Below are 113197 nucleotides of genomic sequence, written 5' to 3'. Positions count from 1 at the left end.
GACGCGGCCCGGGCCGGTTTTCGCCCACCGTATTTATGGGCTTGGCGCGCGTCCGGCAAGCAATTGCTGCACAACATGAATTGATCGGCTGGAGAACGCATGCTCGGTTTCGGAACTCTCACCAAGAAGGTGTTTGGCACACCCAATGATCGCAAGGTCAAGGGCGCGCGTCCGCTGGTCGAAAAGATCAATGCGCTTGAGCCGGAATTCGAAGCGCTGAGTGATGAAGGGCTGAAGGACAAGACCGAAGCCCTGGCCAAACGCGCGATGGATGGCGAGAACCTGGATGACCTCCTGCCTGAGGCATTTGCCAATTGTCGCGAAGCTGCCAAGCGCACGCTTGGTCTGCGCGCCTACGACACCCAGCTTCTAGGTGCCATTTTTTTGCATCAGGGCAACATCGCCGAGCAAAAGACCGGTGAAGGCAAAACCCTGACCGCAACCTTCGCCACCTATCTGAATGCGCTGACTGGTAAGGGCGTTCACGTTGTGACCGTGAATGACTACCTCGTCCAGCGCGATGCGGAATGGATGGGCAAAGTGTTCGGTGCCTTGGGCCTGACCACCGGCGTCGCAATTGCAGGCATGGACGAAGACGCCAAGCGCGCGGCCTATGCCTGTGACGTGACCTATGCGACCAACAACGAGCTTGGGTTCGACTATCTGCGCGACAACATGAAGCCCACAATCGAGGATATGGTCCAGCGCGGCCACAACTACGCCATTGTGGACGAGGTCGACAGTATCCTGATCGACGAGGCGCGGACGCCTTTGATCATTTCCGGCCCCTTGGCCGACCGGTCCGAGATGTACGTGACTATCGACGGTATCATTCCGCTGATCGAGGAAGATCACTTTACTCTCGATGAGAAGCAGAAGAACGTCACCTTCACCGATGAAGGTAACGAATTTCTGGAAGAACAGTTGCGCGTGCGTGGTCTGATCGAGCCCGAGGCGTCGCTCTATGACCCTGAAAGCACGTCCATCGTGCACCACGTCAATCAGGGTTTGCGCGCCCACAAGCTGTTTCAGAAAGACAAGGACTATATCGTTCGCAATGGCGATGTTGTTCTGATTGATGAATTTACCGGGCGTATGATGGCTGGTCGCCGTCTGTCCGACGGTTTGCACCAAGCCATCGAAGCCAAGGAAGGCGTGCAGAATTCAGCCCGAGAACCAGACATTGGCATCGGTGACGTTCCAGAACTATTTCCGCCTCTACAACAAACTGGCGGGCATGACTGGTACGGCTGCGACCGAGGCCGAGGAATTTGCCACGATTTATGGTCTTGGTGTGGTCGAGGTCCCAACCCACAAGCCAATTGCGCGCTTGGATGAAGACGACAAGGTCTTCCGCACGGGGCAGGAAAAATACAAAGCCATGATCGACGAAATCAAGGCAGCCCATGAAAAGGGGCAGCCGGTTCTGGTCGGCACCACTTCCATCGACAAATCCGAGATGTTCTCGGAAGCGCTCAAGGCGGAGGGCATTGCGCACAATGTTCTGAACGCGCGCCAGCACGAGCAAGAAGCACAGATCATCGCGGACGCCGGTAAATTTGGCGCTGTGACCATCGCCACGAACATGGCGGGCCGCGGCACCGACATTCAGCTCGGCGGCAATGTCGAGATGAAGGTACTGGAGGCCATCACAGCTGATCCCGAGGCCGACCCCGAAGAAGTGCGCAAGCGCATCGAGGCCGAGCATGAAGATGAAAAACAGAAGGTGCTTGCCGCCGGTGGCCTTTTTGTCCTGGCTTCCGAGCGCCATGAAAGCCGCCGCATCGACAACCAGTTGCGCGGGCGTTCAGGTCGTCAAGGTGACCCGGGCCGCACGTCATTCTACCTGAGCCTTGAAGATGACCTGATGCGGATCTTCGGCTCTGACCGTTTGGACAAGGTCCTCAAGACCCTCGGTATGGAAGAGGGCGAGGCGATTGTGCACCCGTGGGTGAACAAGTCGCTCGAGCGCGCGCAGGCCAAGGTCGAAGGCCGCAACTTTGACATCCGCAAGCAGCTGCTCAAGTTCGACGACGTTATGAATGATCAACGCCGGGTGATCTTTTCTCAGCGCCGGGAAATCATGGAAGCCGAGGATCTGTCGGAAATCACATCGGATATGCGCGACGAGGTCATTGATGACCTGATTGATCAGTACATGCCCGCGAAAAGTTATGCTGATCAATGGGACACAGAGGGCCTTTATGCCGCTGTGATCGAAAACCTCAGCATCGACGTGCCAGTTATGGCTTGGTGCGAGGAAGAGGGTGTAGATGACGAGCAGATCCGCGAGCGGCTGATCGAAGCCAGCGACAAGTTGATGGCTGACAAGGCAGAAGCGTTCGGCGAAGAGAGCATGCGCAGCATCGAAAAGCAGCTCATTCTGCAAGCCATCGATGGAAAATGGCGGGAGCATCTTCTGACGCTTGAACATTTGCGGTCGGTTGTCGGATTCCGCGGCTATGCGCAACGTGACCCGCTGAATGAGTACAAGAACGAGTCGTTTCAACTGTTCGAAACGATGCTTGAGAGCTTGCGCACCGAGGTGACAAACAAGCTGTCCCGTATTCGACCGCTGACAGATGAAGAACGCGAGCAGATGCTGACCCAGATGGCGGAGCAACAACAGCAGGTGCAAGATGTGGCAGAGAACAATGCGCCGCCTGCACCGACCGCCGAAGCGATCGAAAACGGCTTTGATGAAAACGATCGAAATACATGGGGAAATCCGGGTCGCAACGAACCCTGCCCATGCGGTTCCGGCAAAAAGTTCAAGCATTGCCACGGCGCGCTGGTCTGACCCCGCCGCCGCATTCCTGCCTCAAAGAGTCCTAAGGTCGGTCACAACCAGGCCGTGTTGCTGTGCGAATCCCTTTCTTAACCAATCCGTGGGAAGGGAATGGGACGATGGGACGTACGAAAGAAATCGCGACCGGAGTCGCGACACTGGCAATCGCAGTCGGTATCGGTTTTGTCATGCAAAGCGGCGAGACCGCGCGCGAACGATATGGTACAGTTGCCCGACCGATAGCCCAGTCTTCAATCATTCCGACCGGCAAACAGCTGAGTAGCACCGCCAGTGCGGACATTCTTCTTGAGGTTCAAGAAATCGAGCTAACGTCTGCCAGTGATGCCGCTGCAACGCCAGTACCACGCGTGGACAGTCTCGTGCATCGTGTTTCGGCCCCTGCTACAGCAGAGTTGCTGGAAGGCGCTGATATCCTCCCTCAGGCTGAAGAGTGCAAAGTCATCGCAAATGCAGAGGTTGTGTCCGCTGCCATGGTCACCCTGAAACTGGACGCGCCATGTGCTGTCAATGAACGGCTGACGGTGCACCACAACGGCATGATGTTCAATGAAACAACCGATTCTGCCGGCAGACTGACTGTTACCGTCCCGGCATTGATCGAGCAGGCGGTTTTTATCCTCGCTTTGACCAACGGGGATGGTGCCGTCGCTCAAGCAACAGTGCCAGAGCTTGGACAGTACGAGCGCACGACCTTGCAATGGCGGGGGCGCGCTGGTTTTGAACTGCACGCACGCGAATTCGGTGCCGACTATGGGCAGGATGGCCATGTTTGGTCAGGTGTTGTTCAGAACACTGATGGCATGACTGACGGCAAGAACGGATACATCGTTCGCCTTGGCGACAGCCAGTCTGTGGAGCCGTTGATGGCCGAGGTTTATACCTTTCCGTCGGGAATGTCGGCACGGTCTGGAACGATTGACCTGACTGTTGAGGCCGAAGTGACCGCAGCGAACTGTGGACTAGAGGTTGAGGCGCAATCGCTGGAAATGATGACCGGCGGCAAGATGAAAACCCAGGATTTGACCCTGGCCGTACCCGGTTGTGACGCAGTTGGCAGTTTTCTGGTGTTGAACAATTTGGTTTCAGACATGAAAGTCGCCAGCAACTGACCGCAGCGACAAGGGCTTATCATGGCTTCGATACGTGCGGCGATTTTCGCCGCACTTTCTTTTGTGGAACCGTGCTTTTTGCACAGGACGTCACGCTCACGTCGCCCGATGGGCAAGTTGAACTCAGCGGGACGCTTCTGGGATTTGATGGCGAGTTCTACCGTATTGAAACTGTCTACGGCGAACTGACCGTCGATGGCTCCGGTGTGCTGTGCGATGGGCCCGCCTGCCCAAATCTGCAGGACTTTGTGGCCGAGATCAGCTTATCCGGTTCTTCCACCATGGGCGCTGTTCTGATGCCTGCCTTGATCGAAGGGTTCGCGCTGCGCAACAATTACGAGGCGGAGCGGGAAGAGATCGACGCGCGCAACTTTGTCTACGAGTTGGCAGATACAGAAACCGGTAAACCCGTTGCACGTTTCTTTTTCCACGTGTCCACCACGGACGAGGGTTTCGCAGACCTATTGGCCAACGATGCGGACATTGTCATGGCTTTGCGTGAAATTCGGCCTGACGAGCGCCAGCTTGCCCGGGATGCCGGGATGGGTGACATGACGCAGGCCAACCGCAGCCGCGTCCTGGCGCTGGATGCCATGGTGCCAATCGTTGCACCATCAAACCCTGTTGATCGTATCTCTCCCCAGGATCTGGCCGCTGTCTTTGCCGGGACGATCACGAACTGGGCGGACCTCGGTGGGGCAAACGCCCCCATATCATTGCACTTGCCGGGCGCTCGGACGGGGCTTGGCCAATCTGTCGAAGATGACGTTATGGGCCCCGCACGCTTCACCTTTGCCGAAGTGATCACGCGTCATGACCGTGGCTTGGATGTTTTGAGTGCTGTTCTGGCTGACCCATTTGCCATCGGCATCGCCAGCTATGCCGACACTGGTAACGCACGCGCACTTACGTTGACGGGCTCGTGCGGGTTTTCCCTGTCGGCGGGTCGGGAGACCATCAAGACAGAAGATTATCCGCTTACGGCACCAATGTTTCTGTATTTGCCTGCGAGGCGTTTGCCCAAGATTGGGCGGGAGTTTCTGGCTTTTACGCGCGGTCCATCCGCGCAAGTGGTCATTCGCCGCGTCGGGTTCGTCGATCAGGCACCAGAAGAGGTGTCGATCAACGATCAGGGCTATCGCTTTGCCAACGCTGTAACGTCCGCTGGCCCGGAGATATCGCTTGAGGAGCTACAGCGCATGGCGCGTACGTTCTATGGCATGTCACGCCTGACGACTTCTTTCCGGTTCGAGGCGGGGTCGGTGCGTTTGGACGCGCAGTCACGGTCAAATGTTCAACAACTGGCGCGGGCGATGGAGCAGGGCAAGTACGACGCGCGGCAGGTTTTGTTGGTTGGGTTCAGCGATGGAGACGGTCCCGCAACCGCAAATCGGGACATTGCCCTACGCCGCGCTGATGCGGTGCGCCGCGCTGTTATTGCGGCCGCTGAGACGGCAAATTTTGAGCGTATCCAATTGGGTGTTGATGCATTCGGAGAGGCGCTTCCGATGGCGTGCGACGACAGCGCATGGGGCCGAAAAGCCAACCGCCGGGTCGAGGTTTGGGTGCGCTAGAGGTACCCTTCCGACTTGAAGCTTAACTCGCGGCTTTTGCCGACAATCAGATGATCGTGCAGGGTGATGCCAAGGGCGGAACAGGCCATTTCTATCTTTGCTGTCATATCGATGTCTGATTGGCTGGGGGTGGGATCACCCGATGGGTGATTATGAACCAGGATCAGTGCGGATGCGTTCAGCTCCAGCGCCCGTTTGGCCACTTCGCGCGGATAGACGGGCACATGATCGACTGTGCCCTTGGCTTGCTCTTCATCGGCAATCAGTACGTTCTTGCGATCAAGGTAGAGGACGCGAAATTGTTCGGTCTCGCGGTGTGCCATGGTGGTGTGGCAGTAGTCGAGCAGGGCGTCCCAACTGGTGATTACCTGTCTGTTCAATACCTTGGAACGTGCCATCCTTTGTGCGGCTGCCTCGACAATCTTCAGCTCGCAGATCACCGCGTCACCTATGCCTTTGAAGCCGCGTAGCCGTTCAATAGGTGCCGTGACCACGCGATTGAAATCACCAAACTCTGCCATCAGGGCATGGGCGAGCGGTTTCACATCCTGCCGTGGGATGGCGCGGAACAGAACCAATTCAAGCATCTCGTAATCGGGTAGGGCGCCAGCGCCCCCATCCATGAACCTGGCGCGCAGACGCTTACGGTGGTCCGCCATATAGGATGGTGTACGGCCTTTGGTCAGTGGGACGGCTACGGCCTCGTCCAGATCGAAAGGTAGCGGCTGTTCAGCGAAATGCGACATATGTGCAGAATACCGCAAGTTAGGTTAGCGAGGGATTAACCAAGGCTCAGAAGTTGATGAGGAATCGCTAGTGGCGGATTGAAATCCGCCTTACACTTGCTCCCGTAACGCGGATCTTGATCCGCTATACAGGTTTATCTTCAATGCGCTGGAGAATAGGTTTTGTAAGGCGGAGTTAACTCCGCCTTACGTGAGGTGTTAGCCCTTCATCGAGATCCCAAAAGGATTTAACGGACGAAAAGAAACTGGACGACTCTGGGTTGTTCTCTTCCGAGAGTTCTTCGAATTCGCGCAGCAGCTCTTTTTGCCGGGCCGTCAGGTTGACCGGGGTTTCCACGGCCAGTTCGATGAACATGTCACCTGCACCGCCACCCCGCAGGGCAGGCATACCTTTGCTGCGCAGGCGCATCTGGCGACCCGATTGAGATCCAGATGGGATCTGTACTCGGCCACGGCCGCCATCGATGGTCGGAACCTCGATTGATCCACCCAGTGCGGCTGTACCCATGCTGACCGGCACGCGGCAGAACAGGTTGATGCCATCGCGCTCGAACAGCTTGTGATCGGCAACATCGATAAAGATGTAGAGATCGCCAGACGGACCGCCGCGCATCCCGGCTTCGCCTTCACCAGCCAATCGGATACGGGTGCCGGTTTCGACGCCTGCTGGGATGTTCACAGACAGGGACCGGTCCTTTTCGACCCGGCCCGCGCCCGAACAGACTTTGCAGGGATCCTTGATGATCTGGCCGAGGCCAGAGCATGTGGGGCAGGTGCGTTCGACGGTGAAGAACCCCTGTTGCGCGCGCACTTTGCCCATGCCGGAACATGTGGGACATGTCGTGGGTTCGGAACCCCCTTCGGCGCCGGTGCCCGAACAATTGTCGCATTGCACGGATGTGGGCACGTTGATGGTCTTCTGCATACCCGCAAATGCGTCTTCTAGCGACACACGCAGGTTATAGCGCAGGTCAGAGCCGCGGGCGGCACGCTGCCGTCCACCGCCTCCGCCACCGCGCTGGCCCCCATGAAGTCGCCGAACAGGTCGTCGAAAACATCGGAGAAAGCAGACCCGAAGTCGCCTTGCCCGCCGCCAAAACCACCGCCTGGCCGTCCGCCACCGCCGCCCATGCCACCCTCGAACGCGGCGTGGCCAAAGCGGTCATAGGCCGCTTTCTTGTCGGCGTCTTTCAGGACTTCATAGGCTTCGTTGGCTTCCTTGAACTGCGCTTCCGCGTTTGGGTTGTCCGCATTGCGGTCGGGATGCAATTCCTTGGCTTTCTTGCGATAGCCCTTTTTGATCTCGTCAGCGCTTGAGCCTTTGGAGACGCCAAGCACATCGTAATAGTCACGTTTTGCCATGGATTATGTCCTTTGCTGGAACGTCTGAGGCCGGCCTGTTGTGGCCGGCCTCGTGATTGGTTCCTCTGAGGCCCAAAATCAGGCGCGTTTGTTATCGTCGTCGAGGTCTTCGAATTCGGCGTCAACGATGTCGTCCTCGTCACCGCGCGGTTCGTCTGCCGCTTGCGGTTCGTCGTCGCCATCGTCCTGCGCCGCTTTGTAGATCGCTTCGCCCAGTTTCATGGCCGATTCGGTCACGTTCTGGATGCCCGATTTGATCTTGTCGGCATTTTCGGTTTCGAGCTCGTCCTTGAGCGCGGCAATGGCCAGTTCGATCGCTTCGACCGTGGTCGGGTCGACCTTGTCCGCATGCTCTTCCAGCGACTTTTCGGTCGAGTGGATGAGGCTTTCGGCCTGGTTCTTCGCCTCGATCAGTTCGCGACGTTCCTTGTCCGCCTCGGCATTGTCCTCGGCGTCCTTGACCATCTGTTCGATGTCCTCGTCGGACAAACCGCCGGAGGCTTGGATCGTGATCTGCTGCTCCTTGCCGGTGCCCTTGTCCTTGGCGCCCACTGACACGATGCCGTTGGCGTCGATGTCAAAGGTCACTTCGATCTGCGGCATGCCGCGCGGTGCAGGCGGGATGTTTTCCAGGTTGAAGTTGCCCAGGATCTTGTTGTCCGACGCCATTTCGCGTTCACCTTGGAAAACCCGAATGGTGACAGCGTTCTGGTTGTCTTCTGCCGTTGAGAAGATTTGCGATTTCTTCGTTGGGATCGTGGTGTTGCGATCGATCAGGCGCGTGAACACGCCACCCAATGTTTCGATCCCCATCGACAACGGGGTCACGTCGAGAAGTACGACATCTTTGACGTCGCCTTGCAGAACACCGGCCTGAATGGCAGCGCCCATGGCAACCACTTCGTCAGGGTTCACACCCTTGTGGGGTTCCTTGCCAAAGAACTTGGTCACTTCTTCGATCACTTTGGGCATGCGGGTCATACCGCCAACCAGAACAACCTCGTCAATGTCGGAAGCCGAGAGGCCTGCGTCTTTCAACGCTGCGGCACAGGGCTTCATCGACGCCTTGATAAGGTCACCCACCAGGCTTTCCAGCTTGGCGCGCGTCAGCTTCATTACCATGTGCAGCGGCTGACCGTTCGATCCCATCGAGATGAAGGGCTGGTTGATTTCGGTTTGGCTGGAGGAGGACAGTTCAATCTTGGCCTTCTCTGCCGCTTCCTTCAGGCGTTGCAGCGCCATCTTGTCAGCGGTCAGGTCGACCGAGTGCTCTTTTTTGAACTCGCCCGCCAGGTAGTTGACGATCCGCATGTCAAAGTCTTCACCACCAAGGAACGTGTCACCGTTGGTGGATTTAACCTCGAACAGTCCTTCGTCGATCTCGAGGATGGTTACGTCAAACGTACCACCACCAAGGTCATAGACCGCAATGGTTTGGCTGTCTTCTTTGTCGAGGCCATAGGCCAGCGCGGCCGCTGTTGGTTCGTTGATGATCCGCAGCACTTCGAGGCCGGCAATCTTGCCGGCGTCCTTCGTCGCCTGGCGCTGAGCGTCGTTGAAGTAGGCGGGAACGGTGATGACCGCTTGGGTCACGTCTTCGCCAAGGTAGCTCTCGGCTGTCTCTTTCATCTTGCCCAGGATGAAGGCAGAGATCTGGCTCGGCGAGTATTTTTCGCCGCGTGCTTCGACCCATGCGTCGCCATTGCCGCCGTCAATCACGGCGAAGGGCAGGTTTTTCTTGTCCTTGGCCAGATCCGCATCGTCATTGCGGCGGCCAATCAGGCGTTTGACGCCAAAGATAGTGTTGTCCGGGTTGGTGACGGCCTGACGCTTGGCTGGTTGGCCCACGAGCCGTTCGTTTTCCGTAAAGGCAACGATGGACGGGGTTGTCCGTGCGCCTTCTGCATTTTCAATCACCCGGGGCTGGCTGCCATCCATGATGGCGATGCAGCTGTTTGTTGTCCCAAGGTCAATACCGATGACTTTAGCCATGTTTTCGATCCCTCATATCAGTTCAAGGCGATGACACGAGGCGACGACCCGTTTTGGCATCGACGCCCCGCATAGGTTTGCGCACGATTTCGTGCGCGCTGCGGCGTATATAAGGAGGGTGAATAGACGCTGCAACCGTTCTAACGGGCCTCAAAACGGCAAAATTGCACATAACTGAAGGGGGCTGGGCCATGCACGTCATCGTGCGGGGATTTGATATTCACAAGGCGTATCTGGATCCGACTCAGCAAGTAGGCCTGGTTGACGATATTCGGCGTGTTGCCGAGGCGGCGCCGATGTTCTCGCCCGAGACCCCGTACGGCAAGCCGATGTCGGTGCGCATGACCTCTGCCGGGGCAGTCGGGTGGTATGCGGATCATTCCGGTTATCGCTATGCCCCCAAGCACCCAAATGGTGTGGATTGGCCGCCGATCCCAGATGCCGTTCTGGAATTGTGGCATGACATGACCGGATTGGAACGCGCGCCTGATTGTTGCCTGATCAACTACTACGGAGAAGGCGCGCGCATGGGGATGCATCAGGACAAGGACGAGGCAAATTTCAAGTGGCCGGTTTTGTCCGTATCCTTGGGAGATGCCGGGCTGTTCCGAATCGGAAACACGACGCGCGGCGGAAAGACCGAGTCGCTTTGGCTTGAAAGCGGAGATGTCGTGCTGATGGGTGATGAAGCGCGACTGACCTATCACGGTGTGGACCGGATCAGGTTTGGGTCCTCATCATTGCTGCCCAAGGGTGGGCGTATCAACCTGACATGCCGTGTCGTGTTTTGACGGCTGTGGCCACCAGCGTGGTGGTCAGCGCCGCGCGTTCCAACTGATCGATGCATGGCGGCGGGTATAGAACTCGCCCATAAGACCAATCATGATCAGGACAACACCCACCCACCATGCGTATTCCCAACTGGAATAGCGCGGGTTGTAGTTGATGAATGTGTAGCCGCGCGACTGATCAATCACGTGAAAAAGTGGGTTCCAGTCAAACATCGCAAGCATGAACCCAGGCAATGTGTTGGCGACAAACATCTTACCCGACGCGATCATGTTTGCCCGCTGATAAACCTGGGTGAAAATGGACACGAAGGTTGGAAACCATGGCTTGATGGCCAAAAGCACCAGTCCCAATGCGCAACCGGTGAACCACGCCAGCAGCAGCATCCCAAACGCCTGGAAAGGCTGGTCGATTTCGACAGGTGTGAAAGCCACATGGTAGACGAACAAGATCATAAACAGCGACAGAACCTGTACATACAGCGCGCCCAGTGCGGCCGAACAGATGGACACGATGGTGTTCATCGGCGCGTGTTGCATCATGGGGCTGGCGGGTCCTTCGGCACCGGTGACCGCGCCCAATGATTTTACATGTGTCATGTACAGGAAGATTCCCGTCATGATGTAGAGCAGGAAGTCGCCTCGGATTGCTGCGCCCCGCAGGCCCAAAACCGAGAACATGACATAGAACGCCATCACGAAAATCACCGCCTGCAGCATGTTCATTGCAATGGCTAGAAAGGCGTTGTTGTGGGTCTTGCGCACATTGCGCACGATCGAGTGATAGATCACCTCGAACATCGCCAAGGCACTTCCCATCCCTGACTGCGGTTTGCGCGTTGATTGAAACATGAGCGGTTTTTGCCTCGTATGCCGCGATGGTCGCAGGGAATTCTTGCCGTTCCGTTATCGCCGCATCATAAGGGCCGCGCAGGCAGTTTTCAACAAATGCCCAGCCAAGGAGGCTATTTGATGACGTACGAAGAATTGCTCCCCGTGATCCGCAAGCTCGCCTTGGAAGCGGGCGACAAGATCATGGAGATTTATGGCGCCGACGACTTCGATGTGAAAGTCAAATCAGATGACAGCCCAGTGACCGAAGCGGATGAAGCTGCGGATGCACTGATTTCGGCTGGCCTCCGCGCCGCGTTTCCTGACGTCATGCTGGTGACCGAAGAACAGTCGGCCACCCATGACACGACTGGAAAGACTTTCCTGATTGTTGACCCGCTCGACGGGACCAAGGAATTTGTGCACCGCCGTGGAGACTTCACGGTGAACATCGCCCTTGTCGAAGATGGCGTGCCAACCCGCGGCGTTGTCTACGCTCCGGCCAAGGGTCGCATGTTCTATACTCAAGCAGATGGGAAAACGGTGGAAGAAACCGGCGCACTCGATAAAGACACAGTCGGCGCGGTTACCCCGTTATCTGTTGCCAACAGTGACAACAGCGCCTTGATGGTGGTTGCATCGAAGTCACACCGCGATCAGGCGACAGACGACTACATCAACAAATACGCGGTCAAAGACATGAAAAGCGCGGGGTCGTCTCTGAAATTCTGCCTTGTGGCGACCGGGGAAGCCGACATCTACCCCCGCGTCGGTCGCACGATGGAATGGGACACTGCGGCTGGCCACGCTGTGCTGGCCGGTGCCGGTGGCAAGGTTGTCCGTTTCGACGATCACAGCCCGCTGGTCTACGGCAAGGAAGGCTATGCCAATCCGTTCTTTATCGCCTATGCGCCCGCTGTTGATCTAAAGTCGGCCTAATGTCTGTCCTGATCGTTATCCCGGCGCGCTATGCGTCGTCCCGTTATCCGGGCAAGCCGCTGGTGCCGTTGACCGGCGCAACCGGTCAGTCGCAAACGCTGATTGAACGCAGCTGGCGCGCGGCTTTGGCTGTGGATGGCGTCGACCGTGTTGTCGTCGCGACGGATGACGATCGGATAAAAGAGGCGTCAGAGGCTTTTGGAGCCGAGGTCGTGATGACCTCGGACACCTGTGGCAACGGCACCGAGCGCTGTGCCGAAGCGCACCAGGCGCTGGGCGCTGGGTACGAGATTGTGGTCAACTTGCAAGGGGACGCGCCCCTGACCCCGGCCTGGTTCATCGAGGGGTTGGTGGCTGGACTGCGCGCAGCGCCTGATGCCGAGATTGCCACACCGGTGCTGCGTTGCGACGGAGCGACCTTGCGCGGTTTTCTCGAAGATCGAAGGGCCGGCCGTGTTGGCGGCACGACCGCGGTTTTTGGCGTGGCTGGTCAGGCGATGTATTTCTCCAAAGAGGTGATCCCTTACACGAATGACACCTATGCGGATGATGCGGATACGCCCGTGTTCCATCACGTTGGCGTTTACGCCTACCGACCCGATGCCTTGGCTGCCTATCCGACGTGGCCCGTGGGCCCATTGGAGACACTGGAAGGGCTGGAACAGCTGCGCTTTCTTGAAAACGGACGTCAGGTTCTGTGTGTCGAAGTTGAGGCGCGAGGCCGTCAGTTCTGGGAGTTGAACAACCCCGCCGATGTTCCCCGGATCGAAGCAATGATGGCAGAAATGGGAGTGGTATGACGCAACCGGCGGTCAGTGTTGTGGTGGTAAGCCGCGACCGGCCGACCGCGCTGACATGGTGCCTGACCGGGTTGTCTCAACTTCAGTATCCGGCATTCGAGGTCGTGGTTGTTGCGGACCCAGCCGGTTGTAGTGCGGTGCGGGCGGGACCATTTGCCGATCAAGTCAAGCTGGTGGAATTTGACCGGCCAAACATTTCCGAAGCGCGTAACCTTGGTATCAGCCATGCGGCAGGCGACATCGTGGCGTTCATCGATGACGATGCCGTGCCTGAGCCAAGCTGGCTTCACCAGCTCGTTGCACCAGCAGACCGACAGCACGTTGCGGCAGTTGGAGGCTTTGTTCGGGGGCGGAATGGTATCTCTTGGCAATGGCAGGCGCGTACCGTGGACACGATGGGTGCCGCACAGCCGTTGGACGTCAGCCCGAACCGGGCGACCCTTTTGACACCCAAGGGACGGCGCGCAACCAAGACCGAAGGCACGAACATGGCCGTGCGCCGTGACGTGTTAGTGACGCTGGAGGGGTTCGATCCCGGTTTTGCATTCTATCTTGATGAAACCGATCTGAACTTGCGTTTGGCTCGTGGCGGGTATGCAACGGCCATCGTGCCGATGGCAGAAGTGCATCATGGGTTCGCGGCAAGCCCGCGCAGGCGTCAGGATCGTGTTCCACGCGACCTTTTTGATATCGGGTCAAGTTGGGCGGTTTTTCAGCGCAAATACCTCTCTGAACACCAGCGCCGAGACCATTGGCGTGCCATCCGAAGCAGCGAGCGCAGGCGGGTGTTGACCCATATGGTTGCCGGGCGGCTGTTGCCTCGCGATGTGCGCCATCTGCTTTCGCGTCTGGACAAGGGCTATAGTCAGGGGTTGATGCGTCAGCGCGGCGGCGCGCAAGTCTCACGCAGTCCGATCTCTGCGTTCAAGCCCTTTCCGTGGCAACGACGAACATCCGTCGTGCTGGCCGGGCGGAGCTGGCAGCGCGAACGTCTTCGCACCGAGGCAGCAAGGCGCGTAGAGCAGGGCGAAATTGTATCGCTTTTTTTGTTCTCACCGACTACGCTACGGCATCGCGTGCGCTTTGATCCTGCTGGATTCTGGGAACAAAGTGGTGGCCTGTTCGGCAAATCAAACCGCAACGCGCCGGTGTTTCGAATGTTCAGTTTTGGCGAACGTGTCGCAGCAGAAACAAGTCGCATCGGCAAACAGCGGCTGATTGATTAGCGAATTTTGGCGCGTCTGGGCAACACTTAGCCTGTGCTGACCGGGATTAGGGAATTGGACATTCGTTTGACGCAGTTTAGTAGTAATCACATTAATAATTCGTGTTTTGTAAGCAGAGGGTGACTATGCGCAAAAAGGTGACCAAGGCGATCTTTCCGGTTGCGGGTTTGGGAACGCGATTCCTGCCAGCAACAAAATCGGTGCCAAAGGAAATCATGACACTCGTTGACCGCCCGTTGATCCAGTACGCGATTGATGAAGCGCGTGCCGCCGGGATCAAGGAGTTCATTTTTGTCACCTCGCGCGGCAAAGGGGCGCTCGAAGACTACTTTGACCACGCGCCTACACTCGAACAGGAGCTGCGCAAAAAGGGCAAAGACCAGCTTCTTGAGACCCTCAAGGACACCAATATGGAAAGCGGGGCAATTGCCTATATCCGCCAGCACAAGGCGCTTGGCCTTGGGCACGCCGTATGGTGCGCACGCCGCTTGATCGCGAACGAACCCTTTGCTGTGATCCTGCCGGATGACGTGATTGCTGCGGACACGCCTTGTCTGCAACAGATGGTGGAAGCTTACAACGAAACCGGCGGCAACATCGTGGCCGCCATGGAAGTTCCGCCTGAGCGTGCGTCCTCTTACGGTGTGCTCGACATCAAGAACGATATGGGCCATCTGGTCGAAGCCAAAGGTATGGTCGAAAAACCCCCGGCAGGCGAAGCACCCTCGAACCTGGCCGTGATCGGACGCTACATCCTGACCACCAAGGTTCTTCGATCGCTCAACCAGATGAAGTCGGGCGCGGGCGGGGAAATCCAGCTGACGGATGCAATTGCCAGTGAAATTGGCGGTGAGGATGGCGTGTACGGCTTCCGTTTCCGCGGTCAGCGCTTCGATTGTGGATCCAAATCCGGTTTCCTGCAGGCGACCGTTGCCTTTGGTCTGGCGCGGGATGAATTGCGGGATGACCTACTTGGCTATATTCGTGATGTTGTCCAAATGGACAAAGCTGCCGAGTAACTCAGGACTTTGACGTGAAACATGTTCTTGTGACGGGGGGCGCGGGATACATCGGTTCCCACGCCTGCAAAGCGTTACGCGCTGCTGGATACGTACCCGTCACTTTTGACAATCTGGAAACGGGCTGGCGTGACGCCGTCAAGTTTGGCCCGTTTGTTCAGGGCGACCTGTTGGATCGCGCCGCGCTTGATGCGGCTTTTGCAAAATACGAACCAGTTGCGGTCATGCATTTTGCAGCCCTCAGTCAAGTCGGCGAAAGCATGCAAAATCCGGGCCGATATTGGCGCAACAATGTCTTGGGATCCCTGACGTTGATTGAGGCGGCAGTGGCTGCCGGATGCCTTGATTTTGTGTTCTCTTCCACATGCGCCACCTATGGCGATCAAGACAACGTTGTCCTTGATGAAGACAGCGCACAACATCCCATCAACGCCTACGGCGCATCCAAGCGCGCGATCGAAGATATCCTGCGCGACTTCGAGGCTGCCCATGGCCTGCGGCACGTAATATTCCGCTATTTCAACGTGGCGGGTGCTGATCCAGAGGCCGAGGTGGGTGAATTTCATCAGCCCGAAACGCATCTTGTTCCTTTGATGCTGGATGCCATCGCTGGAAAACGTGATGCGCTGACGGTGCATGGCACCGACTATGACACACCTGACGGCACCTGCATCCGCGATTATGTCCATGTCTGCGATCTGGTGGATGCCCATGTGTTGGGCCTGAACTGGTTGGAAAATGGCAAAGATAGCCGCGTGTTCAACCTTGGAACGGGAAGCGGGTTTTCCGTTCGGGAGGTGATTGACCATTCCCGGGCCGTAACAAATCAGGCAGTACCCTATGTGGACGGAGAACGCCGTCCGGGTGACTGTACCAAGCTGGTATCAGGCTCTACACGAGCGGAAGCCGAACTGGGGTGGACCCCAACCCGGTCTACGCTGGAAACGATGATCACCGATGCCTGGAGATGGCACCAAACTGGCCACTACGACACATAACAGGCCAAACGCGCGCCTTCTGGACCTGACCCGCCTGATGCGTCGGGCGGGACGTGTGCTGACCGGGGTAGATCGCGTCGAACTGGCCTATCTGCGCGCACTGCAAGATGCACCCGAACCCCTGTATGGTCTGATCAGATCAAGGCTGGGTTACATCCTGCTTGATCCGAACGGCATTGCGTCCGTCACACACATTTTATCTGGTCCCGATGGCACGCCACCTGATCAGCAGAACAAGGTTGCATGGAGGTTGGCTCGCCGTAACGCAATCGGGCGCGTACCGCCGTTCGGTCTACCGAGGATGCTGAGAAGACACCTACCTGTCGGCACATCGTATCTGAATACCGGGCATTCCAACCTGACCGAACGGGTTTTGCGCACTCTGAAAGCTGCCGGTATTCCCATCGCGATTTTTGTACATGACGTCATTCCGATTGAGTTTCCACAATATCAGCGCGAAGGGACCGTCGGGCCTTTTACCGCAATGATCGCCCGGGTCGGAACATACGCGGATACAGTGATCTACAATTCCGCGGACACTAAACGGCGAACTGAAGCGTTGTTTCCAGGTCGTGTTCCGGCCCCAATTGTTGCTCATCTCGGGACGGATTTTGTGGCCGCTCGGTTCGACGAGTTGCCGGATGGTCTGCCTCCAGCCCCGCCATATTTTGTAGTCATCGGAACAATCGAGCCACGCAAAAATCACGCGTTTCTGCTGGATCTGTGGGATGCAATGGGTGCTGACGCTCCGACACTCGTGATTGCCGGCAGTCGCGGCTGGAAGAATGATGACGTGTTTGCGCGGCTTGGCGCGTTGCCTCCAGATGGAAGCATACGGGAGGCGAGTAGCCTAAGTGACGGTGCCCTTGCTGCTCTAGTGGATGGGTCGGCGGGTGTTCTGCTGCCGACCCATGCCGAAGGGTTTGGCATGCCAGCGGTTGAAGCGGCTTTGCGCGGTGTCCCCGTTGTTGTGAACACACTTGAAGTCTTTGGGGAACTGCTGGGTGACATTCCCATTTACGCAAGCGTTTCAGATCGTTATCTGTGGATCAGTACAATCAATACTCTGGCCGACGCTGGGCCGCGCACGCCAAAACACCCGCAGTTTGAACCACCCAGTTGGGATGTGCATTTCAAGACTGTGTTAAGGTTGACCTGATAGGCGCGAGTGAGACCGAAACGTCGGCTGGCAAAGGACGGGGCAATTTGGGCGCTTGGCAGTCATATCGGCTGAGACTTCAGCGTAAACGATGGCGCATCCGGGCATTCCGGAAGCGTCGGGAGTTGTCTCGCGTTGCCAACCGTACCGCACAGATTCGTCCGACCGATCTGCTGTGTTTTTCGACCCTTAGAAACGAAGCGGTCCGCCTCCCGTATTTTCTGGACTACTACCGCGAGATGGGGATCAACCATTTCCTGATCGTGGACAATGACAGCACGGACGGGTCTCTGGACTATCTTGTTCAGCAACCGGACGTATCGGTCTGGTCAACAAACGCAAGCTACAAGCGATCGCGCTTTGGCGTTGATTGGTTGAACTGGCTGCAGATGAAATACGGTCACGACCATTGGACATTGGTGGTCGATCCGGACGAATTCCTGGTCTATCCGTTCTGCGATACGCGGCCCTTGCGTGCTTTGACGGATTGGCTTGATGCCTCGTCGATCAAATCATTTTCAGCCATGTTGTTGGACATGTACCCCAAGGGGCGGCTGGATGAACAACCCTACACGGCCGGTCAGAACCCGATGGATATCGCCAGTTGGTTCGACAGCGGAAACTACATGATCACCAAAAACAAGAAGCTTGGGAATCTGTGGATACAGGGTGGACCTCGCGCGCGCGTCTTTTTTCCGGAAGAACCAGAACGCGCACCGGCGCTGAACAAGATACCCTTGGTGAAATGGGATCGGCGCTATGCTTATGCCAGCTCAACCCACATGCTTTTGCCGCGTGGTCTGAACCAGGTTTATGATGAATGGGGCGGTGAAAAGGCCTCGGGCGTTTTGTTGCATGCCAAGTTTCTTGATACGTTCACGGCCAAAGCATCAGAAGAGCTTGACCGGAAGCAGCACTACGCGGCGTCGGTCGAGTACAAGGCCTATGCCGCCACGCTGCGCGACGATCCGGACCTCTGGTGCAAATGGTCTGAGAAGTACATCAACTGGCGTCAGCTAGAGATTCTGGGGCTAATGTCCAAGGGGAACTGGGCGTGACCGTCGGTATCGTCATGCTCGTGCACACTGCACTTGATCGCGCGGAACAGGCGGCGCGCTTCTGGGCGATGGGTGGATGTCCGGTTGTGATCCATGTCGATGTGAATGTGCCGAAAAAAATATGTCGCATTTGCCAAGGCCCTGTCCGACGTTCCGACCATCAAATTCTCAAAGCGCTTCCGATGTGAATGGGGCACATGGAGCATTGTCGCTGCCAGTCAGGCAGCGTCTGAGCTCATGTTGAATGAATTTGCGGATGTGCGGCATGTCTACCTCGCTTCGGGTTCATGCTTGCCTCTGCGCCCGGTTGAGGAATTGGTGGACTACCTCGCCGCTCGTCCGCGCACGGACTTTATTGAAAGTGCGACGACCGCGGATGTACCTTGGACCGTCGGCGGCCTTGATCATGAGAGGTTTACGTTGCGCTTCCCGTTCTCCTGGAAACGTCAGCGGATTCTGTTCGACAAATACGTTGAGCTTCAGCGCAGGCTTGGACTGAAGCGCAAGATACCGGCTGGCCTGGTTCCGCACATGGGCAGCCAATGGTGGTGCCTGACACGGCAAACGCTGTCAGCGATCCTTCAAGGTCCGGATCGCAAGGAATATGACGCCTACTTCAAGCAGGTGTGGATACCTGACGAAAGCTACTATCAAACGCTTGCCCGTCAGTACGCCATTGAAATTGAGAGCAGGTCACTGACGCTGTCAAAGTTCGACTTTCAGGGCAAGCCCCACATCTTTTATGACGATCATCTGCAACTCCTGCGGCGGTCTGATTGTTTTGTCGCCCGCAAGATCTGGCCCCATGCCAACCGACTGTACGACGCATTCCTGACGGACCCTGCCGGTGCGATGAAGCGCACGGAACCCAACCCCGGCAAAATCGACCGCATCTTTGCCAAAGCGGTCGAGCGAAGAACGCGCGGGCGGCCCGGTTTGTATATGCAAAGCCGGTTCCCGAACGAAGATTGGGAAAACGGTGTGACCGCTGCTCCGTACTCGGTTTTCCAAGGCTTTACCGAGATATTCGAGAATTTCGAACCTTGGCTGGCCAAAGCAACGGGCGCGCGCGTCCACGGGCATCTCTTTCACCCTGACCGGGCCGAATTTGCAGAAGGTCAGGCCACACTGAACGGTGCGCTTAACAACAGTGCGAAAACACGTGATTACAATCCGAACTCGTTTCTGGCGAACCTGATATGGAACACGCGGGGCGAGCGGCAATGCTTCCAGTTTGGCCCCGGTGACAACCAAGATATCAATTGGCGTGTGGCCAAAGACCCGAACGCCCAGATCTCTGTCATCTCGGGTGCATGGTCTGTACCCCTGTTCCGCTCGAACATGAACTTCATGGACATTCGAAAGGAAGCAGCACGCCTGCAAAAGATCGAAAGTGATCACCTGAACGTGCTGCGATCACCATACGCCAAGGCGCGTATTCGCGTGTGGACAATGGCGGAATTCGTTGAGGCGCCGATGGAACCACTTCAGGGCATTCTGGATGAAATTGGTTTGACCCATACCCGCCGCCTGTCCGAAGTGCCGAAGCTTGCAAATCTCACGGGCTTTGGTCAATTCTTGCAAAATCTCAAAAACCAAGGGATGCACCCGTACCTGATGGGCGATTTTCCTGTTGCGCTGGGCCCAAAGCCTGCCCCGGACCCAGCGCGCAAACCCTACTTGGTGCGCTGATCTGATATGGCCAAATTCGACTACTTTGTCGTGTTCGCGGAGATGCGCACAGGTTCGAACTTTTTGGAAACCAATCTGAATGCTTTCGACGGGTTGTCGTGTCATGGTGAGGCGTTCAATCCGTTCTTCATTGGGTATCCGAACACCGACAAGGTTCTCGGTGTCACTCAGGAAATGCGGGACGCAGACCCTAAAATACTGCTGCGCGAGATTAAGAAAACAGCAGACCTGAGTGGCTTTCGGTATTTCCACGATCATGATCCCCGCATCTTTGACAAGGTCGTAGATGATCCTAAATGCGCCAAGATCGTGCTGACCCGGAATCCTGTCGACAGCTATGTGTCATGGAAGATTGCACAAGCAACGGGTCAGTGGAAGCTGACCGACGTGAAGGCGCGCAAGGATGGAAAGGCAACCTTTGTTGCCGATGAATTTGCCTCACATCTCAGCGCTTTGCAGGACTTCCAGGTGACGTTGCTGAATCGGTTGCAGTCTTCTGGGCAAACCGCATTTTATTTGGCTTACGAGGATCTACAGAGCCTTTCGGTCATGAACGGCCTGGCAAAATGGCTTGGTGTCGACGGCCAGCTGGACTCATTGGACAAAAGCCTGAAGGTGCAAAATCCCAGCGCCCTGTCAGACAAGGTAAGCAATTTCGGTCAAATGGCCGAGGCCTTATCGGGTGTGGACCAGTTCAATCTAACCCGAACACCCAACTTCGAACCGCGGCGCGGGGCAGCCGTGCCGACCTACTTTGCCAGTCAATCGCAACCGCTTCTGTATGTGCCAATCCGGGGTTGGCCGAATGACCCAGCGCTACGTTGGCTGCAGGCGCTCGACAAGGCCAAGGGGGTCAAACCGGAATCGAAGCTGTCCCAGAACGGTTTGCGCGACTGGATGCGGGCCAATCCCGGACACCGCAGCTTCTCAGTACTGCGCCACCCCCTTGACCGCGCACATGCCGTGTTCTGCCATCGTATTTTGAACACAGGCCAAGGCGGATATGGCGGCATTCGCACCACTTTGGGCAAGCGGTACAAACTGACGTTGCCCGAGGATCCTGCGGATCCGTCCTACGACAAGGCGGCCCACCGGGATGCCTTTGCGGCTTTCCTTCGGTTTCTCAAGTCGAACTTGAACGGTCAAACTGCTGTACGTGTAGATCCGGATTGGGCCAGCCAATCGAAGACGATCGAAGGGTTCGCAGAGTTTGCGTTGCCGCATCGTCTGATGCGGGCTGAAACACTGGCACATGAACTGGCGGAACTTGGCGCTTCCGTCGGACTGGCAGAAGCTCCTGCACTCAATGGCCACATCAACGATATGCCTCACACGCTGACTGATATCTATGATACGGAAATCGAGGATTTGGCGCGTGCAGCTTACACGCGCGACTACCTGATGTTCGGTTTCAAGGATTGGGTGCCGGTTTAAGCGGCTTGCGCGGGTTTCGCTTCGTTCAGAATTGCAAACAGTGTGCTCGCGTCTGGGTTGGCGCGCAATTTGTTGCAGATTGCGGCGTCGCGAAGGGTTCGCGACACCAGGGCCAATGCCTTGAGGTGTTCCACACCGGCCTCTTCAGGCGCAAACAGGGCAAAGGCAATGTCGACCGGCTGGCGGTCGACCGCGTCGAAATCTATGGGTTTGTCGAGCAGAACAAAGGCACCCATCACGTCCGAAATGCCATCCAGACGTGCGTGTGGCAGTGCGACACCATGGCCCACGCCGGTTGGCCCCAGCGCTTCACGCGCAATAAGAGACTCAACAACGAGCGCTGCATTCAGGTCATAGGCTGACTGCACAAGATCACCGATCTCGTGAAAAAGCCGTTTCTTGGACGAGGCGGAGGTAACAACCTTGACCGCCTCGGGTTTCAGAAGAGTCCCAAAGTTCATTCTGCTCTCTCGTCGGTGCGCCGAAGCACCGATCCCTTACGGGTCGATCCAACCTATGTTCCCGTCTTCGCGACGGTAGACCACGTTCAGCCCGTCTTTTCCTTCGTTTCGGAACACCAACACTGGGGCGCCCGCCAATTCCATTTGCATGACCGCTTCACCAACCGACAGCGATGGAATCTTGGTTTCCATCTCGGCCACGATCATGGGTTGCAGCGTCTCGGGTTCCGAGTCGCCCGCTCCTTCGTCAGACGCGAGGATATAAGAGGCCGCGCCAGAGAGTTCAACAGGCTGCGCGCGTTCCTTGTGATGGTCCTTGAGACGGCGTTTGTACCGCCTCAATTGCTTCTCCATTTTTTCGGAACATCCGTCAAAAGCTGCATATATTTCAGTGGCATGGGCCTTAGCCTGAGCGGTCAGACCGGTGGACAGGTGTACCGTCGCTTCACATACGAATTCATGTGCAGACTTGGAAAACACCACTTGGGCATTTGTCGGGCGTTCGGCATATTTCTGTACAACCGCGCCCAAATCGTCCCGCACATGGGTTTGCAGCGCTTCGCCGATATCGATCTGTTTGCCACTGATTTGATACTGCATTCTTGCTCCTTCTGATGTGTCCGCAATGCATGTTCCGTGCCGCCAAGATGCTGGCGGCGTTATGTTTTTAGAATTGCAGAAAAGGCACGTCGTGACCGTGATCTATGTCAAAACCCTTAGGCGGGGTGACAGTGTTGCAGATCTTGGTCAGCGTAAAAGCCATACTGTCATTGCACGCCAAAAGTGCACTCGGAGTCAATGAAAAGCGGACATGGCAAGCGCGCCGTTGCTCAGCCGATACGGAAGTTTTCGCCAAGATAGACACGGCGCACATTTTCATTCTGCACCACGTCTTGCGGTGTACCTGACATGAGCACCTGCCCGTCATGCAGGATATAGGCACGGTCCACGATTTCGAGGGTTTCACGCACATTGTGATCCGTAATCAGGACGCCAATGCCCCGCTTCTTCAAATCCGCAACAAGATGCCGGATATCTCCGACAGAGATCGGATCGACCCCGGCAAATGGTTCGTCGAGCAGCAGATATTTCGGATTTGCAGCCAGCGACCGCGCAATCTCGACCCGACGCCGTTCCCCACCTGACAGGGCCAACGCGGGGGCACGGCGCATGTGTTCAATGGAAAATTCGCTCAACAACTCTTCGAGCCGCTCACGCCGCTTGTGTCGATCGGGCTCAACGATATCGAGGATGGCAAGGATATTGTCCTGCACGCTCAGCCCCCGGAAGATGCTCATCTCTTGCGGCAGGTATCCAATACCCATTTGCGCGCGGCGATACATCGGCAAGCTGGTTACGTCCGTTCCATCCAGCGTGACGGTGCCGCCTTCCGGCGTCACCAACCCAGCCACGGCATAGAAGGTTGTTGTCTTGCCAGAGCCATTGGGCCCCAGTAACGCAACAACCTCACCCCGATTCAACTCCATCGAAAAATCGCGAATGACCAGTTTCTTGCGATACGACTTGCGCAGGTGCGATATGCGCAGACCGGACGACCCGCCCGCCACTTTCAGATTGGGTCTGGCCATCAGTTGTTGCCAGTCTGCAGAATTGTTTTCACACTGCCTTGCATCCGTGCGGTGCCGTCATCCAGGTTCACAGTCATGCGATCGGATGAGATGGCGCTTTGCCCCTGGGCCAGCAAGACGTCGCCGGTCATGACGATCAATCCCGTATCGATACTGTAGTCGGCGCGCTGCGACTCGGCTGCGTCTGGGCCGGATACCAAGGTTACGCCGCCCGTCGCCTCCATCCGTTCGATACCCGCCTGATCCTCGCGATAGATCACCAGCACGCGGGGGGCCGACAGCCGCATCTCACCCTGACCGATCACCACATTGCCGGTAAAGATGGCGGCGCCGGTGGCCTGATCCACATTCAACTCGTCTGCACTTACCTCTACCGGGGCTGACGTATCCTGCCTTATGGCGCCGAATGCGACCTGCGTTCCCTGGGCGTAGAGCGGTGTAATCAGGCCGATCGTGATCAGGCAGGCTATAACACGCAAAATAGTCACGGATTTATCACTCTTCCAATTCTTCAGGGCGGTATACCAACTTTACGCCCTTTGTGAAAATCAAATGGGCGTTTTCGCCATCGTCCGTTTTTTCGAGCGTCATTTGGCCCGCTTCAAGGGTCCCCGACAGGCCAGTGCCAGCGACTGGGCCAGGTGACCTAACTGTCATATTCTCGAAATCGGTTAAAAGTTCGTCTGAATTCAGTTTGTAACCGGTCGATGTTGTGATCACGACGTTCCCCGCCAGCGACGATGCGCCATAGGCAAGGTCAAACTCGCCCGTGTCGGAAAACAGGACAACACGCGTTCCCGAAGACAGGTCGATATGCGCCGCCAGGTCGGTTGCCGCGTTGTTCTGGTCGTTGGCAGTCGCCATTGTACCAGCCGATACAGATATGCGGTCACCGCTCGAAGATGTGCCGGAATAGAACGGAGCAGTCACTTGCTGCCCGCGCAAACGCTCTTGGATTTCGGTGTCCGCGAAGGGGACAGAGGCAACAGGGTCAATGTTCCGCGACAGTAGGAACAGCGTGGACAGCAACCCAAGCGCTGTCAGGGGCAACAACACCTTGAGCCAAGCGACGAGTTTTGAATAGCCGTCCATGCCATGTCCCTTAACCCAATCCCACGCGCAAACAGTCGTGGATATGCAGAATCCCCTGCGGCTTGCCTGGGGTCTTCGCGTCCTCGGCAAACACGCATGTGATCTTGCGCGCATTCATCACTGCCACCGCCTCTTCAGCGAGTGCGGCAACGTCAATCGTTGTGGGGGAGGTGGTCATCACATCGGCTGCTGTCAAGGACAACAGCCCGTCCATGTGCCGCCGCAGGTCACCGTCAGTGATGATACCCGCTAGTGTTCCGTCATTTGCGGTTACGCCCACGACCCCGAGGCTTTTCTTGCTGATTTCAATCAGAGCATCTGCCATCGGAGTGTCTTTGCCGACCAATGGCATCGCGGCACCAGTATGCATTAGGTCGCTCACGCGGCTCAGCTTGGCCCCAAGCTTGCCGCCTGGGTGGAACTCGCGGAAATGCTCTTCCGTAAACTCCCGATGCTCCATCAATGCCACGGCAAGGGCATCACCCATTGCAAGGGTCAACGTGGTCGAGGTTGTTGGAACCACACCGGTGCCGCAGGCTTCGCCGAGATCGGGTAATTGCAGGACCGCGTCGCAGGCGCGACCCAAAGCGCTCTTGGGCGCTTTGGTAATTCCGATCAGCGGGATTTCGAAGCGGCGTGAAAAGGCGATCATGTTCGCCAGTTCCGGCGCTTCGCCCGAATTGGAAATGGCAAGCACCACGTCTGATCGCGTGACCATGCCAAGATCGCCATGGCTTGCTTCAGCCGGGTGCACGAATTGCGCTGGCGTGCCCGTGCTGGCAAGCGTCGCCGCAATTTTGCGCGCGATATGGCCAGATTTGCCGATCCCCGTGACAATGACTCGACCATTGGCATTCAAGAGCAGGTCAATCGCCGCGCGAAAGCTGCCATCGAGCCGGTCCGCCATGATGGTCAGTGCCTCGGCTTCGGTGCGGATGACGCGCTTGGCCGTGTCGATGAAGGGGGTCTTGCTGGTCATGAGTGCGCAAAAATGTCCGTGTCAGGCCAGCCCGCCAGATCCAGGCGTGCTCGCATAGGCAGGAAGTCGAAGCAGGCTTGCGCCATCTCCATCCGCCCTTCACGCACCAGCCGTTCATTCAGAACGTCGCGCAGCTTGTGTAGGTACAAAACATCAGATGCGGCGTATTCCAGTTGCGCATCGGTCAGCGTGTTTGCGCCCCAGTCACTGGACTGCTGCTGTTTCGATATGTCGATACCCAACATTTCCTGCAAAAGGTTCTTCAACCCATGCCGGTCCGTGTAAGTGCGGATCAGGCGGCTTGCGATCTTGGTGCAATAAACAGGGGCCGTGACAGCGCCAAAGGCATTGAGCATGGCGGCAATATCGAAGCGGCCAAAATGGAACAGTTTCAGCACCTTTGGGTCTTCCAATAGGCGGCACAGGTTTGGTGCCTCGGTCTGGCCCAGCTTGATCTGCACGATATGCGCGTTGCCATCACCGCCCGACAATTGCACGACGCACAGCCGGTCGCGGTGCGGGTTCAAGCCCATGGTTTCACAGTCGATGGCGACAACCGGCCCAAGATCCAGATCGTCAGGCAGGTCGGAAATATGCAGGTGGTTTGTCATGTGCCCGCTATAACGCGCGTTATCCCGATGGGGAAGCGTGGTTTAGGCGGCTTTGATTGCATCCAGGTCGGGCCTTGGGAAACGCATAAGCAGGTGTGATACCAGTGCGCGGCAGTCATGCCCACGCCAGTCCGATGAATGCGCCGCGCGTGGCAGGTCGGGATGCTTCAATGTCAGTCGCCGCCACGCATGTACGATCAAAACCCTGAGGACCGCCGTTTGCAAAGCGCTCAACTCGTCTTCAAGCTCTTCCTTGATGTCGGTTAGTACGGCGTGAAGCGATTTGTACGCATCGCGCATCGCTTCAGTCTCGATTTGCGCACCCAACCATGTCGGCAAGGATTGCGGCGCCAGTTGCATGGCATCTGCGGGAATTGCGGCTGACGGTCCGCAAAGAAACACGCGCGGTGCGACTTGCGCGAATTGGGTCGGGTCAAGCTCGACCGGAGCACCGGTCAGGATCAAGACAGCCTCGGCGTCCTGCGGTTGACCATAGATGCGCCCCCGGGCGGCATCACTGTCACTCTGCCCCTTCGGCGTCAGGCTGTGCAGGCTGGTCCGGCCCAGCTTCTCTGACCCGACCCACCCATCGCTTCGTAGTCTATGCAAGGCAACACGGGAGGCTTCCGGCTTGATCCCGATTTCGGCCATGATGGCCGACAAAGTGGGGCCTTCAAGCGGTCGATCCGGTGCCAGATCACCAAAAACGGTCACTAACAAGGACCAAACGCGCATGGGCCCCAGATCACTCAGGCTGCTTATGGCTTGGGAATAGGTGTCAGTAGGCATTCATCGTCAACAGTTCGTATTCGGCAACCGCCTCGTCATCTTGGTTGGTGAGGGTCACGTGCCAGCGCACCTCTCCATATTCGTCGTTGCGCGGTGTCTTGGCCTTGACCGTCAGTCGCACCTTGATGCTGTCGCCCGCTTCGACCGGTTTCATGAAGCGTAAGCTATCAAGCCCGGTATTGGCCAGGACCGGTCCCGGATCAGGCTGCACAAACAACCCGGCAGCAAAGCTGAGCAGCAGATAACCATGCGCCACCCGACCGGGGAAGAATGGATTCGCCTTGGCCGCGTCGTCGTCCATATGGGCATAGAACGTGTCGCCGGTGAAATGGGCGAAGGTCTCGATATCATCCAGCGTCACCTCGCGCGACAGGCTGTTGAAGGTGTCACCGAGTGCGAGTTCGCCAAAGGGCCGCGTGAAGGGATGTGGTTTGTCAGAGGTTTCGATTGCACCCGGCACCCAGCGCTGCCCGATTGCCGTCAGGATGTCAGGGCTGCCTTGGACCGCCGTCCGCTGCATGTAGTGTTTGACGGCGCGGATACCGCCCAGTTCTTCGCCGCCGCCAGCCCGTCCTGGACCGCCATGCACCATGTGCGGCAGCGGCGCGCCGTGTCCCGTTGCCTCTGACATGCTGTCACGGTTGTTGAAATAGAGCCGCCCGTGGAACGCAGCCGAGGCCATCGTGATCTCGCGCGCAACATCTCTGTCGTGAGTGATGACGGACGCCACCAGCGATCCCTTGCCTCGGTTCAACAACTCGGCTGCATGGGCAACATCTCGATACGGCATGACGGTCGACACGGGGCCAAAGGCTTCCACATCATGCACGGCCTGTGCCGCGTCGGGGTGTGCGCAGTGAAACAGCATGGGCGGCAGGAATGCGCCGCGACTGTCTGCCATTGCGAAGGCCTCGGGATCGCCGAACACATGTTCGGCCTCCGCCCCGATCTCGATCGCCTTCTCCAGCACGTCGATCTTCTGCGCGCTTGAGACAAGCGCACCCATCTTCGTGGCCTTATCCCGGGGGTCGCCGATGGTAACCTTGCCCAGCCGTTCAGCAATCGCGTCGATCACTGCCTGCACTTGCGCGCCCGGCACCATGATCCGGCGAATAGCGGTGCATTTCTGCCCCGCCTTCGCCGTCATCTCGCGCTGCACTTCCTTTATGAACAGATCGAATTCAGGCGTCCCCGGACCCGCATCCGGGCCAAGGATCGACGCATTCAAACTGTCCTGTTCAGCCGTGAACCGGACCGCGTTGCTCAAAAGGTTGGCGTTACTGCGTAGTACGCGCGCCGTATCGGCGGACCCGGTAAATGTCACCACATCCTGACAATCCAGATGATCCAGGAGACCGCCAATGCCGCCCGAAACCAGCTGCAATGCACCCTCGGGCAGCAGGCCACTGTCCATCATCAAACGCACACACGCCTCGGTCACATAGGACGTTGCCGTAGCGGGCTTCACAATGGCGGGCACACCCGCCAACAGAGTCGGCGCGACCTTTTCAAGCATCCCCCAAACGGGGAAGTTGAACGCATTGATGTGCAGCGCAACGCCCTGCAACGGAGTGCAGATATGCTGCCCATGAAACTGGCCCGACCGTCCCAACTGCTCTGGCGTGCCATCCAGATACACTTGCGTATCCGGCATCTCGCGCCGCCCCTTAGAAGCAAAGACCAGCATCGTGCCAATGCCACCATCCACGTCGATCAGGTGATCGGCCTGCGTGGCACCCGTGTCAAAGCTCAGATCATACAGCACCTGACGATGTTCGCGCAGATGCAGGGCCAGTGCCTTGAGTATCCGTGCACGGTCATGAAAGGTCATCGCGCGCAGCGCCGGGCCGCCTATGTCTCGCGCATAGGCGCGCATGCCCTGCACGTCCAAACCGTCGTTCCCGGCCTCGGCAATCACGTCCCCCGTGATGGCGCTGGCAATTGACCGGGCGCCGGACCCGGGCGGCACCCATGCACCGGCGGCGAAAGAATGAACCTGGCGCATGATGCCCCCCTAGTGTTGATCGTAGTCGATGCTCAGCGTGTCGCTGATGGGATAGCACTGGCAGGTCAGGACAAAACCTGCCTCGACCTCGTAATCCTCAAGCGCGTGATTGGTCAGCATCTCGTATTCGCCCTCGGTCACCTTGGCCTTGCAGGTCGAACAGACGCCTGCCCTACAGGCGAACGGCGCGTCCAGTGAATTTGCCAAAACAGTCTCTAACACGGACGAATCCTTGGGCATTTCCATGTGATAGGAGGTTCCGTCCAGCGTGATCTTCAAGTGGGTGTCAGCCGCACCCTCTGCCCGTGCGCTCAACGCTTGTTTTGCCAAGCGCCCCTGCTGCCCGGCGCCAAACAATTCAAACTTGATCTGGTCCTTGGACAACCCGTGCGCCTCAAGCGCCTCGGAAATCGCCAACATCATCGGTTCGGGCCCGCAGATGAACGCGGTATCGACGCCATCCACATTGATCCAGGATTTGAACAGTGCTGCGCATTTCTCCTGATCCACACGGCCGGAAAACAGATCGATGTCCTGCCCGGTTTCCAGCACATGAATCAGGGTGAAGCGACCCATGTAGCGGTTCTTGAGGTCCTCCAGCTGTTCGCGGAACATGATCGTGTGTACGGCCCGGTTGGCATAGATCAGGGTGAAGGTGCTGTCAGGTTCGCGGGCAAGTACGGTTTTCAGGATCGACAGAACGGGTGTAATTCCAGATCCACCGGCAAAGCCAAGATAAGATTTGCCTCTGTTAGGCTCTATTTCTGTGTGAAAGTTGCCCATGGGCGACATTGCATGCAGCGTATCGCCGACCTGCAGTTCCGTGTTGGCGTAGGTGGAAAAAGCGCCACCATCCACGCGCTTGACACCCACCTGCAGATGGCCCTCGTCCAGCCCTGCACAGATCGAATAATTGCGGCGCAGCTCGGTCCCGTCAAAGTCGTGTTTGAAGGTCAGGTACTGACCCGGAATGAACCGGAAAACCTCCGGGTCCTTTGGTTCGAGTGTCAACACCACCGCATCGCGGATCGTGTGGTGAATATCGGTCACGGTCAGGGGGTGAAACTGGTTCATATGCATTTGAAGTAGTCAAAGGGTTCCAGGCAGTCCGTGCAGCGCCATTGCGCTTTGCAAGGGGTCGACCCGAACTGGCTGATCTTTTCCACATGTGTGGATTGGCAGTGCGGGCATCTTTCGGGCCCACCTGCCGGTTGCGGCGGTGCAATACCATAGTTCTCCAGCTTGGCCTTGCCCGCATCGCTCATCCAGTCGGTGGTCCAAGGCGGTGCAATCTGCCTTTTTAGAGACAGTTTTTCGATCCCGTTGGCGCGCAGTGCAGCCTCAATCTCGATATTGATGATGCTGGTCGCTGGACAACCGGAATAGGTCGGCGTCACGGTCACTTCCAGCGTATCACCCTGCCATTGCACAACGCGTATGATCCCCAAATCGACAAGGGAGATGACAGGGATTTCCGGGTCCGGCACGTCGGCCAGCCATGTCCAGACATCCTGTACCGAGGGGCGGGTCGTTACCATGTCGCATCCGGGTAACTGCGGGGCAGCACTTGCATGGTGGCCAGCATATGCCCCAGATGTTCGGTATGTCGCGCGCCCGTTTTGCCACCGAGATGGGCGAAGTCGCTTTCGGGTCTGGTCAACGTCGCCTCGGCGAGCATATCCCCCACATACGCATCAAAGGCAGAGCGTAGCGCCGCCATATCGATCAGGTCGTCATCATCGGTGGTGAACATTTCGCCCACGTAAGGCCAAAGCCGATCAAGGGCCGATTGCATCCGCGCATGGCTTTCTTCGGTTCCGTCACCCAGAGCGATGATCATGTCGCCGGACCTTTCGCGATGGTATGTGACCTCTTTCACCGACTTCTGCGCAATCGCGCTGATCTCGGCATCTTCATGTTCTGCCAGCACGGTCAGCGCTTCCAAATGCCAGCTATCAAATAGAAATTGCCGCATCATCGTCACGCCGAAATCCCGGTTTGGCTGTTCGACCAACAGCAGGTTGCGGAAGTCCCATGCGTCGCGGTGATAAGCGAGCGTGTCGGCGGTGCGCCCCTGACCCTCACGCTCGGCGGCCAGGCCGAGCCAAAGTTGCGTCTGTCCGATCAGGTCCAATGCCGTGTTGGCCAGTGCAATGTCTTCTTCAAGCGCGGGGGCATGACCACACCATTCCGACACCCGCTGTCCCAGAACCAACGTGTTGTCGCCCATGCGGATCAGGCCGGGAACGCTCACATCGCCCCCACATCGTCTGGAATGTCAAAGAAGGTCGGGTGGCGATACACCTTGTCATCCGCCGGGTCGTAGAGCGAGCCCTTGTCGTCCGGGGACGAGGCGGTGATATCCACCGCGGGCACAACCCAAATACTCACGCCTTCCTTGCGGCGGGTATAGACGTCGCGCGCATTCTGGATCGCGTGTTCGGCATCAGTGGCATGAAGTGAGCCGACATGGCGGTGTGACAGCCCATGCTGCCCGCGGATAAAGACTTCCCAAAGGGGCCATTCCTGTTTCATCGCGTCACCCCGCTGCCATGGCACACCGGCGCCATGCTGATGAATCAACCGCATCCCAGCCAAAGGCTTGTTCGGTCGAGCCGTGTACGACCAGGTGACGCAGCTGTTCCATCGCTTCGGTCAGCGTTGGGATGTCCCCATCGGGCACGTGCCACATCACGAAATGCGGTGTTTTCATCGGCACAAACCAGTTCGTGCCCTTTTCATAGAAACGCGCGTGCAGCGTGTTGAACACATAGTGCCCAAGGCTGGGCACATCGTCCCAGACGGACAGATTGGCAATCATCTCGGGATCACCCGGTACTGAGATGTCGGTGGCGTTACCGCTGCCTGACTGCATCCGCCAGACAAAGCCGGGGCTGCGTTCCGCCATCGCGTTCATGCGGTCCAGATTGTCCATGAACTCCGCCATGCGCGGATCTTCTGTTGGATAGCGAGCATACCCCACATTGAGTTGAGCCAGTTTCATTCCGCCGCCACCTTCGCTGCCTGCTTCTTGGCCGCATGTGCCAACCGCGCCTCGCGCACCCAAGCGCCGTCATCCCACGCCTTCTGGCGCGCTTCGATCCGTTCGACCGAACAGGGGCCGTTGCCCTTCAGCACGTCAAAGAACTCGGACCAATCCGGTTCGGCAAAATCATAGCCGCCCTTCTCTTCGTTCCAGGCCAGCGTCTCATCCGGGACCGTCAGCCCCAGATACTCTGCCTGCGGCACCGTCTGATCCACAAATTTCTGACGCAGTTCGTCGTTGGAATTCATCTTGATCTTCCACGCCATCGACTGCTCGGAATGCACGGATTCCTTATCCGATGGCCCAAACATCATCAGCGACGGGTACCAGAACCGGTTCAATGCATCCTGCGCCATGCGCTTCTGCGCATCGGTCCCGTTCGCCATCTTCATCATGATGTCAAAGCCTTGGCGCTGATGGAACGATTCCTCCTTGCAGATACGCACCATCGACCGGGCGTAAGGGCCGTAGGATGTCCGCTGCAGTGGCACCTGATTCATGATCGCAGCACCATCAACCAGCCAGCCCACAGCCCCCATATCCGCCCATGTCAGGGTCGGGTACGAGAAGATGGAGGAGTACTTCATCCGCCCATCCAACAGCATTTCGGTCAACTCATCGCGGCTCACACCCAGCGTCTCGGCCGCGCAGTACAGGTACAGGCCGTGCCCCGCCTCATCCTGCACCTTGGCCAGCAAGATCGCCTTGCGCTCCAGCGTGGGTGCGCGGGTGATCCAGTTGCCCTCGGGCAGCTGACCAACAATCTCGGAATGCGCGTGCTGCCCGATCTGACGGATCAGCGTCTTACGATAACCCGCAGGCATCCAGTCCTTTGGCTCGATCTTATCGCCCGCATCTATGCGCGCCTGAAAGGTGGTCAGCTTTTCGGGATCGTCCTGCGTCGCTTCGGATTTGATCATCTGTGCATACATCGTCTCAAGCCCTTTCGAGTATCATGGCAACGCCCTGCCCCACGCCCACACACATCGTGCACAGCGCATAGCGGCCACCGGTCCGTTTCAGTTGATAGGCGGCGGTCATCACCAACCGTGCACCCGACATCCCCAAAGGATGCCCAATCGCAATGGCACCCCCCTGCGCGTTCACCCGAGGATCATCATCCGCCACACCAAGGCTGCGCAGCGTCGCCAAGCCCTGCGAGGCAAATGCCTCATTCAATTCAATCACATCCATCTGATCGACGGTCAGTCCTGCGCGCTTCAGCACTTTCTCGGACGCCGGCACCGGCCCAATGCCCATCACGCGCGGTTCAACTCCGGCAGCACACATCCCGACAATACGCGCCATGGGCGTCAGTCCCTGCGCCTCAGCAGCCTCGGTCGAGGCGATCAGCATCGCCGCCGCACCGTCATTTACGCCCGACGCATTGCCTGCTGTCACAGTCATCTCTGGACCATTGATGCCACGCAACCCCGCCAGCTTCTCGACAGACGTGCCGGGACGCGGGTGCTCATCCGTATCGACAACAAGCGGGTCGCCTTTGCGCTGCGGGATGGTCACCGGCGCAATCTCGTCCGCAAAGGCTCCCGTTTGATGCGCGGCTGCCCACCGCGTCTGCGACCGCGCGGCAAAGGCATCCTGCGCCTCACGCTCGACCTGCCAATCGGCAGCTACGTTGTCGGCAGTCTGCGGCATGGAATCGATTCCATACTCTGCCTTCATCTTCGGGTTCACGAACCGCCACCCGATGGTCGTGTCATAAACCTGATTGGCGCGCGAAAAGGCCGCTTCGGCCTTAGGCATCACAAAGGGCGCACGGCTCATGCTCTCGAGCCCGCCAGCGATAACCACATCCATGTCGCCCGCCTTGATCCCACGCGCCGCAATCCCTACCGCATCCATGCCCGAGGCACACAAACGGTTCACCGTGATGCCCGGCACATCCACAGGCAAACCCGCCAATAATGCGGCCATCCGGGCCACGTTGCGATTATCCTCACCCGCCTGATTGGCACAGCCCATGATCACATCATCGATACTGGCCCAGTCGAAATCTGGATTGCGCGCCATCAGCGCCGCGATAGGAGCCGCGGCCAAATCATCGGCGCGAACGCCGGACAAAGCACCGCCGTACCGCCCAATGGGCGTGCGCTGCGCATCACAAATCCATGCGTCCATGAAACTCCTCCTGTTCTGAAAATAGAGCGTGCGGCGATTCCGATCAATGATAAATGTTACACTTGTATGTGTAGTGACCGAAATTTCGTAACGCTTTCTCGCGGCCACTGGACCATTCCGCATGTGCGCTGTTCTATGCGGGCATCGACCTCAACCACATCGGATCACCCTATGGATCGCGCTGCCATCGTTCACGACAACTTCCACCGGCGGCTCAAAGCCAACGACCTGCCAAGCGGCAGCGGTGCGGGCGACATGGGTGCCGAAACGCTTCTGACCCTCTACCGCGCGCAATGCATGTCCCGCCAACTCGACCGCACCAGCCGTGCGATGCAAAAGGCAGGGCAGGGGTACTACACCATTGGCTCAAGCGGGCACGAAGGAATGGCGGGCGTTGCGCATGCGTTGCGTCCCACCGACATGGCGTTCCTGCACTACCGCGATGCCGCGTTCCAGATCGCGCGCGCCGGTCAGGTGCCTGACCAGGATCCCGCATGGGACATCTTACTCAGCTTTGCGGCCTCTGCCGAGGATCCGATGTCCGGTGGCCGCCACAAGGTGCTTGGGTCCAGAGCGTTGAATATCCCACCGCAGACCTCGACTATTGCCAGCCACTTGCCCAAGGCGGTTGGGGCTGCCTACTCCATCGGCCTTGCCAAACGGCAGCGTCCTGAACATGCACACCTACCCGACGACAGCCTTGTCATGTGTTCTTTTGGTGATGCCTCAGCCAACCATTCCACGGCGCAGGGGGCGATCAACACGGCGTGCTGGACCAGTTTTCAGAACGCGCCTCTGCCCCTGCTGTTCGTGTGCGAGGACAATGGCATCGGCATCTCGACCTCAACACCATCCGGTTGGATTGCTGCCAATTTCTCGGCCAAGCCGGGTCTCAAGTACTTCTCTTGCGATGGCTTGAACGTGGCTGAAACCACACGAATTGCGGCCGAGGCCGCCGCCTACGTTCGACACCAAAAACGACCCGCGTTCCTGCATATGCGCACCGTCCGACTGTATGGCCACGCCGGTTCCGACGTCGAAGCCACGTATCGTGCCAAGGCCGACATCGAAGCTGACGAGGGCAACGACCCGCTCCTCCACTCCGCGCGCCTGCTCCGCGACAGTGGTGCCGCCGCGCCACAGGAGGCACTCGCGCTTTACGAACAGATCGGGGCCGAGTGCGACAACCTCGCCGCAAAGGCCACCAAACAGTCTCGCTTGCAAACCGCCGCAGATGTCAGCGCCAGCCTGATCCCCCCAGCGCGCACATGCGCGACCACAAACGGACCCTCTCTCGAACAACGCGCTCAGGTCTTCGGCACCGATCTGCGCAGCAGCGAAGACCCACAGGTGATGAGCAAACTCATCTCTTGGGCGCTCACCGACATGATGCTCGAACATCCGGAAGTCGTCATGGCGGGTGAGGACATAGGTAAAAAGGGCGGCGTCTATGGTGCTACGCAAAAGCTGCAAGCCCGCTTCGGCCCGCACCGCGTCATCGACACCCTGCTTGACGAACAATCCATCCTCGGCCTCGCCATCGGCATGGCCCACAATGGCTTTGTCCCGATCCCCGAAATTCAGTTCCTCGCCTACCTCCACAACGCCGAGGATCAGCTACGAGGCGAAGCCGCCACGCTCCCCTTCTTTTCGAACGGCCAATACACCAATCCCATGGTCCTGCGCATCGCGGGCCTTGGCTACCAACGCGGGTTCGGCGGGCATTTCCACAACGACAATTCCTTGGCGGTTCTGCGTGACATCCCCGGCCTCATCATCGCCTGTCCGTCGCGCGGCGATGACGCTGCCAAGATGCTGCGCGAAGCAGTCCGCCTTGCGCGCGAGGAACAGCGCGTCGTGGTTTTTGTCGAACCCATCGCCCTGTACCCTATGCGCGACCTGCACGCCGAGGGCGACAAGGGCTGGATGTCGACCTATCCGGCCCCCGGCGATCGGATCGCGCTGGGCGAAGTTGGGGTTAGCGGCGACGGCGCCGATCTTGCCATCGTGACCTATGGCAATGGGCGCTACCTGTCTGAACAAGCGGCTGAACGATTGCGCTCAAGCGGCATAAACACCCGTGTCATCGACATGCGCTGGCTCGCGCCCCTTCCAGAAGCGGCGCTGATCGAACAGGCCAAGATGTGTGGCGCGACCCTGATCGTTGATGAATGCCGTCGCACGGGCAGCCAATCCGAAGCACTCATGGCGCTCTTTTCCGAGGCTGGCATCACCAATTTCGCCCGCGTCACGGCCGAAGATTGCTTTATCGCCACCGGCCCTGCCTACGCCGCGACGCTGCCTTCCGCCGACGGGATTGTGGACGCCGCCAAGGCCCTGTTCTCCAAGTCCTGAGATTCCGGTTTCACGAAATTCGTCCGTGCCCTTGATCGCGTGTTTCAATCCGGTCCAAAGTCGCGCGAACAGGGAGAGAGGACACCAAACATGACGCATCAGGCGGCCTTTTACCGTGGCGACAAACGCTTTTCTGTTGAGGCGGTGGAGACACCTGCACCCGGCCCGGGCCGGGTACAGATCGACGTCGCATATTGCGGAATCTGCGGCACCGACCTTCATATCTACCTCGGCCATATGGATGCACGCGTTGGCTTTGAGCGGACCATCGGGCACGAGATGTCCGGCGTTGTCTCTGCTGTCGGGGAAGGCGCCGACGGGTTCGAACCCGGCCAGCCTATCGTCGTTCGCCCGCTTGATCATTGCGGCGACTGCCCGGCCTGTAACGCAGGTCACCAGCACATCTGCCACAACCTCAAATTCATCGGCATCGACAGCGATGGGGCCTTCCAGCAGAAATGGAACGTCCCGGCGCACACGGTCCACGTTCTGCCAGACGATCTGAACCTCGCCCACGCCGCCCTGATCGAACCGCTTGCCGTCGCTGTCCACGACGTGAACCGCGGCAAGGTCCAACCGGGCGAAGACGTGCTGGTCATCGGCGGCGGTCCCATCGGCATGCTGGTCGCCATGGCCGCGCGCGATGCGGGTGCCAATGTCACAGTGGCCGAAATCAACGATAACCGCCTCGCCTTCGCGCAAAAGATCGGGTTCACAACGATGGACCCTAAAACCACCGATGTTGCCAAGGCCATGCACGAGGCGACGGGTGGCAAAGGGGCTGACGTGGTGTTCGAAGTGTCCGGCAGCCAACCCGGAGTCGATCTGATGACCGCGGCCGCCGCTACACGGGGGCGTATCGTCATGGTCGCAATCCACGCCACCAAACCGCAGATCGACATGTTCCAGTTCTTCTGGCGCGAGCTCGACCTGATCGGCGCCCGCGTCTACCGACCCGAGGATTACGACCAGGCCATGGACCTACTCGCCAAAGGCGTCGTCGACTGCGACGCCTTCATCACCGACATCCAGGGGCTGGACGACATCGAAGGCGCGTTCAAAACGCTCACCGAAAACCCCAATGCCATGAAATCCATGATCCGGGTCACGGAGGGGCTGCAATGAACGTTCGCAACTCCTTCGACCTGACCGGCAAAACCGCCCTCGTAACAGGCGCAAAACGCGGCATCGGGCGCGGCATGGCCGAGGCACTGGCTGAAGCCGGGGCCGACATCATCGGTGTCAGTGCGACACTTGCCCCCGGCTCGGACGTGCAGAAATCCGTCGAAGCGATGGGGCGCAAGTTCACACCATACGCCTGCGATTTCTCGGACCGCTCGGCGGTCAAATCTTTCGCCGCCCAAGTGCTGCAGGACCACCCCCAGATCGATATCCTGATCAACAACGCCGGCACCATTCTGCGCACCCCTGCCGCTGACCATCCCGACGACATGTGGGACAAAGTGATTGAGGTGAACCTGAACGCTCAATTCATCCTCACACGCGAGGTGGGCAAGAAAATGGTCGAACGGGGCTCAGGCAAGGTCATCTTCACCGCCTCTCTGCTCACCTTCCAGGGCGGGATCACGGTGCCTGGCTATGCGGCCTCCAAGGGCGGAATCGGGCAGCTGACCATGGCCTTCGCCAATGAATGGGCGGGCAAGGGCGTGAACGTGAACGCCATTGCGCCGGGCTACATCGACACCGACAACACCGAAGCGCTGCGCAATGACCCGGTACGCTCCAAATCCATACTTGAGCGTATCCCGGCAGGTCGCTGGGGCAAGCCCGAAGACTTCAAAGGCCCTGCCGTCTTCCTCGCCTCTGATGCGTCGGCCTATATGCACGGCCACGTCATGCTGGTCGATGGCGGCTGGATGGGTCGTTAATCTTCGATGGGATTGGGGCCGGTATAGGTCCAGCGGTAACCCGGCGGGGTTGGTCCCTTGTTGCGGCCGCCCTGTTGATGCTGCTCCCACGCATGGGACAAAATACCAACACTCCGGGACAAGCAAAACAGCCCGCGCGCAAGCGGCGCAGGAAAGCCCAATTCGGCAAAGATTACCGCCGTTGCCCCGTCAATATTCATCGGGACAGGCTTGCCCTTTTCCGCGGCAAGGGCTGCTTCGATGCTGCGTGCCACCGCAGCAACTTTTCCAGATACGGTACCGTGTGTTCTGGCCTCATCAACCAGTGCTAAAAGCCTTGGTGCGCGGGGATCGACCGGCTTGTGAAACCGATGCCCAAAACCGGGAATAAAGCGACCATGCTCTGCACGCCAAGCATCCAGAACCGTGCCCATCTCGGCACTACTGGCTTCAATCCGATGGTACAGGTCTACCGCTTGCTCGCCCGCCCCGCCATGCACGTCGTCCAGCATGTTTATGGCAGAGGCCATCGCCCCGTTCAGGCTCAAACCGCATGTCACCGCCATCCGCGCGGCAGCAATCGATGGTGCTTGCGGCCCATGATCGACGGCGGCGACCAGAGCCGCTTCGAACAGTTTCGCCTCAGGCTCGGACGGCATGTCACCGCGGGTCATCAGCCAAATCATTTGCGGAAAGCTCACCGCGCCAATCAGGTCCTCAATCGGATGTCCGCGCAGCCGGATCTGACCGGGTGCCATGTCGATGATGTCGGTGGACCACCAATCCGAAATGTCACTCATATCGCCCCCTTGTCAGTCAGGTCTGCAACTTCATGGTCGCTCAGACCCAGCGCGCGCCAAATCTCGTGCGCATGTTCCCCAAGCTGTGGCGGCGGCGTAGGTACCGTCAATGGCGCGCCGTCCAGCTTGACCCCTGTATTCACCACCTCGATATCGCGCCCAACACCGGGCACGTTCGGATATCGCGACATCAACCCACGGTCCGCGATTTGGGGATGGGCCAGCACTTCAGGCACCGACATCACCGCGCCGGCCGGAACACCGATTGCGTTTAACGCTTGGGCAAGGTCAGCTGCGGTCCACTCCATCAGCGCCGCCTCAATCTCTGTGCGCAGCGCCATACGGTTCCGTTTTCGATCTTCTCGTGTGTTGTATTCGGCCCGGTCGCGCAGGTCATACAAACCAAGGAAATCTGTCAGCAACACCCACTGCTCATCCTTGTTGGCCGCGATGTTGATCAATCCGTTGCCAGTCTGAAAGGCCCCTGACGGAGCAGAGGTCGGGTTCTCGTTCCCGTTCGCGCTCGGCTCTACCCCAGCAATCATATGGTTGGACACCACCCATCCCATGGTCGCCAAAACACTCTCCAACATTGAACAGTCGATGAACGCCCCGCGGGGACGGGCATTGAGCGCAGATGCAACGGCAAAGGCCGCCGTCATACCGCCCACCGTATCCGCCACCGGATAGCCCACGCGCAGGGGTGCGCTGTCGTGATCGCCGGTGATTGACATGACGCCGGATACACCCTGCACGATCTGGTCATAGGCGGGGCGATCTACCCAAGGGCCGTCCTGACCAAACCCGGATATGGCACAGTAAATCAGGTCCGGCTTGTGCTCCTTCAGCGCCTCATACCCAAGCCCCAGACGGTCCATTACACCGGGGCGAAAGTTCTCGACCAAGGCATCCGCTGTCTCGACCAACCGCAAGAACAGAGCCTTCCCATCGGGATGCTTGAAGTTCACTGTAACCGACTTTTTCCCGGCGTTCTGGGCCAGGAAAGACACGCCCATGCCCCTGGCATTCAGCTCGGTATCAGCACCCAGCTGCCGGGCGAGGTCCCCACGTCCGGGGGCCTCGACCTTGATCACTTCAGCGCCCATGTGGGCCAGTTGGTGGCAACAGAACGGTCCCGCCAGAACGTTGGTCAGGTCAAGGACCCGGATCCCGGACAAAGGCGTAGGGTGGGCAATCTGCCCACCACCTTCGGACTCAGTCCCCATCAGCGATCCCGGACGCCCGCAGACGGGCACGCCGGGCGCGGTAGCTGGGAAGGATCACCAGAAGCGCTGCAATGACCAGCAGGCCCAGCGTCATGGGTCGTTCCCAGACAAAGCTGACGCCATCATACAACTGCATCGAGCGAGAGAAGTTGTCCTCAAGCATTCCGCCGAGGATGAAACCGATCAGCAGCGGGGCCAGGGGGTAGTCGGCGAACCGCAGGATGGTTGCGCAGATGCCAAAGCCAACAAGCAACAGAAGTTCGGTCGCGTTGTTCTGCCCGATATACGCCCCCATCAGCGTGAAGAAGAGGATGAAGGGGATCAGGAAGTTGCGCGGCACTGCGAGGATTTTTGCAATGTAGGGGATCAGCGGCAGGTTCAGGATCAGCAGGACGAGGTTGCCGATATACATCGAGATGATGACAGCCCAGAAAATCTGCGGATCGTCCACCATCAGGCGTGGGCCGGGTGTGACGTTCAGCGCGATCAATGCACCTAGCAAGATGGCGGTGGTGCCGGAACCGGGGATGCCGAGCGTCAGGAGCGGCACGAACGACCCAGTGCACGCGGCATTGTTCGCCGTCTCGGGGGCGGCGAGGCCCTTGATGGATCCTTTGCCGAATTCCTGTTTTTCCTTCTCGGGTGCGATGTTGCGTTCGACCGCGTAGCCCAGGAAGGACGCGATGGTCGCCCCGGCCCCCGGCAGCACGCCGATGAAGAAGCCCTGCAGGGACTGACGACCGATGACTGGGGCGATCGACCTGGCTTCGTCCCGTGTGATTCGAAGATCCTTGATGTCGCCGGACTGACCGCCTTTGGAACGAGCGGGGTCCATGACCAGGTAAAGCGCCTCGGGCAAGGCGAACATCGCCATGGCAAGGGTGATGAAGGCAAAGCCGGATTGCAGGTCCATCAGCCCCATGGTGAAGCGTGGCATGTTGAACAGCGCGCCTTCACCCACGGTTGCCATGATAAGACCCAGCAGGGTCATCATGATCGCTTTGGCGACCTGACCCGTACCCGCGAAGGCGGCGATGGCCGACAGGCCGACGACCATCAACGCGAAGTATTCGGCGGAGTGGAACAGGAGCGCGACCGACGACAGCATCGGTGCAAAGATCATCAGCAGGATCGCCCCGATTGAGCCGCCGCAGAAGGATGCGATGGCGGCGATGGTCAGTGCCTTGCCCGCCTTGCCGTCGCGGGCCATTGGGTAGCCATCGAAGCTGGTTGCGACGGTGCCTGCAACCCCCGGCGCGTTGAGCAGGATGGAGGACGTCGAGCCGCCGAAAATGGCGCCGTAGTAGACACCCGCCAGCAGGATAAGCGCGGCCGACGGATCGCCCAAAGAGATGGCGACCGGGATCATGATGGCGATGATCGACATCGGGCCAAGGCCCGGGAGCATGCCGATGAACGTGCCGATCAGGCAGCCGCCGATGACCATCAGCAGGTTCTGGATGGAGAAGGCCGTTTGCAGGCCGATCAGGATACCTTCGAGCATGATCTTAGATCCCCATGAATGCGGGTAGGGGGCGCAGGAAGATGCCAAGCACCACCTGCACCAGATACCAGACGATGCCGGTGGCAAGGCCCGCGGTCACGATCATCGCGATCCAGCGACGTTCGCCAAGAATGACGGAACCCAGAACAAGAAAGCCGACGGTTGCGATGATGAACCCGGCGGGCCGGAGCAGCAGGGCATAGGCGACCATGAGACCGAGGAGCAGACCGGCCTGGCCGAGTTTGAATTCCTTGAGCTGGCGATAGACAATGACGGACGGGTTTTCCTCGCGCGGTTTGTCGCCTTTTTCCAAGCCCAGCACGATGATCAGCCCGACGAGTATACCCAAGATCGAGAGCACCTTGGGGAAGGTTGAGGGCCAGATGGGATTGCGCTGCATGAAGGGGGCAAGGCTGCCGTCCATCGTGAACCACGCTGCGTAGCCGTAAGCGGCGAAAATGCCCAAAAGGATCAGTCCGATCCAGCGATCCAGTGCCATGATATCCCCCCGATTGATCTGTCCCCGCGGGGACAACTCTGATTTCATTGAAGAAAAGGGTTAATTTTACTTAATTTTAACGGTTTAGCCACCGCAAAGGGCAGGTGCGGAGCGTGTTCGCTCCGCACCAAAGTCGCTTCAGATCAGAGGAAGCCGAGCTTCTTCATCAGATCACCGATGACCTGTTCCTGATCTTCGAGGAACGCTTTGAACTCGTCCCCGTTGTTGTGAATGTTGACCCAGCCGTTGCGCGCGCGCACGGTTTCCCATTCGGGGGTGTCATACATCTTGGTCAGTGCGTCCTGGTACATCGCCACCTTGTCTTCGGGCAGGCCGGGGGCACCGAAGAACCCACGCCAGTTCACGAACTCGGTGTCGATCCCTTGTTCCTTCATGGTCATGGCATCCGGGGCCGCGTCCACACGCTCGGGTGCTGTCACGCCGATGATTTTGACCTCACCCGCGTTGGCCAGATCAACCGCTTCGGAGAAGCCGGTGGAGAGCGCCGCGATTTCGCCCGACAGCAGCGCCGCCATGGCTTTGCCACCCGCATCGTAGGGGATGTACTTCACGCCCAGCGCATCCTTGCCCGCGGCTTCCATCACCATGGCTGCAACCAGGTGGTCCATGCCGCCGGGAACCGAGCCACCGCCGATGGCCGTGCTGTTCGGATCTGCGTCATAGGCTGCCAGCAATTCTTCCATCGAATTGATGGGGCTGTCTTTGCCCACGACCATCGCAGCGTAGTCACCAATGGTGCCTGCAACGAGCGTCAGGTCACGGAAGTTGTGCGGGAACACGCCCGTCAGCGAGCGGATCACGATAGGGGTCGAGTTGACCATCAGCGTGCCGTGGTTGCTTTCCGCGTTTTCGATCAGGTAACCGATGGCTTTGCCGCCGCCGCCGCCCGACATGTTTTCAAAGGATGCGGTGCCCACAAGGCCTGCGCCGGTCAGCGCCTCGCCTGTGCCGCGGGCAGTGCCGTCCCAACCACCACCGGCGCCGCCGGGGATCAGGAAGTGGATGCTGTCAACGACCTGGTGGCCGTCTGCAATTGCTGCGCCGCCCAGGCCAAATGCCATAGCTGCGCCAAGCAGGGCCCTGCGGCCCATCTGGAACGTTTTCATGATGTCCTCCCATTTGACTTCACGCGTTTTCACGCGAATGCTGCCCTGAAAACATGCGAACCTGACATAAACCTGTCATGGCGGCGCAGTTCTGGGCGGATTGGATGAAATACCTGCTGATTGAGGACAATGCAGAACTGGCGGGTGCACTTTGTACCCGGATGCGCCTGGATGGTCACGTGATTGACCATGCAGGGACATTGTCCGAGGGATCAGACTTTTTGCGTGTCGGAGAGTACGATCTGATCCTGCTGGATATTATGCTGCCCGACGGCGACGGTCGCGTGTTTCTGGAGCGTCACCGCGCGCAAGAGGATGACACGCCTGTCATTGTCCTGACCGCGCGATCCGAAGTGTCGGACCGCGTGAGCATGCTGGACCTTGGGGCCGATGACTACCTGACCAAGCCCTTTGACCACGCCGAATTGCAGGCCCGCTGCCGCGCCGTTCTGCGCCGTCGCACGGGGTCAGCGCAGACTGTCATTCGCCGGGGCAATGCCGCCCTTGATCCGGTGGCGTCCGTTTTGACCATTGGGGGGCAGAATGTGACCCTTCGCAATCGCGAACTGCGTTTACTGGAGCTGTTTATGAACGCGCCCGGCCAGATCTTTTCCAAGGACAAGCTGGTGGATCGGTTGTTTTCCTATGACGGGACGGTAACCGAGAACGCGATCGAGGTTTATGTGGGACGGTTGCGCAAGCATCTGGAGCCATCGAGCCTGACCATTTCGACGCATCGGGGTTTGGGGTATCGGTTGGATGAGGCGTAGCGCGACATCCTTGCGGCGGCGGCTGACCTGGACCCTGATTGGGGGCGCCACGCTGTTGGCTGTTCTGTTTTTCCTTGTTGTGCGCACCTATGCCCAGCAGATCGCGCAGCAAAGTCAGGATCGGATTCTTGAGGCGTCTTTGACGTCTTTGATGGATGCGGCGGTGGTGCGCGATGGGGAGATCGAAGTGGATGTCCCCTATGCCGCCTTTGCCATGTTGGATACGGCGGCCGATGACCGTGTGTTTTATGCCGTACATCAGGGGGATGCGTTGCTGACCGGGTATGACGGGTTGGCGGAGGGTCCTTTTGATCCCGCGGTGGGGCTGGATTTTCAGACGCAAGCGTTTGGTGGGGCAGAGGTGCGGCGTGCAACGTTGACCCGTGCTTTGCCTGCGGGTCCTGCGCCCGTGTTGCTGACCGTGAGCGTGGCCCAGACGCGCGACAGTCTGGCCGGGACGCTTTGGGCGATTTCGGTGAATGCAGCGTTGTTTGGCGGTGCTTTTTTTGTCTTGGCGGCGGGCATGGCGTTGTGGACTTCGCGGTCGACGGTGCGCCCTCTGAGCCAGATGGCTGAAGCTGTGGCGCGGCGGGGTCCCCGTGATTTGCGCCCTGTGGTGCGCCCGGTGCCGACCGAGTTGTCGCCCTTAGTCACGTCGCTGAATTCGCTGATGACCCGGCTGAGCCATTCGCTGACCCAATCCGAGACATTCATTGCAGAGGCCGCGCACCGGGTGCGGACTCCTTGGCGACCGTGCGCACCCATGCCGAGGCGACATTGATGCGTGTGGACAAGGACGAGAACCGCGCCGCATTGCGGTCCATGATCCGTGCAATTGACGAGAGCAGCCGGGCGGCGGGGCAGCTCTTAGATCATGCCATGGTCACTTTTCGCGGGGACCAGTTGGAGCGGAGGCAGATTGATCTGGTCGGCATCTGTCGGGAGCTGGTGGACCGGCTGACGCCCGTGGCCGAGATGAAGGATCTGGAATTGGTGCTGATTGCCGAGGGACCGGTCGAGGTGCAGGGTGATCCGATTCTGATCCAGAATGCGGTGCGCAACCTGATTGACAACGCGCTGAAGTATTCCCCGCCCGAAGGGGTGGTGCGGATCGAGGTGCAGCGCGATCCGGTCGCCGTTGTTGTGTGTGACGAAGGTGGCGGGTTTCCTGCCGAGCAGATGGCGGAGCTGTCGCAGCGTTTTCAGCGCGGTGCGAATGCGGGCGATACGGTGGGTTCTGGTTTGGGTCTGACCATCGCGCAGGATGTGGCCGAAGCCCATGGCGGGCGGCTGGGACTGGCGAACTTGGATGAGGGTGGGGCATGCGCAACTTTGTATCTGTGATCCTGTGCCTTTGGGCGGGTGTGCTTGTCGCAGCAGAGCTGGAAGACCGCCAGATGTTCCATGGAGAGGACGGTGTGACATTGCGCGTGTTGTCGAGCACCGACACTGACATTTTCGCGCCGATTTTAGAGGGATTCATCGCGCGCAATCCATCAGTCTCGGTGGATTATGCTGTGGCTGGGTCGGCAGATATCGTGACGCTGATTGCCGAGTGTGGCGATTGCTTTGACGTGGTGATCTCGAGCGCCATGGATTTGCAATTGAAGCTGGCGAATGACGGGCTGGCGCGCCGCTTGCCCGGCTTGGCGCAACAGGGCGGGTCGCAGTGGCGGCAAAGTGTGTTTGGCTTCACCTTGGAGCCCGCAACCGTGGTACTGAACCGCGCAGCGTTCAAGGGGCGCCCACTGCCCAGCACGCGGCAGGAGTTGATCGAAGCACTGCGCGCGGACCCTGAGCATTTTCGTGGGCGGCTTGGCACCTACGACGTGCGGTTGTCTGGTCTGGGCTACCTGTTCGCGACGCAGGATGCCCGCGCGTCCGAGACGTTCTGGCGGCTGATGGAGGTGTTCGGGAACCTGGATGCGCAGCTGTATTGTTGTTCGGGCGATATGATCGACGATTTGGCCTCGGGTGAATTGTTCGTGGCCTATAATGTGCTGGGAAGCTACGCGCCGACCCGACCCGAGACGCTGGACACGGTCACAATCATCACGCCCGAGGATTTCGCCACGACGATGATGCGCACGGCGCTGGTGCTGGACAGCACGGATGTGGGCGGCGCGGCAGAGGCAATGGTGTCTTACCTGACGTCCGGCGCCTGGTCGGCGCAGGATCGGCCCGGTTTTCCGTTGCCCTCCATCGGGAATGAGGATGCGCAGGTATTGAATGTGGTCAGCCTTGATCCCGGGTTGTTGGTCTATCTGGACCGGCTGAAACGAGAGCTGTTTCTTGAGGCCTGGTCGTCGGCGCTGCTGCGCTGAGGCTTGTCGGTTACAAAATCAACAGTTACCGATGCGACGACTTTGGCAACGGACACTTGCATGACTGCCCCTTTGACCCTGTACAGCTATTGGCGTTCGACGACGTCCTACCGCGTGCGGGCGGCGCTGAACCTGAAGGGTGTGCCGTTTGAAACTGTGGCGGTGGACCTATTGGCCGGGGTGCAGAAGAGCGCAGAATATGCAGAGATCAACCCCGGCAGAGGCGTGCCGACGCTGGTGTTGGAGGATGGGTCGGTGCTGACGCAGTCGTTGGCCATTCTGGACTATATCGACGCGCGTTGGCCTGAACCTGCACTGCTGCCCACCGATCTGCTCGTGCGGGCACGGGTGCAGGCGGCGGCCCATACCATTGCCGTGGATGTGCACCCGGTGAACAACCTGCGCGTCGTGACCCATCTGCGAGATGCCTATGGCGCGGACACGGACGGCGCGATGGATTGGATGCGGCACTGGATGGTCGAAGGTTTCACGGCCTTCGAGGCGCTGGTGCAGGACGACACACCCTTTGCCTTTGGACACGCGCCTGACCTTGCCGATCTGTGCCTTGTGGCGCAGGTTTACAACGCGCATCGCTGGGGGGTGGATGTGACCCCCTTTCCCAAAGTACAGCGGATCGAGGCGGCCTGTCTGAACGTGCCAGCCATTGCCGCTGCCCATCCTGACCAACAACCCGACGCTTACTGAAAGGACCTGATACATGGCCAAAGCCTTCGCCTCTCAAGGTGACATGACCGAAAAAACGATCACCTTTGACGAGATCGGAGAGGGTCTATGGGCCTTTACCGCCGAGGGCGATCCGAATTCTGGTGTGATCATCGGCGATGACAGCGTGATGATTGTCGAGGCGCAGGCGACTCCACGTCTGGCCGAGAAGGTGATCGAGAAGGTGCGCGGCGTGACCGACAAGCCGATCAGCCATGTGGTTTTGACCCATTACCATGCGGTGCGAGTGCTGGGCGCGTCAGCCTATGGCGCGGATCAGATCATCATGTCGGACATGGCGCGCGGCATGGTGGCCGAGCGTGGGCAGGAGGATTGGGACAGCGAGTTTCAGCGGTTCCCTCGTCTGTTCGAAGGGCACGAGAGCATTCCGGGGCTGACATGGCCGACGACGACGTTTTCGGATTCCATGACCGTGTATCTTGGGTCGCGTCGGGTAGACATCAAGCATCTGGGGCGCGCCCATACAGCAGGGGATGCCGTGATCCATGTGCCGGATCAGAACGTGATGTTTACGGGCGACATCGTTGAGTATCACTCGGCCTGCTATTGCGGGGACGGGTATTTCGGCGACTGGGGTGGGACGCTGGATGCGATCAAGGCCTATGACGTTGATGCCATTGCGCCGGGGCGCGGCGATGCGCTTGTGGGGTCCGAGATGGTGAACAAGGCCATCGAAAGCACGCGGGACTTTGTGGATAGCACATACCGCCCTGCGGCGCGGGTCGCTGCGCGCGGCGGGTCGTTGAAAGAGGCGTGGGATGCAGTGCGCGCCGAATGCGATCCGAAGTTCAGCGACTATGCCATCTACGAGCACTGCCTGCCGTTCAACGTCGCCCGCGCCTATGACGAGGCCCGTGGCATCGCGCATCCACGCATCTGGACGGACAAGCGAGATATAGAGATGTGGGAGGCGTTACAGGGGTGACTCTGCAAATCATTCTCTTTGTTGTTTTTTTATGTCTTTTTGTCCTCACGGCAGTGACTTGGATACGGTTATTTGCGTGGGTCTTCAGTCTGATTACGGCAGGAGCAAGGGCGGCAGCTCAGCAACCTGTGCATGTGCGTGTCGGCAGCCTAGGGTCTTCGGGTGTATTTCAAGTTCTGACCGAGAAGGGGAGAGGCGGCCAAAGATGGGGATTTGTTAAGGCACTTCTTTGGGCTGCAGGCAGCTTTGTTGCAAATATGGTGCTTGCGCTCGTTCTTGTGGCTCCTCAACTGGAGGAATGTATGCCGCGGTTCGACGCACTGGAAACGAACGTTTTTCAACGCGTGCAGTGTGCCTGGCTCTTTTGGAACGTGGAGCGGTAACAGAAGCAATGAGAACAGAGCTTTCAGATCGTTATTCTTTGGCTTTCAAACTTTACCCGTACGCTCCGGTCGGAGCGCAGGCTCAACCTGCTCAACGGCATCCGGTTGTCATTGTGGGTGGTGGGCCCATTGGAATGGCTTTGGCGTTGGACCTCGGGCGCAAAGGAACGCCGGTGCTCGTGCTGGATGATCATGAGGGTGTGGGTCAGGGCAGTCGGGCCATTTGTTTCGCGAAGCGGACGTTGGAGATCGCAAATCGGTTGGGCGCGGGGCAGCGCATGATCGACAAGGGGGTTGTCTGGAACGTGGGGAAGGTCTTTCACGGTGAGGACCGCGTGTTTCAGTTCAACCTGCAACCCGAGGACGGGCATCGCTGCCCGGCGTTTATCAATCTGCAGCAGCCCTATTTCGAGAAGTTTCTGGTCGATGAGATCCGGGTGGCGCAGAGCGAGGGCGCGCCGATTGAGATACGTGGGCGCAACGCTGTCACCGTGATGGATCAGCGGGACGATCACGTTCTGTTGGATGTGGACACGCCCGATGGTCCTTATCAGATCGAAGCCGAGTGGCTGATTGCCTGTGACGGCGCGCGGTCGCCGGTGCGGGACATGATGGGGTTGAGCTTTGACGGGCGGGTATTCGAGGACAATTTCCTGATTGCTGACGTCAAGATGACCGCCGATTTCCCGACCGAGCGGTGGTTCTGGTTCGAGCCGCCGTTCAAAGATGCGGGGCAGTCGGCGCTGCTCCATAAACAACCTGATGACATCTGGCGTATCGACTTTCAGCTTGGGTGGGACATCGACCGTGAGAAGGAGCTGAAGGAAGAGAACATTCGCGCCCGCGTCGATGCGATGCTGGGTGAAGGGGCGGAATATGAGTTGGAGTGGACGTCGATCTACACCTTCCAGTGCCGGCGGATGCAGGAGTTTCGGCATGACCGCGTGATCTTTGCCGGGGACAGCGCGCATCAGGTGTCGCCCTTTGGCGCGCGCGGGGCGAATAGCGGCGTGCAGGATGCAGACAATCTGGCGTGGAAGCTGGATTTCGTGATCCGGGGCCTCGCGCCCGAGACGTTATTGGACACCTATTCAGAGGAGCGGGTGCATGGGGCGGATGAGAACATTCTGAACTCCACCCGAGCGACCGATTTCCTGACGCCCAAGAGTGAGATCAGCAAGGTGTTCCGCAATGCGGTGCTGGAGTTGGCGCGGGATCATGCGTTTGCCCGGCCCCTGGTCAATTCGGGGCGGTTGTCGGTGCCGTGTGTGTATGACGGGCTGTCACTAAATGGACCGGATATGCTGGATGGGCCGGAGCGGACACGGGTGGGGGTGCCTGCGGTGGATGCGAAGCTGGGCAAGACCTATTTGCTGGATCGCTTGCCGGGTGAGTTCACGCTGCTTTGCGTTGATGTGCCTGCGCCAGACATTGACGAGGTGGACGGCGTGCCACTGACCCATCTGGGTTTGACCACCCGTGGCAATCCGTTTCTGAAAGAGCGTTACCTGGGCGATGCGAGGGGTGCGGTGTACCTGTTCCGCCCGGATCAGCACGTTGTGGCGCGTTGGCCAGAGGCGTCTGCCGATGATGTCGCAAGCGCCATGCGGATCGCATTGGGAAAGGGCGCGTGATGGACTTGAACCTTGAGCCGAACATCGCGGACCCGGATGGGTTCTATGACGAGCTGCTGGCGGTGCATCAGGGGCTGAGCAAAGAGGACAGCGATGCGCTGAACGCGCGGCTGATCCTGATCCTTGCCAATCACGTTGGGGATCGGGACGTGTTGACCGCCGCATTGAAGGCGGCGCAGCGCTAACTGGTTTCGACGCAGTGGCGGCGGAAGGCGCGTTTGAGCATGTCGAGCTCTTCGCGCAGAAGGGCAACTTCGCCCCGGATATCGTCGCCCAGGGCCTCACCCGCGATAAGGGTGAAATGGCCCAGCTTTTCGTTGTCGGTCGCATCGGCGATGACAAAGACCTGCACGCCGTCGGCAATTGCCTCGGCCGGGACGGGCACCTGCAACAGCCATTGCCCGTCTTCGTCCTGCTCGGTGACTTGCACGTCGGGGACATCGTTGTTCAGGTGGGTCACTTTGATTTGGGGCACGCCGGTGCCGTTCTGCTGGATCAGTCCCTGCCAGATCCCATAGCGCATCTTGGTCGGTGTGAGGGTCAGAGTGCTCATCGCTTCCCTTTCATCACAAGGCGGCGCGGGGGCGGCGCGAGAAGGTGAGGTCACGCAGAGTGACCTGGTTCATTTCGGGGCCTTCAAAGATCAGGTCGATCCAGGCCCGTTCAACCCGCTTTTCGTTCAACTTGGAATAAGCAAGATCGAATTCGACCGTGACATCCTCTTGATTGAGGGGCAGTTCGCGCACGATCTGTTCGGTGTTGGGACCATGGCGCACGTTGAGACGGGCAAAGATTTCGAGCGGTTTTTCCATCTCGACAATCGTGTTCATGCCCAGAAGGTGGTTCTTGGTCAGCCCTTTGACCGCATCCTCGGGTAGATCGATCACGAGCGACAGGAACGAGCCATCGAATTTGAAGACATCGAGGCGCACACCGTAGGGGGCCAGATCCTCTTCGCGCAGGTTACGAAGCTGGCGGAGGGTCAGTTCACTGAAAGCGCAGTCGTGGAACAGCGTAACCTCGTTGCCGAGCATCGATTTCGTCTGGACCGACGACATGCCCGGGCTGGGCAGCGAACCACGCCAAAGTTCAGGGCGCCACGCCCAGTCCGCGTTGTGCGGACGGGGGAAGGCGGTGGAGCCGATGGCGGGTAGGGCCAACCGTTCATCGGCGCGGTGGATCAGACGGTCAAGATGACTGCGCAACAGTCGTGCGGCTGAGCGCAGTCCGCGCAACTCGGAAACATGCGCATCATTGGCGTTGCGGGCTGCGCGTGCCCAACGACGCACCGTATGACGGTGCGTGACCCTGTCCAGGAATGAGATGCGGTTGCCTGCCATATGCCCCTGCGCCGGTTCTCTTGCCGGTAGTTTATCTATGCCAAAGGTTTCACTCAAATAAACCCGCGAGAAACCCCCTGCCCGCAGGTTTCGGCGTCTGCGTTGCAGAATTGTCCTGAAGTGCAACAGCGGCGACGACGGATTGTTCCTGTGTTTGCTCGATGGTTTGGATCAAAAGATCGGGTGCAACATTGCCCAAATCCGCCTGATTGGCCTTTTGATATAGCGTAAGGCCAATCACCCGATCCCCAATCCGGGTCGCGCCACGCCAGTATGTGTCGCGCATGTCAGCGCTGGGTGGCTTGCCCTTGACCTGAACAAGGGCGAGCGGCGCGTCATCAATGCGTTGAATCACAGATTCCGTGGTGCTGTCGAAGGCCGATGTGCTGATTTGTGTCGTACCGTTGGCGATGACGGTAGTGGCCGTGATGATGGCGAGCGGGGCGTCTGTCGTGAGCCTACCGCCCAACGCGCCACAGCGCGCCATGAGTGCAAAATTCTGGCGCAGGCTGCGCTTGTCCACGCAGAAGCCTGGTGGTGGCACCAAACGTACCTTGCCGTCCGCCAGTCTAGCGCTGCTGAGTGCAAGGTTTTCACTCGTCGCGCCGCCAAGGTTGAGCCCTGCGAAATCTTCGCAAGCCGCAAGACCGAAAAGCAGCGCGCCGAGCAGGAGACCCTTAGAGGTCCCAGTATTCATGCCGTTCCGCCTTGGCACCCGGATGCGTGACCGCGCCCTTGTATGTCTCGCCTACAAGCTGCGCGTATTTCCACAGCGCGCCGGAGGCATAGATGGTTTCGCGCGCGCCGGACCAGGCGGCCTTGCGTTCCGCCAAATCTTCGTCCGTCAGGTCAACATTGATCGATCCTTCGATCGCGTTGATGGTGATGACGTCGCCGTCTTTCAGCAATGCGATGGGACCGCCATGGGCCGCTTCGGGGCCAACGTGGCCGATGCAGAAGCCGCGTGTTGCGCCCGAGAAGCGGCCATCGGTGATCAGCGCCACCTTCTTGCCCATGCCCTGACCAGACAAGGCTGCGGTGGTTGCCAGCATTTCGCGCATGCCGGGGCCGCCAGACGGTCCTTCATTGCGGATCACGAACACGTCGCCTTCTTCGTAGGTGCGGTTCTGGACCGACTCAAAGGCATCCTGCTCGCATTCGAACACGCGCGCAGGGCCTGTAAAGATTTGGTGCTGCGCTTCCATGCCTGCGACCTTAACGATGGCGCCTTCAGGGGCCACGTTGCCTTTCAGGCCCACAACGCCGCCCGTCTTGGTGATCGGGTTTTCGATGGGGTAGATCACACGTCCGTCGGCTTCGAGGCTGATCTTGTCCAGCTCTTCGCCGATGGAGTTGCCGGTAGCGGTCATGCAATCCTCGTGGATCAGGCCCGCTTTGCGCAGTTCCTTCATCACCACATAGATGCCGCCCGCTTCGTACATGTCCTTGGCGACGTATTGGCCGCCCGGCTTCAGGTCGACGAAGTAAGGGGTGTCGCGGAAAATTTCGCACACGTCATCGAGGTAGAAATCGATCCCCGCCTCGTGCGCCATGGCGGGCAGGTGCAGACCGGCGTTGGTGGAGCCGCCCGTGCAGGCAACCACGCGGGCCGCGTTTTCGAATGCCTGCCGTGTGCAGATGTCACGCGCGCGGATGTTCTTTTCGATCAGGTTCATGACCGCGGCACCGGACGCTTCGGCGTATTGGTCGCGGCTCTCGTAAGGTGCGGGGGCCCCGGCAGAGTTGGGCAGCGCAAGGCCGATCGCTTCGGACACACAGGCCATGGTGTTCGCGGTGAACTGGCCGCCGCAGGCCCCGGCAGAGGGGCAAGCGACGCGCTCAAGCACGTCCAGTTCCGCCTCGGTCATGGTGCCGTTTTGCTGGTGGCCAACCGCTTCGAACATGTCCTGCACGGTCAAGTCGCGGTTGGCATATTCCGCGGGCACCTTGGCGCCGACGGGCGCACGGCCCGGCAAGATCGACCCACCATAGAGGAAGACGGACGGCACGTTCAGACGGATCATCGCCATCATCATACCCGGCAAGGATTTGTCACAACCTGCAAGGCCGACAAGGGCGTCGTAGCAGTGGCCACGCATGGTCAGCTCAACAGTGTCGGCGATAGCCTCGCGGCTGGCCAGCGAAGACCGCATGCCCTCGTGCCCCATGGCGATGCCGTCGGTGACGGTGATGGTGGTGAATTCGCGGGGCGTGCCATCGGCTGATTTTACACCCATCTTCACCGATTGTGCCTGACGGTTCAGGGCGATGTTGCAGGGGGCTGCTTCGTTCCAGCATGTGGCCACGCCGACGAGCGGTTGGTGAATCTCATGCTCGGTCATACCCATGGCATAGTAGTAGGACCGGTGCGGCGCGCGCGCGGGCCCTTCGGTCACGTGCCGGCTGGGTAGCTTGGACTTATCGAACTTGCCTTTAAGCATCTGGCGTCTCCCCTGAAAGCGTCCGCACTGCAATAGCCATTGCCCTGCCCTGCTGCAAGCGCCCGCGGTTGTAATAAAGCGTTGCTGGCACTAGTTGTTTCCAACGCGTGGCACCAGGCTGAATTGGCGGCCAATTGGACAGGGGCGCTGCCGATTGGGATAGACAATGGATTCCACTATCTTTGCTTTCATCTGGAGGCACTCAAAACGTGATCAGTTGATGCTACTTGCGTTGACCGTGGTGACGTTCCCGTTTCTCTACGCCACGCTGGAATTGCCCAAGCGCATCATCAACGATGCCATCGGCGCCACGGACAGTGTCATCAACGCCTTCGGTTACGAGCTGAGCCAGATCCAGTTTCTGCTGGCCCTGTGCTTTGGCTATCTGGCAGCCGTGTTGGCGCATGGATTGCTCAAGATGCGGCTGAACACGATGAAGGGTGTGACAGCCGAACGGCTGCTACGCCGGTTCCGCTTCCAGTTGATCAGCCGTATGCTGCGTTTTCCGCGCAGCTACTTCCGATCCACCAGTCAGGGCGAGCTGGTGAGCATGGTCACGTCCGAGGCTGAGCCGATGGGCGGGTTGATGGGCGACATGGTGGCCCAGCCCGTGTTCCAGGCGGGCCAGATGCTGATCATCGTGGTGTTCCTGTTTCTGCAGTCCGTTTGGTTCGGGCTTGCCGGTATCGCATTGATCCCGCTGCAGGCGTGGATCATTCCCATGTTGCAGCGTCGGATCAACCTGCTGAACAAGGACCGGATCAAGCAGGTCCGTGCCTTTTCGGCCGAGATTGGCGAGAGTGCCGCGGGTATTTCTGATCTGCGCACCAATGGTGGTCTGCGCTATCGGCAGGCGCAGTTCACTGAACGGTTGGGCCGGATATTTGAACTGCGGTTCAAGATCTACCAGCAGAAATTCTTCATGAAGTTTCTCAACAACTTCATCACGCAGCTGACGCCGTTCTTCTTCTATTCCGTGGGGGGCTATCTTGCCATCCGGGGTGACATCACGGTGGGTGCACTTGTGGCCGCTATCGCTGCCTACAAGGACCTGTCCAGCCCGTGGAAAGAGCTACTCACCTACTACAACCAGACGCAGGATATGTCACTGCGGTGGGAGATCGTCACCGATCGCTTTGCCCCGCGCGACATGATCGACGAGGCGCTGTTCGAGGGTGAGCCGGAGGTCATTCCGCATCTGCAAGGCGATATCGTCCTGGACAACGTGACCATCCGCAATGCCGAGAATACGCCTGTGCTGGAGCGGATTGATCTGACCATTCCCAAGGGCGCACGTGTTGCGATCCAGGTCAAGAACCAGACCGAGCGAACGGCGCTGGCCGAGTTGCTGACGCGGGAGGTGTTGCCGACACGAGGGGTGATCACCATTGCAGGGCACGACCTGTCAGAACTGCACCAGGAAGTCGTGGCCGCGCGTATCGGTTACGCCCAGTCGCGCCCGTATCTTTTTGACGGTACGCTGGGCAGCAACCTGTTGATGCCGCTGATGACCCGTCCGAACTCCGTACCGTGGGATCAGGGGCGCAGGGATCGGTACACTACGGAAGCGCTGCGATCCGGCAACAGTTTGGACCGCGTGGACACGGATTGGGTCGATCCGGGCCTTGCGGGTCTGGGCACCGAGGATGAGGTGCGCGCGTGGTGGTTCGAGCTGGTCGAGGCCATGGGCATCGACGAGTTCATGTTCCGCCGTATGCTGGTCAGTCACATCGATCCGCAGCAACACCCGGAACTGGCCAAGGCCATTGTGGATTTGCGTCCGGCCGTCGAACACTGCCTGCGCGAAAAGGGTGTGCTGGACGCGGTTTATCGTTTTGACCCGGACGAATTCAATCCGGCGGTGCCGCTTGGCGGGAACCTGTTGTTTGCGTCCCCCTCGCGCGAGATTTCGCAACAGGGCCTTGCCCGTGACAATCGGTTCATCAACCTGGTCTTTGAACACGGGCTGGCGGAACAGGGTATCGCCATATCGCAGACCCTGATCGAGACTCTGCACCAGACCTTTGGTCGCGATGGCACAAGCCATCCGCTGTTTACTGCGCTCAACATAGAAGAAGAAATGTACGAGCAGCTTGTCGACATTTCCCAGCGCCGACGAGAGCGTGGCGATGTCGCGCTGACCGATGACGAGTTTTCGTTGCTGCTGACTGTTCCATTCGCTTTCACGGCTGAACAAATCGGTCCCGCCTTTCCCGAAAGCTTCAAGAACGAGATCGTACAGATCCGCAAGACGAGCGGGGCCGCTTTGCGGGCGCAGACCGAGGAAATCTTTATTCCCATAGAGCCGGATACATACCTGCCGCGTCTGAATCTGTTGGAAAACGTATTGTATGGCCGGGTTTCGATGGTGGCAGGTACCAAGGGCGATTTGATCGAGGATCTGGTGGCCGAGCTGATCAATGACAACGGTTTACGTCGTCAGGTTGCCGAAACCGTTTTTGATATACCTACAGGTTTGGGTGGGTCGAATTTGCCCACGATTTTCCATGAGCGTGCTGCCTTTTCCCGCGCCGGGATCAAGCGGCCAGATGTGCTTGTTCTGGATCGCGCGCTGGCAAGCCACAGCGCCGATCAACGGCGCGAGACCCGGGCCGCGTTGCGCAAGCTTTTGCCCGATGCCACGCTGATCTTCCTCGAAGAGAATTTCAATAACCCCGATGCCTATGATCTGTTTGTCGAGATCAAGGACGGGCGCGTTGACGGTGTTCAAGCACACGATGAAGATGACGAAGAAACCGATGACCTAAGCCGCAAGCTGCGCGTCATCGCACGGGCCGACCTGTTTTCCGGTGTGGAAAGCCGGAACCAACGCCTGCTGGCCTTTGCCGCGCAATGGTACACGGCCGAACCGGGTCAGCGTATCTTCTCCATGGAAGAAAAGCCGGACGCGGCCTATCTGTGCGTCAAGGGCAGCGCCGTTCTCAGCTACGACAGCGATGACGGCGAAGATCGTCAGGTGTCCGTCATTGAGCCGGGTCGCTTGATTGGCGATCTTGCCATCATCCTGAACGAGCCGCGCCAGTTACACCTGACCGCTTTGACCGAGGTGACGTTCCTGCGTATTGGCGCCGCCGAGTTCCGCGCGGTTTTGGAAGAGGATTCAACGGTTCTGATGAGCCTTTTGCACACGGTTGCCGGGCATCTGACGGGCGCTGCCGAGTTGTTGCGCCAAGCCAATGTGCAGATTCCGCAAGATGAGGGGCCTCCTCCTCCTCCGTTGGACGCGTGATGGGTGTTCTGAGCTTCAACTACCGACCGCATGACCGTTTTGTTGCGCCGGCAAGGGACCGGGCACAGATCTGGCGTCTGGTTCTGGGCGTTGTGCTTGTCGCGGGCTTTTTCCTTGTGCTCAGCCAGTTGGTGTTTGGCACCATTCTTGGGTTGCTTGAGCCCGAGACAGCGCGTGCCATTCTGAGAGACTCGCAAACGGGCCAGACAGCCGGTGGTATGCTGCTTTTGTTGTTCCAACTTGGGCTGCTGGCCGTTGCGGCGGCCATAGTTGTGATCATGGTGCACAATCGGGGTCCTTCGACCCTGATCGGGCCGATTGGCCTGGCCGTGCGGCAGTTCGGGTCGGTTTTGTTTATGATGTTCCTGCTGACCGTCGCGCTGTGGGTGTTGCCGCCCTACGATGCGGGTGAGCCGCTTGCTCTGAACATGCCCGTTGGCCGCTGGCTGATCCTTTTGCCTTTCGCTCTTGTTGCCGTGCTGGTGCAGATTGGCGCAGAAGAGATCGTGTTTCGCGGCTATCTTCAGCAGCAACTGGCGGCGCGGTTCCGGTCGCCCCTGATCTGGATGATTGCCCCTGCAGCCCTGTTTGGGGCTGGCCATTACTTGCCGGAAAGCGCAGGTAGCAACGCGTTCACCATTGCCCTTTGGGCGACCATGTTTGGTTTGCTTATGGCTGACCTGACTGCCCGGTCCGGTACGTTGGGGCCAGCGATGGCGGTGCACTTTTCCAACAACACTTCTGCCATGGTTCTAACCGCCACCCCGGACGAGATGTCAGGCCTTGCACTGTATGTTCTGCCCTTTGGCATGGGGGACGAAGCGGCGATGGCTGCGTGGCTGCCCGTCGACTTCGGGTTCATGCTTGTCAGTTGGCTGGCGGCCCGCCTTGCCATCCGCGCCTGATTGCATTTGCTGGTCCACCGGATTATCTGAAATGCGGAACGGCAGCAGGAAGCCCTTATGAACTGGATCACCAATTACGTCCGGCCCCGGATCAACTCGATCTTTTCGCGGCGCGAAACCCCGGACAATCTGTGGACCAAGTGCGATGAGTGCGGCACCATGCTGTTTCACCGCGAGTTGTCGGATAATCTGAACGTCTGCACCAACTGCAATCACCACATGGCGATCACGCCGCGGGACCGGTTCACGGCTCTGTTCGATGGTGGCATCTTTACCGAGGTCGAGGTGCCGGCCCCGCTGGCCGATCCGTTGAATTTCCGTGATCAGAAGAAGTATCCCGACCGCATGAAGACCGCCCAGAAGTCCACGGGCGAAGAAGAAGCGATGCTTGTCGCTGCGGGTGAGATGGGCCGCACGCCCATCGTGGCCTGTGCGCAGGACTTTTCCTTCATGGGTGGGTCCATGGGCATGTATGTGGGCAATGCCATTATCGCCGCGGCTGAAGAAGCGGTGAAGTTGAAGCGCCCGCTGATCCTGTTTTCCGCCGCCGGTGGCGCACGCATGCAGGAAGGTATCCTGAGCCTGATGCAGATGCCGCGTACCACTGTTGCTGTGCAGATGTTGAAAGAGGCGGGCCTGCCTTACATCGTCGTTTTGACCCATCCGACGACCGGTGGTGTGACGGCCTCGTACGCCATGTTGGGTGACGTGCATATCGCCGAACCCAACGCCCTGATCTGTTTTGCTGGACCGCGCGTCATTGAACAGACCATTCGCGAAAAGCTGCCTGAGGGGTTCCAGCGGGCCGAGTATCTGCTGGATCACGGGATGCTTGACCGGGTGACCAAGCGAACCGAAATGCGGGAAGAATTGATCACTATTACGCGCATGCTGATGGGTCAGCCGCCTGCCATTAAAGGCGAATTGCCTGCCCCAGAGCCCGACGCGGAGCCGGCACCTGAAGAACCTGCTGCAGAAGACGCCGCCAAGGAATGAGCGGCGGTTCCGATGCCATCCTCGCACGGATGATGGCGCTGCATCCCAAGGTGATCGACCTGACGCTGGACCGCGTGTGGCGACTGCTTGAGGCGCTGGGCAATCCGCAGAACGACCTGCCACCCGTCATTCATATTGCCGGGACAAATGGCAAAGGATCGACGCAGGCCATGATCCGCGCTGGGCTTGAGGCTGCGGGTCACAAGGTGCACGCCTATACGTCGCCCCACCTCGCGCGATTTCATGAACGTATCCGGCTTGCCGGAGAGTTGATCTCTGAACCCGATCTGACGGTCTATCTGGATGAATGCTATGCCGCCAATGGCGGGGCCAACATCACTTATTTCGAGATCACAACCTGCGCCGCCATCCTTGCCTTTGCTCGGACTCCGGCGGATTACACACTGCTTGAGGTTGGCCTTGGTGGGCGTTTGGACGCGACCAATGTCATTGATACCCCGGCGCTGACGATCATCACGCCCGTGTCTATGGATCACGAGACGTTTCTCGGGAACACCTTGGCAAAGATCGCGGGAGAGAAGGCCGGGATCATCAAGCGCGGCGTGCCTTGTATCGTCGGTCCGCAGGACGAAGAAGGGCTGGATGTTATCGAGGCGCAGGCCGCTCGCCTGGGTGCGCCTGTGCAGGCGTATGGGCAGCATTGGCATGCAGCGCCTGAACGGGATGGGATGATATTCCAGGACGAGGTTGGTCTGTTGGATCTGCCCCGTCCGGTTCTGCCGGGTGATCACCAGATCCAGAACGCCGGAATGGCCTTGGCCGCGTTGCGCCATCTTGGCTGTGATCAGGCCGCATGCCACGCTGCGGTGACGCAAGCCCATTGGCCCGCGCGGATGCAACGTCTGCGCTCAGGACCATTGGCCGAAAAAGCGTCGAAAGCTGGGGCAGAACTGTGGCTGGATGGTGGGCACAATCCTGCGGCCGGGGCGGCGCTCGCCAGTGTTTTGCGTAGCCTACCCAAACGACCCACCCACATGATCTGCGGCATGTTGAACACCAAAGATGCGGGCGGTTACATGGCGCCTCTTGCGGCTGAGGTAGACAGCCTGACGGCACTTTCCATTCCGGGTGAGGCCAATACGTTGTCTGCGGCAGACACAGCCAAGGCGGCGCGCGATGTCGGGATGGTGGCGCACGAGGCGGAAGATGTGGGTGCGGCTTTGGATGCGATCCTTGCCCGTGATCCGCATGCGCGCGTTCTGATCTGCGGATCGCTTTATCTCGCTGGTGCGGTCTTGCGCGAAAACGGGTGAAAACGCTCAACCTCTGAGCGACATGCAATCCGGTCAAATCACAGGATATTGACCAAACGGCATCGTATTTGCTACATTTAGTATAGTTTTTGGCCCCAACACGGATCAACCGTGACGGGTCTGCTTTTGGGGAAGCAGTATGTTCAGGCGTGATGATGCGACCGAAACGGTGTCGCGAGCGGCCATAGAGCCAGAGGAATATTCCTCGTCCAACATCAAGATGCTGGTGATTGCGGCGACCTTTTTGGTCGTGACAATTGGCTTGATCCTGATGCAACCGGGTGGGCCTACGATCGAACACCAGTCCTTTGCCGAGATCGCAATTGACGTTGAAGACGAGGCCGAGGTTACGCGTGCGGACACCTCCTTGCTGGAGCCGCAACCCCTACCTGCATCCGAGGCTGTCAGCCGTCAGCTGCGTCAGCCAATCCGGCTGACCGACACCGATGCGCAGCATACGGACCTGCGCAGCCTGACACGGATCGTTCTGATCGGCTTTGGATACACGCCTGCCCAAGATGACCGCTTGCAAGCGTTGCTGGTTCAGGCCCTGACCGAGGGGCAATCAAATGCCTACATCGACGCGCTTTTGAACACGGCGGCCGCACGAGGTGAGTTCACCTTGCCACGCCAGCTGACCACGACGGCGGGGCGTCTGGACACAGAAACCCTTTTGGTGGCACTGATCAGCCAGTCACAGGGTTAGGCAGCCCAATCCACACTTTGCATCTCGCGTAGGCGCGAGGCTGTGCGTTCAAATTCGAACGTACCTTCCCCTTCGAGGTATAACATTTCGGGCGTGTCGGCGGCCGAGCAAATCAGCCGCACACGCGCCTCGTAAAGCGCGTCGATCAGGGTGACGAACCGCTTGGCTTCGTTGAAGTTGCTGCGTCCCAGGCAGGGGATGTCATCTATCATTAGTGCTTTGCAGGCTTCGGCAATGGCAAGGTAGTCGGCTGGTCCCAGTGGTTTTGAACACAGATCGAAAAAGCTGCTGCGACCGATCCCGTTGCGGAACAGAGAAATGGTCACGGTGCGCCCATTGACGGTCAAATCAAGCGGATCAGCCGCTCCGCCGGACAGATCAGCCCAGATGTCATCCATCTCGGCCCGTGCAGTGGCACCCAAGGGCGTGAAATAAACCGGGCTACCAGACAGCCGGTCCTGCCGGTAATCGGTGGGCGAGGCGAGTTCCCAGACAACCATCTTGTCCTTGAGTAGGTCGATGAAGGGCACAAAGAGTTGCCGGTTCAATCCGTCCTTGTACAGATCATCTGGCACGCGGTTTGATGTTGTGACCACCACAACCCCTGCCGTGAACAGAGCCTCGAACAGGCGTCCGACGATCATGGCATCCGTGATGTCCGTGATCTGCATTTCGTCAAAAGCCAAAAGGCGAACCGATGCTGCGACGTCAGCAGCAACGGGGGCTATCGCATCGTCTACGCCACGTTTGCGTGCTGCGTGCATCGCCGCATGGATTTCCTGCATGAAGGCGTGGAAGTGGACGCGCCGGGCAGGCACATCAAGCCGGGATGCAAAAAAATCCATCAGCATGGATTTGCCACGCCCTACACCACCCCAAAGGTAAAGCCCCTTGGGTGGCTCGGGCGCCTTGCGAAACAGCCCCTTTTTGACCGGCGCTGCAAGGGCGGCGCGGATGCGCTCGAACTCGGGCAGAACAGCCAGTTGCGCAGCGTCGGCTTGCAATTCGCCATTGTCTACAAGCGCCTGATATTCAGTCAGCAAATCAGTCATTTCCCCGTGGTAGCGTGCAGGTTCGTCCATGGGAAGCATGGTCAGTTCAGGAATGGTTAAGTGCGGCGCAGAATTCCTGATTTGACGCAGGCCATCACGTCCATACAGTCACCGCATACGTTTGAGGGATTTCCCATGACCACCCGCACCCCTATCTTTACCCCCGTTCTGATCGTGGGTTGCGTCATCATCATGGTCAGTTTCGCGGTGCGCGCGTCGTTCGGTGTATTCCAGATCCCGATTGCCGAAGAGTTCGGCTGGCTGCGGACCGAATTCTCGCTGGCCATCGCGATCCAGAACCTTGCCTGGGGCATCGGCCAGCCGATCTTTGGCGCGATTGCCGAGAAGATCGGCGATCGCAAGGCGATCCTGATGGGTGCCGTGATTTATGCGGTGGGCCTCGTGTTGAGTGCCGGGGCAACCACACCCATCGAACATCAACTCTATGCCTGGTTGGTTGGATTTGGTGTTGCTGGCACCGGCTTTGGCGTGATCCTTGCCGTTGTGGGCCGCTCCAGCAGCGATGAAAACCGGTCCATGTCCCTTGCTATCGTGGCGGCCATGGGGTCGGGCGGCCAGATCTTTGGTGCGCCGGTGGCTGAATGGATGCTAAGTTTCATGCCATGGCAATCGGTGTTCCTGTGGTTTGCGCTTGCTGTCATTTTGCTGGTGTTGACCTTGCCAGCGATGCGCGTACCGGCGATGGCAACGAAGGCGGAGCTGGAGGAATCGCTTGGTCAGGTTCTGATCAAGGCTTTTCGTGATCCATCATATACCCTGATCTTCCTCGGTTTCTTCTCATGTGGTTATCAGGTCGCGTTCATGACCGCCCACCTGCCCGCCTTTGTGACCGAAGTGTGTGGTCCCATCGTCCCGGGTGGCATGCTGCACAACATTGGTATCACAACGACGTCAGCCTTGGGTGCGGTTGCGCTGTCATTGATCGGCTTGGCGAACATCGCAGGCACGTTGCTGGCAGGATGGGCGGGCAAGCATTTCCCCAAAAAGTATCTGCTGGCGGGTATATACGCGGGCCGGACCGTTGTGGCCTCCCTTTTCATCATCTTTCCGATGACACCGATTACTGTCATCGTCTTTTCCATTTCCATGGGTGCGTTATGGCTGGCGACGGTACCGCTTACATCGGGGTTGGTCGCACATATCTACGGCTTGCGATACATGGGAACGCTCTATGGCATCGTTTTCTTGAGCCACCAGCTGGGGTCGTTTTTGGGTGTCTGGTTGGGTGGTCGTTTGTACGATCTTTATGGGTCGTATGAGCAGGTGTGGTGGATTGGCGTGGCAATCGGTGCGTTCAGCGCGGTCGTGCATCTGCCGATCCGCGAACGGCCCTTGGCTCCGCCCGCCACCGCCTAACCACGCGACGACCGGATTGCGTCCAGCACAGCCTCTGTGTGCGTGTGGGGGAGGCCATGCCCTGCGCCATGTATCATTGCCTGCTGCGCGGCCGAGTTCCAATCGGCCAGAGTGTCTTTGCAGGTCAGTGGGATCACATCATCCTGATCGCCCCAGACGGCCAGAACGGGAACGCCAGCGGCGGCGATGGCGCGGTGCTGGTCTTCGCAAGGTTTTCTCAGCAGCCCGCGCAGGCTGGACAAGACAGCGGGAAAGTACCCCCGGCGCCCGGTTTCTTCCTGTTGCAGATCATGGATGCCCTCAACCGACGTCGGCAAATGCGCTTCGGATGCGATCCCGCGGCGGACTTCCCAGGGGTAGGCGGCCAGGAAAAGCCAATCGCCGATCACTGGAAGGTCGCGGGCAAGGGCAATCTTGCGTCCTCCCAGTTCGAACATTCCTGCCGGGGCCAGCAGGATCAGTTGTTTGATCCGCTGGGGATGTCGCGCGGCGAAATGGGCTGCAATCGCTCCGCCCATCGAATAGCCAAGGACCGTCAGGGGATTGCCCACATCCTCATGTGCCAAAAGGTCGGTCAGTTGTTGGTCAAAGAAATCGGCATCCTGTTGTCCGCGCGTTCGGTCCGAGTATCCGCGGCCATACAGGTCATAGATCAGCACCCGGAACCCCATCAGCGCCAACCCCTTGGCCATGCCGTACCAGACAAAGGACGGTGTGGTCAGGCCGTGAATGCACACTGCCACTGGGCCACGTTCAGGGCCTAACCATTCAAAATGTGTTGTGCCTTGCGAAAGCAACGCGAACTGACCTGGTGCCTTGGCCCGCAAGCCATCGGTCATGCCGGTGCGTGTGAGTTCCGTCGTAAGCGGAATTGCCAGCAGGCCAAGCAGAACCAGCGTGACCCACATCATTTTGCCGTCCACCGATCCAGAATATAACGGCTGGTCATAAGGTCGAGATGCGCGCCGCCCCCGTTCTTGAACAAGGTGATGTCGTCCGGCCCGCGTTGAAACGCATCCAGATCATAATAGTCGGCCAGCAGGTGGTCGCGGGCGATTGTACCCGCCTCAATCGGTATTTTCACCTCGCCAATATGTCCGATGGTGGTGTCGAAACTGTCAACAAAGACGCGGGATTTCAGCAGGGCTGTGTCGTCAACCTCGCGCATGTCGGGGCGGTAGGCGCCGATCAGGTCGATATGTTGACCGGGTTGCAGCCAATCGCCCTGGATCAGCGGTTCGGTCGACATCGTGGCGCTGGTGATGATGTCGGCGCTGCGCACCGCTTGTTCCAAATCATCGGCCACGGTCAGCATCGGGCGCTCGGTTGCCATGGCCAAAGCATTGGCGCGGGTGCGGTTCCAGACTTGGAAATGTGCGTCGGGAAAAGCGGCCGAGTAGGCGTCGTGCAGTGACCGCCCCACCGTTCCTGCCCCGACGATCAGGATGTTTTTGCTGTCTGGGCGCGCCAACCTGCGTGCGGCCAGCAGGCTGTCGCCCGCCGTCTTCCACTTAGTCACCAGATGAAAATCGATAATTGCCTGCAGTGTCCCATCGCCGTCGGAATACAGGTTTACACCGCCATTGATCATCGGTGCACCGCGACCGGGATTGCCGGGAAATACTGTAGCCGTCTTGACTGCCATGCCCATCCCGTCGATCCATGCTGCCCGGCTCAGCAGCGTATCTGGATCGCGGTAGAGAAATGTGTCCCCAATCTCGGCTTTGGGTAGATCGTGCCCAGCGGCCAGCGCGTCGGTCAAGCCGATCCAGTCCAATAAGGCCTCGCCCTCGGCAAAAGGGATGAACGGAACGGATGTCACGCCGCCTCGCTTTCGGTCAGCAGCCCCTCTGCGACAAGACGTTTGGCCCAGCCTTCGGGGCCATCGAAATGGTGGGTCCGCCACCCGCGCGCTTGTGCGGCGTCGATATTGTCGGCGCGATCATCCGTGAAAATCAGGCTGTCGCCGTTCAACCCGCTGGTCTGCTCCAGCATCTCGTAGATGGTCGGGTCGGGCTTGATGACCTGCATGTGGCCCGAGATGAAATCGCGGTCGAAATCGTTCAGAAAATCGTAGCGCGTGGCGGCAAAGTCGTAGCTGCCGATCCCAAAGTTCGTCAGAGAGAAGACAGGGACGCTTTTAGTCTGTAGCGCCTTCATCAAGCGAACGGAGTGGTCGATGGCAGGCGAGGCCATCTCGATCCAGCGGTCATGCCACATGCAGATCTCGTCTCGCCAACCGGGATACTCTTCGGCTGCGGAATAGATCGTTTCCTTGAAAGGATGCCCCATGTCGACCTTGTCGTTCATGCCGTGCAGATCGACCTGATCAAACATCGCGCGGCGGCGCTCTTCGCCGATCACGCTGTCATAGAAGCGCTCGGGTTGCCATTCGATCAACACGTTGCCGATGTCGAATACTACAGCTTTGATCGTCATCGTTTGGCTGCCCTTAGTTCTCGTTCCAATGCGTCCAGAAAACGCGATCTGTCCGCCTTGGTAAAGCCTTTGCCGCCGCCCTGCCGAAACGGGTCTGCCGCGCGCAGGTCTGCCATCAGGTCGCGGGTGGCCAGCACGTTGCCAATATTTGCCTGTGTCAGCGCTTCGCCATTGTGCTTTAGAACCCGCGCGCCAGCTTCCACACATTTGGCGGCAAGGGGGATATCGCCGGTGATCACCACGTCGCCGGGACCAGCCCGCTCGGCGATCCACATGTCGGCAACATCAGGGCCGTCTGGGACGATAACGGTCTCTACCAAAGGATTTTGTGAGGGGCGCAGTCCGCCATTAGACACCACTTTCATGGGGATCTTATGCCGGGTGGCGACCCGCTCTGCCTCTGCCTTCACAGGACAGGCGTCAGCGTCGATGTAGAGCGTTGTCATGCCCAAAGGTGTTCTGCGTGGAAGGCCACATGATCTTCCATGAAGGTCGAGACAAAGAAATACGAGTGGTCGTATCCGGGCTGCATCCGGAACTGGATCTGCTGGCGACGGGCTGCAGCGGCTTCTGCCAACGCCTCGGGTTTCAGCAGGTCAATGAACTGGTCATCGGTGCCTGTGTCGATCAGCATCGGGCCATCGAAGCCATGTGCGCGCATGCACCGGGTCGCATCATGGGGTGACCAAAGCTCTTCGTCGGTGCCCAGATATGCAGTCAGTTGCTTACGCCCCCAATCGCTGGCGGTTGGGTTGGTGATGGGCGAAAAGGCGGAGACCGATCGGAACTGTCCCCGCGGGGACATCGCCATGGTCAGTGCGCCATGCCCGCCCATGGAGTGTCCGGTGATCGATTGGCGGTCCATGTCGAGGGCAAAATGCTCACCCAGCAAAGTGGGCAGTTCTTCCATCACGTAGTCCCACATACGGTAGTGCGAGCCCCATGGCTTTTCGGTCGCGTTCACATAGAACCCCGCACCCTTGCCCAGATCATATCCTTCGTCGTCTGCCACATCATCGCCGCGTGGCGAGGTGTCGGGGAAGCAGAGCGCGATCCCGTGTTCAGCCGCCCACGCCTGTGCCCCGGCCTTGGTCATGGCATTCTCATGCGTGCAGGTCAGGCCCGACAGATACCACAGCAAGGGCACCGGCCCGTCCTTGGTCTCTTCCGGCAGGAACAGTCCGAATGTCATGTCACACGAGCAGGAGGATGAGGCGTGGGTGTAAACCCCTTGGGTGCCGCCGAAGCAGGCGTTTTCGGATTTGGTTTCCATGGGCGTAATCCTTTCGTTGCTCTATCGCTATCTGGCGGTGGGCCGTGCGGCAAGTTTCGGGAGCCTCCGGCGGAGAGTTTATTTGGCAAGATGAAGGAGGCTCAACTGATCCAGGCAATAACTGCAGTCAAAGTTGCGACACTGAGTGTCGTTGAGACAAGGATAGCTGCCGAGACTCGTTGTGGGGCAACGCCGTAGTGCTGCGCGAGCATGTAGATGTTGCCCGCCACAGGCATTGCTGCGCAAGCGATGATCATGGCCGCGCCGAAAGGTTCAACGCTGAACAGGAAGATCGCCGAAAACGCGACAAAGGCGGGGTGCAGCACCAGTTTGCAGAAGCTGAGCCAGCCCGCGATCTGGATGCGTTCGGTCGATTTTGACGCAAGCGAGGCCCCGATGGCAAAGAGTGCGCCGGGTGTGGCGGCACCACCCAGGATGCTCAGAAAATCATTCATAGGGTCAGGGATCGGGATTTGCAGGCCGGACCACGTCAGGCCAAGCGCCATGGCAACGATCATCGGGTTTTTGATCAGCCCCATGCCAATGGTCTTGAAGATCGCCGGAGACATGCGCCCGTCGCGCCCAACGGTGATCAGGATGACGATCAGGCTGGAAAAGACGATCAGGTCGGTGGCCAGCACCAGCATGACCGGGCCAATGGCTTGCGGGCCAAAGAGGAGCGCCAGCATTGGCAGGCCTAGGAACCCTGCGTTTCCAATGACGGCGCATTGCGCTTCGACCGCGTTGGTTTGGACGTCGAGGCCGCGCAGGAAGCCGACCAACGTCGCAATGCCGTAGACGAACGCCGTTCCCCAAAGGTAGGCCGCGACCAAACGCCCATCCCAGACCTGTGCCAGTTCCAGATTGGCCGCAAAGCGGAAGATCATCGCAGACAGCGCGAAGTAGAATACGAACTTGGTCAGGTACGCGGTTGCCTCTTCCGTGAAAAATCGCGTGCGTCCGGCCCAGTATCCAAGGCCGATCAGGGCAAAAAAGGGCAGGGTCTTCAACAGGATCGGCAGCATGGGTCAGGGATAGCGCGTGTTGCGTTGCCTATCCACTGCCGATAAGTACCCCTGCCGCAAAAACAAGAGCCCCACCCACGACCACTTGCAGAGTCGCGCGCCAAAAAGGTGTGTCCATATACTTGTTCTGGATCCATGCGATGGCCCACAATTCGACAAATACGACGAAGATCGCGGTGATGGTGGCTGTCCAGAAATCGGGAATCAGGTAAGGCAGCGCATGACCCAGCCCGCCAACCGTCGTCATGATGCCGGACGCAAAGCCGCGTTTGATGGGTGAGCCGCGTCCCGAGAGTTCGCCATCATCGGATGCGGCTTCGGTAAATCCCATCGAGATGCCTGCGCCCACAGACGCGGCCAGACCCACAAGGAACGTGGTCCATGTGTCTTGGGTCGCAAAGGCCACGGCAAAGATGGGTGCGGAGAGTCGAGACCGAGCCATCCATCAGACCGGCAAGGCCCGGCTGGACATAGGTCAGTATGAACTGGCGCCGTTCCTTGTTGTCCTCTTCCGTCCGGGTGTCGGGATCAAGGTGGGTCGCCTCCAGTGTTTCGGCCTTGGCTTCGTGGCCAGCCTCGGCCGCGGCAAGATCGCCAAGCAACTTCCGGGTGGCCGCGTCGGATGATCGGGCGGCGGCAGCAGTGTAGAAGCGTTCGGCATCACGCTCCATTGCTTCAGCCTCTGAGCGGATACGCGCGAGGCTTAGGTTTTCAACCAGCCAGACGGGTTTGCGCGCGTAGTAGCCGGACACATGTTCGCGCCTGATCAATGGGATTGTTTCGCCGAACCGGGCGCGGTGCAGATCGATGAGGCGGTGGCGATGACTGTCTTCCTCAAGCGCCATCTCCTCGAAGATCGCTGCGCTGGCGGGATAGTCTGTGCGCAGTCGTTCGGCATAACCCCGGTATATGCGTGCGTCGTCTTCTTCGGAGGAAATGGCGAGGGCCAGAACCTCTTGTTCCGACAAGTCTCTGAAGCGTTTGCGTTGGATGGTGAAGCGCATGTGGCTGCCTGCTTCTTTAGAACTGTTCCAAACAATGAAGGCGTTCCTTATGAATGATGCAACGTCGTTTGTCGTTTTTTTATAGAAACTGAACGGAACAGTTTATATTGTGCGGTGTCTCTCATGCAGGAATCTCGATGAACGACGCGACCCCGATTGTCCGCAAAGGCCGGAAATTTGACCAAGTGCTGGATGGTGCACGCGACGTTTTCATGGTGGATGGGTTCGAGGGGGCGAGCGTTGACGATATTGCCCGCGCTGCCGGGGTCAGCAAAGCGACGCTATATAGCTATTTCCCGGACAAGCGGCTGTTGTTTATGGAAGTCGCCAACATGGAATGCGCGCGGCAAAGCCAGTCTGCCGTGGATTTCATCGATATGAATGCCGCCCCGCGAGATGTGTTGTGTCAGGCAGGTAAACATTTTCTGCGATTCATCACTTCGAAGTTCGGGCAACAGATTTTTCGCATATGCGTGGCAGAGTCGGATCGTTTTCCAGAGATCGGACGCGCCTTTTACAAGTCTGGCCCTGAACGTATGCGGGCCGTGATGGGGGAGTACTTCCGCGCTGCGGTTGAACGCGGTGACCTTGATATCGACGATTTTACGTTGGCTGCTGATCAGTTTGGCGAGTTGTGCAAAGCTGACGTTTGGCCGCGTCTGATGTTCGGTGTGGTCGATACGGTGTCGGATGCAGATATCGACCGGGTTGTGGATAATGCAGTCCAGACCTTTCTGGCCCGCTACGGCACCTGATCTCCAGATCTGATTGCTCGACTCTGACAGGCGACTCAGCGTATTCAGAATTGGAACAAATGTAGAACATCTCATGTCTAATCGCCGTATCCTGTCCATCTGGTTCCCCCGGCTGGGGGCCGAGCGTCTGATCCGTCGCCAACCCATGCTGGGGGATCGGCCTGTGGCTGTGGTTGAAGAACATCACAACATGCAGGTCATTACATCCTTGAACGGGATGGCGCAGGCGGATGGCTTGCAGATTGGGCAGCCCGTACGGGACGCGCATGCCATGTGTCCGGGGCTACTGACATTTCCCCGGAGCCCACAGGGTGAGACGCAATTCCTGGAAGCGCTGCAGCGCTGGGCGAGCCGCTTCAGCCCGTGGGTAGCGCCCGAGGATGAAGATGCACTGGTGGTGGACCTGACCGGTTGCGCGCATCTGTTCGGAGGCGAAGAGCGGTTGATGCAGGTCGTACAGGACGATTGCACTGATCTGGGGTTGAGCGCGCTGATAGGGCTGGCTGATACGCGGGGGGCGGCATGGGCTTTGGCCCGGTATGCCGGTAAGGCGACAGGGTCGGATCGATCAGGGGATTCCATTGACCAGGAGGCTCGTGCCACGCGGTCGCGTGCGGGCAAGCGGCGGCATTGGACCAAGGGAGGCTCTGCCCCTGCAGTGACTGCCCAAGCCCCGGACATCAGGCGGATTGCGCAACCGGGTCAAACGTATAGTGCGCTGTCCCCCTTACCAATTGCTGCACTGCGGTTGGAGCCTGATATGACAGCACAATTGGGCCGCCTTGGGCTGCGTCGCATCGGGGATTTACTAGGTCAACCGCGCGCCGGGCTGGCGCGCCGCTTTGGCCGGGGGGTGGTTTTGCGATTGGATCAGGCGATGGGCAGCGCGCCCGAGCCTGTGTCGCCGGCCAAGCCGCCTGATCATTTTGCAGTCCGGATGACCTTGCCTGACCCCATTGGGCTGGTCGAAGATGTTATGGCGGCCATAGACCGTGTGCTGCCCCGCCTATGCAAGATGCTGGAGGACAAGGGCAAAGGTACGCGGCAGGTCATGCTGCAAGCCTATCGAAGTGACCATGCGGTCGAGATGGTTGAGGTGGGTTTGGCCCGTCCCAGCCATGACCCACATCGCATCCGCCCTTTGCTGGAAATGAAGATCGAGGACATCGATGCAGGCTTTGGGATTGATATGATCCGCTTGCTGGCTGTGCAGGTCGAGCCCGTACATGATGCCATGACCGTCGGCCACCGCGAGGCGGGCGCGGCGGTGCAGGCGCGTTTGAACAATGCCAACGCCATGGACGATTTGATCGGGCGACTGGGTGCGCGTGTCGGGTTGGACGCGATCCGGCGCTTTGAACCTGCGGACAGTCATATCCCCGAGAAGTCCCATAAAATCATGGCGGCTGCGTGGTCGACGCCACACAAGGGCCCCTGGCCACGGCCGACCAATCCGCGGCCTTTGTTGTTATGGCACCCCGAGCCTGTGCACGCCCCTGCGACGCCCGAATTGCCCGAGGCATTCCGGTGGCGCAGTATGGATTTGAAGCGGCACCGTGCCATCGGCCCGGAACGAATTGCACCGGAGTGGTGGCTCGACGACCCGAACTGGCGGTCAGGCACACGTGACTACTGGATCGCTGATACAGAGGACGGACAGCGGCTGTGGTTGTTCTATGCACACGGTGCTGCAATGTCGCCGGGGTGGTTTTGTCAGGGATCTTTTGCTTGAGCGCATGGTGAGGTTAACACAGGCTTCCAGATCGCGAGCCATCGTCTCCAATGATGTCCATCCCGCAGTCATGGGCTCTTGTCATCCTGCAGGCAACGCTTCCTTCTGGGTGTCAAAGTCATGGGCGTATCAGCATTGGTAAGCTTGCTTCGAGCAGTTCCGAGAGGTGTCTGAATACCTTTGGGCGATTTCCGGCCAACAGGCGCATCACACTGCGTCGGCGGCTTGTCGAACGGGTGGTCACAGTTCATACAGAAGTTGCATGCGGCACTACGCCGTCGGTCAATTTTCTGACATATGCGTTTCCGCCCATGTTCTTGTAAACATTTCACAAATTCCTATTCAGTTATCGAATTTGTGTATCAGGGAAATAAAAATATGAGCAGTATTCTCCCCAACCGAAAAGGTGGGATCCTAAAGGCGAGCTTTCTCGCGATATCTGGCTTTATTTTGGCGCTGTCGGGTGCAGCCAGTGCCGCCGAACCAATCGACATATCGCAGATTGTTCAGGACAATAGCGTTGAAGCAGCGGCATCGACTGTAATGGTCCAACGCTTGTCGGACGGACAAGTCTGGGTCAGCAATGCCGCGCGTTCCGAGGAACGGTTTTCGCCTGCGTCCTCATCAAAAATACCGCACACGCTGATCGCACTGGAAACCGGTGTTGCCGCGCCGGATACCGTGTTCAAATGGGACGGCAAGTCGCGCTGGGTAGATGCGTGGAACCGCGACCAGAGTTTGACTTCAGCTTTCCAGGTTTCGGCCGTCTGGGTTTATCAGGACATCGTGCAGCGCGTTGGCGCTAAGGGCATGGCGGAATGGTTGGATCGGTTCGATTACGGCAACGCCAACATTGGAACCGAGGCAACGCTGACCACGTACTGGCTGCAGGACATATTGCTGGTTTCGGCAGTGGAGCAGGTAAACTTCCTGCATCGCCTGGTCGAACGTGACCTGCCGCTCTCTGATACAACCTACGCCGCCGCCGATGCGATCATGCAGACAGATACGGGCGATGCGTGGACAATGTACAGCAAGACCGGCTGGCGCCATGGAGCTGATATTATGGACATCGGCTGGTACGCCGGTTGGGTGCGGTGTGGTTCAGACACCTATGTGTTTGCGCTGAACATGGACATGCCCGGCGCGTCCTTTCGGAACTTGCGCATCACGACATCTACTGCCGTGCTGGAGGCAATTGGCGCTTTCGATTGCCAGTGATGACATTTGCCAAGGGAGCACGGCGCCGCGCCGTGTTGACCCGGCGCACCACCTGTACCGGGCCAAGTTGATCCTTATGGCAACAGGTTTGCAGGAGGATGCCATGCTGACTGTGACAAAGACATCTTGGAAGCGGTGGACCAAAGCCCGCTGGACCGGAGCGCCACGCCTTTTACGCGTCGGCTGCCTCGCCGTTCTGACTATGCTGTGCTGTGAGCGCGTGGTTTTGGCCGAAGAAACACGCCGCATCGCCTTCAGCTTTGATGATGCGCCTATGGGCGACGGCCCGCTTTTGAACGGTCTGGAAAGAACCGAAACCTTGATCGCGGCGCTTGAAACAGCAGACATCCATGGCGCTGCATTTTTTGTTCTGACCCAATCACTTGTTCACAAGCCCGATGGCGCTGCGCGTTTGCATTCATACACCGGCGCCGGGCATGTGCTGGCAAATCACACGCACACCCATCCTTGGCTGCGTGAGACTGCGCCAACAGCCTACCTCGCCGATATCGACCAAGCTGCCGAGATGCTGGACACATTCGACAGTGTTCAACCCTACTTTCGCTACCCGTATCTTGATGAGGGTGACACGAGAGAAAAACGGCTGGCCGTGATCAACGGTTTGCAGGCGCGTGGGCTTTCGAACGGCTATGTCACCATCGACACCTATGATTGGTACATGCAGGCACTGGTGGCCGAGGCCATTGAGGCGGGTCACCAGATCGACATGGACAAACTCGAACAGGTCTATGTCAAGGTTCTTGTCGAGACGATCGAGTTTTACGACGCACTCGCCGTGCAAACGCTTGGGCGACATCCGGACCACGTACTTCTGTTGCACGAAAACGACTTGGCTGCCCTGTTTATCGACGAATTGACCGAGGCCCTCATGCGCGACGGATGGGAGATTATCCCCGTGGCGGAAGCTTATACCGACCCCATAGCAGATGAGCGCCCGGATACACAGTTCAATGGCCAAGGTCGCGTTGCCGCCATTGCCCATGCCAATGGCGCGCATCCCAGGCAATTGGTGTCGCCCGCGGAAGAAGAGGAAGTCCTGAGAACACGTTTTGTCACGAGTGGTCTGTTACCACGCCAATAGGGTTATTTGACATGAAAACAAACGCTTATCTGCTGTCTGGCCTAATGTTCTGCATGGGCTTACTGGGTCACTCTGCGCTTGCCGAACACGTAACCTTGCAGACAAACACCGCCACGTTCGACGTCGATACGGATACACTGGCTGTGTCTGCGGCCCTGATTGGAGCGGAGCAGGAGGTGATTGCGCTGCCTGCTGTTGCTGGAGAGACGCAGGGTTTGGTCAGGGACCGGTCCGCTGCCAAATGGCAGATCGACATCGATGGTGGACAGTTCTCTATCGTTGCCCGCGCAATTGGCGAGCGTGTGACCTTCGAAATCGCTTCGGATCACCTGACGGACTTGGCATGGCCGCAAGTCCCTGCACGACCTTCGGATGAGTGGGCTTTGCCCATTCTCGGTGAAGGCCGCCTTTTTGAAGCGCGGGACCAAAACTGGCGTACGTTTCTCGTGGATGTTCTGGATGACGGCGCTGCGGGAGAGCAGTTTTCGCAACCCTTCTGGACACGTCTGGACGCTGAGGGGTCGGTCACATGGCGCATGGACAGCCCTTGGGATGCACGGTTGTCCTTTCTGGACACTGAACCTGCCTTGACCGTGGGTATTGTTCAGCAGTTCACGTCGCTCAATTTGGATCAGCCATATCGCATGACTGCTCAACTCGGCTCCCGTGACCCGGTGATCGGTGCGCGCTTGTACAGGACGCATCTGGAAGAGGCGGGCGCATTCCGCAGCTTGAACGACAAGATCACTGCCAGACCTGATGTTGCTTTGCTCGCGGGTGCGCCACACATCTACCTATGGTCGGGTGGGTTGCTGGCGCCGCAGGACGTCACTGCGTGGCGCCGTTTCATGCGTCAGTTCGCCCGGAAGCGCGAGACTGCCATGACTTTGTCCGAGCAACTCTGGCGTGCTGTGCCCAACGATATGCGTGCGGATTTTGAGACTGCGATCCGTGAGGCGCAAGGCGCCGATGGATTTGTGTCACAGTACAGCCGGACGCATGTGACACGCGCGCTCAACACAGCCATGCTGCGCGCCAGACCCTTCCCGACCGACACGGCGCTTGCTGGTGGACATGATCCTGTTGAGGAACGCGCGCATATGATGGAGTTGCGTTCGGATCTGTTCGAAGAGTTTGAGGGCACTCTTGCTTCACCAGAGACATGGGGCGGCGGTATTGGGTTGCGCATGCTGGAGGCTCTTGCCGAGGCCGGGATTTCCACGGCTTGGCTTGGAGTGGAAAACTGGCGTCACGCCATTGGGCATCCCGAAGCCGTGGCTGAGGCAAAGGCGCGGGGCTATCTGATCGGCCCCTATGACAGCTACGCAAGCGCCCATTCCGAGGGCGCTCAGCAGACTTGGCTGACTGCTCAAATGGGGGACACCCTTTTTGAGCACGCGAGGGTCATTGGCCCAGATGGGTCTGCGCGGTCCGGCTTTCGGGGGATCGGGGCCTATGTGAACCCAAGCGCCGTCGCCGATTATGCAAAATCCCGCATCACGGCGGTGTCCAAAAGCGTTGATTTCAACAGCTACTTTCTTGATGTCGATGCCACCGGCCTGTTGTTTGAGGACTATACAGCTGGGCGCCAGACCACCCGAGCTGCGGCCTTGGAGGCAGTGAAGCAACGACTTGATTTTGTGACACAAGATCTCAGCCTGGTTCTGGGATCAGAGGTTGGCGTGGCCGCTTTTGCGCCTCACATCGATTTCGCACACGGTGTCACAACCCCCGCGTTCGATTGGATGGACCCAAGAATGCGGCGCGATCCGGACCCGGCCTATGATGTCGGCGGCTACTGGCCCCCGAGGCCCCGGTCCGCTTCTTTGAACCCACACCGCCTCCGCCCAATATGCGTAAGATCGTGTTTGACCCCGCCAACCGTATTCCGCTGTATCAGATCGCCCTTGGGGACAGCGTGGTTACGACACATCACTGGCATTTCAGCACTCTCAAACCGCAAGGTGAGCGTACGCATAACGAGCTAATTGGTCTACTCTATGCGGTGCCGCCTCTCTATCATCTCAATACAAGTGTGCTTGAGCGTGATCTGCCCGGAATCGCTCGCTATGTCTCGGATTTCGCTCCGCTGCATCGCCGCCTCATGACCGAACAGATGACAGGTTTTGAATTCGTCTCGGAGGATCGGTTGGTGCAGAGGACAGAGTTTGCAGATGGCACAACAGCCTTGGCAAATTTTTCGGACCACGCGCGTGTGGCACCGGATGGGCATGAGATACCACCGTTTTCAATCAGAATAGAACTGGTCGGGCATGATCCCTTTGTGCTGTCCACCGCTCAGGTCGGGGCTGACTGAGTTTCAGCATTGCGGCTCGGTAACATTCAAGCCGCCCAATACATCAATTGCGCGGAGTATTTCCTGTACGGCGTGGAAGCGTTTTGACCGTCCAAACTCGCAAATGCTGAGGCAGAAAAGCTCTGTCCCTTGCCAGTTTTGTCGCCCCGCATCTTGTCGCAAGGCCAGCGCATGACTTTATCGCTCCAATGGATCGCCGCATTGTACTGGAGCTGTTGCCCGGCGCCGCGTTTCTGCTGGGGCATATGATCGGCGGGCTGTTGTGGGCCGCCGCTTTGGCCGTTGTGGCAACTGCCCTGGCTGTCGCCGTGCGATGGCGGTGGGATGGCAGTGTTCCGTGGTTGGCGGTATCGACGCTGGTGCTTGCCTTGATCCTGACCGTCTTTGGTATCGTATTGAACGACGAGACATTCGTGTTGATCCGCCCGACCGTAGGGGCCGTTGCTTTTGCTGGTATCCTTGCTGTTGGTGCACTTGCGCGTCCCAGCCTGCTGGAGCGCACGTTGGGCCATGCGCTGGAGATTGAGCCTGAGGGCTGGCATGTGTTGCATGCCGCGTGGATCGCGATCACGCTGCTATCGGCTGGCGCGAACGAGATGGCACGGCGGGCTTTGACCACAGATCAGTGGGCCATTTACAACGTGCTATCTGACCCGGTGTTGTTTGGCTTGATCTGGTTGGCGACGTGGTCGGTGGCGTACTGGTATTGGATCGAAGAGAGCGAGGCCTGAGCGCGACCCTATCTTTTGTCCAGAATCCGCACTGCCTTGCCTTGTGATCGCTCAACCTGACCCGGATTGGCCACATCCACGGCGACGCTGATCCCGATGGTTTGCTTGATCCGGCTGGCCAGTGTTTTACCGGCGTCCGCGCGATTTGTGCTGGCATCTGCCGCCTCGCAAAGCACGCGCATCTGGTCCATGCGGTCGGGCTTGCTCAGTTCGATCTGGAAATGCGGGGCGAGGCCGGACGTGGCCATCAGACATTCTTCGATCTGGGTAGGGAAGACGTTGACGCCGCGCAGAATGATCATGTCATCGCTGCGTCCCGTGACCTTTTCCATCCGCCGCATGCTGCGCGCCGTGCCTGGCAGCAGCCGTGTCAGGTCACGGGTGCGGTAGCGAACAATCGGAAACGCTTCCTTGGTCAGTGAGGTAAAGACAAGCTCGCCTATTTCGCCATCAGCCACGGGTTCGCCCGTTTCTGGATTGATGATTTCGGGCAAGAAGTGATCTTCCCAGATATGCAGCCCGTCCTTGGTTTCGACGCATTCCATCGACACGCCCGGGCCGATAACTTCGGATAGACCGTAGATGTCGACAGCGTGCATATCGAAAGCCTGCTCAATCTCGGTCCGCATGGCGTTCGTCCAGGGTTCTGCGCCGAATATGCCAACTTCGAGAGAGGAAGCACGCGGGTCGAGCCCCTGCACGTTGAATTCATCGAGTACCGAAAGGGCGTAGGAGGGGGTCACAGTGATCCCCTTGGGTTTGAAATCTTCGATCAGGCGGACCTGTCGCGGCGTCATACCGCCTGAGATGGGGATCGTGGTGAGCCCGAGTGCATCGGCGCCGAGGTGGATGCCAAGCCCGCCAGTGAATAGCCCGTAACCATAGGCGTTGTGCAGAAGGTCACCGGGTTGCATGCCCGCTGCACGCAGGCTGCGGGCGACGACCTGACCCCAGTTGGCAAGGTCATTTTCCGTGTAACCCACAACGGTGGGCTGACCCGTGGTGCCCGAGGACGCATGAATGCGCTTAACCTGGTTGCGTGGCACTGCGAACATGTCGAACGGGTAGTTTGTGCGCAGGTCTTGTTTGGTGGTGAAGGGAAATTTCGCCAGATCGCTGAGGTGTTTCAGGTTGTCCGGGTGCACGCCTGCCGCGTCGAACGCGGCCTTGTAGTGCGGCACATTCGTATAGGCGTGGTTCAGGGACCATTTCAGGCGGTCAAGTTGAAGCGCCTCAATCTCGTCCCGGCTGGCGATTTCGATCGGATCGAGCGTGCTGCGGGCGGGTGTGAGATCTTTCATGTCGGGTCCTCGTCGAAATGAGTGCCTGTGATCGTGCGGGAAAGACCGCGGAACAGGGCGATCTGGCGTCCGTCCGCAGCAGTCACGGTGACATCATAGGTGCCGGAGCGGCCTTGGCGGGCGGTTTCGATGGCGGTGGCTGTCAGGACCTCGTCTGCTTCGCCGGGGGCGAGGTAGGTGATCTGGTTTTGCTGAGCTACCGTGATCTGATTGTAGGTGTTGCAGGCAAAGGCAAAGGCACTGTCGGCAAGCGTGAAGATCATGCCGCCATGGCAGATGCCGTGTCCGTTCAGCATATGTTTACGAACCTGCATGGTGAGAGTCGCCGCGCCGGGCGCGATGTGCACGATCCGCATCCCCAGCGCCTGGCTGGCCTCATCCGTCGCCCACATGGTGTCGGCGCAGCGTTGGGCGCGCTCTTCTGGTGTCATCCGGCATCCTCCCCATGCGTTTCAGACTTCCGCGACTTTGCCCCGGTTTTGTAACGCTTTCAAGCGTGTTGGCATGGCCCTTGAAATTGTGGCCGGGTCGCGCAACTGTGGCGGCATGACGTTGCACACGCCTCCCCCTCAAATCTACGCGAAATGCCGAGCCCGCAGGTGGCTTTTCACCGGACCGAGTTGTCAGTGATCCTGTCCCTTTACGGTCGCATGGTGGCGGCTGGGGAATGGCGGGATTACGGCATTTCGTGCTTGCGTGATGTGGCCGTGTTTTCGGTGTTTCGTCGGACAGCCGAGAACCCGATGTATCGGATCGAGAAGCGTCCGAAGCTACGGGGCAAGCAGGGGATGTACGCCGTCATTGGCATGGATGGTCAGGTGCTGCGCCGGGGGCAGGACCTGAAAACCGTTTTACGCGTTCTGGAGCGTAAGCTGATCCGTGCGGTTGAGTAAGGTCCGCTGACGCGGGCGAGGTCGACTTGCTGACGAGGGGGCGGTCTGCCCACTCGAACTCCCTTGATCGTATTTCTGGTCAGAAGAAAATCAGGGGCGTTTGTGGCTGGTGATATCTCCGTCGCCTTTTTGCGCGATGCGATTTGTGGCGTCAGCGATGGGTTCTTCGATTACTTTCATGTGGAAGGCGTTCGCGTGGATCACGTGGGTTTGGCTGGTCACAAGCGCGACATGTCCTTTCCAGAAGAGCAGGTCACCGGGTGCGTATGGCCCCGTGGCGTCTTTGAAGGCTTTTTCCTGCAGGTCGCTGTCACCGAGGCAGGGTATGCCCGCGGTGGTCAACGCGATCTGAGCGAGGCCAGAACAGTCGATGCCGGACCGTGTGTTGCCGCCCCAGAGGTAGGGTGTCCCGAGGAAAAGGCGTGCGGTCTGGATGGCATCTGCCGTGTAGGGCGCAGGCGAGATTTGCGATTTTGGGACGTGGCCGAGGCTGGTTTCGATGAAATCTCGCGTGTCGGAGAGGGCCGTAAGCATCGTTCCGAAAGTTAGGTTGGCCGTTTCCGAGGATTTAATGCTGGCGTCTGAATAGGCGTGTCCGGCAGGTGATGTGACGACATGTGTGGGGTTCGTGACAGGGCCAAGCGCAGCGGCGGGGACGAAGCCGACATAACCATCGAGATCGGCGCGCACATAGGCGTGGTCATCGCTGTTGCCGAGCACTGTGAGCGTGGCGCCACCGATCAGTTGCCGGTCGCGGGGGCCATTCGGGCGTGACAGCAGATCAACATGAGGCACGATGACCTGACCCGATCTGTTGCCGTCCACCAGACGTGGATCGGGGGTGGTTCGGCGGTCCGTCACAGGTTCAACATGTCTGGTAGGGCGGCGAACAGCGCACGCGTGCCCTGACCCACGCCACCTTTGGGGCGGGCGGGTGCAGCGGTGGGTTGCCAGCCGTAGATGTCGAAATGCATGTAGCGGCTTTGCTCCACGAACCGGCGAAGGAAGAGGGCCGCGGTGATCGAACCTGCGAACCCGCCCTTGGGCGCGTTGTCGAGGTCGGCGATGCCGGGTTCGATCATGGACTCGTAGGGTGCGTGGAACGGCATGCGCCAGACCGGGTCGGCGGAGGCGAAGGCCGCGGCTTCGAGTGCTGCGACGAGACTGGCGTCGTCGGCATAGTAGGGCGCAAGGTCCGGGCCAACTGCCACGCGCGCTGCCCCGGTGAGCGTGGCCATCGAGATGATGAGGTCTGGATTGTCCTCATCGGCCAGCGCCAATGCGTCAGCGAGAACCAAGCGCCCTTCGGCATCGGTATTGTTGATCTCGACCGTGAGGCCCTTGCGGCTGGTCAGGATATCCTGTGGGCGGAAGGCGTTGCCGGAGACGCTGTTTTCCACTGCGGGGATCAGGACGCGCAGTTGGACTGGTAAGCCTGTAGCCATGATCATATGGGCGAGGCCCAGCACGGCGGCGGACCCGCCCATATCCTTTTTCATTAGTCCCATGGACGCACCGGGTTTCAGGTTTAACCCACCGGTGTCAAAACAGACCCCCTTACCCACCAGGGTGAGTCTCGGGCCAGCGGTGCCCCACGTCATGTCGATCAGTCGTGGCGCGCGGTCTGCGGCCCGGCCAACCGTGTGGATCATCGGGAAATTCTGCGTCAGCAGGTCGTCACCAACGGTGACGCTTACCTGCGCGTTGAATGTGGATGCGAGGTCACGGGCGGCTTGTTCCAGATCGGGTGGACCCATGTCCGAGGCCGGCGTGTTGATCAAGGTGCGGCTAAGCGCTTCGCCATTGGCGATGGCTTCTATTTGCGTAGCATCTACGCCGTCCGGTGCGATTAGATGGGCACGCATCGGTGGTTGGTCCTTGTACCGGTCGAACCGGTAGCTGGCCAACAGCCAGCCAAGGGCTTCGGTGGCGAGGGTGTCGGCATCAAGGTCGGAGACAAGGCTGTACGTGCCTACGGGTAACTTGGCGGCCCCGGCGGCCAGATGAAAACGGCCGCGGCCGCGTGTTTCTTCATTGCCGTAGCCAATGACCGCCCCTGCATCATCTGGCAAAAGCAAAGCTTGTCCCAGCGCACCTTTGAAGTCGTGTGCCGTGGCCCAATCCTGAACAGCCTGCGGCTGTTCTTCCAGCCAATCGGGCGCCCCAGTCTCATCAAGAACATGGATGGGACGGAGTGCGTCATCTGGCTTGGCAAAGCTGAGGTTCATGGCGGTGAAGGTCCTGCGTAGCGTGTCGCGCAGAGCCTAGACTGTTTGGTTGCTGCCGCAAGTGGTCGTACAGATCACAAAGTGATGTTCTGCAGATCCCAAATCGCACTCAACGATCCTTCGCCGGTGCGCATAAGGCGACTAAGCGTGGCTGCCAGTGCCACTTGATCCCGCGCCTTCGCACACCGGACAACGTCACCCGCAACGCCTGCCAGCACATCCATGCCAATCTGATCCGCAATTGCGATCATGGATTTGGCTGCGCGGCGCAGGTCGTCCAGTTCACCCTTGCGATACAACCGATCGCAATGCGCCATGCGCAGGGCCAACTCCTCCATCGCGCGGCACACGACATCTTCGGCATTGGCGGGGTCCATCTCCCCGTATAGCGCATTCAGGCGGTCATGATTGACTTGCACGGATTCGTGCAACTGAATTTGTGTTACTGTCGACAAAACGTCACCTCTACTCACCCAAAAGTCGGTATGCCCCCACGGCTTCGGTCCGTTATGGGTCAAACACTCTTCCCAAATCGTTATGATGGGTCAGTCTTTTCGCTCGAATTTGACAAGAATTCGGGCTAGTCACCCTGCCAGACAATCAATGACCAGATGAACCGGGGACGCACATGCACAGGATCAAGCCGCTTCCGACCTTCCTTTTGCAGCGCTATCAGGGATGGAAGGCGACGACCTATGCCGAGAATGGCGCTTGGTACAAACGCCTTGCGACCGAAGGGCAGCGCCCGCGCGCCATGGTTATTTCCTGCTGTGACAGCCGGGTGAATGTAACTTCGATCTTTGGTGCGGATCAGGGCGAGTTCTTTATCCATCGCAACATTGCGAATCTGGTGCCGCCCTTTGAGCCTGATGGAGAGCATCATGGCACGTCGGCGGCGGTTGAATACGCTGTAAATGTTTTGGAAGTCGCGCATTTGGTTGTGCTTGGCCATTCCCGCTGCGGTGGTGTGCAGGGCTGTATTGACATGTGCGAAGGGCGTGCGCCCGAGCTGGAGGAAAGGGGCAGCTTTGTGGGCCGCTGGATGGACATCCTGCGGCCGAAGTTCCCCGAGGTGGCCGATATGAAAACCCCCGAAGACAAAGCCGAACGGCTTGAACAGTTGGCCGTCGTAACCTCGATGGAGAACCTGATGTCCTTCCCCTTTGTCGAAGAGCGGGTGAACAATGGCTCTTTGAGCATCCACGGTCTCTGGACGGACATTGCCGAGGGCGGGCTGAAGCAGTTCATGGGCAAAACACTTGATTTCCAGCCGGTCTGAGCCGGCACACCCGAGGGGACAGATTTGGATCAGATCCTGAGCCTTGCGGCGACAAACTTGCTGTCGCCCATCATTCTGAGTTTTGCATTGGGTGTGGCCGCGTCGCTGGCGCGGTCCGACCTTAATATTCCGGAGGCCGTGGCCAAGGGCATGTCGATCTACCTGCTGTTTGCCATCGGCTTCAAAGGCGGCGTGAGCGTGGCTGATCACGGCATTGACGGAACGCTGGCGGCCTCGCTTTTGGCGGGGATCGTGTTATCGGCGGCCTTGCCCATGGTGGCCTTTGGGTTGCTACAGGTGATGGGGAACCTCAGCCGCCTGGATGCAGCAGCGGTGGCAGCCCACTATGGCTCGATTTCCATCGTGACCTTTGTGGCAGCATCGTCTGTGCTGGAAGGTAGTGGGATCGCGGCAGAAGGGTACATGGTGGCCGTTGCCGCTGCCATGGAAGCACCAGCGATCCTGTCGGCCTTGTGGCTGATTTCCCGCGGTGGGGACAGCCGTCGCATGGACCCCGAGCTGATGCGCGAGATCCTGTTGAACGGGTCCATCGTGTTGCTGGTCGGCAGCTTTTTGATTGGTTGGATCACGGGCACGGACGGGCTGGCGAAGATCGAGGCGTTTATCGTGTCGCCGTTTCAGGGTGTGCTGTGCCTGTTCCTGTTGGACATGGGACTGGTTGCGGGGCGTGGCGTGCGCGGTGGATCAGGTGTTTTGCGCCCAGGTGTACTGGCTTTTGGTGTGGTGATGCCGCTGGTTGGCGCCACGTTTGGCTGTCTTACAGGTCTGCTGCTGGGCGTTAGTACCGGGGGTGTGGCGCTGTTTATGGTGCTGTCTGCGTCAGCCAGCTACATTGCCGTACCCGCCGCGATGCGCGTAGCGCTGCCCGAGGCGAACCCATCCATCTACTTGACCCTGTCGCTGGGGGTCACGTTTCCATTCAACCTGACGCTGGGCATCCCGATCTATGTTGCCGTCGCCAGCGCGCTGACCGGAGGATAGACCATGCAGACGCACAAGGCGAAACGCGTTGCCATCATCATTGAGCAAGTGATGCAGAGTCGTTTGACTGATGCCATGGCCGACGCTGGTGTAACGGGATGGACCATATTGCCCGTTCTGGGTGGGTCCGGTCAGTCTGGCACATGGAGCCGTGAAGGTCAGGTCAGCCGTGGAACGGGCATGGTGCAGGTGATCTGTGTGATACGGCCCGCGCGGTTGGACGCATTGTTGGATGCGGCTTTTACCGTGGTGGAGCGTCATATCGGCATTGTCACTGTGGGCGATTGCGAAGTGCTACGGGCCGAACGGTTTTAAAAAAAGGGCGGTGCCTCCCACTGGATACACCGCCCAAACCACTCGTTACCTCACTCATCCGCACGCCACTCACCCATTCACTGGTTCCTTCACCGCGCAGAAGTTTTGTTTCGATGGCACAGCACAGGGTGCAGTGCCGTCGAAGCTGTGATGCATGTGCGAAAAGCCGAAGCCCGCGCATCCATCGATCAGGCGAATTAAACATGGCGTCCTGCCACTGACCCATGGAGCATCATGTACTGCAGACAGGCGCGCTTTTGCATCGCCCTGATTGCAGGATTATGGGCAACCGGGGTTGCGGTGTCCTGCGTCGTATGCGGCCCGAGGGGCCCGTTGGTGATGTAAGTATCCCAGCGCGGAATTACCGATTCCTTTCCAGAAACCAGCATTATGTCGAAAATCGCCCAAGACCTGCAAACACTGAACAAAATCAGGTGATTGAGTGAGGTCTCTACTTGGCTAAACTTTGACGAAACCGCCTAGATCACCGCTATTAGGCCGTTACTAGCGCAGCACCTTATCTTCGGGCCAAGTGAGCTTCGTATTAACCGATATGCTTTGTGTTTGCCCGGCTGGGACTGACATTTGCCATTCGAGAATGCCGCGCTGATCGTTCACCGCGCTGATGTTCGGCGCAGGCGAAGCAGACCAATCAATCACGAGGTCTTCCTGTTCTGAAAAGGGCACGACGTCACGCACGGCCACATCCCATGCCTGATTGGTCAGGTTCTCAACCTCGATCCGCACCTCTTCGGTTTCCTCGTTCGAGCGGGTGATAATCCCGCGATCACCTTCGTTGCGGTTGAGGACGGTACGGGTCAGGCGCAGGCCGTCGATGCGGCCAAAGAATATGTCTGCCTCAGCATTCGGCGGCAGTGCGCTTACTTGGGTGTTGCCCACAAGCTGACCGTCTACATAGAGCAATGCGCGCCCCGGCAGCAGGATTTCGGCGCTGGTGTTGGTGACCTTAGCCAGTCGGAAAGCAGCATCATCAAAGCGCGGGACAGCGCGCGCGCTCAGCGCTGCGTCCATCACTAACGTATCCAGGGCGATCTCAAGCTCTTCGCTTTGTGCACGGATCGTTGCGGGTGCGGGTAGGGTGTAGGTCACCCCGATGCCGTCGAAATTGGCGGAGGCCACCTCTTGGACGATGACCGGCGCTTCGATGATGGGCTCGGCAATACCCATGGCGCTGTCGGATTCAATGCGCAGCAGTTCACGTTTCTGCTGTACCGGGTCTTCGATCCGGCGACGCTGTGGCCACAATTGGCTGGGTTCGGATTGGGCAAAGGGTTCGAGCGTGGATAGCGTCAGTTCGATGTTGGTCCAATCCTCGTTTGTGAATTGCGAGATGACGGCACTGCGCGCGATTGACAGGGATGTATTGTCGACCAGATCGAAGGCATAGACGGGCGCCCATGACACACCGCCTGTGATGTAGGACAGGTCGAGCGTTGCCTCTGTCTGTTCAGGCACGTCGATGCTCAAGGACAGCGTCGCGGGGGCCGTGTTGGTTGGTGTTGCTGCATCCAATGCCGCCTGCGCTTTGGCAACACCGAATTCAAGGTCGGGCCGCTCGCGTTGCAGTTTCCGTATCTCGACCTCGGCGCCTCGCATGGCCGCGCGTGCAGCGGTTCCGTCGCTTGCAATCAGTTGCCCGATGGCGCGCAGCGTATCCACATCTGTCGCTGTATCCTCGGAAACGGTCAGGCCGTTCAGGAAGTCTATCTGATCTTGCGCCGCCTGGGCCGAGGCCTGAGCCAGTGCAATCTCATCATCAAGTACGGCCAAGACTTCTGTGGCGGCTTCCAGTGCTGCTTTCGCTACCATCCATTCGGGGGTGCGCGGCGCACGATAGGGGCCGTCCGGTCGAGCGGTCCAGCTACGTGAGGTGATGGTTGCCCCGTTCAGGCGGATGTTCATCGCATCCAGCGACAGGGATGGGTCCATGTCCCGCAGTTCCAGCCTGTGCTGACCGGCAGGCAATTGCAGGCTGGTGTTGCGTGAAACAAGGGCTCCTTGGGCATAGATGGTTGCCGCAACCGGTGGAGCCTGCACCACAAATGTATCGGCGATGGCGGGCAATGGCAGCAGGGCGAGGATCACGGCAAAACGCATGTGGACACCTTTTGTTTGATATCCCTACTCTGCACCGGGGCGGGCAAAAGAAAAGGGGCCGATTGGCCCCTTGTTCCCCGCAATATGCGTTTTGGCTTCAGCCCTTTTTTAGGATCCGTGTGCCCAGCACTTCTGCAATCTGCACGGCATTCAAGGCAGCACCCTTGCGCAGGTTGTCCGATACGCACCAGAAGTTCAGGCCGTTGTCGATTGTGCTGTCTTGCCGGAGGCGGCTGATAAACGTGGCAAAGTCGCCAACGCATTCCACCGGCGTGACGTAACCACCGTCCTCGCGCTTGTCGATCACCATGATCCCGGGCGCTTCGCGCAAGATGTCGCGGGCTTCGTCTTCGTCGAGGAAATCCTCTGTCTCGATATTCACCGCTTCTGAGTGGCCAACAAACACAGGCACCCGCACGCAAGTGGCTGTGACCTTGATCGACGGATCAATGATCTTTTTCGTCTCGGCGACCATCTTCCATTCTTCCTTGGTCGAGCCGTCGTCCATGAAGCTGTCGATGTGCGGGATCACGTTGAAGGCGATCTGCTTGGTGAACTTGGCGGGCTCTACATCGGTCGTGGGATTGTACACGGCCTTGGTCTGGTCCCACAGCTCATCCATGCCGGCAGCACCAGCACCGGACACGGATTGGTAAGTGCTGACCACCACGCGCTTGATCTTAGCGCGATCATGCAACGGCTTCAGCGCCACGACCATTTGCGCGGTCGAGCAGTTGGGGTTGGCGATGATGTTCTTCTTCGCGTAGCCCTCGATCGCGTCGGCGTTCACTTCGGGCACGATCAGCGGCACATCAGGGTCGTAGCGATAGAGCGACGAGTTATCGATGACCACGCAGCCGGCCTTGGCCGCAACAGGCGCGTATTTCTTGGTCGCGTCCGAGCCGATAGCAAAGAGCGCAATGTCCCAGCCCGTGAAGTCGAACGTGTCCAGGTCTTTTGTCGTCAATGTCTGCTCCCCAAAGGACACTTCCGTGCCCAGCGAACGGCGGCTTGCCAGCGCGGCGAGCTCGTCCACAGGAAACTGGCGCTCGGCCAGGATGTTCAGCATTTCGCGGCCCACGTTACCGGTGGCACCCGCGACGACGACACGATACCCCATAATCGACTCCTTTTCGGGTAGGTGCGTGGCCCTTACACCCATTGCCGGATGGGGGAAAGGGCGTCAGTCGGTGGAGTCACGGCTTAGTGCATAGATCGCCACACCTATCGCGAGCGCGATGGCAAAAAAGCCGAAGATTGCGATGTAAGGCGCTGATGGATCGCCGCCTGCCGTGGCCGTGTGGATGCGCCCCGAGATGGTTTGCATGACTCCGACGCCCCCGATTCCAAAGAGGTTCATCAGGGTGACCCCACGCCCAGTGAGGTGCGGGGGGAAGAAGCTACGGGCGTGGGCGATGATGACGGGGAAGGACGCGCCGAGTGCGCCGATGGCGGCGAACAGGATGATCGAGGTCCATGGGCCAGCGTCGATCCAGAAGATCACCAGGGCCAGAATTGCAACCGTCAGGGCATTGCCTGTGAAGACGATCCACTTGCGGGTCCCAAAAATTCGGTCGAGCGGGCCATAGGCGATGGTGCCGAGGATCATGGCAAGGCTCATTACCAGCGTGGCAATCCCGATCTGGGCCGTCGTCTGGTCGAACACGTCGCGCAGGTAGGGCCCGATCCACAGGCCACGCACGGCAGCGACAGGAGCGTAGTTGACGAACATGATCGGGATGATGAACCACAGGACCGGCATGCGCAGCAGGTCAAACAAGGATCCATTGCCTGCAGAGTCGGCTTTGGCCGGGTCGCGGACAGACAGCAGGACTCCTATTGCGACAATGGCTGTGACGGCTGCGAGCGCCCACATGCTGAGGCGCCAGCCCATCATGTCGACCGCAAAGGCCATGGGGTAGCTGGAGATCAGGTTGCCGATGGTGCCAATCCCGATCATCAGCGCCGCCAGCGTCGCAAACCGGGCCGGATCAAACTCGCGCGCGAAGATGTAAAAACTGGCCATAAGGACGGGTGAGCAGCCAATGCCGATCAGGGCCATGGCGGCGTGGATGAAGATTGGGCCTTTGGCCACAGCGAAAAGGGCCGCCCCGCCTGCGCCACCGACCAGAAACAGCCAGCCACCCGTGCGGCGGGGACCAAGCGTATCCAGCGCCTTGCCCACGGGCAGTTGCATAAGTGCGAAGGCAAGAAACCAATAGCCAGAGGCCGTGGCAAGCACGTCGGGCGTGATGCCTAGATCAGCCTCAAGCGGGCCTGTCAGAACTGCCAGGAAGGCGCGAAAGAACTGGCTCAGCACATAGGCCAGCGCCAGCAGGATCAATCCGGTTTGCATGGGGTCCTCACTTCTGCCGCTTGCGTGGCATGGGGCGCGGGGAGGTGCAAGGCGCATTGTGTGGGGACCGGCCCGTGATAGGGTCGGGGGAAGAGGTACAAGATGTTTTATGACGATCTGCCGCGATTGACGGTCTTTGCGGATGTGGCTGATTTGAGCCACTACACGCCTTTGCCTGACGATTGGGTGGTCGGTGTTTCTGACATCGTGGGGTCCACGGATGCGGTGGCTGCGGGCAAGTACAAGACGGTGAACATGATTGGGGCGGCGGTGATCTCGGCCCAGATGAATGCGGCTGGCGGCCGGGCTTTTCCTTTTGTCTTTGGCGGGGATGGGGCGGCCTTTGCACACCCGCCGGAGTTCGCGGAAGAGGCGGGGCGGGCGCTGTCTGCAGTTCAAAACTGGGCACGCACCGAATTTGATATGGGTCTGCGTGTGGGGCAGTATTCCGTGGCCGACATTCGGGCCGCTGGGCCAGAGGTGGCCGTGGCCCGCTATGCTGTATCGGACGGAGTGGATTACGCCATGTTTGCCGGTGGCGGGGTCAGTTGGGCCGAGGCAGAGATGAAGGCAGGAGCCGACACCGTGCCGCCTGTCCCCGCGGGGACACAGCCGGATCTGACAGGCTTAAGTTGTCGGTGGAGCCACATGAAGGCGCGGAACGAGACAATCCTCTCGCTGCTTTTGTCGCCGGTTGAGGGTGTGGATCAAGCGCGCTTTGGTGCGGTGGTCGAGGCAGTTCTGGCCGAGGTAGCGCATCTGGATCGTGGCGGCCATCCGTCGCCACCCGAAGGGCCAGGCACGGATTGGCCGCCGGTGGGGGCAACGCTTGAGGCGCATGCAAGCCAGGGCGGCAAGGGTGTGAAGGCGGCGCGTCGCAAGGTGTTGTTCGAGACGCTTATCGCCTGGGTGTTGATCAAGACAGGCATCAAGCTGGGTGGATTCGATCCCACGCATTATCGCAAGACGGTGGGCGGTAATGCGGATTTCCGCAAGTTCGATGACGGGCTGAAAATGACGATTGATTGCGATGCGGGCACGGTCGCGCGCTTGCGGGATGTGCTGGACAAGGCGCGGGCCGAGGGTGTCGCGCGCTACGGCATGCATACGCAGGACGAAGCCATGATGACATGTATCGTGCCCTCCATCATGGATGACACCCATGTGCACTTCATCGATGGCGCTGCGGGCGGCTACACACAGGCGTCGGTCGGGCTGAAGGCCGCGTCCTAGCGTTTCCAGCGTTGCGCCAACTCGCGCAGGCTTTTGGCGAGGATCAAGAGATCAAGCCCCGTGGCGACGAAGCGTGCACCCCAGTCGAGAGCGTCCTGCGTGAAGTCGGGCGTTGTGGTGAGGATGCCGGGCGCCTTGCCAGCCGCTTCGATTCTCGCGATGGCGTCCTTGATCGTGGCTTGCACATCTGGGTGGGTGAGTTGGCCCATATGGCCCATATCTGCAGAGAGGTCTGCTGGGCCGATGAAGACACCGTCAATACCATCGACCGCGAGGATGTCGTCGAGATTGGCGATGCCTGCACGGTTTTCCACTTGGATCAGCAGGCAGATCTGGTCATCGGCGGTGGGGCCGTAGTCGGTGATTGCGCCGAAGCGGCTGCACCGCGCGCCGGAATAGCCCACCCCGCGCCCGCCGGTCGGGGGGTAGCGGACGTCGTGCACCAGTTGCCGAGCCTGTTCCGCCGTTTCGACCATGGGCACGAGGACGGTTTGCGCGCCTGCGTCGAGCACCTGCTTGATAATCCATGTCTCGCCCAACGGAACGCGCACAGCGGCGTGGCTGTCCGATGCTTCCAGTGCCATGAGTTGCATCCGCATTCTCGAGATATCATAGGGCGTGTGTTCGCCGTCGATCAGCAGCCAGTCGAACCCGGCGGTGCCCGCGATTTCGGTGGCCAGCGGGTCGCCGAGGCTGAGCCAGCAGCCGATGACGGTGCCGCCGCTTTTGATCGCGGCTTTGAACGGGTTGATGGGGGCGGGCATGGGTGGTCTCCTTGTCTTGGGGAGCACCCTAGACCTGCGCGCGTGCCGGTGGCTACTGCTGAAATGCGGCGCATACGCGCCACGCGATTTTATACATCTGCCGCTGGCAGATGGGTATGCCGCCGGCGGAAGTTTACTTGGCAAGATGAAGAGGCCTGTCAGAGAACTTTGATCACGTCCTTTTCGACAGCCAGCATGTAACCGCGCCGTGCGATGTTCTTGACCAGAAGTTCACTGACGATCTGGTTGCCGAGGGTATCGCGCAGGCGCTTGATGCGGGTGGCGCCCGCGGCTTCCTCGCAATCGGCAGCGGAGCGGCCCGAGATGACCCCTTCGATTTCGGAGCCCGAGAGGACATCGTCGTCCATTCGCGCTTCGGCCAGAACAGACATCGTTTCCATCGCTGCGTCTGTAAGTTTGAAGCCGAGGTTGTTGAGGTAGACCGTGTTTTCCTCGCGACTGATCAGTAGGGAGTTCACTTGGATACCTGCCCGTTCGATTTGGGCCATACGGCGGTTGAAACCGACCAGCAGTATGACGAACACGAGGGCGGCGATCATCATGGCGGTGGCAAAGACCAGCAGCACGAAGATCACCAAACGGTAGCTTGCCAGAGTGTCGGCAAAGGCGGTGCCGGACTGGGCGAGGATTTCCAGCAGCTTGATTTCGGCCTGGCTGGTGAGGTCGGCGTTTTCAATAAACATACGCTCGACACGGGCGTCAAAGGCGCCTGCATCCGGCAGGGTGAAAAAGAGAAGGGCAGCGGCCAGAACCAGCAGAAGGAGGATGCCCGCGATGCCAAGGGTAACGAGCCTGCTGCCCGTGCGCCGCATGTCAGAAGCGGAGGTAGTATTGTCCTGCACTGGCTTTCCTTTGATCGAGACCTTCGGGGCCGAATACAGATTGGACCTGCAGCAATGTCCAGCCCTGCGCCGCCAGTCGTGATCTGAGTTGTTGCGTGGCATTCCCAGCGCTGCACGCGCCAGAGACTTGCGCCACACCATAATGCAGTCGCAGGGGGTTGTCCTGTTTGGCTTTGTAGTCCGCAAAGCACTGGGCCTGAGCAGCCCCGGCCAGTGCCAGCGACAAGGCGATAGATATGGCGATCTTTTTCATGATCCCAACCTGCGCTGACTTGGGCAGATATTCAATAACATCAGAGGGCTGAGATACCTGATATTCGATAGCAAGGGGGCGTTATTGCCTGTCTGGCGGGGGTGGCCCCAAGTTTGAACCAGCGCAGATGCTACTTGGTCTGCTCGGTCAAATCACTTTGGAAAGGACGCCCCATGACACTTCGTATTCACCGCCAGTTTATCGGAACTATTGCCGCCGTTGCGATTGCCATCACAGGTTTCAGTGCTGCCCCTGCCCGAGCAGGTGATGATGAGGTTGGTGCTGCGCTTGCTGCCTTGTTGGGTCTGGCCATCGTGGGCGCCGTCATTCACGAAAAGAAGAAAGACAAAAAGCGTCGTCATACTGTTCACACGCCGGTGCATCCGAAGCCATTGCCCAAGCGTGTGGACCGCAAGCTGTTGCCGCAAAAATGTCTGCGCAGCTTCAACACTGATCGCGGTCATCGCCGCATCTTTGGTCAGCGTTGTCTGAACAACCATTACAAGTTCGCGCGCAGCCTGCCTGCCGCATGTCACCGCGAAGTCTATACAGATCGTGGCTGGCGTCGGGGTTACGCGGCGCGATGCCTGAACCGTCATGGATATCAGTTGGCCCGTCGGTAAGAGCGGGCGGATGGACCATGCCCCCATGGTCCACCTTGCAAAGGGCGGTGTTCGGGCACCGCCCTTTTTTGTTGCATCGCATTGCGGCGACACGAGATGTTTGCACTTTCTTCCAGAAAGTGCGTTTTGTGCCTCCGGCGGTGGTATTTTGGGTCAAAAGAAACGGACAGGCTGTGCCAGACTTTGAGATGGAAGCGCGGATTGGCGGGCGTGTGGCTGGCGTGGACGAGGTTGGCCGTGGGCCATTGGCAGGGCCTGTGACGGCGGCAGCCGTGATCTTGGACCCTGGTGCGATCCCCGAGGGGTTGGATGATTCAAAGAAACTGACCGCGCGCAAGCGGGAGGCTGTGTGGGGGGCGATCCTGGCAACTGCGGATGTGTCTGTTGCCCATGCCACCGTACATGAGATCGAGGAACTGAATATCCTACGTGCCTCACATCTGGCGATGGAGCGCGCTGTGGCTGGGTTGCGTGAGTGCCCTGATCACCTGTTGATTGATGGCACCATGTTGCCGCGTGGCCTGACATTACCTGCGACCCCGATCGTGCGCGGCGATGCCCGGTCGTTCAGCATCGCGGCGGCCTCAATTGTGGCCAAAATATGTCGCGATCGGATCATGGTGGATTTGGCGCAACAGCATCCCGGCTATGGTTGGGAAACGAACATGGGATATCCGTCAAAAAGCCACAGGTTGGCATTGGAAAATCTTGGGGTGACCCCACACCATAGACGAACCTTCAAACCCGTCCACAATATCTTGTATCAAGAAAAAATCGTAAGCTCCTGATTCAAAAAAGAATTTGACGGCGAATCGGGTATGACTCACATTGGCTGCAACCAATGAGCGCACAAAGCGCCAGGACAGAGGCAGACGATGACGAAACATGTAAAGGGCGCCGACGCGCTTCCCTTGAACCAGATTATTGCGGGTGACTGCATTGATGTGATGAACAGCCTGCCTGCCGGCAGCGTTGATCTGATCTTTGCCGATCCGCCCTATAATTTGCAGCTCAAGGGTGAGTTGCACCGCCCTGACAACTCGAAAGTTGATGCAGTTGACGATCATTGGGACCAGTTCAATTCGTTCCGTGCCTATGACGAGTTCACCACTGCCTGGCTAAAAGCCGCGCGCCGCCTGCTGAAGCCCAATGGCGCAATCTGGGTCATTGGCAGTTACCACAACATCTTCCGCGTGGGCGCATCGCTTCAGAACGAAGGGTTCTGGATCTTGAATGATGTGGTGTGGCGCAAGTCCAACCCGATGCCGAATTTCCGCGGCAAGCGTTTCACCAATGCCCACGAGACGATGATCTGGGCGGGTAAGTCAGAGGCGAGCAAATACACCTTCAACTACGAAGCACTGAAGGCCCTGAACGAAGGTATCCAGATGCGCAGCGATTGGGTTCTGCCCATCTGCACCGGCCATGAACGTCTGAAGGACGAGGCAGGCGACAAGGCGCATCCGACTCAAAAGCCCGAGAGCCTGTTGCACCGTGTGCTGGTTGGGTCGACCAATCCGGGTGACGTTGTGCTTGATCCGTTCTTTGGCACGGGCACAACCGGTGCTGTTGCCAAGATGCTGGGCCGTGAATTCATCGGGATTGAGCGTGAAGCCGCCTATCGTAAGGTTGCCGAGAAACGCATCGCATCCGTGCGCAAGTTCGACAAGGAAGCCTTGTCCGTGTCCGCCTCCAAGCGTGCCGAACCGCGCGTGCCCTTTGGCCAGTTGGTTGAACGCGGCATGCTGCGTCCGGGCGAAGAGCTGTATTCCATGAACAAGCGTCACAAGGCCAAGGTCCGTGCCGATGGCACGTTGATCGGCGACGATATCAAGGGATCGATCCATCAGGTCGGTGCTCATCTTGAGGGCGCGCCCAGCTGTAACGGCTGGACCTATTGGTGCTTCAAACGCGAGGGCAAGGTTGTGCCAATCGACGTGCTGCGCCAGCAGATCCGGTCGGAGATGCACGACTAATTCACGAGACACCGCCAGGTGCCTGCGGCCTCACTGAAGGCCCAATAGGGCACTGCACCTACGCCCCGCCTTTTTGGCGGGGCTTTTTTGTTAATACGGTTTACATTAGACGGTGGAGGCAAAGAGGGCAGAGATCATGGTGGATGCAAGCAGCGCGTTGCCAGTGCCGCAACGCACGGATCGCGAAGACGAAATTCCCGCGCATCGGCACGCGCAAGAAGCGCTGGCCCGCAACAAGCGGGAAGGCATGGACCTGGCGGTGAAGGCGCGTGTAGGCGCGTTGTCGGTGACGGCGGTAATGCTGGTCTTTCTCAACCCGAACTGGGACGTGATCTGGTATCTGTTCTTGCTGTTCTGTCTGATTCTCGTCGGTTTGGCGCAGCGCCGTGTCGGCCGCGTGGGGCAGTCGCGGGCCGAGTTGGCACTGCTATTTGCGGACCTTCTGCTGATGACACTTGCACTGCTGGTGCCTAACCCGCTGCAGAGCGAACCGATGCCGACGGCGTTGATCTACAACTTCGAGGTTTTTCAGTATTTCTTCATCATCCTCGCCGCCGGTGTGCTGACCTATTCTTGGCGAACGATCATAGCCATTGGCAACTGGACCATGGCCCTGTGGCTAATAGGGACACTGTGTGTCTGGTGGTTTGGTCTGACATTTCCTGAGCTGACTGATGCAGCCAATGCGATGTTTCCGAACCATCCTGATCTGGCCCGGGCGTTCGACCCCAATAACGTCAATTGGGATTTGCGGTTCCAGCAGGTTGTCGTCTTTCTGGTGGTGGCTGTGATCCTGGCCGTGGCCGTGCGCCGGTATCAGATGCTTGTCCTCGACAGTGCCGAAATGGCGCGCGAACGGACCAACCTGGCGCGGTATTTTTCCCCCACCATGGTCGAAGAGTTGTCGACCAAGGACGAGCCGTTGGGCCAGATCCGTAGCCATGATGCGGCGGTGCTGTTTGTCGATATCGCGGGTTTTACCGCCTATGCCGACAAGCGACCGGCCCAAGAGGTGATCGAGACCCTGCGCGCCTTTCACGCCAGGATGGAGAGCGAGGTGTTTGCCCATGGCGGAACCCTCGACAAGTACCTGGGCGACGGGTTGATGGCGACATTTGGCACGCCATTGCCATTGCAGGATGACGCGGCCCGCGCCGTGGCCTGTGTGAAGGCGATGGCGGACCGGATGGATGCGCTGAATGTTGACCGCCGTGCGGATGGCTTGCCTGAAATCGATGCACGATTTGGCCTTCACTACGGGCCAGTTGTTCTGGGGGACATCGGTGCAAACCGGCTGGAGTTCGCGGTTCTTGGCGATACGGTGAACGTGGCAAACCGGCTTGAAGCGATGACGCGTGCGCTGAATGTGCGGGCCATCGTGAGCGACGCTGTTGTAACTGCTGCGGGAGCGTCAGGGGGTTTCCGCCGCGCGCCCGACCAGTCGGTGCGTGGTGTTGCCGAACGTCTGCCCGTTTGGGTGATGGACTAGCGCGGGAGCGGATCTCGCGGCCTTGTTATAGGCTGTCCAGTCTGTGATTTCGGGGTAGTACATATCCCGCCACTTCTGAACGCGCGGATTCATAACCCGTTTCCAAACCTTGGGCATCATCGCGGCGATGGTCATGACGGGGTAGCCGTAGGGCAACTGGGGCGCATCGGCTTCGGTATAGTTTTGCAGCACTGGGAAGCGGCGGTCGGGCTTGTAGTGGTGATCGGAATGCCGTTGCAGGTTGATCAGCAACCAGTTCGATGCCTTGTGTGCGGCGTTCCACGAATGGCGCGGTTGCACGTGTTCGTATTTGCCATCGCCCAGATGTTTGCGCGTCAGGCCGTAGTGTTCGATGTAGTTGACCAGTTCCAGCTGCCAGATGGCGACGCCCGCTTGCAGAATGAACAGGCCGACGCCCGCCCAGCCGCCAAGCGCAAAGGCTAGAAGGAAGCACACCAGTTGTAGGTAGGCGTATTTCCAGAACGGGTTTGAGCTGTCCGTGGCTGGCAGGTCCTTGCGAGCCAGCATTGCCTTCTCGGCGTTCCACGCAGACAGGAAGCACTGTTTCAAAACGCGCGGGTAGAAACGGTAGAAGCTTTCGTTCATGCGTGCCGTGACCGGGTCGCGGGGGGTTGCGACATAGCGGTGGTGGACAAGCAAGTGTTCGGACCGGAAGTGCGAATACAGCACCATGGCCAAGAGCGCGTCGCCCAGCCAACGTTCGAGCTTGTTTTTCTGGTGCATCAACTCGTGGCTGTAGTTGATCCCGACTGTGCCGGAAATGACGCCCACGCCAAAGAAGATCGCCAGCTTTTCAAGCGTGTTCAGATGCTCTGCCGGCGCGACGTAAGCGATCAGGCCAAACAGCATCAGGAATTGCGCAGGCACCCAGGCCGTCGTGATCATCCGGTACCAGAACAGGTCATCTTCTGTCGCTTCAAGATCGGCATTGTCAGTGTTCAGGCCCACCGCCAGATCAAGGATCGAGAACATGTACCATGTCACCACTGGCAAGAGGATCACGGTCCAACCGCCGTAGACAGCGCTGATAATCGCCAGCGGGATCAGCAGGAAGGACATGGCGAAGGGCAGGGCATTCTGCACCTTGGCAACGGTTTCCGGCGGGAGTGTCATGTTGGTTGATCCTCTGGTTGCGCGCGCCGTAGCTTAATGACAAGTGCCCGTTTCTGCCAAGGGTGACGCGACGCCGCGTGTCGTCACTTCTGTGCCAGATCAAAGGCCTTACGCATCACGGTTGGAAGGTCGGAGGGCCGGAATTTGCCTCGGGGAAGGTAATATCCGCGCTCGGGTTCCGTGTTGCTGACCGTGGCGACCATCACATCGAGAATCAGGTGGAAGTGAGTGAAGGTGTGCCGCACCTCTCCTTCCAGCTTGATCCAGTCGGTCTCAAGCGGCGCGTTCAGGGGGCGTGGTTGCGAGGTGTCTACCCAATCTGACCCGGGCCAGCCCATCATGCCGCCCAGCAGCCCTTTGTCCGGGCGCGTTTCGACCAACCATGCGCCATCTGATCGCTGGGCAAGATAGACAGTGCCGTGCCGGATCGGCTTGGCTTTCTTCGGGGTTTTCTTCGGCAGTTCTGGTGCCGTTCCCGCCGCACGCGCCTTGCACGGATCGCGCCAGGGGCAAATGCCGCAAGCTGGCGACTTGGGGGTGCAAATGGTGGCCCCCAAATCCATGACCGCCTGTGCGTGGTCACCCGGGCGGTTCTGTGGTGTCAGCTTGTCGGCGTGTTCGGTCAGGATCGGCTTGGATGCGGGCAGGGGGTATGTTCGTCGAACATGCGCGCCATGACTCGCTCGACATTTCCATCGACCACGACGTGCCGCAAGCCAAAGGCAATCGATGCAATGGCAGCGGCCGTATAGGGGCCGATGCCGGGCAGTTTGAGCAGGGCGGCGTGGTCAGCAGGAAATGCGCCATCGTGATCGGCGACAACGGCGCGTGCGCATTTCAACAGGTTGCGGGCGCGGGCGTAGTAGCCGAGCCCAGCCCATTCTCCCATGACCTCCGAGTCTTCCGCTGTCGCGAGGTCGGTTACCGTAGGCCAGCGCGCGATGAACCGTTTGAAGTATTCGGTGACGGCGGCAACGGTGGTTTGTTGTAGCATGATCTCGGACATCCAGACGGCATAAGGGTCCGGACGCACGCCCGCTTTCCTGTCTGCCGGGCCAACCCGCCAAGGCATCTTGCGGGCGTGGACGTCGTACCAGTCCAGAAGTTCATTGCTGAGGTCACGCAAGAGTTATGGCTCTCCTATTGAGATTGCTGGTGATCATGCATTGATCCGCTATGATCACGAGTGAGTGACAGGGAACATAGCCATGGCCATGCGGCGTGCCAGTACAAAAGGGTTCAAACGGACAGCATCTTTGCTGACCGGGCGGATTCGGCAGGCCAGCGAAAGCCGGGGTTTTGCCCAAAGCCGCCTATTGACAGATTGGGCTGAAGTGGCTGGGGCAGACGTGGCTGCCATCGCTCGCCCGGTCGAGGTCAGCTATGGCCGTGTTGGTATGGGGGCGACGTTGACCCTGCTGACCACGGGGGCACAAGCCCCAATGCTGGAGATGCAGAAGGACCAGCTGCGCGAACGGGTGAACGCGGTGTATGGCTACAATGCCATTGCGCGTATTCGGATCACGCAAACAGCGGCCACCGGTTTTGCCGATGGGCAAGTCGCCTTTGAGCATCTTCCAAAGAATGCAGGACCGGCGCAACCGGCACCTGAAATGACGCAAGCCGCAGCCGATGTTGTTGCCCCTGTCGAAGACGAAACATTGCGCGCGGCCCTGGAACGGCTGGGCGCACATATCCTTACAAAAGAAAAACAAGGAACACGCACATGAACCGTATCGTTGCTATCCTCGCCGTTGTTGTCGGCGTTGGAGGGTATTTCCTTTATAGTTCGATGCAATCCAGCGGGCCGAGCGCGCAGGAACAGGCACAGGCCGAGCGCTTGCTTGGTGCGGCCAATGCACAGGAAGCATCGGATGATATCGACACGTCATCGGTGGTCGAAATGCAGTTGGGCAACCCAGATGCGCCTGTCACAGTGATTGAGTATGCGAGCTACACCTGCCCGCACTGCGCGACTTTCCACACCGGTGCGTACAAGCAACTCAAGTCGGACTATATCGATGCAGGCAAGGTCAACTTCATCTACCGCGAAGTGTACTTTGACCGGTTTGGCCTTTGGGCCTCGGCCATTGCGCGCTGCGCTGGCACGCCTGAAACCTTCTTTGGTGTTACGGATATGTTGTATTCCGGGCAGTCTGAATGGGCGCGTGCAGGAGGCGGTGATCCAGCACAAATCGCGGATGAGTTGCGCAAAATCGGTCGCTTGGCCGGTCTGTCGGGTGACACGATTGAGGCGTGCCTGACAGATGCTGACAACCTTCGTACACTTGTCGCTTGGTATCAGCAGAACGCGGCAGAGGATGGCATCAACTCGACCCCAAGCTTTGTCATCAACGGCACCAAGTACAACAACATGGCTTACAACGAGATGTCCCGCCTGATCGACGAGGCGGCAGGCAGCTGATCTGATATGCAGTGCCCGGCCTGATGGGCGGGCACTGCGCCTTTTGTATCTGTCGAATAGACGCGCTAACGCGCGACATGATGTTTTCCATCCGCGTCCCGCGGCTGGGTTTGCGCCTCCGGCGGTGGTATTTTCAGTCAGAAGAAGTTGGTTTTAGCAGCGCGTTGAGTTTCGCGTCCAATTGGTCCGGGTTTTCGAAGACGAGTCTGACGGGCAGGGTGATGACCCTTGATCGGAAAGCGGCCGGCAATCGCGCTGCATCCTTTTCCGTTGTGACCAGTTGTGCACCGATGCTGCGTGCTTCGCGTTCCAGACGAGTCAGGAATGCAGTGCTGAGTTTCTGGTGATCGCCGAGTGCTTCGGTGCGGACGACGTTTGCTCCAAGCCCGTGCAAGGTGTTAAAAAACTTGTCCGGTCGTCCGATCCCGGCGAAGGCGACCATTGGTGTGTTCGTCCAGTCCATCCCGGTTTGCAGCGGCTGCAGGTCGGCGCGGATGTGCGGCAACGCTTGTGGAAGGCGGCTGGTGTCAAACTGGTTTTGTGCCTCTTTCGGGCCGATCGACAATATCATGTCCGCCCGCGCCAGTCCGGTTTCCACAGGTTCGCGCAATGGTCCTGCCGGCAGGCACAGACCGTTGCCGAAGCCGGTTTCGGCATCCACAACTACGATGGATATGTCTTGGTGCAGGGTTGGGTTCTGGAAACCATCATCCAGGATGATTGCCGTCGCCCCGGCTGCAATGGCAGCCTGTGCGCCAGCAGCGCGGTCGCGCGCAACCCATGTCCGGGCAAAGGCGCTGAGCAGTAGCGGTTCGTCCCCAACTTGTTCGGCCTTGTGTTGGGTCGGGTTTACCTCAACGGGGCCAGTTTCGGTGCCACCATAGCCACGGCTGACAATATGAGGGTCGTGAAAGGCGTTCCTTAGTCGTTCGGCGATTGCCATCACCGTGGGTGTCTTGCCGGTGCCGCCTGCGTTTACATTGCCGACGCAGATGACGGGAACCGGCATCTTTTCTGGAATGCCTTGGGCAATGCGGTGTGCCGTGGCACGTGCATAAAGCGCGCCAAGCGGTGCCAGCAGTCGCGCCCGCCAGTCGGGTTGCGGCTTGGACCAAAAAGCCGGGGCCCGCATCAGGGTTTTCCTTTGTGTCGTGCGTCAAGGCGGGTTTGCGTCAGCGAGATGATCCGGTCGAGACTGTCCGCGCCGCGTGTCACCACATCCCATCCGGCCATGGCCATATGTGCGGCGTGATCGGGTGTGATCATCTGACCCACAGCCCGACCGAGTGACGTGGTATCATTCACGATCCGGGCGGCACCCGCATTCATCAATCGCGTGAAAGCATCGACATGGGGGCCGACATGGGGACCGTAAATGATAGCCGTTCCATGTGCTGCAACGGAGTAAGGGTCACATACGTCTGAACCAGTTCTCATTGACCCACCCAGGAACGTTACGGTGGCTACGCGCAGCCATAACCCGAGTTCGGCATCTTCGTCAGCGATCAGAATTTGCGTGTTCTCGTCCGGAAAGGCACTGTCGGCCCAGTTGGCGACGCGTAGTCCCTGATCGCTTGCATGTTTTTCCGCTTCTTGCGCTTGCGCCGGATCGGAGAAGTGCAGCACCAGCAGCAACCGGTGCGATGCCTTGAGCGCCGTTTTATGCGCTGCCAATACGCTTGGACATTCCGCCGGCGAGGTGCGTGCAGACAGCCATGTCGGTCGCCCCCCGAGCGCAGCCGCCAAATCTGCCAAATCGGTGTCGACAGCGGGCATCATTTTGCCAAAAGGATGCAGCGGCTGTGCCAATTCCATTGCAGAGATCGGGCGACCCATCTGCGCAAGACGGAGATGCGCGTCTTCGTCGCGCGCGGTGACGTGGTCAAACTGCGCAAGAAGGGCGCGGGGCACTTCCGGTAGCCACCGGTCACGTCTGCTTTCAAATCCATCCCGGGCAGCATCCACCAACATCATGTGGGTACCCTTCTCGGCCGCCGACAGGATCAAGTTGGGCAACAGATCACCCCACGCCCAGATCAGAACATCGGGCGTCCAGTGGGCGATAAACGCGTCTGTAACAACGGGATGATCGGGCGGCATTGATTCCTGCCAGATGCAGTCAGAGCCGCGGTCGCCAAAATCATCATGCGCTGCCGTTAACAAAACGCTGCATCCAGGTCGCATTGCGGTCAGCCGATGGGCCAGATCATTGAGCGCACGGTTGTTGCCCGGTTCGGCCGCATGAATCCAAACCAGTTCACCGGATGGTCTGTCCCGAGTGGGTGCAAAGGGGGCGGCGCGCGCCGCCCTGACACTGTGCGATAGGCCGACAGCCCAAGCGATCCGCGCACGTGGTTATCAGCCGAGTTCTTCGGTTGCAGTTGCAGCGTTCTCTTCGTCGCGCAGGCGGTGGAGATGCGCAATGTAGTAACGCATGTGCGCGTTATCGACGGTGCGCTGCGCTTCGGATTTCCAGGCGTCGTAGGCTGCCTGGTAGTTCGGGAAAATCCCGACGATATGCAAGTCGTCAACGTCCTTGAACACGTTCCGGGACGGGTCCACCAGTTCGCCACCAAAGACGAGGTGCAGGCGCTGTGTCATTGCAATTTCCTTTAACTATGGGCTGGGCATGCCGCGCGCAGTTTGCGCATATGGGTCGGAGGGTCAAGGTAATCAGGTCTAACGGACAGGCCCCAACCGACCAACCAATGCGCTGTGAAGATGCGGTCCCGCCGCGACGACACCATTCAAAGCCGGATGGGCGTTGTTGAAACGCAATGGTGCTCCCGTGCGGTCCGTGATCCTGCCGCCTGCCTCTGTCACGATCAGCGCACCAGCCGCGATGTCCCATTCCCAACTGGGCCGCAGGGTGAGCATCCCGTCAAACCGGCCTTGGCCGACAAGCGACAGACGATACGCAAGCGACGGGCGATAATGCCGATCAATTGGCGGGGCGCCATCGCGCCAGTGCTTGTCATGGAACGTGGGTCGTGCAGCCAGAACGGTGCTGTCAGGTGCCATGCCAGCCTGTGTCGCTGTCAGTGATGCGCCATTCAACGTGGCCCCCAAACCAATGCCAGCGGCATAGAGTTTGCCACGGCGCGGCAAATAGATGACGGCAGCGCTGATCTGTCCCTTGTGTGCGATGGCAATTGAGATGGCCCAGGTCCGTCCGCCTTCGACGAAGCTGCGTGTTCCGTCGATTGGGTCGATGATAAAAACCGTGTCAGCCGAAAGGCGAGCGTCGTCATCTTCCGTCTCTTCCGACAGCCAGCCATAATCTGGACGCGCAAGGCGTAGGCTTGATGCAAGGGCATCGTTCACGGCCAGGTCGGCCTCGGTTACAGGGCCTGCATCGTCGGGTTTGTCCCACCGGGCCGCAGATGGACCGACAAAGCTGGTCGCAACCCGCCCCGCGATGCGGGCGGCATCGATCAAAAGGGGCAGATCAGCTGCCGGCAAGGGTCATGCTCGGGATCAACAAGGACGGGACCACGCGGCTCAGATGTGCGCGTGCATCGTTGGCTGGTGTCATTTGGCGCAGCATCTCGATCAAGTTGCCCGCAATGGTGCATTCATTGACCGGGTATGTGATCTCTCCGTTCTCGATCCACATCCCGGCCGCCCCGCGCGAGTAGTCGCCGGTGTTCGGGTTGATGGTTGAACCGATCATCGAGGTGACGAGTAACCCGGTACCCATATCCCGGATCAGGTCGTCGCGCGTGGCGGTGCCCGCGTCCAACGTTACATTCCAGTTGGATGGGCTAGGCGGGGCGGATGTGCCCCGTGCTGCATTGCCTGTGGGCGCCATTTCCAACTTCCGCGCGGTTGAAAGGTCAAGTGTCCAGCCGGTCAGAACGCCGTTTTCAACAATGGTTCGGCGGCGCGTTGGCAAGCCTTCGGCGTCAAAGGGACGCGTACCCGACGTACGAGGGCGGTGCGGGTCTTCAACCAGGTTCAGGCCCTCCGGCAATACAGGTTGTCCCAGCTTCTCGCGTAGCCAGGACGACCCACGTGCAATGTTTGACCCGTTTGCAGCCGCCAAAAGATGACCAATCAGTGACGATGAAATCCGTTCGTCGAACAGCACCGGGTAGGTGCCGGTGGGTGGTTTCCGGGCGCCGATGCGATCAATTGTGCGCATGCCTGCTTCGGTTCCGATGTCTTCTGCGTTGCGCAGGTCAGATTGAAAGATACGACTGTCGCCGCTGTAGTCCCGCTCCATATTTGTGCCGCTACCTGCGATGGCAACACAACTCAGCGCCCGGTCGGTGCGACGGTAGCCCCCGGAAAACCCATTGCTGGCCGCCAGCCATATGTTGCGCGCGCCATAACCGGCCGAGGCTTGCTCGACTTGGCTGATATTCTGCACGTCCATCGCGGCTGCTTCGGCTGCAAGCGCATCGGATTGCAGGTCTTCGGCGGCTGGTTCTGGCGACGCGTCGTTTAGTTCGAGAGCTTCAATGTCCCAATCGGTCGCCAACTGGCTCGGCTCGGCAAGCCCTGCAAAGGGGTCTTCGGGCGCTTCACCAGCCATGGCGACAGCCCGCATTGCCATTTCTTCGATTGTGCGATCACTGATATCTGAGGCCGAGACGTTGGCCTGTTTCTGCCCAACAAATACGCGCAGGCCGATGTCGATGGATTCGGACCGTTCGGCCTGTTCCAGTGCCCCTGCGCGTACATCCACAGACAGGGATGTACCCTGAACTGCAATTGCATCGGCGGCGTCTGCGCCGGCGGATTTGGCCGCGTCCAGCAAGCGTTGGCTTAGGGTCGACAGGTCGGGTGGGGTCATTGGTCTGCTCCGCAATCTTGGGCCTGAGGTAGCGGTGCAGGGGGTAAGGTGCAAGGGCGGCGACAGGCGCCGCCCCGCATGTTTGCGTCAGCGGATGCGCTGACCGTTGGCCAGCACGTGGCCTTCTTCGTTGACTTCGATTTTCGAGTTGAGGGTGTCTTCGCCCTCACCAGGTACGGCAAACAGGCCCATCATCATGCGGGCACCCATGGCCTGGTCCTCGGGCAGCAGGCCCATGCCCACCAGCTTGTCGAGCAGCCCGTTGCCACCGACCAGCGTCAAATCAACCGCGCCTTCAGGGCGCGGCATGCCATCAAATGTGGTCAGATCGGTGTTGTCGAACACGAAGTCACCGGCACCGGTCAGACGCGCGCCAACCGCGTCAAGCTCAAGCTTGTTGACTGTCAGTGCGTTCAATTCTCCGGGCACTGTATCGGATTGCTCAAGCGCTTCGGCCTGGTCGGGGTCCAGGAAATCAAACAGCACCTTTGCCTTACCACTCAGATCGACAACAAGTGTCGCTGGGTTCCGGGGCAGTTGCGAAGTTGGGTCAAACAAGCTCCAGATCGCATCTGACATTGAGAAATCGGTTAGCGTGACAGCCATGCCGAAATCCTGCTCGTCATCGGACTTCTGCAAAGGCAACAGGAAGCGTGTACCGATCTCTGCGGCCGAGAAGGACAGGGGCAGCGGCAGCTCTGTGAGCAGCATGTTCATGTCCACACCGCTTTGCGCCACGTCGTACAGCAGGCCATCCGGTCCGATGGAGAAGTCAAACTCCGCACCGGTCGATGTCGCGTTGGCGGTGCCGCTTCCATCCTCCTCGCTGCTGAACGACATGTCGTAGTTGCCACCGGTCGTGGTGAAAGACGCTTGCGCCTGAAAGCCATCGTTCAGCATTGCGTTCATGTCCTGAACATCTGTTTCGATGGGCAGGTCGCCTGTGCCGTCCAGTTTCAGATCGTTCATCACGCCCTTAATCTGGAAATTGTCGTCGCTTTCCGGATCGTTGAACGCGAAGTCATAGTCGACGGATGCGATGGACATGTCCTGCGACATCTTTCGCACTTCGCCCACGGACGTTTGAACGACCTGTGCCAGATCGGTCATGGTCACGTCCACCTGCGCGATCTCGGGGCCAACCGAAACGCCGTCGATTGTGAGGCTTTGCAAGGCCATGCGTGCGGCTTCAGCCGCATAGGTGTATGTCAGGTCGCCCGGATCACCGGACGCAACCAGGCTCGGCGCGGTTTGGTCAAAATCGACAGCTACTGTCACGTCTTCACCGGTTTCCGGCGTAAAGGACATGTTCATTGTTGTGTTTGTGGGCAGTTCGATTGCCACAGTGCCATCGCCTTGCTCGACGAAGTTGATGGACTCAAGCACCACTTTGAAGGCTCCCGCACCAGTGTCATCCGCAAATTCCACGTCCAGGGTCATGTCGGATACGGAAACGCTCCCGGCTTCGACTGCTTCGGATGCTGTAATAGTGTAGCCGGCGCTGGACATGTAAGATTGCCAGTCGGCCCATACCTCCTCGGCTGTCAGATCCGCTAAAGCGGCACTGGCGGGCAGGCAGAGCGCCAAGGCGGTACCGGAAAAAAGACGAGAAATACGAGACATATCAGAATCCTTAAACAGCTTTGGCCATATCGTCCGGGACAGTGCGCGGAGCGTCAAGGCCGCAGGCTGGACCTAAGCCGCTGTTGTCCGTACCACAAGACCAAGTCTATGAAGTGGAGGACAGAATGCAGGATATGAGCGGAAAGACGGCGTTGATCACCGGTGCCAGCCGCGGGATAGGCGCAGACACGGCCCGCGTCTTTGCCCAAGCCGGGGCAAATGTTGCCCTTGTGGCGCGCAGTTCCGATGCTGTCGCTGCCTTGGCTGCAGAAATTGGCACGCAAGCCATCGCTCTGCCCTGTGATGTGAGCAGCTATGCTGCCGTCGAAAGTGCTATGAACGACACGGTTCGCCAGTTCGGAGGTCTGGATGTGCTAGTCGGCAACGCTGGCGTGATTGAACCCATCTCTCATTTGTCCGATGCCGACCCGGATGCCTGGGGCCACGCGATCGACATCAACCTCAAAGGCGTCTTCTATGGCATGCGTGCGGCCCTACCCTTCATGTTGAAGGCAGGGGGCGGCACGATCTTGACCGTGAGTTCCGGCGCTGCGCATGGCCCGGTCGAAGCCTGGTCGCATTACTGCGCGTCCAAGGCCGGAGCCGCCATGCTGACCCGATGCGTGGACAAGGAAAACGCGGGCTCAGGTATCCGCGCTATGGGACTGTCGCCCGGCACCGTCGCCACTCAGATGCAACGCGAGATCAAGGCCAGCGGTATCAACCCGGTCAGTCAGCTTGATTGGTCCGATCACATTCCAGCCGACTGGCCCGCCAAGGCGCTCCTTTGGATGTGTTCCCCCGATGCAGACGATTGGGTCGGCCAAGAGATTTCCCTGAGAGATCCCGACATACGCGCGCGGGTGGGTCTGACATGATCGTAGTTGACCGTTCTGCCCCGATCTGGACCATCACGATCAACCGCCCAGACAAGGCGGGGGCGCTGACCGAACGGATGCTGGTCGATTTGCGTGACGCTGCGCGAGATGCACAGCAGGCCGCCGCTGTCATCCTGACCGGGACAGGCAAAGTGTTCAGCGCGGGGGCTGATCTGGATGCGGCGCGCGCGGGTCTGGCAACCTCTCCCTTGTGGGAGGAACTGTCGGGGGCCATCGCTGAATTGCCCGGCCTGACCATTGCGGCCCTGAACGGAACGGTGGCGGGCGGTGCCACCGGAATGGTGTTGGCCTGCGATCTGCGCATTGCCGTGCCATCTGCCAAGTTCTTTTATCCGGTCATGAAGCTGGGGTACCTGCCACAACCCAGTGATCCGGTCCGCATGGCGGCACTGATCGGTCCCGCACGGACCAAGATGATCTTCCTCGGTGGTCAAAAGTTACCTGCCGCAACAGCTTATGAATTTGGCTTGGTCGATGAACTGGTCGAGAACGGGGCCGTGTTGGATCGGGCTCAGCAGTTATGTATCGATATTGCGGCGGCAAAGAGTGAAACGGCGCGCGCAATAATGGCCATGTGTAGATAGTTCAGACACAACGGTTGTCAACTTTACGTTACACGTTGTAGGCTTTCTATCAATGGCCCGCGACTCACGCATAAACTACCCACGGCGCGACCCCAAACCTGCTCAAGGTTCGCGGGAACTGACGACGTGTGAGCGTGTAGAATTGCTGGTTTCAGGCGTATTGCGTGACGTTAGCATTCGGCTGGAGGAAAAGCGCACAGTCGATACGTCCCCGCGCAAACGCTAACGCTTGCGGCGGGCCCCCGGGACCTTTGATGCAAAGCCCGGTGGACGTTTTGCCACCCATGCAAAGAACTTGGCCAAGCGGGGATGCGCGCGCAGTGCCTCGGGCGTGTTGTAGTCGCGGGCCAGTTCGGCCTTACGCCTCAAACGCACTAAGCGGTGAGAGCTATGATTAAGGCGCTAGCGCTATGTCGCGCTGCTATACCCAGTTTCAACCACATTGAGTTCTTCAATAAGGTCGGGGCGCAAGATGATCGCTTCGTTAAGGCGTATGTTATCGCGAAAGAAAAGCTCGAAGCTTTGGACGGTTTCGTACCGAACACCGCGACCGTCGCTGTAGTAAACAAACAGTCTTACCTGTATCGGTAGCGTGTTGGGTTTCCCTTCCTTGACGCGCTTCGGATAAGCATCTGCGCGACCAAAACCCATCACTTTTGTTTGTCCAGGGAAAACGGTGAAACCAGCTTTCCCCGTCATTGCCAGATCGCTTTGACGGAAAGAAGTGACAGTTTCAATACCCTTACCATCATGACTGAGAGCGTCTTGAAGGCGGTGATGGACAATCACTCCAAGAGCGGGACCGGAGCCACAGTTTTCGAGGCAAAAGTCAAAGGTAACGCCGACTTCGGTCCCCTCATCATCAGCACTAAAGATATCGATTTTTGTTACCTTGAAATCTTTAAACGAAACCCAAGGCCTTTGTTCGTCGCGCATGACGGCCAAGCCGTCGGCGGTAGCTCGCAGGGTGAGCCAAACAAAAATCACGCCGACACCAGTGATAATGGCCATTATCACAGTGGCCACGAACATGTAGGCTGCCCATCGGGCCATTTCCGATTGAGCTATTAGGTCATGTTCGGCGCGTTGATCTTCATTTGTGGCCTTTACCACTCTGGATATGCATTCCGCAATATCGCCACCCTGACCCGTCAGGCAGGTGTTGCGTATCTCATCACTGGCATGTCTCTCATAGCTGATGGAGTGATAATTGCGTTCTCCTCTGGCTTCACCAATTTCAGAGCCGACATAGAACGCGGCCCAAACCAAGACGAGCGTAAGAAACCCTAATCCAAGTAAAAGTGACTTGACCCAATCGCCTTTAAACATGCCAACATGAACGTCGCTCAAAACTTCCCGCGGGACAGCTTTTCGGTGGCGTTCATCTCTTCCTCACTGATTCCAATATCGATCATCTTTTCAACAAGTTGGGCGCATGTCACCCCCCTCCGTCTCAACTCCACCAAAAGGAGGATCGCCGCCTTTGCCACCCTTTAGCATCGGGATCAGGTGATGCAGGCTTTGCGGCACGTCTGGTGGGATAGGACGGCCACAGAGCGGACAAATTGGGGCATTGGTCGGGTCGGACAGTAGTATGCTCTCTTGCGCAGATGGGGTTGCCCGTGACAATTGGCGCGTTGTTTGAATGAGGCAAGAGGTGCGCTGTGGAGTTTGATCTCGAAAGCCAGCCCGAGATTGTGCAGACCATTGCGGGCTACGCCCTGCAAGGATGGGAGCTGGCGCTGTCCTGGCTGCTCAGCCCCGCGGCATGGTCACAGTTTGCCCTGTTGCTCGTTGCTTATCTGGCTGCCGTGGTGATTACGCGCCGCTTGCGGCCGACGCTGGCCCGCGTGCTTGACCCGGGCGATAGTGACGGCATCCTTGCCAAGGCGCGCCGTTTCGTGGCGCAATTCCTGCCGCTTCTGCTTCCGCTTCTGGCCTATGTGCTGACCGGGATCGGCGAAAGCGTTGTCCGCTCGATCTTTGACAGTGGCGCTGTTATCGCCTTTGGCAAACGGGTGTTCCTGTTTCTGGCCGTGCGTGCGCTGGTGCGGGACATTATCAGCGATCCGTTCCTGAAACTTCTGGGACGGTACGTTCTGATCCCGATTGCAGCGCTTTATGCTCTGGGGCTGCTCGAATTGGCTGCGACCCGCCTTGAAGAGACGGTTGTGCCGCTTGGCAACCTGTCATTCAACTTACTCTGGCTCTTGCAATTTTTGGCCGTGGGTGGCGTGATATTCTGGCTTGGGCAGTGGTCCAACAGCCAGTCCAGCACCTTCATCCAGAAACAGGAAGAGATGCGTCCATCGCTCCGGCAACTGGTGGCGAAATCGGTCGAATTCCTGATCTTTGGTGTCGCATTCCTCGTGCTCATGAACATCATGGGCATCAACCTGTCTGCGCTGGCTGTGCTGGGCGGTGCCATCGGCGTCGGCCTGGGTTTTGGCCTGCAAAAGATCGCGTCAAACTTCATCTCGGGCGTCATCCTGCTTGTCGAAGGGCAGGCGACCGTTGGTGATTATGTTGAACTGGATGGGGGCGAGGCAGGCACCATCGTCAAGATGACCGCCCGCGCTGCAATCCTTGAAACTTATGACGGCCGCTGGATCGTTGTCCCGAATGAGGACTTCATTACCACCCGGGTCGTCAACTATTCCGACAGCGGATCGGCGAACCGGTACGAGGCACCGTTTTCGGTCAGCTACAATACGGATATCAACGCGGTACCGGATATCATCAACGCTGCCGTCTCCAAGCTGCCTTTTGTCCTGCACAAACCGGAAGGGCCGGATTGCGAGCTTGTGGGCTTTGGAGACAGCGGTATCGACTTTGCCGTTGAATACTGGGTCAACGGAATCGATGACGGGCGGAACAAGTACAAGAGCCGTGTGCTTTTTGCGATCTGGAATGCCCTCAAGGACAATGGCATCGAAATCCCATATCCGCATCGTGTGATCGAGATGAAGGGTGAGCTACGGACCACTTCGGAGTGACCCGCGTTGCCGTGATCGGTGGTGGGCCAGCGGGGTTGGCCGCTGCGGAAGTGATGGCCGAGGCGGGGCTTCCAGTCACGGTATACGAGGCCAAGCCAAGTGTTGCGCGCAAGTTCCTCATGGCCGGGAAGTCAGGATTGAACCTGACCAAAGCCGAAGATCTGAGCACCATGTTGCCGCACTATTCGGATGCAACGGATTGGCTGGCCCCGGCGCTGCAGGCGTGGGACAGCGCCGCTGTTGTCCGCTGGGCCGAAGGTTTGGGGCAAGAGATGTTCACAGGCTCAACCGGTCGCGTGTTTCCCAAGGCGATGAAGGCATCACCGCTTTTGCGGGCATGGTTACAACGGCTGGATGGGCTGGGGGTGCGCATCCTACCCCGACATCGGTGGATCGGTTGGGACGATAAGCAACCGATGATCAAAGGGCCGGATGGCCCGGTGTCATCCGTTGAAGCCGACGTTGTCGCATTGGCTTGCGGCGGGGCCAGTTGGGCGCGGCTTGGGTCCGATGGGGCTTGGGCGGATTGGATCGGTGTCGACACGCACCCCTTCGCGGCGGCGAATGCCGCAGTTGCGGTGGGGTGGTCCGATCATATGGCCAAACATATCGGCCAACCGGTCAAGGGCGTCGCGTGGCGTTCAGGTCCGTATCGTTCGCGGGGGAAGCGGTGATGTCACATCGCGGTCTCGAAGGCGGCGGTATCTATTCCGTCTCGCGCGGGGTGCGCGAAGGCGCTGATCTGTATGTGGACCTGCTGCCTGATTTGAGTGTGGATGATGTGGTCGCCCGGCTGAACCGCCCCCGCGGCAAGGCGAGCTTTGCCAATCATCTGCGAAAGGCGCTGCGCCTGCCGCCGTTGAAAATTGCACTGGCGCAGGAATGGGGGCGGCCTTGGCCGGTCGAGACCCTGAAGATCGCCCGGCGGCTGAAGAAGCTGCGGATTGCACACACTGGACTGCGCCCGATGGACGAAGCCATCTCAACTGCCGGAGGTGTGCCCGCCTCTGCGCTGAACGATACGTTCATGTTGCGGGCACGGCCGGGAGTGTTTTGCGCCGGGGAAATGCTGGATTGGGAAGCGCCGACAGGGGGCTATCTTCTGACCGCGTGCCTCGCCACTGGGCGCTGGGCCGGACAGGGTGCTGTGCGGTATCTGAAGCGTTAGCGACCCGCTGCTGCACGAAACGCGGGCCTCGCACGCAGGCGTTTCGAGTACGCCTTAATGCTGTCGGGCAGCTGTGGAAACTCGACCCCAAAGGCCCAGCCGAAACAATGTACAGCGAGCAGGTCCGGCAAAGTGATCTGGTCGCCCATGATGAAATCACCGGACTGTTCCAACATGCCAGCAAAGATGTCGGCATTGCGGGCAAATTCCTTGTGTAGCGTCGATGAGATATCGGGAAGCCTCAGCTTTTCTGGCAGAACAAAGGTGTGCTTGCTGTGCGTCCAGAGCAGTGCGTCCAACTCGTCAATCAGCCATAGGGTGATGGCGTCCTGCCGTGCGCGTGCTGCTGTTCCGGCGGGGGCTGTCAGCCCACCATGTTTGTCGGCAAGGTATGTCATGATGGCGACGCTGTCGGTCAGCACGTCATCTCCATCTACCAGCGCCGGTATCTTGCCCAGCGGGTTATGCGCTGTCGCTTCGTCCGAGCGGGGGAATGCCTCAACCAGCTCATAGGGCTGCTCCAGCTCCTCAAGCATCCAGAGCACGCGAAAGGCGCGGCTTTTGACGGTTCCAATGACGCGGTACATGAGGCCTCCAAGTTTGGTTGGTCAGAGGATCGCAGGCCCGGGGCGACGCCGCAAGATTACTGACAGAATTTGGCAGTTGCATGGGTTACATCATGGGCGACGAGCCAGAGGAGGTCACCATGTCGCGATCAGGATCCTGCATGTGCGGAGCCGTGAAGTTCACCATAGCCAAACCCATCACGGAAACCGGCGCGTGCCATTGCAGCATGTGCCGCAAATGGTCCGGTGGCGTTTTTCTGGGTGTGCAGGTCCCGAAAGGTGGAATGCAGATTGAGGGGGAGGACAACCTGACCGTCTACACGTCGTCTGAATGGGCCGAACGGGCGTTCTGCAAACACTGCGGCTCTTCCATGTTTTATCGAGTGACGGCGCCCGGTCCCATGAATGGCGACATGCATGTTGGAATGGGAACCTTTGCGGACGCTTCGGGCATTCCATTAACCGGCGAACTGTTTATCGACCTGAAACCCGACGGCTATGCCTTTGCCGGTGAAGGGCGGCACCAGATGACGGAGACTGAAGTGATGGCCATGTTCGCGGCCCCGCCCGAAGAGCATCCGTGATCCAAAGGCCGCTTGCGCGACGACATTATTGAAAAGGCTCCGCCTCGCGATACGCGCTCAGATGGGTTCTTGATAGGAAAGAAGGACGCTCGCTTGATCTATCGACGCGCAAGCATGGCAAGCCGGATGAAGCAGCGTTCGACCAGCGCAAGAGCCGGCGCATTCTGACCGGCTGAGCGCAACTGCAAGTCTGTGTCAGTCAGTTCCGTCAGGGCCATTTCCAGCTTGGGCGCTCCCCAGTTTCGCGCTTGCGCCAGCATCTTGTCGCGGTTCGGTCCCCAGATCTGGGGACGACCGGAGGTATCGCAAGCTGCGCGGTGCAGCGACCGAAAATGGCGCATGGCACCAATGCACAAGCTGACCGCGTTTACCCCTTGCGCC

The 113197-nt window shown here is 59.0% G+C and carries 104 protein-coding genes and 10 pseudogenes (1 of these 114 only partly in view); 52 read left to right on the top strand and 62 right to left on the bottom strand.

Annotated features, from left to right (window positions below; translation table 11 throughout):
• Positions 1-99 precede the first annotated feature (99 nt).
• The 3 genes and pseudogenes from secA (at position 100) to ACZ1HN_RS03520 (ending at position 5492) form a co-directional block, all read left to right on the top strand.
• Positions 100-2800, top strand: a pseudogene (gene secA, locus ACZ1HN_RS03530) (preprotein translocase subunit SecA).
• A 107-nt stretch (positions 2801-2907) separates the two neighbouring features.
• The gene (locus ACZ1HN_RS03525; protein ID WP_472726507.1) at positions 2908-3918 is read left to right on the top strand and encodes a hypothetical protein; all 1011 of its coding nucleotides are present in this window, start codon (positions 2908-2910) and stop codon (positions 3916-3918) included.
• 21 nt (positions 3919-3939) lie between these two features.
• Positions 3940-5492 (top strand): annotated as a pseudogene (locus ACZ1HN_RS03520) (phosphate ABC transporter substrate-binding/OmpA family protein).
• Here ACZ1HN_RS03520 and radC read toward each other — a convergent pair.
• The 3 genes and pseudogenes from radC to dnaK form a co-directional block, all read right to left on the bottom strand.
• Positions 5489-6238, bottom strand: a complete 750-nt coding sequence (radC, locus tag ACZ1HN_RS03515) for a RadC family protein (protein WP_472726506.1) — start codon at positions 6236-6238, stop codon at positions 5489-5491. The pseudogene ACZ1HN_RS03520 and the gene radC sit on opposite strands and share 4 nt — an antisense overlap.
• Positions 6239-6413: 175 nt before the next feature.
• Positions 6414-7600 (bottom strand): annotated as a pseudogene (gene dnaJ, locus ACZ1HN_RS03510) (molecular chaperone DnaJ).
• 78 nt (positions 7601-7678) lie between these two features.
• The gene (dnaK, locus tag ACZ1HN_RS03505; protein WP_472726505.1) at positions 7679-9592 is read right to left on the bottom strand and encodes a molecular chaperone DnaK; all 1914 of its coding nucleotides are present in this window, start codon (positions 9590-9592) and stop codon (positions 7679-7681) included.
• A gap of 191 nt (positions 9593-9783) precedes the next feature.
• Here dnaK and ACZ1HN_RS03500 point away from each other — a divergent pair, with 191 nt between their 5' ends.
• Positions 9784-10383: an alpha-ketoglutarate-dependent dioxygenase AlkB family protein gene (locus tag ACZ1HN_RS03500; RefSeq protein WP_299770518.1), complete on the top strand. Its 600-nt coding sequence runs from the start codon at positions 9784-9786 to the stop codon at positions 10381-10383.
• A gap of 24 nt (positions 10384-10407) precedes the next feature.
• On the opposite strand, the gene ACZ1HN_RS03495 is transcribed toward ACZ1HN_RS03500, so the two are convergent.
• Positions 10408-11232: an ABC transporter permease gene (locus ACZ1HN_RS03495; RefSeq protein ID WP_299203159.1), complete on the bottom strand. Its 825-nt coding sequence runs from the start codon at positions 11230-11232 to the stop codon at positions 10408-10410.
• Positions 11233-11352: 120 nt separating this feature from the next.
• On the opposite strand from ACZ1HN_RS03495, the gene cysQ reads away from it, so the two are divergent.
• The 9 genes and pseudogenes from cysQ (at position 11353) to ACZ1HN_RS03450 (ending at position 21536) form a co-directional block, all read left to right on the top strand.
• Positions 11353-12150, top strand: a complete 798-nt coding sequence (gene cysQ / locus ACZ1HN_RS03490) for a 3'(2'),5'-bisphosphate nucleotidase CysQ (protein ID WP_472726504.1) — start codon at positions 11353-11355, stop codon at positions 12148-12150.
• Positions 12150-12950 carry a 3-deoxy-manno-octulosonate cytidylyltransferase gene (locus ACZ1HN_RS03485; RefSeq protein WP_472726503.1) on the top strand — a complete coding sequence of 267 codons (801 nt, stop codon included), beginning with the start codon at positions 12150-12152 and terminating at the stop codon, positions 12948-12950. The genes cysQ and ACZ1HN_RS03485 overlap by 1 nt, the downstream gene beginning before the upstream one ends.
• Entirely contained in the window at positions 12947-14176 is a 1230-nt protein-coding gene (locus ACZ1HN_RS03480) for a glycosyltransferase family 2 protein (protein ID WP_472726502.1), read from the top strand. Before ACZ1HN_RS03485 ends, ACZ1HN_RS03480 begins: the two co-directional genes overlap by 4 nt.
• A 125-nt stretch (positions 14177-14301) precedes the next feature.
• Positions 14302-15195 carry a UTP--glucose-1-phosphate uridylyltransferase GalU gene (galU, locus tag ACZ1HN_RS03475; RefSeq protein WP_299203152.1) on the top strand — a complete coding sequence of 298 codons (894 nt, stop codon included), beginning with the start codon at positions 14302-14304 and terminating at the stop codon, positions 15193-15195.
• Positions 15196-15209: 14 nt separating this feature from the next.
• Positions 15210-16193 (top strand): UDP-glucose 4-epimerase GalE, encoded by a 984-nt coding sequence (gene galE, locus ACZ1HN_RS03470; RefSeq protein ID WP_472726501.1) that lies wholly within the window; start codon positions 15210-15212, stop codon positions 16191-16193.
• Complete coding sequence (locus tag ACZ1HN_RS03465; protein WP_472726500.1) at positions 16153-17352, top strand: glycosyltransferase; 1200 nt, start codon at positions 16153-16155, stop codon at positions 17350-17352. The genes galE and ACZ1HN_RS03465 overlap by 41 nt, the downstream gene beginning before the upstream one ends.
• A 47-nt stretch (positions 17353-17399) precedes the next feature.
• Positions 17400-18410, top strand: coding sequence for a glycosyltransferase family 2 protein (locus ACZ1HN_RS03460; protein ID WP_299746452.1), 1011 nt, complete (start codon positions 17400-17402; stop codon positions 18408-18410).
• Positions 18407-20102: pseudogene (locus tag ACZ1HN_RS03455) on the top strand (DUF5927 domain-containing protein). The gene ACZ1HN_RS03460 and the pseudogene ACZ1HN_RS03455 overlap by 4 nt, the downstream one beginning before the upstream one ends.
• 6 nt (positions 20103-20108) lie before the next feature.
• Positions 20109-21536 (top strand): sulfotransferase family 2 domain-containing protein, encoded by a 1428-nt coding sequence (locus ACZ1HN_RS03450; RefSeq protein WP_472726499.1) that lies wholly within the window; start codon positions 20109-20111, stop codon positions 21534-21536.
• Here the strand turns inward: ACZ1HN_RS03450 and ACZ1HN_RS03445 are convergent.
• The 16 genes from ACZ1HN_RS03445 to pcaF form a co-directional block, all read right to left on the bottom strand.
• Complete coding sequence (locus tag ACZ1HN_RS03445) at positions 21533-21997, bottom strand: PTS sugar transporter subunit IIA (RefSeq protein WP_299600658.1); 465 nt, start codon at positions 21995-21997, stop codon at positions 21533-21535. The genes ACZ1HN_RS03450 and ACZ1HN_RS03445 overlap by 4 nt on opposite strands.
• Before the next feature lie 36 nt (positions 21998-22033).
• Entirely contained in the window at positions 22034-22597 is a 564-nt protein-coding gene (gene hpf / locus ACZ1HN_RS03440) for a ribosome hibernation-promoting factor, HPF/YfiA family (RefSeq protein WP_472726498.1), read from the bottom strand.
• A 230-nt stretch (positions 22598-22827) separates the two neighbouring features.
• Positions 22828-23586 carry an LPS export ABC transporter ATP-binding protein gene (lptB, locus tag ACZ1HN_RS03435; protein ID WP_299203130.1) on the bottom strand — a complete coding sequence of 253 codons (759 nt, stop codon included), beginning with the start codon at positions 23584-23586 and terminating at the stop codon, positions 22828-22830.
• Positions 23586-24068, bottom strand: coding sequence for a lipopolysaccharide transport periplasmic protein LptA (gene lptA, locus ACZ1HN_RS03430; protein WP_472729271.1), 483 nt, complete (start codon positions 24066-24068; stop codon positions 23586-23588). The genes lptB and lptA overlap by 1 nt, the downstream gene beginning before the upstream one ends.
• 13 nt (positions 24069-24081) lie before the next feature.
• Complete coding sequence (locus tag ACZ1HN_RS03425; protein ID WP_472726497.1) at positions 24082-24678, bottom strand: hypothetical protein; 597 nt, start codon at positions 24676-24678, stop codon at positions 24082-24084.
• 10 nt (positions 24679-24688) lie between these two features.
• Positions 24689-25657, bottom strand: a complete 969-nt coding sequence (locus ACZ1HN_RS03420; RefSeq protein WP_472726496.1) for a KpsF/GutQ family sugar-phosphate isomerase — start codon at positions 25655-25657, stop codon at positions 24689-24691.
• On the bottom strand, positions 25654-26268 hold the full coding sequence (locus tag ACZ1HN_RS03415) for a ribonuclease D (RefSeq protein ID WP_472726495.1): 615 nt from the start codon (positions 26266-26268) through the stop codon (positions 25654-25656). Before ACZ1HN_RS03415 ends, ACZ1HN_RS03420 begins: the two co-directional genes overlap by 4 nt.
• Positions 26269-26310: 42 nt before the next feature.
• Positions 26311-27057, bottom strand: a complete 747-nt coding sequence (locus ACZ1HN_RS03410) for a PaaX family transcriptional regulator C-terminal domain-containing protein (protein WP_472726494.1) — start codon at positions 27055-27057, stop codon at positions 26311-26313.
• Positions 27047-29062, bottom strand: coding sequence for a phenylacetic acid degradation bifunctional protein PaaZ (gene paaZ, locus ACZ1HN_RS03405; protein WP_472726493.1), 2016 nt, complete (start codon positions 29060-29062; stop codon positions 27047-27049). The genes ACZ1HN_RS03410 and paaZ overlap by 11 nt, the downstream gene beginning before the upstream one ends.
• 9 nt (positions 29063-29071) lie before the next feature.
• Positions 29072-30136, bottom strand: coding sequence for a 2Fe-2S iron-sulfur cluster-binding protein (locus ACZ1HN_RS03400; protein ID WP_472726492.1), 1065 nt, complete (start codon positions 30134-30136; stop codon positions 29072-29074).
• Entirely contained in the window at positions 30133-30600 is a 468-nt protein-coding gene (gene paaD / locus ACZ1HN_RS03395) for a 1,2-phenylacetyl-CoA epoxidase subunit PaaD (RefSeq protein ID WP_472726491.1), read from the bottom strand. The genes ACZ1HN_RS03400 and paaD overlap by 4 nt, the downstream gene beginning before the upstream one ends.
• Complete coding sequence (gene paaC, locus ACZ1HN_RS03390) at positions 30594-31292, bottom strand: 1,2-phenylacetyl-CoA epoxidase subunit PaaC (protein ID WP_472729270.1); 699 nt, start codon at positions 31290-31292, stop codon at positions 30594-30596. The genes paaD and paaC overlap by 7 nt, the downstream gene beginning before the upstream one ends.
• 20 nt (positions 31293-31312) lie before the next feature.
• Positions 31313-31597, bottom strand: coding sequence for a 1,2-phenylacetyl-CoA epoxidase subunit PaaB (gene paaB / locus ACZ1HN_RS03385; RefSeq protein WP_472726490.1), 285 nt, complete (start codon positions 31595-31597; stop codon positions 31313-31315).
• 4 nt (positions 31598-31601) lie between these two features.
• A complete protein-coding gene (locus tag ACZ1HN_RS03380; protein WP_472726489.1) occupies positions 31602-32066 on the bottom strand; it encodes a DUF3291 domain-containing protein in 465 nt (154 codons plus the stop codon).
• A complete protein-coding gene (gene paaA, locus ACZ1HN_RS03375; protein ID WP_472726488.1) occupies positions 32063-33040 on the bottom strand; it encodes a 1,2-phenylacetyl-CoA epoxidase subunit PaaA in 978 nt (325 codons plus the stop codon). The genes ACZ1HN_RS03380 and paaA overlap by 4 nt, the downstream gene beginning before the upstream one ends.
• 4 nt (positions 33041-33044) lie before the next feature.
• Positions 33045-34247: a 3-oxoadipyl-CoA thiolase gene (gene pcaF / locus ACZ1HN_RS03370; RefSeq protein WP_472726487.1), complete on the bottom strand. Its 1203-nt coding sequence runs from the start codon at positions 34245-34247 to the stop codon at positions 33045-33047.
• 171 nt (positions 34248-34418) lie between these two features.
• Between pcaF and ACZ1HN_RS03365 the strand changes: the two genes are divergently transcribed.
• The 3 genes from ACZ1HN_RS03365 (at position 34419) to ACZ1HN_RS03355 (ending at position 38491) form a co-directional block, all read left to right on the top strand.
• Positions 34419-36602, top strand: a complete 2184-nt coding sequence (locus ACZ1HN_RS03365; RefSeq protein ID WP_472726486.1) for a dehydrogenase E1 component subunit alpha/beta — start codon at positions 34419-34421, stop codon at positions 36600-36602.
• A gap of 90 nt (positions 36603-36692) precedes the next feature.
• Positions 36693-37727 carry a zinc-dependent alcohol dehydrogenase gene (locus ACZ1HN_RS03360; protein WP_472726485.1) on the top strand — a complete coding sequence of 345 codons (1035 nt, stop codon included), beginning with the start codon at positions 36693-36695 and terminating at the stop codon, positions 37725-37727.
• Positions 37724-38491 (top strand): SDR family NAD(P)-dependent oxidoreductase, encoded by a 768-nt coding sequence (locus ACZ1HN_RS03355; protein WP_472726484.1) that lies wholly within the window; start codon positions 37724-37726, stop codon positions 38489-38491. The genes ACZ1HN_RS03360 and ACZ1HN_RS03355 overlap by 4 nt, the downstream gene beginning before the upstream one ends.
• Here the strand turns inward: ACZ1HN_RS03355 and ACZ1HN_RS03350 are convergent.
• The 5 genes from ACZ1HN_RS03350 to ACZ1HN_RS03330 form a co-directional block, all read right to left on the bottom strand.
• The gene (locus ACZ1HN_RS03350; RefSeq protein WP_472726483.1) at positions 38488-39270 is read right to left on the bottom strand and encodes a citryl-CoA lyase; all 783 of its coding nucleotides are present in this window, start codon (positions 39268-39270) and stop codon (positions 38488-38490) included. The genes ACZ1HN_RS03355 and ACZ1HN_RS03350 overlap by 4 nt on opposite strands.
• Positions 39267-40496 carry a CaiB/BaiF CoA transferase family protein gene (locus tag ACZ1HN_RS03345; RefSeq protein WP_472726482.1) on the bottom strand — a complete coding sequence of 410 codons (1230 nt, stop codon included), beginning with the start codon at positions 40494-40496 and terminating at the stop codon, positions 39267-39269. Before ACZ1HN_RS03345 ends, ACZ1HN_RS03350 begins: the two co-directional genes overlap by 4 nt.
• The gene (locus ACZ1HN_RS03340; RefSeq protein ID WP_472726481.1) at positions 40486-42000 is read right to left on the bottom strand and encodes a tripartite tricarboxylate transporter permease; all 1515 of its coding nucleotides are present in this window, start codon (positions 41998-42000) and stop codon (positions 40486-40488) included. The genes ACZ1HN_RS03345 and ACZ1HN_RS03340 overlap by 11 nt, the downstream gene beginning before the upstream one ends.
• Before the next feature lie 4 nt (positions 42001-42004).
• Positions 42005-42499, bottom strand: coding sequence for a tripartite tricarboxylate transporter TctB family protein (locus ACZ1HN_RS03335; protein WP_472726480.1), 495 nt, complete (start codon positions 42497-42499; stop codon positions 42005-42007).
• Positions 42500-42642: 143 nt separating this feature from the next.
• Positions 42643-43626 (bottom strand): Bug family tripartite tricarboxylate transporter substrate binding protein, encoded by a 984-nt coding sequence (locus tag ACZ1HN_RS03330; RefSeq protein WP_299203074.1) that lies wholly within the window; start codon positions 43624-43626, stop codon positions 42643-42645.
• A 104-nt stretch (positions 43627-43730) separates the two neighbouring features.
• Here ACZ1HN_RS03330 and ACZ1HN_RS03325 point away from each other — a divergent pair, with 104 nt between their 5' ends.
• From ACZ1HN_RS03325 to ACZ1HN_RS03290, 8 genes are all read left to right on the top strand, one after another.
• Positions 43731-44396 (top strand): response regulator transcription factor, encoded by a 666-nt coding sequence (locus tag ACZ1HN_RS03325; protein WP_472729269.1) that lies wholly within the window; start codon positions 43731-43733, stop codon positions 44394-44396.
• Positions 44386-45177, top strand: coding sequence for a sensor histidine kinase N-terminal domain-containing protein (locus tag ACZ1HN_RS03320; protein WP_472726479.1), 792 nt, complete (start codon positions 44386-44388; stop codon positions 45175-45177). Before ACZ1HN_RS03325 ends, ACZ1HN_RS03320 begins: the two co-directional genes overlap by 11 nt.
• Positions 45150-45740 (top strand): sensor histidine kinase, encoded by a 591-nt coding sequence (locus tag ACZ1HN_RS03315; protein WP_472729268.1) that lies wholly within the window; start codon positions 45150-45152, stop codon positions 45738-45740. The genes ACZ1HN_RS03320 and ACZ1HN_RS03315 overlap by 28 nt, the downstream gene beginning before the upstream one ends.
• Positions 45719-46720 carry an ABC transporter substrate-binding protein gene (locus tag ACZ1HN_RS03310; protein ID WP_472726478.1) on the top strand — a complete coding sequence of 334 codons (1002 nt, stop codon included), beginning with the start codon at positions 45719-45721 and terminating at the stop codon, positions 46718-46720. The genes ACZ1HN_RS03315 and ACZ1HN_RS03310 overlap by 22 nt, the downstream gene beginning before the upstream one ends.
• Positions 46721-46780: 60 nt before the next feature.
• Positions 46781-47425, top strand: coding sequence for a maleylacetoacetate isomerase (gene maiA / locus ACZ1HN_RS03305; protein WP_472726477.1), 645 nt, complete (start codon positions 46781-46783; stop codon positions 47423-47425).
• A gap of 13 nt (positions 47426-47438) precedes the next feature.
• Positions 47439-48389, top strand: a complete 951-nt coding sequence (locus tag ACZ1HN_RS03300; RefSeq protein ID WP_472726475.1) for an MBL fold metallo-hydrolase — start codon at positions 47439-47441, stop codon at positions 48387-48389.
• Positions 48390-48780: 391 nt separating this feature from the next.
• A complete protein-coding gene (locus ACZ1HN_RS03295; RefSeq protein ID WP_472726474.1) occupies positions 48781-50406 on the top strand; it encodes an FAD-dependent oxidoreductase in 1626 nt (541 codons plus the stop codon).
• Positions 50406-50591, top strand: a complete 186-nt coding sequence (locus ACZ1HN_RS03290) for a DUF2783 domain-containing protein (protein ID WP_472726473.1) — start codon at positions 50406-50408, stop codon at positions 50589-50591. Before ACZ1HN_RS03295 ends, ACZ1HN_RS03290 begins: the two co-directional genes overlap by 1 nt.
• Here ACZ1HN_RS03290 and ACZ1HN_RS03285 read toward each other — a convergent pair.
• Genes ACZ1HN_RS03285 through ilvD form a run of 4 tightly spaced genes read right to left on the bottom strand, consistent with a single transcriptional unit; the run spans position 50588 to position 54187 of the window.
• Positions 50588-50959 carry a hypothetical protein gene (locus ACZ1HN_RS03285; RefSeq protein ID WP_299600601.1) on the bottom strand — a complete coding sequence of 124 codons (372 nt, stop codon included), beginning with the start codon at positions 50957-50959 and terminating at the stop codon, positions 50588-50590. The two genes, ACZ1HN_RS03290 and ACZ1HN_RS03285, sit on opposite strands and share 4 nt — an antisense overlap.
• 13 nt (positions 50960-50972) lie before the next feature.
• The gene (locus tag ACZ1HN_RS03280; RefSeq protein ID WP_299600599.1) at positions 50973-51746 is read right to left on the bottom strand and encodes a DUF6478 family protein; all 774 of its coding nucleotides are present in this window, start codon (positions 51744-51746) and stop codon (positions 50973-50975) included.
• A 49-nt stretch (positions 51747-51795) separates the two neighbouring features.
• A complete protein-coding gene (locus ACZ1HN_RS03275) occupies positions 51796-52443 on the bottom strand; it encodes a hypothetical protein (RefSeq protein WP_472726472.1) in 648 nt (215 codons plus the stop codon).
• Positions 52424-54187: a dihydroxy-acid dehydratase gene (gene ilvD / locus ACZ1HN_RS03270; protein WP_472726471.1), complete on the bottom strand. Its 1764-nt coding sequence runs from the start codon at positions 54185-54187 to the stop codon at positions 52424-52426. The genes ACZ1HN_RS03275 and ilvD overlap by 20 nt, the downstream gene beginning before the upstream one ends.
• 166 nt (positions 54188-54353) lie before the next feature.
• On the opposite strand from ilvD, the gene ACZ1HN_RS03265 reads away from it, so the two are divergent.
• From ACZ1HN_RS03265 to ACZ1HN_RS03245, 5 genes are all read left to right on the top strand, one after another.
• Entirely contained in the window at positions 54354-57437 is a 3084-nt protein-coding gene (locus ACZ1HN_RS03265) for an ABC transporter transmembrane domain-containing protein (protein ID WP_472726470.1), read from the top strand.
• Positions 57437-58342, top strand: coding sequence for a lysostaphin resistance A-like protein (locus ACZ1HN_RS03260; RefSeq protein ID WP_472726469.1), 906 nt, complete (start codon positions 57437-57439; stop codon positions 58340-58342). The genes ACZ1HN_RS03265 and ACZ1HN_RS03260 overlap by 1 nt, the downstream gene beginning before the upstream one ends.
• 57 nt (positions 58343-58399) lie before the next feature.
• Positions 58400-59338 (top strand): acetyl-CoA carboxylase, carboxyltransferase subunit beta, encoded by a 939-nt coding sequence (gene accD, locus ACZ1HN_RS03255; protein WP_472726468.1) that lies wholly within the window; start codon positions 58400-58402, stop codon positions 59336-59338.
• Entirely contained in the window at positions 59335-60612 is a 1278-nt protein-coding gene (locus ACZ1HN_RS03250) for a bifunctional folylpolyglutamate synthase/dihydrofolate synthase (RefSeq protein ID WP_472726467.1), read from the top strand. The genes accD and ACZ1HN_RS03250 overlap by 4 nt, the downstream gene beginning before the upstream one ends.
• 139 nt (positions 60613-60751) lie before the next feature.
• On the top strand, positions 60752-61318 hold the full coding sequence (locus ACZ1HN_RS03245) for a hypothetical protein (RefSeq protein WP_472726466.1): 567 nt from the start codon (positions 60752-60754) through the stop codon (positions 61316-61318).
• On the opposite strand, the gene zapE is transcribed toward ACZ1HN_RS03245, so the two are convergent.
• A complete protein-coding gene (gene zapE, locus ACZ1HN_RS03240) occupies positions 61315-62370 on the bottom strand; it encodes a cell division protein ZapE (protein ID WP_472729267.1) in 1056 nt (351 codons plus the stop codon). The genes ACZ1HN_RS03245 and zapE overlap by 4 nt on opposite strands.
• 135 nt (positions 62371-62505) lie before the next feature.
• On the opposite strand from zapE, the gene ACZ1HN_RS03235 reads away from it, so the two are divergent.
• Positions 62506-63747 carry an MFS transporter gene (locus ACZ1HN_RS03235; protein ID WP_472726465.1) on the top strand — a complete coding sequence of 414 codons (1242 nt, stop codon included), beginning with the start codon at positions 62506-62508 and terminating at the stop codon, positions 63745-63747.
• Here ACZ1HN_RS03235 and ACZ1HN_RS03230 read toward each other — a convergent pair.
• The 7 genes and pseudogenes from ACZ1HN_RS03230 to mbfA all read right to left on the bottom strand — a co-directional run bounded on the left by ACZ1HN_RS03230 (position 63744) and on the right by mbfA (position 69488).
• Complete coding sequence (locus ACZ1HN_RS03230) at positions 63744-64658, bottom strand: alpha/beta fold hydrolase (RefSeq protein WP_472726464.1); 915 nt, start codon at positions 64656-64658, stop codon at positions 63744-63746. The two genes, ACZ1HN_RS03235 and ACZ1HN_RS03230, sit on opposite strands and share 4 nt — an antisense overlap.
• Positions 64655-65569, bottom strand: coding sequence for an ornithine cyclodeaminase family protein (locus ACZ1HN_RS03225; RefSeq protein ID WP_472726463.1), 915 nt, complete (start codon positions 65567-65569; stop codon positions 64655-64657). Before ACZ1HN_RS03225 ends, ACZ1HN_RS03230 begins: the two co-directional genes overlap by 4 nt.
• Positions 65566-66186, bottom strand: a complete 621-nt coding sequence (locus ACZ1HN_RS03220; protein ID WP_472726462.1) for an HAD family hydrolase — start codon at positions 66184-66186, stop codon at positions 65566-65568. The genes ACZ1HN_RS03225 and ACZ1HN_RS03220 overlap by 4 nt, the downstream gene beginning before the upstream one ends.
• Positions 66183-66632, bottom strand: a complete 450-nt coding sequence (locus tag ACZ1HN_RS03215) for a YaiI/YqxD family protein (RefSeq protein ID WP_299203008.1) — start codon at positions 66630-66632, stop codon at positions 66183-66185. The genes ACZ1HN_RS03220 and ACZ1HN_RS03215 overlap by 4 nt, the downstream gene beginning before the upstream one ends.
• Positions 66629-67459, bottom strand: coding sequence for an S-formylglutathione hydrolase (gene fghA / locus ACZ1HN_RS03210; RefSeq protein ID WP_472726461.1), 831 nt, complete (start codon positions 67457-67459; stop codon positions 66629-66631). Before fghA ends, ACZ1HN_RS03215 begins: the two co-directional genes overlap by 4 nt.
• A gap of 101 nt (positions 67460-67560) precedes the next feature.
• Complete coding sequence (locus ACZ1HN_RS03205; RefSeq protein ID WP_472726460.1) at positions 67561-68484, bottom strand: AEC family transporter; 924 nt, start codon at positions 68482-68484, stop codon at positions 67561-67563.
• A 28-nt stretch (positions 68485-68512) separates the two neighbouring features.
• Positions 68513-69488: pseudogene (gene mbfA / locus ACZ1HN_RS03200) on the bottom strand (iron exporter MbfA).
• Positions 69489-69625: 137 nt separating this feature from the next.
• Between mbfA and ACZ1HN_RS03195 the strand changes: the two are divergent.
• The 6 genes and pseudogenes from ACZ1HN_RS03195 to ACZ1HN_RS03170 all read left to right on the top strand — a co-directional run bounded on the left by ACZ1HN_RS03195 (position 69626) and on the right by ACZ1HN_RS03170 (position 77346).
• Entirely contained in the window at positions 69626-70243 is a 618-nt protein-coding gene (locus ACZ1HN_RS03195; RefSeq protein ID WP_299202996.1) for a TetR/AcrR family transcriptional regulator, read from the top strand.
• A 73-nt stretch (positions 70244-70316) separates the two neighbouring features.
• Complete coding sequence (locus tag ACZ1HN_RS03190; RefSeq protein ID WP_472726459.1) at positions 70317-71975, top strand: Y-family DNA polymerase; 1659 nt, start codon at positions 70317-70319, stop codon at positions 71973-71975.
• Positions 71976-72272: 297 nt separating this feature from the next.
• Positions 72273-73196, top strand: coding sequence for a penicillin-binding transpeptidase domain-containing protein (locus ACZ1HN_RS03185; protein WP_472726458.1), 924 nt, complete (start codon positions 72273-72275; stop codon positions 73194-73196).
• 103 nt (positions 73197-73299) lie between these two features.
• The gene (locus tag ACZ1HN_RS03180; protein WP_472726457.1) at positions 73300-74298 is read left to right on the top strand and encodes a polysaccharide deacetylase family protein; all 999 of its coding nucleotides are present in this window, start codon (positions 73300-73302) and stop codon (positions 74296-74298) included.
• A gap of 11 nt (positions 74299-74309) precedes the next feature.
• A pseudogene (locus ACZ1HN_RS03175) lies at positions 74310-76615 on the top strand (glycoside hydrolase).
• A gap of 188 nt (positions 76616-76803) precedes the next feature.
• Positions 76804-77346, top strand: a complete 543-nt coding sequence (locus ACZ1HN_RS03170) for an inner membrane-spanning protein YciB (protein ID WP_472726456.1) — start codon at positions 76804-76806, stop codon at positions 77344-77346.
• An 8-nt stretch (positions 77347-77354) separates the two neighbouring features.
• Here the strand turns inward: ACZ1HN_RS03170 and paaK are convergent, their stop codons facing one another.
• Positions 77355-78647, bottom strand: a complete 1293-nt coding sequence (gene paaK / locus ACZ1HN_RS03165; protein WP_472726455.1) for a phenylacetate--CoA ligase PaaK — start codon at positions 78645-78647, stop codon at positions 77355-77357.
• Complete coding sequence (paaI, locus tag ACZ1HN_RS03160; RefSeq protein WP_472726454.1) at positions 78644-79078, bottom strand: hydroxyphenylacetyl-CoA thioesterase PaaI; 435 nt, start codon at positions 79076-79078, stop codon at positions 78644-78646. Before paaI ends, paaK begins: the two co-directional genes overlap by 4 nt.
• Positions 79079-79231: 153 nt before the next feature.
• Between paaI and ACZ1HN_RS03155 the strand changes: the two genes are divergently transcribed.
• Positions 79232-79540, top strand: coding sequence for a DUF2794 domain-containing protein (locus ACZ1HN_RS03155; protein WP_472726453.1), 309 nt, complete (start codon positions 79232-79234; stop codon positions 79538-79540).
• Between the two features lie 90 nt (positions 79541-79630).
• Here ACZ1HN_RS03155 and ACZ1HN_RS03150 read toward each other — a convergent pair whose 3' ends face one another.
• The 3 genes from ACZ1HN_RS03150 to ACZ1HN_RS03140 form a co-directional block, all read right to left on the bottom strand.
• Positions 79631-80401: a C40 family peptidase gene (locus ACZ1HN_RS03150; RefSeq protein WP_472726452.1), complete on the bottom strand. Its 771-nt coding sequence runs from the start codon at positions 80399-80401 to the stop codon at positions 79631-79633.
• Complete coding sequence (locus ACZ1HN_RS03145; RefSeq protein ID WP_472726451.1) at positions 80398-81768, bottom strand: leucyl aminopeptidase family protein; 1371 nt, start codon at positions 81766-81768, stop codon at positions 80398-80400. The genes ACZ1HN_RS03150 and ACZ1HN_RS03145 overlap by 4 nt, the downstream gene beginning before the upstream one ends.
• Before the next feature lie 74 nt (positions 81769-81842).
• A complete protein-coding gene (locus ACZ1HN_RS03140; RefSeq protein ID WP_299700877.1) occupies positions 81843-82187 on the bottom strand; it encodes a hypothetical protein in 345 nt (114 codons plus the stop codon).
• 209 nt (positions 82188-82396) lie between these two features.
• On the opposite strand from ACZ1HN_RS03140, the gene ACZ1HN_RS03135 reads away from it, so the two are divergent.
• Genes ACZ1HN_RS03135 through ACZ1HN_RS03125 form a run of 3 tightly spaced genes read left to right on the top strand, consistent with a single transcriptional unit; the run spans position 82397 to position 84364 of the window.
• Positions 82397-83047: a carbonic anhydrase gene (locus ACZ1HN_RS03135; protein WP_299202962.1), complete on the top strand. Its 651-nt coding sequence runs from the start codon at positions 82397-82399 to the stop codon at positions 83045-83047.
• Positions 83048-83071: 24 nt separating this feature from the next.
• Positions 83072-84049, top strand: a complete 978-nt coding sequence (locus ACZ1HN_RS03130) for a sodium-dependent bicarbonate transport family permease (protein WP_472726450.1) — start codon at positions 83072-83074, stop codon at positions 84047-84049.
• 3 nt (positions 84050-84052) lie between these two features.
• The gene (locus ACZ1HN_RS03125) at positions 84053-84364 is read left to right on the top strand and encodes a P-II family nitrogen regulator (RefSeq protein WP_472726449.1); all 312 of its coding nucleotides are present in this window, start codon (positions 84053-84055) and stop codon (positions 84362-84364) included.
• Positions 84365-84868: 504 nt separating this feature from the next.
• Here ACZ1HN_RS03125 and ACZ1HN_RS03120 read toward each other — a convergent pair.
• From ACZ1HN_RS03120 to ACZ1HN_RS03110, 3 genes are all read right to left on the bottom strand, one after another.
• Positions 84869-86482 carry a DUF4139 domain-containing protein gene (locus tag ACZ1HN_RS03120; RefSeq protein WP_472726448.1) on the bottom strand — a complete coding sequence of 538 codons (1614 nt, stop codon included), beginning with the start codon at positions 86480-86482 and terminating at the stop codon, positions 84869-84871.
• A 97-nt stretch (positions 86483-86579) separates the two neighbouring features.
• Complete coding sequence (locus tag ACZ1HN_RS03115; RefSeq protein ID WP_299553607.1) at positions 86580-87602, bottom strand: aspartate-semialdehyde dehydrogenase; 1023 nt, start codon at positions 87600-87602, stop codon at positions 86580-86582.
• 63 nt (positions 87603-87665) lie between these two features.
• Positions 87666-88838: an MFS transporter gene (locus ACZ1HN_RS03110; RefSeq protein ID WP_472726447.1), complete on the bottom strand. Its 1173-nt coding sequence runs from the start codon at positions 88836-88838 to the stop codon at positions 87666-87668.
• A 102-nt stretch (positions 88839-88940) separates the two neighbouring features.
• Between ACZ1HN_RS03110 and ACZ1HN_RS03105 the strand changes: the two genes are divergently transcribed.
• A complete protein-coding gene (locus ACZ1HN_RS03105) occupies positions 88941-90071 on the top strand; it encodes a DUF3095 domain-containing protein (protein WP_472726446.1) in 1131 nt (376 codons plus the stop codon).
• On the opposite strand, the gene ACZ1HN_RS03100 is transcribed toward ACZ1HN_RS03105, so the two are convergent.
• The 3 genes from ACZ1HN_RS03100 to ACZ1HN_RS03090 form a co-directional block, all read right to left on the bottom strand.
• Positions 90068-90835: an HpcH/HpaI aldolase family protein gene (locus ACZ1HN_RS03100; protein WP_472726445.1), complete on the bottom strand. Its 768-nt coding sequence runs from the start codon at positions 90833-90835 to the stop codon at positions 90068-90070. The genes ACZ1HN_RS03105 and ACZ1HN_RS03100 overlap by 4 nt on opposite strands.
• A 158-nt stretch (positions 90836-90993) precedes the next feature.
• Positions 90994-91698, bottom strand: a complete 705-nt coding sequence (locus ACZ1HN_RS03095; protein WP_299700892.1) for a winged helix-turn-helix domain-containing protein — start codon at positions 91696-91698, stop codon at positions 90994-90996.
• Entirely contained in the window at positions 91670-91951 is a 282-nt protein-coding gene (locus ACZ1HN_RS03090; protein WP_299202935.1) for a hypothetical protein, read from the bottom strand. The genes ACZ1HN_RS03095 and ACZ1HN_RS03090 overlap by 29 nt, the downstream gene beginning before the upstream one ends.
• A gap of 173 nt (positions 91952-92124) precedes the next feature.
• Here ACZ1HN_RS03090 and ACZ1HN_RS03085 point away from each other — a divergent pair, with 173 nt between their 5' ends.
• The 4 genes from ACZ1HN_RS03085 to ACZ1HN_RS03070 all read left to right on the top strand — a co-directional run bounded on the left by ACZ1HN_RS03085 (position 92125) and on the right by ACZ1HN_RS03070 (position 96039).
• Complete coding sequence (locus ACZ1HN_RS03085; RefSeq protein ID WP_299202932.1) at positions 92125-92574, top strand: hypothetical protein; 450 nt, start codon at positions 92125-92127, stop codon at positions 92572-92574.
• Positions 92575-92762: 188 nt separating this feature from the next.
• Entirely contained in the window at positions 92763-93362 is a 600-nt protein-coding gene (locus tag ACZ1HN_RS03080; RefSeq protein ID WP_299601138.1) for a ribonuclease HII, read from the top strand.
• Positions 93363-93449: 87 nt separating this feature from the next.
• Complete coding sequence (locus ACZ1HN_RS03075; RefSeq protein WP_472726444.1) at positions 93450-94550, top strand: DNA methyltransferase; 1101 nt, start codon at positions 93450-93452, stop codon at positions 94548-94550.
• A 136-nt stretch (positions 94551-94686) separates the two neighbouring features.
• Positions 94687-96039 carry an adenylate/guanylate cyclase domain-containing protein gene (locus tag ACZ1HN_RS03070; protein ID WP_472726443.1) on the top strand — a complete coding sequence of 451 codons (1353 nt, stop codon included), beginning with the start codon at positions 94687-94689 and terminating at the stop codon, positions 96037-96039.
• On the opposite strand, the gene ACZ1HN_RS03065 is transcribed toward ACZ1HN_RS03070, so the two are convergent.
• Together ACZ1HN_RS03065 and ACZ1HN_RS03060 are read right to left on the bottom strand one after the other, a co-directional pair.
• The gene (locus ACZ1HN_RS03065; protein ID WP_472726442.1) at positions 95962-97173 is read right to left on the bottom strand and encodes an alkane 1-monooxygenase; all 1212 of its coding nucleotides are present in this window, start codon (positions 97171-97173) and stop codon (positions 95962-95964) included. The two genes, ACZ1HN_RS03070 and ACZ1HN_RS03065, sit on opposite strands and share 78 nt — an antisense overlap.
• An 83-nt stretch (positions 97174-97256) precedes the next feature.
• Positions 97257-98245 (bottom strand): annotated as a pseudogene (locus ACZ1HN_RS03060) (A/G-specific adenine glycosylase).
• Positions 98246-98381: 136 nt separating this feature from the next.
• Here ACZ1HN_RS03060 and ACZ1HN_RS03055 point away from each other — a divergent pair.
• Both ACZ1HN_RS03055 and ACZ1HN_RS03050 read left to right on the top strand, forming a co-directional pair.
• Complete coding sequence (locus ACZ1HN_RS03055; RefSeq protein ID WP_472729266.1) at positions 98382-98903, top strand: DUF721 domain-containing protein; 522 nt, start codon at positions 98382-98384, stop codon at positions 98901-98903.
• The gene (locus ACZ1HN_RS03050) at positions 98900-99598 is read left to right on the top strand and encodes a DsbA family protein (RefSeq protein ID WP_299202917.1); all 699 of its coding nucleotides are present in this window, start codon (positions 98900-98902) and stop codon (positions 99596-99598) included. The genes ACZ1HN_RS03055 and ACZ1HN_RS03050 overlap by 4 nt, the downstream gene beginning before the upstream one ends.
• Before the next feature lie 133 nt (positions 99599-99731).
• On the opposite strand, the gene lpxK is transcribed toward ACZ1HN_RS03050, so the two are convergent.
• The 6 genes from lpxK to ACZ1HN_RS03020 all read right to left on the bottom strand — a co-directional run bounded on the left by lpxK (position 99732) and on the right by ACZ1HN_RS03020 (position 106019).
• Positions 99732-100730, bottom strand: coding sequence for a tetraacyldisaccharide 4'-kinase (gene lpxK, locus ACZ1HN_RS03045; protein ID WP_472726441.1), 999 nt, complete (start codon positions 100728-100730; stop codon positions 99732-99734).
• The gene (locus tag ACZ1HN_RS03040; protein ID WP_472729265.1) at positions 100730-101941 is read right to left on the bottom strand and encodes a 3-deoxy-D-manno-octulosonic acid transferase; all 1212 of its coding nucleotides are present in this window, start codon (positions 101939-101941) and stop codon (positions 100730-100732) included. Before ACZ1HN_RS03040 ends, lpxK begins: the two co-directional genes overlap by 1 nt.
• Positions 101942-101956: 15 nt before the next feature.
• Positions 101957-102199 carry a DUF4170 domain-containing protein gene (locus tag ACZ1HN_RS03035; protein WP_299202908.1) on the bottom strand — a complete coding sequence of 81 codons (243 nt, stop codon included), beginning with the start codon at positions 102197-102199 and terminating at the stop codon, positions 101957-101959.
• 78 nt (positions 102200-102277) lie between these two features.
• Positions 102278-103060 (bottom strand): 3'(2'),5'-bisphosphate nucleotidase CysQ, encoded by a 783-nt coding sequence (locus ACZ1HN_RS03030; protein WP_472726440.1) that lies wholly within the window; start codon positions 103058-103060, stop codon positions 102278-102280.
• The gene (locus ACZ1HN_RS03025) at positions 103047-104396 is read right to left on the bottom strand and encodes a TldD/PmbA family protein (protein ID WP_472726439.1); all 1350 of its coding nucleotides are present in this window, start codon (positions 104394-104396) and stop codon (positions 103047-103049) included. Before ACZ1HN_RS03025 ends, ACZ1HN_RS03030 begins: the two co-directional genes overlap by 14 nt.
• A gap of 87 nt (positions 104397-104483) precedes the next feature.
• Positions 104484-106019 carry a DUF2125 domain-containing protein gene (locus ACZ1HN_RS03020; RefSeq protein WP_472726438.1) on the bottom strand — a complete coding sequence of 512 codons (1536 nt, stop codon included), beginning with the start codon at positions 106017-106019 and terminating at the stop codon, positions 104484-104486.
• Positions 106020-106144: 125 nt separating this feature from the next.
• Here ACZ1HN_RS03020 and ACZ1HN_RS03015 point away from each other — a divergent pair, with 125 nt between their 5' ends.
• A complete protein-coding gene (locus ACZ1HN_RS03015; RefSeq protein ID WP_472726437.1) occupies positions 106145-106897 on the top strand; it encodes an SDR family oxidoreductase in 753 nt (250 codons plus the stop codon).
• Positions 106894-107502 carry an enoyl-CoA hydratase/isomerase family protein gene (locus tag ACZ1HN_RS03010; protein ID WP_472726436.1) on the top strand — a complete coding sequence of 203 codons (609 nt, stop codon included), beginning with the start codon at positions 106894-106896 and terminating at the stop codon, positions 107500-107502. Before ACZ1HN_RS03015 ends, ACZ1HN_RS03010 begins: the two co-directional genes overlap by 4 nt.
• 222 nt (positions 107503-107724) lie before the next feature.
• Here ACZ1HN_RS03010 and ACZ1HN_RS03005 read toward each other — a convergent pair.
• The 4 genes and pseudogenes from ACZ1HN_RS03005 to ACZ1HN_RS02990 form a co-directional block, all read right to left on the bottom strand.
• Positions 107725-107862 (bottom strand): annotated as a pseudogene (locus ACZ1HN_RS03005) (HNH endonuclease); the annotation flags it as partial.
• A 48-nt stretch (positions 107863-107910) separates the two neighbouring features.
• Positions 107911-108852: a hypothetical protein gene (locus ACZ1HN_RS03000; RefSeq protein WP_472726435.1), complete on the bottom strand. Its 942-nt coding sequence runs from the start codon at positions 108850-108852 to the stop codon at positions 107911-107913.
• Entirely contained in the window at positions 108849-108944 is a 96-nt protein-coding gene (locus ACZ1HN_RS02995; RefSeq protein ID WP_472726434.1) for a hypothetical protein, read from the bottom strand. Before ACZ1HN_RS02995 ends, ACZ1HN_RS03000 begins: the two co-directional genes overlap by 4 nt.
• A gap of 34 nt (positions 108945-108978) precedes the next feature.
• Positions 108979-109092: pseudogene (locus ACZ1HN_RS02990) on the bottom strand (HNH endonuclease); the annotation flags it as partial.
• A gap of 74 nt (positions 109093-109166) precedes the next feature.
• Between ACZ1HN_RS02990 and ACZ1HN_RS02985 the strand changes: the two are divergent.
• Positions 109167-110498 (top strand): mechanosensitive ion channel family protein, encoded by a 1332-nt coding sequence (locus tag ACZ1HN_RS02985; RefSeq protein ID WP_472726433.1) that lies wholly within the window; start codon positions 109167-109169, stop codon positions 110496-110498.
• Between the two features lie 53 nt (positions 110499-110551).
• Positions 110552-111666: pseudogene (locus ACZ1HN_RS02980) on the top strand (TIGR03862 family flavoprotein).
• Here the strand turns inward: ACZ1HN_RS02980 and ACZ1HN_RS02975 are convergent.
• Complete coding sequence (locus ACZ1HN_RS02975; RefSeq protein WP_299601134.1) at positions 111663-112253, bottom strand: glutathione S-transferase family protein; 591 nt, start codon at positions 112251-112253, stop codon at positions 111663-111665. The pseudogene ACZ1HN_RS02980 and the gene ACZ1HN_RS02975 overlap by 4 nt on opposite strands.
• 80 nt (positions 112254-112333) lie before the next feature.
• On the opposite strand from ACZ1HN_RS02975, the gene ACZ1HN_RS02970 reads away from it, so the two are divergent.
• Positions 112334-112816 (top strand): GFA family protein, encoded by a 483-nt coding sequence (locus ACZ1HN_RS02970; protein ID WP_472726432.1) that lies wholly within the window; start codon positions 112334-112336, stop codon positions 112814-112816.
• A 98-nt stretch (positions 112817-112914) separates the two neighbouring features.
• On the opposite strand, the gene holA is transcribed toward ACZ1HN_RS02970, so the two are convergent.
• Positions 112915-113197, bottom strand: the final stretch of a protein-coding gene (gene holA, locus ACZ1HN_RS02965) for a DNA polymerase III subunit delta (protein ID WP_472726431.1). 719 nt of this gene lie beyond the right edge of the window; the window shows 283 of its 1002 coding nt (coding positions 720-1002); the start codon falls outside the window, past its right edge — the gene reads right to left on this strand; its stop codon occupies positions 112915-112917.

It is taken from the genome of Tateyamaria sp. GN1-10 (assembly GCF_055693845.1).
The sequence above is the reverse complement of the archived record's forward strand: the minus strand, read 5'-3'. Positions and strand labels throughout refer to the sequence as shown.

Excerpts from the sequence above, each read along its gene's own strand:
- paaI (WP_472726454.1), bottom strand. The coding sequence starts at position 79,078 with ATGACACCAGAAGAGCGCGCCCAACGCTGCGCCGACACCATGTGGGCG.
- ACZ1HN_RS03105 (WP_472726446.1), top strand. The coding sequence starts at position 88,941 with ATGTTTTATGACGATCTGCCGCGATTGACGGTCTTTGCGGATGTGGCT.
- ACZ1HN_RS03100 (WP_472726445.1), bottom strand. The coding sequence starts at position 90,835 with ATGCCCGCCCCCATCAACCCGTTCAAAGCCGCGATCAAAAGCGGCGGC.
- ACZ1HN_RS03170 (WP_472726456.1), top strand. The coding sequence starts at position 76,804 with ATGGATCGCCGCATTGTACTGGAGCTGTTGCCCGGCGCCGCGTTTCTG.
- ACZ1HN_RS03420 (WP_472726496.1), bottom strand. The coding sequence starts at position 25,657 with ATGACCAGCAAGACCCCCTTCATCGACACGGCCAAGCGCGTCATCCGC.
- ACZ1HN_RS02975 (WP_299601134.1), bottom strand. The coding sequence starts at position 112,253 with ATGTACCGCGTCATTGGAACCGTCAAAAGCCGCGCCTTTCGCGTGCTC.
- ACZ1HN_RS03345 (WP_472726482.1), bottom strand. The coding sequence starts at position 40,496 with ATGGGGACTGAGTCCGAAGGTGGTGGGCAGATTGCCCACCCTACGCCT.
- ACZ1HN_RS03215 (WP_299203008.1), bottom strand. The coding sequence starts at position 66,632 with ATGACAACGCTCTACATCGACGCTGACGCCTGTCCTGTGAAGGCAGAG.
- ACZ1HN_RS03260 (WP_472726469.1), top strand. The coding sequence starts at position 57,437 with ATGGGTGTTCTGAGCTTCAACTACCGACCGCATGACCGTTTTGTTGCG.
- ACZ1HN_RS03015 (WP_472726437.1), top strand. The coding sequence starts at position 106,145 with ATGCAGGATATGAGCGGAAAGACGGCGTTGATCACCGGTGCCAGCCGC.
- ACZ1HN_RS03090 (WP_299202935.1), bottom strand. The coding sequence starts at position 91,951 with ATGAAAAAGATCGCCATATCTATCGCCTTGTCGCTGGCACTGGCCGGG.
- ACZ1HN_RS03025 (WP_472726439.1), bottom strand. The coding sequence starts at position 104,396 with ATGACCCCACCCGACCTGTCGACCCTAAGCCAACGCTTGCTGGACGCG.
- ACZ1HN_RS03340 (WP_472726481.1), bottom strand. The coding sequence starts at position 42,000 with ATGCTCGAAGGTATCCTGATCGGCCTGCAAACGGCCTTCTCCATCCAG.
- ACZ1HN_RS03190 (WP_472726459.1), top strand. The coding sequence starts at position 70,317 with ATGTCTAATCGCCGTATCCTGTCCATCTGGTTCCCCCGGCTGGGGGCC.
- ACZ1HN_RS03360 (WP_472726485.1), top strand. The coding sequence starts at position 36,693 with ATGACGCATCAGGCGGCCTTTTACCGTGGCGACAAACGCTTTTCTGTT.
- ACZ1HN_RS03250 (WP_472726467.1), top strand. The coding sequence starts at position 59,335 with ATGAGCGGCGGTTCCGATGCCATCCTCGCACGGATGATGGCGCTGCAT.
- ACZ1HN_RS03155 (WP_472726453.1), top strand. The coding sequence starts at position 79,232 with ATGCCGAGCCCGCAGGTGGCTTTTCACCGGACCGAGTTGTCAGTGATC.
- ACZ1HN_RS03145 (WP_472726451.1), bottom strand. The coding sequence starts at position 81,768 with ATGAACCTCAGCTTTGCCAAGCCAGATGACGCACTCCGTCCCATCCAT.
- ACZ1HN_RS02970 (WP_472726432.1), top strand. The coding sequence starts at position 112,334 with ATGGGTTACATCATGGGCGACGAGCCAGAGGAGGTCACCATGTCGCGA.
- hpf (WP_472726498.1), bottom strand. The coding sequence starts at position 22,597 with ATGCAGTATCAAATCAGTGGCAAACAGATCGATATCGGCGAAGCGCTG.
- ACZ1HN_RS03275 (WP_472726472.1), bottom strand. The coding sequence starts at position 52,443 with ATGAATACTGGGACCTCTAAGGGTCTCCTGCTCGGCGCGCTGCTTTTC.
- ACZ1HN_RS03075 (WP_472726444.1), top strand. The coding sequence starts at position 93,450 with ATGACGAAACATGTAAAGGGCGCCGACGCGCTTCCCTTGAACCAGATT.
- ACZ1HN_RS03285 (WP_299600601.1), bottom strand. The coding sequence starts at position 50,959 with ATGAGCACTCTGACCCTCACACCGACCAAGATGCGCTATGGGATCTGG.
- ACZ1HN_RS03035 (WP_299202908.1), bottom strand. The coding sequence starts at position 102,199 with ATGACACAGCGCCTGCACCTCGTCTTTGGTGGCGAACTGGTGGACCCG.
- ACZ1HN_RS03525 (WP_472726507.1), top strand. The coding sequence starts at position 2,908 with ATGGGACGTACGAAAGAAATCGCGACCGGAGTCGCGACACTGGCAATC.
- ACZ1HN_RS03195 (WP_299202996.1), top strand. The coding sequence starts at position 69,626 with ATGAACGACGCGACCCCGATTGTCCGCAAAGGCCGGAAATTTGACCAA.
- ilvD (WP_472726471.1), bottom strand. The coding sequence starts at position 54,187 with ATGCTTAAAGGCAAGTTCGATAAGTCCAAGCTACCCAGCCGGCACGTG.
- lpxK (WP_472726441.1), bottom strand. The coding sequence starts at position 100,730 with ATGCGGGCCCCGGCTTTTTGGTCCAAGCCGCAACCCGACTGGCGGGCG.
- ACZ1HN_RS03280 (WP_299600599.1), bottom strand. The coding sequence starts at position 51,746 with ATGGCAGGCAACCGCATCTCATTCCTGGACAGGGTCACGCACCGTCAT.
- ACZ1HN_RS03235 (WP_472726465.1), top strand. The coding sequence starts at position 62,506 with ATGACCACCCGCACCCCTATCTTTACCCCCGTTCTGATCGTGGGTTGC.
- dnaK (WP_472726505.1), bottom strand. The coding sequence starts at position 9,592 with ATGGCTAAAGTCATCGGTATTGACCTTGGGACAACAAACAGCTGCATC.
- ACZ1HN_RS03410 (WP_472726494.1), bottom strand. The coding sequence starts at position 27,057 with ATGCCTACTGACACCTATTCCCAAGCCATAAGCAGCCTGAGTGATCTG.
- ACZ1HN_RS03400 (WP_472726492.1), bottom strand. The coding sequence starts at position 30,136 with ATGAACCAGTTTCACCCCCTGACCGTGACCGATATTCACCACACGATC.
- ACZ1HN_RS03465 (WP_472726500.1), top strand. The coding sequence starts at position 16,153 with ATGCCTGGAGATGGCACCAAACTGGCCACTACGACACATAACAGGCCA.
- ACZ1HN_RS03050 (WP_299202917.1), top strand. The coding sequence starts at position 98,900 with ATGAACCGTATCGTTGCTATCCTCGCCGTTGTTGTCGGCGTTGGAGGG.
- ACZ1HN_RS03320 (WP_472726479.1), top strand. The coding sequence starts at position 44,386 with ATGAGGCGTAGCGCGACATCCTTGCGGCGGCGGCTGACCTGGACCCTG.
- lptB (WP_299203130.1), bottom strand. The coding sequence starts at position 23,586 with ATGGCCAGACCCAATCTGAAAGTGGCGGGCGGGTCGTCCGGTCTGCGC.
- paaA (WP_472726488.1), bottom strand. The coding sequence starts at position 33,040 with ATGTATGCACAGATGATCAAATCCGAAGCGACGCAGGACGATCCCGAA.
- ACZ1HN_RS03325 (WP_472729269.1), top strand. The coding sequence starts at position 43,731 with ATGAAATACCTGCTGATTGAGGACAATGCAGAACTGGCGGGTGCACTT.
- ACZ1HN_RS03110 (WP_472726447.1), bottom strand. The coding sequence starts at position 88,838 with ATGCAAACCGGATTGATCCTGCTGGCGCTGGCCTATGTGCTGAGCCAG.
- ACZ1HN_RS03085 (WP_299202932.1), top strand. The coding sequence starts at position 92,125 with ATGACACTTCGTATTCACCGCCAGTTTATCGGAACTATTGCCGCCGTT.
- ACZ1HN_RS03205 (WP_472726460.1), bottom strand. The coding sequence starts at position 68,484 with ATGCTGCCGATCCTGTTGAAGACCCTGCCCTTTTTTGCCCTGATCGGC.
- ACZ1HN_RS03295 (WP_472726474.1), top strand. The coding sequence starts at position 48,781 with ATGAGAACAGAGCTTTCAGATCGTTATTCTTTGGCTTTCAAACTTTAC.
- maiA (WP_472726477.1), top strand. The coding sequence starts at position 46,781 with ATGACTGCCCCTTTGACCCTGTACAGCTATTGGCGTTCGACGACGTCC.
- ACZ1HN_RS03485 (WP_472726503.1), top strand. The coding sequence starts at position 12,150 with ATGTCTGTCCTGATCGTTATCCCGGCGCGCTATGCGTCGTCCCGTTAT.
- ACZ1HN_RS03220 (WP_472726462.1), bottom strand. The coding sequence starts at position 66,186 with ATGACGATCAAAGCTGTAGTATTCGACATCGGCAACGTGTTGATCGAA.
- paaZ (WP_472726493.1), bottom strand. The coding sequence starts at position 29,062 with ATGCGCCAGGTTCATTCTTTCGCCGCCGGTGCATGGGTGCCGCCCGGG.
- ACZ1HN_RS03480 (WP_472726502.1), top strand. The coding sequence starts at position 12,947 with ATGACGCAACCGGCGGTCAGTGTTGTGGTGGTAAGCCGCGACCGGCCG.
- ACZ1HN_RS03010 (WP_472726436.1), top strand. The coding sequence starts at position 106,894 with ATGATCGTAGTTGACCGTTCTGCCCCGATCTGGACCATCACGATCAAC.
- ACZ1HN_RS03355 (WP_472726484.1), top strand. The coding sequence starts at position 37,724 with ATGAACGTTCGCAACTCCTTCGACCTGACCGGCAAAACCGCCCTCGTA.
- ACZ1HN_RS03380 (WP_472726489.1), bottom strand. The coding sequence starts at position 32,066 with ATGAAACTGGCTCAACTCAATGTGGGGTATGCTCGCTATCCAACAGAA.
- ACZ1HN_RS03445 (WP_299600658.1), bottom strand. The coding sequence starts at position 21,997 with ATGAACTTTGGGACTCTTCTGAAACCCGAGGCGGTCAAGGTTGTTACC.
- ACZ1HN_RS03300 (WP_472726475.1), top strand. The coding sequence starts at position 47,439 with ATGGCCAAAGCCTTCGCCTCTCAAGGTGACATGACCGAAAAAACGATC.
- ACZ1HN_RS03055 (WP_472729266.1), top strand. The coding sequence starts at position 98,382 with ATGGCCATGCGGCGTGCCAGTACAAAAGGGTTCAAACGGACAGCATCT.
- ACZ1HN_RS03065 (WP_472726442.1), bottom strand. The coding sequence starts at position 97,173 with ATGACACTCCCGCCGGAAACCGTTGCCAAGGTGCAGAATGCCCTGCCC.
- ACZ1HN_RS03350 (WP_472726483.1), bottom strand. The coding sequence starts at position 39,270 with ATGAGTGACATTTCGGATTGGTGGTCCACCGACATCATCGACATGGCA.
- ACZ1HN_RS03080 (WP_299601138.1), top strand. The coding sequence starts at position 92,763 with ATGGAAGCGCGGATTGGCGGGCGTGTGGCTGGCGTGGACGAGGTTGGC.
- ACZ1HN_RS03020 (WP_472726438.1), bottom strand. The coding sequence starts at position 106,019 with ATGTCTCGTATTTCTCGTCTTTTTTCCGGTACCGCCTTGGCGCTCTGC.
- ACZ1HN_RS03365 (WP_472726486.1), top strand. The coding sequence starts at position 34,419 with ATGGATCGCGCTGCCATCGTTCACGACAACTTCCACCGGCGGCTCAAA.
- paaD (WP_472726491.1), bottom strand. The coding sequence starts at position 30,600 with ATGGTAACGACCCGCCCCTCGGTACAGGATGTCTGGACATGGCTGGCC.
- galU (WP_299203152.1), top strand. The coding sequence starts at position 14,302 with ATGCGCAAAAAGGTGACCAAGGCGATCTTTCCGGTTGCGGGTTTGGGA.
- ACZ1HN_RS03135 (WP_299202962.1), top strand. The coding sequence starts at position 82,397 with ATGCACAGGATCAAGCCGCTTCCGACCTTCCTTTTGCAGCGCTATCAG.
- ACZ1HN_RS03500 (WP_299770518.1), top strand. The coding sequence starts at position 9,784 with ATGCACGTCATCGTGCGGGGATTTGATATTCACAAGGCGTATCTGGAT.
- ACZ1HN_RS03180 (WP_472726457.1), top strand. The coding sequence starts at position 73,300 with ATGCTGACTGTGACAAAGACATCTTGGAAGCGGTGGACCAAAGCCCGC.
- fghA (WP_472726461.1), bottom strand. The coding sequence starts at position 67,459 with ATGGAAACCAAATCCGAAAACGCCTGCTTCGGCGGCACCCAAGGGGTT.
- ACZ1HN_RS03495 (WP_299203159.1), bottom strand. The coding sequence starts at position 11,232 with ATGTTTCAATCAACGCGCAAACCGCAGTCAGGGATGGGAAGTGCCTTG.
- ACZ1HN_RS03245 (WP_472726466.1), top strand. The coding sequence starts at position 60,752 with ATGTTCAGGCGTGATGATGCGACCGAAACGGTGTCGCGAGCGGCCATA.
- ACZ1HN_RS03125 (WP_472726449.1), top strand. The coding sequence starts at position 84,053 with ATGCAGACGCACAAGGCGAAACGCGTTGCCATCATCATTGAGCAAGTG.
- ACZ1HN_RS03185 (WP_472726458.1), top strand. The coding sequence starts at position 72,273 with ATGCGTTTCCGCCCATGTTCTTGTAAACATTTCACAAATTCCTATTCA.
- ACZ1HN_RS03425 (WP_472726497.1), bottom strand. The coding sequence starts at position 24,678 with ATGGACGGCTATTCAAAACTCGTCGCTTGGCTCAAGGTGTTGTTGCCC.
- ACZ1HN_RS03415 (WP_472726495.1), bottom strand. The coding sequence starts at position 26,268 with ATGACAAACCACCTGCATATTTCCGACCTGCCTGACGATCTGGATCTT.
- ACZ1HN_RS03335 (WP_472726480.1), bottom strand. The coding sequence starts at position 42,499 with ATGGCACTGGATCGCTGGATCGGACTGATCCTTTTGGGCATTTTCGCC.
- paaK (WP_472726455.1), bottom strand. The coding sequence starts at position 78,647 with ATGAAAGATCTCACACCCGCCCGCAGCACGCTCGATCCGATCGAAATC.
- ACZ1HN_RS03120 (WP_472726448.1), bottom strand. The coding sequence starts at position 86,482 with ATGCGTTTTGCCGTGATCCTCGCCCTGCTGCCATTGCCCGCCATCGCC.
- ACZ1HN_RS03450 (WP_472726499.1), top strand. The coding sequence starts at position 20,109 with ATGGCCAAATTCGACTACTTTGTCGTGTTCGCGGAGATGCGCACAGGT.
- pcaF (WP_472726487.1), bottom strand. The coding sequence starts at position 34,247 with ATGGACGCATGGATTTGTGATGCGCAGCGCACGCCCATTGGGCGGTAC.
- paaB (WP_472726490.1), bottom strand. The coding sequence starts at position 31,597 with ATGAAACAGGAATGGCCCCTTTGGGAAGTCTTTATCCGCGGGCAGCAT.
- accD (WP_472726468.1), top strand. The coding sequence starts at position 58,400 with ATGAACTGGATCACCAATTACGTCCGGCCCCGGATCAACTCGATCTTT.
- ACZ1HN_RS03310 (WP_472726478.1), top strand. The coding sequence starts at position 45,719 with ATGCGCAACTTTGTATCTGTGATCCTGTGCCTTTGGGCGGGTGTGCTT.
- radC (WP_472726506.1), bottom strand. The coding sequence starts at position 6,238 with ATGTCGCATTTCGCTGAACAGCCGCTACCTTTCGATCTGGACGAGGCC.
- ACZ1HN_RS03115 (WP_299553607.1), bottom strand. The coding sequence starts at position 87,602 with ATGGGGTATCGTGTCGTCGTCGCGGGTGCCACCGGTAACGTGGGCCGC.
- ACZ1HN_RS03070 (WP_472726443.1), top strand. The coding sequence starts at position 94,687 with ATGGTGGATGCAAGCAGCGCGTTGCCAGTGCCGCAACGCACGGATCGC.
- paaC (WP_472729270.1), bottom strand. The coding sequence starts at position 31,292 with ATGGGCGACAACACGTTGGTTCTGGGACAGCGGGTGTCGGAATGGTGT.
- zapE (WP_472729267.1), bottom strand. The coding sequence starts at position 62,370 with ATGACTGATTTGCTGACTGAATATCAGGCGCTTGTAGACAATGGCGAA.
- cysQ (WP_472726504.1), top strand. The coding sequence starts at position 11,353 with ATGACGTACGAAGAATTGCTCCCCGTGATCCGCAAGCTCGCCTTGGAA.
- ACZ1HN_RS03230 (WP_472726464.1), bottom strand. The coding sequence starts at position 64,658 with ATGATGTGGGTCACGCTGGTTCTGCTTGGCCTGCTGGCAATTCCGCTT.
- ACZ1HN_RS03290 (WP_472726473.1), top strand. The coding sequence starts at position 50,406 with ATGGACTTGAACCTTGAGCCGAACATCGCGGACCCGGATGGGTTCTAT.
- ACZ1HN_RS03330 (WP_299203074.1), bottom strand. The coding sequence starts at position 43,626 with ATGAAAACGTTCCAGATGGGCCGCAGGGCCCTGCTTGGCGCAGCTATG.
- ACZ1HN_RS03265 (WP_472726470.1), top strand. The coding sequence starts at position 54,354 with ATGGATTCCACTATCTTTGCTTTCATCTGGAGGCACTCAAAACGTGAT.